Source organism: Bacteroides sp. 2201st1_D9_2201SCRN_220225 (assembly GCF_040928965.1).
Taxonomy (GTDB): Bacteria; Bacteroidota; Bacteroidia; order Bacteroidales; family Bacteroidaceae; genus Bacteroides; species Bacteroides stercoris.
In genome coordinates this window covers 1-92858 of the sequence record NZ_JBCODG010000010.1, presented here as the reverse complement: position 1 = coordinate 92858, position 92858 = coordinate 1, and the positions used below count along the sequence as shown (strand labels likewise).

Below are 92858 nucleotides of genomic sequence, written 5' to 3'. Positions count from 1 at the left end.
AAGATCTAAATGATCCCCTGATTCCGGGGCTTTTTGATTAATTGTTTAACTCGTCCCATTTTAACGGGACACTAATGGTTTCCTTTTATATGTAAAATGCCGGAAGCATGGATATTCACCCATCCTTCCGGCATTTGGGTTTCTGATTATACTTACAGATTATAACTTAGTCGGCCGGTATCGCCTTGATATAATCAGTCAAACTGCTATCCCATGAGTCCTTATATGTATCCACTTTGTCGGCCGGTACATATATCGATTCTAATGCCTCGCATCCGGTAAACCATGTATCTGAATACTGTGCCGGTACATCTGTCGCCGTACCAACCGTAACGCTCTTCAATGCCTTGCAATTCTTAAAGGCAGAGCCCCATATATTAATGATTCCTTCAGGAAGAATTATAGTTTCTATTGAAGTATTTTTATCTGTATCAGGTACGGAAGGGGTATTCATATAAAAGGCGTTGGAAGGAAATGCTTTAGTATAAGTAATTTCCGATAAGTCAATATTTACTACATCGGCAGTACTTTTCAAAGGATTTGTTATATTCGTAGCAAATGCAGCTGGAGCTAAAGCAGAAGCATCACCCGTAACCTTAACATTTTGAGTTCCGGGAGGAATCGTTATCGGCGTATTGGTAGAATAAGTAACAGTGGTCCAAGCTATTCCGGGAGTAGCTGTTGATGTAAATGTCGCTTCCTGAACAACCGATAACGTATTTCCGTCGGAAATCAGAAAAGCTACCGTTACACTTTCATCGCCTGACGGATAAGTAACAATCAATTTAGTATCAGCACCTATTCCCGTAACCTTTATCGTCCACCCTGCAGGAGTCTCGTCTACCTTTCTCATGATATGTCCGGCTCCAAGGGCAATCGGATATGTCACCTCGGTTCCGTTGGTGCCTTCATACGTTGCCGACAAAGCATCTTTCAGGTTCACCCACTTCACCAGTTCTTTCGTTGTATTGTCATTCAACGTAACAATCACCCTGCCGTTTTCTTCCTTCACCTCTTTAATAGGATGTGCACCTACTGCATTTTGGTCTACCGTCACCGTGGTTCCGCCAATTGTCAAATCGAATATTTCAGGATTACCGGCATTAGGCGTTAATGAAGCTCCGCCTCCTTCTGTCACATATACTTTCTTGCCTTCTATCTGTAAAGGCTCGCCGTTCATCGTCCAATAATAACCGTTATCGTCCTGTGCCACACCAACCGAAGCATCGCTTCCGCCACTGACCTCGCTGTCTTCATTATAGTACAACGTAATAGCATTAGCGTGCAGGAAAGAGATTTTATACCCTTGCGCACCATCCTTTTCCACTTTTTCCACATTGGTCACATAATCGGTAGCCGTAAGAATCCCTTGCAAAGAATTCAGTTGGTCTACAACCGTCTTCTGCCATTTCTCCAATGCGGAAATTCTTTCTTCCTGACCGTTCACCGCATCCCACAATCCATCATCATCGTAGCTACAGCTACCCAACACAGTTACTGCACACAACGTGCACAAAATAGTCTTAATCTTCATATTATTATTCTTTATAGGTTAATGTTCTTTCTTTTTTTCATTGTTATGTACATTAATACAAAATGAGGTCTTTACGATAAGGCATCTCATGATCCGTATAAGTATCGTCTATATAAAAACGCACCCAGTCTATTTCCATACGGGGAATCTTTATATCCGGATTCACTTTCAAGATATTCCGTGCAGCCTGATAGCTCATCACCATATCCGTTGCACCGAAATTCGGCTCTGCTTTGTGCAAAAACATCATCGTGATGATGTAATACAACCCTTCACTGTTTATACTGTAGGAGAACGGCCAGCGACCGCCATTCTGTTCTGTCATCGCTTTGGTCACCCGAAGCGTTTCTACACCGTTTGTCCCTATGGCAACGGTTTCATCGTCTATCCATTCTACCCAATAAATCTGGAATTCGTCTATAATAGTACCTCCGGTCTTGCCGCCCGAAGCCAATTCCGTGACAGCTTTGGTTGGATTATAAGCACCGGCACCGGTACTGGTCCCCGGCGTGGGAGCACCAAAATGGAAAGTTTGTTCCACCCCGCGCCTGTATGCCAAATTATTGTGTCGGCTATTATTCTCCATAACATCTATTTCTCCAAAATCAGGCCAGTTATTCCACTCGGCATTTCCACCCACCTGCTCATTGCCTTGCAGCCAGATACCGGGCAGCATACCGCTATTTTCCATACCGCGGATACGGGCACGGGTCTCAATGCGCATACCCGGATAAATACGGATATTGGAAGATGCCCATGCCGTACTATTGGCATTGCCGCGCATGAATTTACAAGAATAGAATGCAGATGTTCCATAATCCCATTCCTTACCCCCGTTACCGGATTTAGCCCTCTCTTTCAATGTCATCATACGCAAATAGCCTTCATCCATTACATAAGCATACTTAGCATTATCCACCGCACCTTGACTTTCTACCGCAGCAGTATTCTGGTCGGCAAAGCCAAACGGATATTCCTTACTGACATAATCGCCCATCGGACTGTCCTTCGTCGTGAGACAGGCATCAATCTTATGAAACTCATAAGCGCGGAAAAACTTCCATTTACCGTCGGGCAGCACATTGCCGCTGTTGGGGTGCGGGTCACCCTCTTTCATCACCACATAGTTCAGTTGTCCCCATTTCTTCACGGCATCTTCATTTTGAGGCGACACGAAGAGTTGGTCGGCATCCTCGTACAACCACCGTTCATCCCTTATCTTCGTATCCATACCCTTATGGATATCTATTCTGTGAATAATGATTTCATTTACCACCAACGGATAACGGCTTGCCACCGGAATCGTGGAGAACGTGAGCTTCAGATCTTCATCGGCAATGGTTTCCGTACTTTTTATCATCATAATAGCCTCACTCTCCACCGAACTCTCTCCGGCCGGAATCACCAATTGTTCGGGAAGGTTCTCAAGACGCCGGGCCACACCTTCCGCAGGCGTAATAACGATAGTAAGGTCGTCCTTCAATTTAGAATTGACGGAAGCTGTCAAAATAAAACTCTGTCCCTCTTTCACTGTATTATCCGCATTGTTTTTTATCATTACGCGCGAATAATGATAATCGCTCACGGTGAGCAGTTGCAAGGCATTCTCTACTCTATAGCCACGTGCAAAAGCCGATATTTCGACAGAATATTCTTTATTCAGCCCCTCTTTCACAAGTACCGGAATAGTCTTGCTCGTTTCTCCCTGCTTCATAACGACTTCGGTGGGAAAGCCTTCGAACAACAGGCGGTCTACCGCTCCTTTTTCCGTAGTGGCGCTCAGTTTAATGCTTACATCCTCATTCATCGCTTTCATACCTTCGTCCGTACCGGTGACATCAAAAGTAATCTCCAGCGTTTCACCCATCACCAAATCCGTACTATTAATGCTCATCCTCAGAGGTACGGGTTCAGGTAACGGCGCCATCTTCTCCTCCGAACAACCGGTAATGCCCAACACGGCAAACAACAATATGCAATATATATTCTTACTCTTTTTCATGGTCTGTTCTTTCTAAAATTAAATAACCGCATCATATTCTTACTCTTCTCCCCAACCGGGATTCTGCTTCATCTGCCTGTTCAACTTGAGTTCGCTGGGCGGAATAGGAAGCAGGTAATCACGACCGGCAACAAATTGGTAGCCATTGGGCAACAGTTCCTGCAAAGGATCCATCCATTGACTACCGTCGGTCAGTATGGTAGTAAGTTTCGATTGCTGCTCTTCGGTGAATGATTTATAAAGTACCGCATCCTTTCCCAAATAAGCGCCTCGTCCACGCTTATTGACAATAACTTTGGCGCCGCCCCAACGCATAAGGTCGTCCAACCGATAGCCCTGTAACGCCAGCTCCACACGGCGCTCGCGACGAATCTCCTGAAGAACGGGCGTCAACGCGTACCCATAGTCTGTGAAATTAGGATCGACAGTCACAGGCTTCACATACTTCACTCCGGCACGTTCGCGCAAAGGCTTCAGTGTTTTTTCCAGTACGGCATCATCGCACTTACCCAATTCTTCCGCTGCCTCAGCATAGCTCAACAACGCTTCGGCATAACGCATAATAACCAACCCAACTTCCGAATCTCCCTGCACATAGGTAGTATCCACTCCAAGTCGTATATGATATCCCGTCACGTTCTTGGCATTGCCGTCACTCGTCAGGAAAGGGGGATTGATACCTTTGGCATCGGAAGCTACATCCTGCACATTCAATGGTCTGGAGCCGGTGATAGTCGATTTGAATTTATAGCCGCTACTCATCACAGTTTCCGTAAGACGCAAATCGCGATTTTTGAAAGTTTCATTGAAATCCTTGAATTTTTCATCATTCGGGTCAACAGGTATTCCGTCTGCACTAAGATATGTATTTACCAATTCACCCGATACCCCGGCAGGACCGTTCTGGTCAACCACACCGCCGGCAAGTAATCCGCTCAAGGCATGAAACACACCTTCCGTAATAGAGTACTGTTTCCAAAAAATGGCTTCAGTGACATTGGAATAGTCTTTCTGATTGAAAAGACGTCCGTAAGCATCTCCCGGATTCACCACATCTTTATCCGTATCCCTGGTGTTCAGTTGCAATCCGCTGTTAAGCAACATATCGCCCCAACGCAGCACTTCATTGAAGAAGTACTCGGATTGGTCCGTATCGGCTGCAAAGGCATCGTTTTTGTGATATTTTTCCCAAGAACCCTCATAAAGCGCTACTTGCATGGCAAGCATCATAGCCGCCTCTTTTGAAATACGCAATCCTGCATATTTGCTACGGTCGAACAGTAAATCCTTCGCTTTATCCAAATCCTCAAGAATGAATTTTGCTACCTCGCTGCGGTCTTTTTGCGGAATCTGCAATCCGGCGATAGTAGCGTTCTCATCCCAAAAAGCATCCATCACGGGAATATCTCCGAACTTCTTCAGTTGCACAAAATGCCAATAGGCCCGCAAAAAGTAGGCTTCGCCAATCAGCGATTTAATCTCTTCCGTTTCCAGATTCTCGGGTACTTTATAGTAATGAAAGAAATAATTGACATTGCGCAGGTTCTTATAACCGGTTTCCCAAGCTTGATTACTGGAAAATACCGTTTCTTCGCCATTCAGGCGCCTATCGTAAATTTCGGACAGGATGTTATCGCTGTTTTTCTCTTCACCGCGCACTCCCATTCCGAATTTCTGCAAGGAAGGTAATGCCGTGTACAAGCCGTTGATATAGCCGCGTACCTGTGATTCGCCCGAAAGGAACGATTCATTATTCGGTGCAGTTATCGGTTCTCTGTCCAGGAAGTCGGAGCACGATGAAAACAGCGTGCTTGCTCCCATTAGTAATGCAATATATAAATAAGTTTTTTTCATACTCTTTATTCTGTTACCAATACTTAGTTAAAATGTGAAATCAATACCAAACACAAAGTTTCTGTTCATGGGATATACCTTACCGTTACCGTTCTCATTGGCAGCGGATGTCAGTCCCGGAGCCGTATCGTTGCTACCGCCCGCCCATGTATTCACCTGATTCAGAGTTTCCGGATCGAACGACTTGGGCAATGAGGTAATGGTAAACAAATTATCACAAGTAAAATAAAGACGTAAATTCTCCAGGCGCAATGCCTTGAGCATCTTCTTGTCGAATGTGTAGGATACCGTAAGGTTCTTCATACGCATATAAGCCGCATTCACCATATAACGAGTAGTATTATACCCGGCATTTACTCTGTAATCGTCTGTCTTCGGATCGGCCAGACGAGGCAGATAGGCATCGGGATTCTGCGGACTGAAATAATCCAGATGTTCCTTGAAGTAGTTCTTTCCGCCGAACAGATAAGTACTGCCCGCCAACGGGAAATCGCGTTTACCCACACCTTGGAACAAAGTAGAAACCTGGAAACCTTTGTAGCCCGCTTTCAGATTGATACCGAAAGAATATTTAGGAGTGGTGTTACCTATGATGCGTAAGTCGCCGTGGTCGTCCAACGTACCTTTTCCCGGATCCACTTTCCCGTCGCGATTGACATCGATATACTTCAAGTCACCTGCCTGCCACAGATTATCTGCCTTAAAGAAAGAGAGGTCCTTACTCTGAAGGTAATCGTCCACTTCCCGGTTGGTCATGAAAAGGTCGTCGGCCACGAATCCCCATATCTCGCCGATATCCATACCCTCATAATATCCTTTATTACGCGCCAAACCGGTATGATTATTATAAATGATACCTTCCGGATTATTATACTTGGTTACAACAGCCTTATAATCGAACAAATTAAAACCTATCCCATAGCTGAACCCGCATTTCAACTTATCCTGCCAGTTGACGGAAAGTTCCCAACCACGGTTACGCAAAGTGGCATTGTTTATCTTTGCACGGTCGTCCGGTACAATGCCGCTGACGGCAGGAATAGCTTCGGCCGGGCCAATCATATCTTTCGTCATGCGCTGATAAGCATCGAACGTTACGGAAAGACGGTCATCGAACAGCATCAAATCCAAACCGATATTGGCATTATCCACCTTTTCCCAAGTAATGTAGGGACTTATCATTTTCGGTGTAAGCGAAATGGTTCCTTTGGCGGGTTTATTGCCTGTACCCGGCAACAACCACGCATTCACGTTGTTCGGGTCGAGTGTCATCACGCCGAGATAATCATAAAGCCCCGCACCGTTTTGGTTGCCAAGACGACCATAGGACACACGTACTTTAAGCTGTGACACCGGCAGGTTAAGTTTGGTAAAATAAGGCGTACGTGAAATATCGTAGCCGGCAGAGAAAGATGGGAAAAATCCCCAACGATTGTCCGGAGCAAAACGGGATGATCCATCGTAACGTCCGCTGAACTCCAAGAAATAGATATTCCGGTAGTTCCAGTTAAGGCGGGCAAACATACCCATTGTAGCCCAATGCGACCGAGCTTCGGCTGCATAGGGAGTTCCATTGGCATTATCAAAAGAGTAAATATCCTCGCTCAACATACCGTCCTTATACATATACTCACTGGAGTTTTCCTGCAATTCCATCTGAAAGCCTGCCATCCCCTTGAAGAAATGATCGCCCCACTGACGGGTATAGGCACCGGTCACACTGGGCGAAAGATAGTAATTGAACACACTGCCGCGCGTCAGCGAACCGAACTGGGTATTCTGCCACTTCATACCGGGATAATGGTATCCCTGCTTATTGCCCGATACTTCCATTACAGAACCATTAGGCAACGCATAATTACCTTTACGCAACTCGAAACTATTGTTCTCTACGTCCAAACGGGCTTTCATCTCGCCCACAAACTCCAGTCCTTCCAGCGGAGTGATAATTGCAGAAAAAGACATTGCATCCGATACCCGATTCTGGCTATAGCCCGCCTTTTGCAGATAAAGTTGCTCGTTCCACGTAGGAGTGGAATACTCCGCCTGCTCGACAGGGAGTTTCGTGACACGGCTTGGCGACATATTAGCTATCGTTCCATAAAAAATAGTCTGGTTTGCCAAAGGTCGTTTCAAAAGACTCAACGACACATTATTATTGAAATTGAACTTCAGCCAATCTGTAGCACGTATGGAAAACTTAGTGTTCACATTATACTTCTCCAAATCATCCTGCACCTTATCCATCAAGCCTTCCTGGTAGATATAACCCAAACCTACATAATAAGAAGTCTTTTCCGAACCGCCCTGTATACTGATATTATGAGAATGGCGGATAGCACGGTCCTTGAAATAATAATCGAACCAGTCGGTATTGGCATACTGCGCATTATCGGCTGCCGCCCAACCGTCACCCGACTGATTGACATCTATACCGGGAAACTCGGCAGAATAAGGATTCTGCATAAAACCTTCCATTTTCTGAATAGTTGCATCGGAAATCTGATGAGAACGTCCCATACTCTCGTCCCGCAAATTGGAATACCTCGCCCATTCCAATGAGCTCATCATCTGCGGCATGTTAATGGGAGAGCTGAAACCAACGGAACCGCGATAGGTAACGCGCGCTTTCTCCTGTTTTCCGCTTTTAGTAGTCACCAGCACTACGCCATACGCAGCACGTGCACCGTAAACAGCAGCAGCCGAGGCATCTTTCAGTACACTGATACTTTCAATGTCGGCAGGGTTCACATTCTGCATACTCTGCTCGATGCCGTCCACCAATACATAGGGTTCGCCGCCGTTAATGGAACCGACACCGCGTATATTGAATTTTATTTCAGCGCCCGTCTCACCACCTACTCCATCGGCAGCGGCATCCGAAGCAAAATTCAGACCGGCAACATTTCCTTGCAGAGCACTGGTCAGGTCGGTTACCGGACGGCTGGTGATGGCTTCCGATTTCACAGTTGCCACAGCAGCGGTAATAGTATTACGCTTCTGCTTATCCATACCGACAACCACAACTTCCTCCAACAGTTCGGAGTCTTCTTTCAACGTATAGACATTACCGGTCAGCTTGGTAATCTTCACCTCCAACGGAGTATATCCTATATAAGATATAGTCAACATATCCCCCACTTTGCCGGCAACGGAAAACTCACCGTCCAAATTAGTAATGCCACCGGTAACTGTACCTCTAACGGAAACAGATGCGCCAATAATACTCTCGCCTTTATCGTCGAGAACGCGCCCCTGAATCATCTGTTGCTGTGCGGATACTCCTAAAGGAATCAACGTAAGGAGCAATAGAAAAACGAAACAAATCTTTTTCATAAGCAATTCTTCATAATATTAAATTTATAAGGTAATTCGGTTATCAGGTTTATGTCCTGTAAACCCACGGACAAATGTAAATCATGCCGTAAAAACAGATGTTCAATTATCACTATTTCTATTTCCAAATTTAACTAACATACATCTGTACATACCTGTAGAGCCTTTTTTAAGATTGCGCCAATGACTTTAGAGCAATACAAATCTGACATACCAACCAGTCATTGGAATGTGTGATATACCGAAAAACACACTCAAGTATAGAAACCGATATTTTGATTAATCAGTCATCACTCGTCACTTTTGCACTTAACCAACTGATAATGTACAAGTTGATTGGTGATGAGAAGCGTTATGACAAGTGACGACAAATACTTGGTCATCACCCTTTTTTTGCACTTTTCCACACCAATCACCTGTAATACAAGCATTTGACACTTATCGACAGAAAACTGATTATACCTTGTTTTCTTTGTTTTTTACCACATTTCATGCCGGTTATCTCCGGTACGGAATACAACAATGCCTTATATATAATACCGCAAAGCTTCATACATAATATCGCTATACCTGTTTCTTTTCCTCGTTTTGCAATTGGCAACCGAAGAGCCCGCAGTTGGCAACCGTACGGCCCGCAACCGGCAACCGGAGAGCCCGCAATTACAAAACGAGGTTTTGGTACATATACAAAGACAAAACGCATAAGAGAATATCCTGTTTAAAGCTATTGACGGCCTTATTTCTCCCGTTGCTTTCCGAAGACGAGAACAGGAAAAATTAAGAATTCGCTCAGAAACAACAAGATAATGTTATGGAAATAAGTTACTTTCTCATACCGGATATTTGGCACAATACTTTGTATTTCCAAAACAATAAACTACTTTTGCAGCAACCCCTTGAACTATCCTTATGAAAAAAAATCCAGTCTTCTTAATGATTTGCCTATTGTTATCCCTTCCTTTTAAGGCTACAGAAATGAAGCAGTATGCTTTCCAGCAAATCATCAATATCCAAAACGGCTTATCTTCCTCCGTACGATGCCTGACCGTGAGCCATGAAAAAGGATATGTGTGGGTAGGTACACGCACCGGCATAGGACGTTTTGACGGATACGAACTGAAAAAATACCTCCACGACAATATAACCCATCTGTTTGAAGATAACGAAAACAAAATCTGGGCTGTTACCGCCAAAGGCCTGTATTACTACAATGAATCGGATGATAATTTCCTGCAAGCGAAAGACAAAGAACAGCATCCACTTTCTGCCGCCTCTATCTGTCCATGGACAGACGGAGTTTTATTTGGCGGATACGGAAAGATTTATAAATACAACTATGCTGACCGGCAAACGGAACTGCTTTGCTCCCTGCAACCCGACAATCACTATAATATCACTACCTTGCGAAAATGGGACAAACACACACTGCTTGCCATAAACCGTTGGAAAAACGCATTACTGATTGACATACGGACAGGAAAGACACAACCCGCTCCCTTCAAAAGTGATGAGCTGACGGACTGCTTCATAGACTCTAAAGGTAATGTATGGACTGCCCCATACCACCAAGGCGTAAAATGCTACGATCGCAACGGAAAGCTTTTACATGCTTACCACACGATGAATTCGTCCATGAAAACCAACGTTGTACTATCCATTACGGAATGCGACGGACACATCTGGATAGGAACCGACGGTTACGGAATCTTCATATTAAATCCTGAAAACGAAGAAATGGTGTCATTGGAACATGTGCCGGGAAACCGTAACTCGTTACCGACAAACTCCATTCTCTGCCTATACAAGGATTTCAATAACAACATATGGGCAGGCAGCGTATGGGGTGGATTGATAAACATCAAGGAAACGGGTATGACAACCTATTCGGAGGCTTTACCCGGAATAGAATATGGTCTCAGCGGTCAAGTCGTATTAAGCATCTATCAGGACGAAGAACAAAAAATATGGATAGGCACGGACGGAGGCGGCATCAACAAGTTTAATCCCGATACCCGGAAATTCAATCATATACTACCGACATGGGGAGATAAAGTATCTTCAATAACCGGCATAGACAAAAGGCGACTGTTAATTTCATTATTCAGCAAAGGCATATTCTTTTTCGATAAGGAAACAGAGGAATATCAACCGCTGATTATAGTCAATGACAGTATCAACACATTACTATGCCAACGGGGGAAAAATGTCAATGTACTCCAAAATACACCGGAAACCGTATTATTGCTTTCCGAATCTCCATATAGCTATCATTTGACAAAGAAGAAATTCACTCCAATCGTCTCCGTTGGAAAAACAGCTATAGACGGTGTAATACAGCCGGTGTGCAATGACAGCACCCGCAGTTTCCTGCACGATCTCAAACATATATACCGATTGGACAGCCTTAACCGGCTTCTACCCATCCACACCTGCTACGAAGACACTGTGTTCAACTCTATTTCCCTCGATGAAAACGGACTCTTTTGGATAGGAAGCAACCACGGTTTAAGTTATTACTCTACCATAAGCAATAAGCGGACCTGTATCTCCAATGAATTAATCGACGAAATCAGCGCATTGATTTGTGACAAGCGGGGAAAAGTGTGGCTTGGAACCGAAGGCAAATTATTTGCTCATCTTATTGAAGAAAAAGAATTTATCCTTTACGGAGAGTCCGACGGCATCGTACTTAACGAATATTTGGAAAAGCCGCGACTACTATCCACGCAAGGAGATATTTATATGGGCGGCATCAACGGATTACTTCACATCAACAGGCAACTGCCCCAAGAGGAAAACAGTGATCCCGTTTTAAATTTGGCGGATGTATGGGTGGGCGGAGAACGAATGAATAACAATATCACCCACAGGCATCTGGAAGTCATAGAGTCAAACAAGCCTATATCTATCAAAATCATAGCCGGCAACAAGGATATCTTTCGAAAGCCGATGTTCCGTTTTACCGTACATGGACCGGACGGACAAATATCTTATTCCTACAAACCGGAACTGACATTGAACAACTTACCTATAGGAACATATCGAATATCGGCCTCATGCAGCACCCGAAGCGGAAGCTGGACCGGCGATTATCAGATATTAGAACTGTCGGTATCGCCGCCCTGGTACAAGTCGGGCTGGTTTAAGGCATGCTGCTTGGCATTGATTCTTTCTCTTGCAACGGGTATTATCTATTCGTTGTTGCGCCGCAATGCAAACAAACTGAAATGGGCAATGAAAGAGCATGAACAACAAGTGTATGAAGAAAAAGTCCGCTTTCTTATAAATATCAATCACGAACTGCGCACGCCTTTGACCCTGATACACGCCCCCTTAAAGCAATTATTGGAATCGCTCACTTCCGACGATTGTAAATATGAAACCATACAAAACATTTGCAAACAGTCCGACCGTATGAAGAAGTTATTAAACATGGTCTTGGACGTACGTAAAATGGAAGTAAAACAAAGTACACTAAATATTGAAAAAGTAGCGTTGAACGACTGGATAGAACAACTCATTGCAGATTTCAAACCGGAAGCAAGGAACAGAAACATCGACATCCGGTACAGGACCGACGCGGCGATTGACAGTTTGTGTTTTGACAAAGAAAAATGTACAACCGTACTAACCAATCTTTTAATCAATTCTCTTAAATACAGTCCCGACAATAGCCGGATTATGGTTTCTGCCGACTTATCGGATGATAAGAAGTGCGTACGAATCTCTGTTTCCGATCAAGGAATCGGTTTAAAGGAAGTAGACATAAACAGCTTGTTTACCCGTTTTTATCAAGGTAACAACAGTCGTCCCGGAACCGGTATCGGGTTGTCCTATTCCAAAATTCTTGCCGAGCAGCACGGTGGAAGCATAGGAGCTTATGACCACCAAGAATTTCCAGGAGCCACTTTCTGGTTTGAAATACCCCGTAATATCCAGTCCGGAGAAATCACGCTGCAACCTCACCCTTACCTCAACGAATTATTGGCTCCCACCCAAGAAGTGGAAAGTATTCCTGATGCCGGTGACAATCAGGAAAACACCAAAGAACATACGCTACTCATTGTAGATGACAATGTCGATTTGACCGACTATTTGCACAACACTCTAAAAAACAAATTCAAGAAGATATGGCTGGCTTTCAATGGTGAAGAAGCCTTGCACACCTGCCGGAAATACCAGCCCGACATTGTGGTGAGCGACATTCAGATGCCGCGAATGAACGGGTATGAACTGTGTAAACATATCAAAGAAGAACTTGAAATCAGTCATATCCCCGTCATATTACTTACAGCACGCAACGATGATGAGAGCCAACTCTTCGGATACAAGAACGGGGCGGATGCCTACCTCACCAAGCCTTTTGAAGTGAATATGCTTCACGGCGTGATACGCAGCCAATTAAAGAACCGTGAACGGATACGCGCGCGTTACACCGAAACAGGCTCATTGCCTGAGCCGAAAGAAAGCACTTTCAGCTCTGCGGATGAAGATTTCTTACACAAGCTAAATAAGTTAATATCAAACAACCTGGACAATGCTCAAATGGGAATACCGTTCCTCTACCAGGAACTGGGAGTCAGCCGCGCTTCACTCTATAACAAGTTGAAAGCCCTTACAGGCATGGGAGCCAATGATTATATCACTAAACTACGCATCGAGCGGGCTATTTTTCTGCTCACCAACAGCAAACTTAGCATTAATGAAATCTCCGAACAGACAGGATTCTCCACATCAAGATATTTCAGTACGGTATTCAAACAATATACAGGATATTCACCCACACAATACAAAGAAAAGCACTCATAAATACCCTATTTTTCTCCGTTGGAACGGCAGTTATAGAATGCAATTACAGCAGATAACTGCGCCAGTTCCCCACCAAACAAACAACATAACACATTGTTCATTTTCAATAGAATAAGTAATCAACAAGCTGTTGAAAACTTCTAAATAAGATTTTAGTTAAAACATTGTGGGGAATTGTGGGGAAATGTGTACTTTTACCGTCGCTTATTATAATAAGGTGAAAAATGATACGCTTTTTAGGCAATATTGAAGCAAAGACGGATACAAAGGGACGTGTATTTATCCCTGCCGGCTTTCGGAAACAGTTGCAGGCTGCTTCCGAGGAGAGACTCGTATTGCGTAAGGATGTATTTCAGGACTGCCTGATACTCTACCCCGAAAGCGTCTGGTTCAAAACGCAAAACCAACTCCGGCAGCGGCTGAACAAATGGAATGCGAAACACCAACAAATTTTCCGACAGTTTGTAAGCGATGCGGAAATCATGATTCCCGACGGGAACGGACGCATCCTGCTGCCTAAACGCTACTTGCAAATGGCAGGCATACAAAGTGAGGTACGCTTTATCGGCGTGGACAACACCATCGAAATATGGGCGAAAGAAAAGGCTGAACAGCCTTTCATGGACCCGGAAGAATTCAGCGAAGCGCTGCAAGATATTTTAGGAGAGGAAAACCTGGGAGAGGAAGAAGCAGAGACAAGCGATAAGAGCGTAGAGTAATAGAACGATTGTAATGAAAGAAAAATGAAAGAAGAAACAACATATCATATTCCGGTACTGTTGATGCCAAGCGTTGACGGAATGAATATCCGTCCGGACGGAACGTATGTAGACGTGACATTCGGCGGCGGTGGCCATTCCCGCGAGATACTCTCCCGCTTGGGCGACGGTGGAAGACTGCTTGGTTTCGACCAGGATGAAGATGCTGAACGGAACATCGTAAACGATCCGCACTTCACTTTTGTACGCAGCAACTTCCGGTATCTGCATAACTTCCTGCGTTATCATGGCATCGAGCAGGTAGATGCCGTACTCGCCGACCTCGGTGTGTCGTCACATCATTTCGACGATAGCGAACGGGGGTTCTCGTTCCGTTTTGACGGCGCCCTCGATATGCGGATGAACAAGCGTGCCGGACTCACAGCCGCCGACATCGTAAATACATACGATGAAGAACGCCTTGCCGACATTTTCTATTTGTATGGAGAATTGAAGAACAGTCGCAAGCTGGCATCCGTTATTGTCAAGGCACGTGCCGTTCAAAAGATTGGCACCATCGGGGAATTTCTGGAAATTATCAAGCCCCTCTTCGGACGTGAAAGGGAAAAGAAAGAGCTTGCCAAAGTGTTTCAGGCGTTGCGCATCGAAGTCAACCGGGAAATGGAAGCATTGAAAGAGATGTTATATGCAGCCACGGAAGCATTAAAGCCGGGTGGACGGCTGGTGGTAATCACCTATCATTCGCTGGAAGACCGCATGGTGAAAAACATCATGAAGACCGGCAACATAGAGGGCAAGGCGGAAAAAGACTTCTTCGGAAACGTACAGACGCCTTTCCGTCTGGTAAACAATAAAGTGATTGTTCCTGATAACGATGAAATAGAACGCAACCCGCGCTCGCGAAGCGCCAAGCTGAGGATTGCGGAAAAACTGTAAGAATGAGGGAAGCGATAAGGCTGTAAAGAGATAGAACGATGAATGAAACAAATAATAAACAAGAGGAGCAAAAAGGCGAAAAGGTGAAAAGACGGACTTCGCTAAAGAACATTATAGGCGGTGATATTCTGGCTACGGACTTTTTCCGCCGTCAGACGAAGCTGCTTGTCCTCATCATGGTTCTTATTCTGTTCTATATCCATAACCGTTACGCCTGCCAGCAGCAGATGATAGAGATAGACAAGCTCAAGAAAGAACTGATAGATATAAAATACGATGCCCTGACACGCAGTTCCGAACTGATGGAACGGAGCCGTCAATCGCGTATCGAGGAATACATCGCAACGAAAGAGAGCGATTTGCAGACTTCGACCAATCCGCCATACTTAATCAAATAAGTACGGATAATGGTAAGCAAACCGATAAACAAGTAAACTGTAATATAGTATAATAGTAAATCGAAACAACCTTGGCAGTAAACAAGAAAAATATAATGACCCGCTACTTCTTCGTAGTCCTCGTCATGGGACTGATAGGAGTAGCTATTATCGTAAAAGGTACTGTCATCATGTTTGCCGAACGTCAGTACTGGCAAGATGTTGCCGACCGCTTTGTGAAGGAGAATGTTAGGGTGAAGCCCAACCGCGGCAATATCCTTTCATCGGACGGTAAATTAATGGCGAGCTCCCTACCGGAGTACCGTATTTACATGGACTTCAAAGCGGGTGGAGAGAAGAAAGACACCATGCTTATGAATCATCTGGGAGAAATCTGCGAAGGATTGCACCAGATATTCCCCGATAAAAGTGCCGCCGAATTTAAAAGACATCTGTTAAGAGGACGTAAAAAGGGTAGCCGCAATTACCTGATTTACCCGAAACGTATCTCCTATATCCAATACAAAGAAGTTAAAAGGCTGCCGGTATTCAAACTAAACAAATACAAAGGAGGCTTCCATGAACAGCCTTTCAACCAGCGTAAGAAACCTTTCGGTTCTCTGGCGGCACGTACACTCGGCGACCTCTACGCCGATACAGCGCAAGGAGCCAAAAACGGTATCGAACTTGCCTTTGATACGCTGCTGAAAGGACGTGACGGTATCACCCATCGCCAGAAGGTGATGAACAAATACCTGAACATAGTGGACATTGCTCCCGTAGACGGTTGCGACATCATTTCCACTATCGACGTGGGTATGCAGGATATTTGCGAGAAAGCACTGATAGACAAGCTGAAAGAGATAAACGCCAGTGTGGGCGTTGCCGTATTGATGGAAGTGCAGACCGGAGAAGTAAAAGCCATTGTCAACATGATGAAAGCGGGCGACGGCAACTATTACGAAATGCGTAATAACGCCATCAGCGATATGCTGGAGCCGGGGTCCACATTCAAGACAGCCTCTATCATGGTAGCCCTTGAAGACGGAAAGATTACTCCCCATACGGAAGTCGACACAGGCAACGGCATCATGATGATGCACGGCCGCCCGATAAAAGACCATAACTGGCATCGGGGCGGATATGGCAAAATTGATGTGACACGTATTCTGGAAGTATCATCCAATATCGGCGTTTCATATCTTATCGACAAGCACTACAGCGACAACCCGCAGAAGTTCGTAGACGGATTGAAGCGCATCGGTATAGACCGCCCGCTCCACCTGCAAATAGCCGGAGAGGGCAAACCTAACATCCGCGGTCCGAAAGAACGGTATTTTGCCAAGACCACGTTACCCTGGATGAGTATAGGATATGAAACGCAGGTACCGCCACTGAACATACTGACTTTCTATAATGCCATTGCCAACAACGGTACAATGGTGCGCCCTAAATTCGTAAAAGCGGCAGTGAAAGACGGTGAGGTTGTCCGTGACTTTCCTACGGAAGTTATCAATCCGAAGATTTGCTCGGACAATACGCTGACACAGATACGGGAGATTCTGCGCAAAGTAGTTGCCGAAGGTTTGGCCAAACCCGCCGGAAGCAAACAGTTTGCCGTAGCCGGCAAGACGGGTACGGCGCAGATTTCGCAAGGTGCCGCCGGCTATAAGGCGGGACGGGTGAATTATCTCGTCAGTTTCTGCGGATACTTCCCGGCAGAGGCTCCCAAATACAGTTGCATCGTTTCCATACAGAAGCCGGGACTTCCGGCATCGGGCGGCTTGATGGCGGGTAGCGTATTCAGCAAGATTGCAGAAAGGGTATATGCCAAGAATCTGCGGTTCGATATACGCAGTGCGATAGACAGCACCACCAATGTAATTCCTGCAGTAAAAGCCGGGGAGATGAACGAGGCATTATGCGTGCTCAACACATTGGATGTTCCGGTGCAGAAACAGTTTGAGGTAGAAAACGAGAGAGAGTTGTGGGGACACAGCCAGGCTGCCCCGTCCGCCGTTATCCTGCAAAATCAGAAAGTTTCTGACGGCATAGTTCCCAGCGTAGTGGGCATGGGGGCTAAGGATGCTGTTTATCTGCTGGAAAGCAAAGGACTTAGAGTACGCCTCAACGGCATCGGCAAGGTAAGAAACCAGTCCATCGCAGGCGGAAGCCGATTGATAAAAGGACAGACAATAGCCTTGACATTACGTTAATATAAGAATATACATTATTATATAATAAGGAATGAAATTAAGCGAACTATTAAAAGCGATACAACCGGTACAAATTATCGGCAGTACGGAGAAAGATATAACAGGAGTGAATATCGACTCCCGTTTAGTTGCGGCCGGACATTTGTTTATGGCAATGCGCGGTACGCAGACCGACGGTCACGCATATATCCCTACCGCCATTGAAAAAGGCGCTATAGCCGTACTGTGCGAAGACATGCCGGAAGAAACAAATCCTGATGTTACATATATCCAAGTAAAAGACAGCGAAAATGCGGTGGGTAAGGTTGCCACCACTTTCTACGGTGATCCCACTTCCAAAATGGAGCTGGTGGGCGTAACCGGTACTAATGGCAAAACAACCATTGCCACCTTATTATATAATACATTCCGTTATTTCGGATATAAAGTCGGACTGATTTCCACGGTATGCAACTACATTGACGACCGGCCCGTGCCGACCGAGCATACCACCCCCGACCCGATTACCCTTAACCGCCTGCTGGGTGAGATGGCAGACTCCGGATGCAAATACGCATTCATGGAAGTCAGCTCCCACTCTATCGCACAGCAGCGTATCAGCGGTTTGAAGTTTGCCGGCGGCATCTTCACCAATCTTACGCGCGACCACCTGGATTATCACAAGACTGTCGAAAACTACCTCAAAGCAAAAAAGAAGTTCTTCGACGACATGCCTAAGAACGCGTTCAGCCTGACCAATCTGGACGACAAGAACGGACTGGTCATGACCCAGAACACACGTTCGCGCGTATATACGTATTCATTGAGAAGCCTCAGCGATTTCAAGGGGAAAGTATTGGAGTCTCATTTTGAAGGCATGCTGCTCGACTTTAACAACCATGAGCTGGCCGTACGCTTTATCGGCAAGTTCAATGCTTCCAACCTTCTTGCCGTATTCGGCGCAGCCGTACTGTTGGGAAAGAAAGAAGAAGATGTGCTCGTTGCCCTCAGCACTTTGCACCCTGTAGCAGGCAGATTCGACTCTATCCGCTCTCCGAAGGGCATTACCGCCATTGTGGATTATGCCCATACTCCGGATGCGTTGGTGAATGTGCTGAATGCCATCCACGGCGTACTGGAAGGCAAAGGCAAAGTGATTACCGTAGTCGGCGCAGGCGGCAACCGTGATAAAGGGAAACGTCCTATCATGGCTAAAGAGTCCGCCCGTTTGAGCGACCGTGTCATCATCACTTCCGACAATCCCCGCTTTGAAGAGCCGCAAGACATCATCAACGATATGCTGGCAGGGTTGGACAAGGACGATTTGCAGAAGACAATCAGTATCGCCGATAGAAAAGAAGCCATAAAGACCGCCTGCATGCTGGCGCAACCGGGAGATGTCATTCTCGTAGCCGGTAAAGGACATGAAAATTATCAGGAGATAAAAGGAGTGAAGCATCATTTCGATGACAAAGAGGAACTAAAGGCGATAATGTTTTAAAGTGATAAAGTAAGAAATTATGTTATACTACTTATTCCAATGGTTAGATAAATACGACTTCCCCGGTGCGGGTATGTTCGGCTATACATCTTTCAGGGCATTGATGGCTATCATCCTGGCATTGCTCATTTCGAGCATCTGGGGTGACAAGTTCATCGACCTGCTGAAACGCAAACAGATTACCGAGACGCAACGGGATGCCAACATCGACCCGTTCGGCGTAAACAAGGTGGGCGTACCGAGCATGGGCGGAGTTATCATTATCTTTGCCATTCTGATTCCCTGCCTGTTGCTGGGCAAGCTGAATAATATCTATATGATTCTGATGCTTATCACCACTGTGTGGTTAGGTTCATTAGGGTTTGCCGACGATTACATCAAGATATTCAAGAAAGACAAGGAAGGCCTGCACGGTAAGTTCAAGATTATCGGCCAGGTAGGCTTGGGACTCATTGTAGGGCTTACCCTGTATCTCAGTCCGCAGGTCGTTATCCGTGAAAACATCGAGGTAGAGAGACCGGGACAAGGCATCGAGGTAGTGCATGCCGCCAAAGAAATCAAGGCTACACAGACTACCATCCCTTTCTTCAAGAGCAACAACCTTGACTATGCCGACCTCGTGTCCTTCATGGGAGAACACGCACAAACGGCGGGCTGGATACTGTTCGTACTCGTCACCATATTCGTAGTAACCGCCGTTTCCAACGGCGCCAACCTGAATGACGGCATGGACGGCATGGCAGCGGGCAACTCCGCCATTATCGGTCTGACACTGGGCATACTGGCATACGTATCCAGCCATATCGAATATGCCGGTTATCTGAACATCATGTACATACCGGGTTCGGAAGAGCTGGTAATCTTTATCTGCGCTTTCATCGGTGCACTTATCGGCTTCCTCTGGTACAACGCCTACCCGGCACAGGTATTCATGGGCGATACAGGCAGTCTGACCATCGGCGGCATCATTGCCGTATACGCCATTATCATCCATAAAGAGCTGCTGATACCTATCCTATGCGGCATATTCCTTGTAGAGAACCTGTCGGTAATTCTGCAACGGGTCTACTACAAAGCCGGCAAACGGAAAGGGGTTAAACAGCGTCTCTTCAAACGGACGCCGATACACGACCACTTCCGCACCGGCATGAACCTGATAGAGCCCGGTTGCAAAGTGGTATTTACCCAACCGGCACAATTGTTCCATGAATCGAAGATTACCGTCCGCTTCTGGATCGTAACCATTGTACTGGCAGCAATAACAATTATAACGTTAAAGATAAGATAACAACCCAATGAAGAATTATGAATGAAAAATGAAGAGTTACCGATACAGCGCATCACAATATGCAGCCGGATTCTTCATTCATCATTCTCCATTCTTAATTATAATAGTATATGAGTAGAATTGTAGTTTTAGGAGCAGGCGAAAGCGGCGCGGGAGCTGCCGTACTTGCCAAGGTGAAAGGTTTCGACACGTTCGTATCCGACATGTCTGCCATTAAAGACAAATACAAGGAACTGCTGAACAAGCATGGCATTGCCTGGGAGGAAGGACAGCACACGGAAGAGCTGATACTGAATGCCGATGAAGTGGTAAAAAGTCCCGGCATCCCCAACGACGCTCCGCTGATTCTGAAATTGAAAGAAAAAGGCATCTCCATCATCTCCGAGATAGAGTTCGCCGGACGTTATACAAACGCCAAAATGATTTGCATCACCGGTTCTAACGGCAAGACTACCACCACCTCGCTCATTTACCACATCTTCAAGAGTGCGGGACTGAATGTAGGGCTGGCAGGCAACATCGGCAACAGCCTTGCCTTGCAGGTGGCCATGGAGAAGCACGACTATTATGTTATCGAACTCAGCTCCTTCCAACTGGACAATATGTATAAGTTCCGCGCCAATATCGCCGTCCTGATGAACATTACCCCTGACCATCTGGACAGATACGATCACTGCATGCAGAAATATGTGGATGCCAAATTCCGCATCACGCAAAACCAGACTCCGGAAGATGCTTTCATCTACTGGAACGACGACCCCATCATCCGCAGAGAGCTGGAAAAGCACGGCTTAAAAGCCCATCCCTATCCTTTTGCCGCCGTAAAGGAAGACGGCGCCATCGCTTATGTGGAAGACGGTGAAGTGGAAATCAACGAACCGATTGCTTTCAATATGGAGCAGGAAGAACTTGCCCTGCGAGGAACCCACAACCTGTATAACTCATTGGCTGCCGGCATTTCCGCCAACCTTGCAGGTATCCGCAAAGAAGATATCCGCAAAGCCTTGTCCGACTTCAAAGGTGTAGAACACCGTCTGGAAAAGGTAGCGACCGTACGCGGCGTCCAATTCATCAACGATTCCAAGGCAACCAATGTCAATTCCTGCTGGTACGCCCTGCAAAGCATGACAACCAAAACCGTGCTTATCCTCGGCGGCAAAGACAAGGGGAATGACTATACCGAAATAGAGGATTTGGTACGTAGCAAATGCTCCGCACTGGTCTACCTGGGACTGCACAATGAAAAGCTGCACGGCTTTTTCGACCGCCTCGGTCTGCCGGTAGCCGATGTGCAGACCGGCATGAAAGACGCGGTAGACGCCGCTTTCAAATTAGCCCGGAAAGGCGAAACAGTATTATTGAGTCCCTGTTGCGCTTCCTTCGACCTCTTCAAGAGCTATGAAGACCGGGGCGACCAATTCAAGAAATACGTAAGAGAGTTATAAATGGATTTATTAAAAAGCATATTCAAAGGAGACAAAGTAATCTGGATTATTTTCCTCTTCCTCTGCCTCATCTCCATTACAGAGGTGTTCAGTGCTGCCAGTACGCTTACCTATAAGAGCGGCGACCATTGGGGGCCCATCACCCAGCACAGCATTATCCTGATGGTAGGCGCTGTGATTGTGGTCCTCATGCACAACATCCCCTACAAATGGTTTCAGGTATTCCCTGTCTTCCTGTTGCCGGCTTCCGCAATACTGCTGATACTGGTCATGATGATGGAACGTATCAACGGGGCGGCGCGCTGGATGACGTTCATGGGCATACAGTTCCAGCCCTCGGAGATAGCCAAAATGGCGGTTATCATAGTCACGGCTTTCATCCTGTCCAAAGGGCAGGATGAGGACGGCGCCAACCCGAAGGCTTTCAAGCGGATTATGATAATAACCGGAGTTATCTGCCTGCTCATTGCTCCGGAGAACTTATCCACGGCGGCATTGCTGTTCGGGGTAGTCTTTCTGATGATGTTCATAGGGCGTGTCTCTGCAAAACGACTGTTGATGCTGACCGGCAGCCTGGCATCGGTAGGCATTGTTGCCGTAACTTTCCTGCTGATGACAAAGAACAGCGACATACCTTTCCTGCACCGGTTCGACACGTGGCGTGCCCGTATCGAGAAGTTTACGAGTGACGAGGTAGTGCCTGCCGCAAAATTCGATATAGACAAAGACGCCCAGATAGCCCACGCACGTATCGCCGTCGCCACCAGCAATGTCATCGGCAAGGGACCGGGCAACTCCGTACAGCGTGACTTCCTGAGCCAGGCATTCTCCGACTTCATCTTTGCCATTATCATCGAGGAACTCGGACTGGTAGGAGGAGTCATAGTCGTATTCCTCTACATCTGTCTGTTGATACGTGTAGGACGTATCGCAAAGAAATGCGACCGCACCTTCCCCGCCTTCCTCATCATCGGCATAGCCCTGCTGCTGGTGTCGCAGGCCATCTTCAACATGATGGTGGCCGTGGGACTGGCTCCCGTAACCGGGCAACCGCTGCCGCTTATCAGCAAAGGAGGTACTTCGACGTTGATAAACTGTGCCTATATCGGCATGATACTGAGTGTGAGCCGGTACACCGCCAAGCTGGAAGAACAGAGAGCGCACGATGCCCAAATCACCATGCAGGTGGAAACCGGCAACGGAAACGAAAGCACTTACAGCGAAGCGCAAAGCGCTGCCGAGCCGACAGCCAAGATGCTGAACAGCGATGCCGAATTTGAATAAGATTAATTATCAGTAGTAGCAAGTAGATAAACTCATATATGGAAACAAAGAACAACAAACCGCGCATTATCATCAGCGGTGGCGGCACGGGCGGACACATTTTCCCGGCCGTATCCATTGCCAACGCGATTAAGGAATTGCGTCCTGATGCGGAAATTCTGTTCGTAGGTGCAGAAGGACGCATGGAAATGCAGCGTGTACCCGATGCCGGCTACAAGATTATCGGCCTGCCCGTGGCGGGCTTCGACCGCAGGCACTTGTGGAAGAACTTTGCCGTATTGGTGAAACTGGCACGCAGCCAATGGAAAGCGCGCAGCATCATCAAGCAATTCCGTCCGCAGGTGGCAGTAGGCGTGGGCGGCTATGCCAGCGGCCCTACCCTGAAAACGGCGGGAATGATGGGAGTGCCTACCCTGATACAAGAGCAGAACTCCTATGCAGGTGTCACCAACAAGCTGCTTGCCAAGAAAGCCTGCAAGATATGCGTTGCCTACGAAGGCATGGAAAAGTTCTTCCCTGCAGAGAAGATTATCATGACCGGCAACCCCGTCCGCCAGAACTTGCTCGGACATGCCGTTGCGCACGAAGAAGCCGTAAGCTACTTCAGCCTGAACCCGTCCAAAAAGACCATCCTGATACTGGGCGGCAGCCTCGGGGCACGCACCATTAACCGCACCCTGACCGCCGGCCTTGACGTCATCCGGCAGAACCCCGACATACAGTTCATCTGGCAGACCGGCAGAATATACATCGACCAGGTAAGGGACGCCATCACCGCGGCAACCGGTGAAGCCGTACACCACCCGCACATCAATGCCATACCCAACCTGTATGTGACGGATTTCATCAAAGACATGGCGAAGGCCTATGCGGCTGCCGATTTGGTAATCTCCCGTGCCGGCGCCGGCTCCATTTCGGAATTCTGCCTGCTTCACAAGCCTGTAATCCTTGTCCCCTCGCCCAATGTGGCAGAAGACCACCAGACCAAGAACGCACTGGCGCTCGTCGATAAAGACGCCGCCATCTACGTAAAGGACGCGGAAGCCGAAGAGAAACTCCTGCCCGCAGCACTGGATACGGTAAAAGACAGTGATAAACTGAAAGAATTGAGCAACAACATCGCCCGATTGGCATTGCCCGACTCGGCAACCGTCATCGCCAAAGAGGTGCTGAAACTTATTAAATGACAAGTACATGAATATAGAAACCATAAAATCCGTTTATTTCGTCGGTGCCGGCGGCATCGGCATGAGCGCACTGATACGCTATTTTCTATCCAAAGGCAAGTTCGTGGCGGGATATGACCGTACGCCAAGCGAACTGACCGGGCATCTCATTGCAGAAGGTGCACAAATACATTATGAGGAAAACACCGGTCTCATCCCTGAAAATTGCAAGGACAAGGAAAGCACACTGGTGGTGTACACCCCTGCCATTCCTCAGGAGCATGCCGAACTGGCCTATTTCCGGGAGAATGGTTTCGAGATACATAAACGTTCCCAGGTATTGGGCACGATTACCCGCAGCAGCAAAGGACTCTGCGTTGCCGGTACGCATGGCAAGACCACCACAAGTACAATGGCGGCGCATCTCTTCCACCAGTCGCATGTGGGCTGCACGGCTTTTCTCGGAGGCATCTCCAAGAACTACGGAACAAACCTGCTCTTATCTCCGGCCAGTCCGTACACCGTAATCGAAGCCGACGAGTTCGACCGTTCGTTCCACTGGCTTTCTCCCTATATGAGCGTTATCACCTCTACCGACCCCGACCATTTGGACATATACGGTACGCGCGAGGCTTATCTTGAAAGCTTCCGCCACTATACCACCCTTATCCAACCGGGAGGGGCACTGATTATCCGGAAGGGGCTTGCCTTGCAGCCGGATGTACAGCCGGGCGTAAGAACTTATACCTACTCCCGCGACGAAGGAGACTTCCATGCCGAGAACATCCGCATCGGAAACGGTGAAATCGTCATCGACTTCATTGCTCCGGACACCCGCATCAACGATATCCGGCTCGGTGTACCTATCGGCATCAACATAGAGAACGGCGTGGCAGCCATGGCGCTTGCACACCTGAACGGGGTCACCGATGAGGAAATCAGACAGGGAATGGCCAGTTTCCGCGGCGTAGACCGCCGTTTCGACTTCAAGATAAAGACGGACAGACTCGTATTCCTCAGCGACTACGCCCATCATCCCGCCGAAATCGCGCAAAGCGTGAAGTCTATCCGCGAACTTTACCGGGACAAGAAGATAACGGCTATCTTCCAACCCCATCTCTATACCCGTACCAGAGACTTCTACAAAGACTTTGCAGACAGCCTCTCGCTACTGGACGAAGTGATTCTGACAGAGATATACCCTGCCCGCGAACAACCCATTCCCGGTGTCAGCAGCCAACTCATATACGACAACCTGCGCCCGGGCATCGAAAAGTGCATATGCAGGAAGGAAGACATTCCCGACCTGCTCTCGAAGAAACCGGTTGAAGTGCTGATAGTGCTGGGAGCCGGAGACCTGGACAACTATGTACCTTCCATAGCCCGGCTGCTCGAACAGCGCAGCAAAGCGTAAACCGTAAAACAGTAAACAGCAAATAAGCCTATGATTAAAAGGATTCTACTTTCTATCGTCCTGTTGCTCGTCCTTGCCTACCTGATAGTGGCCGTTACCGCTTTCAACCGGAAGCCGGCGGGTCAAGTGTGCCGTGATGTGGAGCTGGTTATCAAAGACACGGTATATGCCGGCTTCATCACGAAAAAGGAAGTAGCCGCCATGCTGGAAAAGAAAGGCGTCAGTCCCATAGGCAAGCACTTGGACCGTATCCGCACCAAAACGTTGGAGCAGGCGCTCTCCAAGCATCCGCTCATCGACGAAGTGGAATGTTACAAGACGCCGAGCGGCAAACTCTGTATCGAAGTAACCCAGCGCATCCCTATCCTGAGGATAATGAGCGCCAACGGCGAGAACTACTATCTGGACAATAAGGGCACGGTAATGCCGCCCGATGCAAAGTGCGTTGCGCACCGTGCCATTGTGACCGGAAACGTAGAAAAGTCGTTTGCCATGAGGGATTTATATAAGTTTGGTGTATTTTTGCAAAAGAATTCGTTCTGGAACGCGCAAATCGAGCAGATTCATGTATTGCCCGACAAAAACATAGAGCTGGTACCGCGCGTAGGCGACCATGTCATCTACCTCGGTAAGCTGGACGACTTCGAACGGAAACTGAAACGGGTAAAGGTATTCTACGAAAAAGGATTGAACAAGGTAGGCTGGAACAAATATTCCCGTATCAGTGTTGAGTTTGGTAACCAGATTATCTGCACGAAAAGAGAATAGTTACCGCGCAGCAAATAGTAGACAGTAAATAGTAAAATAGTAAATAAAACAGTTATGGCAACAACAGATTTCATCGCCGCTATTGAGTTGAGTTCTTCCAAGATTTCCGGTATCGCAGGAAAGAAGAACAGTGACGGAAGCATTCAGGTGTTGGCCTATGCACGCGAAGATGCGTCCTCGTTTATCCACAAGGGGGTCATCTACAACATCGACAAGACAGCACAGGCATTGACTTCCATCACCAACAAGCTGGAAAACCAGCTCAACAACTCCATTGCCAAAGTATATGTAGGCATCGGCGGACAGTCATTGCGCACAGTAAAAAACGCGGTGAGTCGTACACTGGACGAAGAAGGCATCATCTCGCAAGAGCTGGTAGACTCTATCTGTGACGAGAACCTTGAAGTGCCGTTGGCAGACATGAGTGTACTGGATGTGGCCCCCCAAGAATACAAGATAGACAATACCCTGCAAGCCGACCCGGTGGGCGTGGCAGGCCAGCACATCACAGGACAGTTCCTCAACATCGTGGCACGCGCCTCACTCAAGAAGAACCTGGAACACAGCTTCGAGCAGGCAAAGGTAGAGATAGCCGACCTGCTTATCGCTCCGATAGCGTTGGCAAATGCCGTTTTAACGGAAAACGAGATGCGTTCGGGCTGTGCACTGGTAGACTTCGGCGCCGATACCACCACCATTTCGGTCTACAAGAACAATATTCTCCGCTACCTGAGCGTATTGCCGCTGGGTGGCAACACCATTACCCGTGACATCACGTCCCTGCAGATGGAAGAGCAGGATGCCGAAAAGCTGAAACTGCAATACGGCAACGCCCTCTACGAAGAAGAGGAAGAGAGCGAGACACCCGCCGTATGTGCACTGGAAGACGGACGCGCCATTGAGCTGGCCACGCTGAACAACATCATCGGAGCACGCTCCGAAGAAATCCTTGCCAACGTATGGAACCAGTTGCAGCTCTCCGGTTATGAGGATAAGCTATTCTCCGGAGTCGTATTCACCGGAGGCGGAGCAAACCTGAAGAATATCGAGGAAGCTTTCCGCAAACAAAGCAAAATAGAGAAAGTAAAGACGATGCGCTTCGTGCATGACACCGTTCACGGATTCAGTGACGTACTGGCCAAGGATGGTATGCAGAATACCTTGCTCGGCCTTCTTGCCGCAGGCAACGAAAACTGCTGCCTGCAGGAGGTGAAACCGGCACAACCAGCCGGCAACCCTGCGTCCACCCCCGCTGACATGTTCGGTAACGACGAAGCCCTGAAAGAACAGGAAGCCGCAGCCCGTGCCGCCAAAGCGCAACGCGAGAAAGAGGAAAAGGAGCGCAGGGAGAAAGAACGCAAAGAGCGGGAGAAGAAAGAAAAGGAGAAGAAAAAGAAAGGTCCCAGCTGGTTTGAAAAGACCTTCAACAAAATCTCCAATGAGATATTCTCGGACGATGATATGAAATAATTAAAAACTCTATAATCATGGATGATATAGCACAATTCGATTTTCCGACCGATTCACCGAAAATCATCAAAGTTATCGGTGTGGGTGGCGGTGGCGGCAATGCCGTAAACCACATGTACCGGGAAGGCATACATGATGTAACGTTCGTGCTGTGCAACACAGACAACCAGGCGTTGAAAGACTCCCCCGTTCCTGTGAAGCTGCAACTTGGCAAAGAGGGTCTGGGAGCCGGAAACCGTCCTGCCCGTGCCCGCAAGGCAGCCGAAGAGAGCATCGAAGACATCAAGGCCATGCTGAACGACGGTACTAAAATGGTATTCATCACTGCCGGAATGGGCGGTGGCACAGGTACAGGTGCAGCGCCTATCATTGCACAGACCGCCAAAGAAATGGACATCCTGACTATCGGCATCGTCACTATCCCGTTCCGCTGGGAGGGCGACAAGAAGATAGACCAAGCACTGGACGGCGTGGAGGAAATCAGCAAGCATGTAGATGCCCTGCTGGTTATCAACAACGAAAAACTGAGCGAAATATATAGCGAACTCTCCGTAGACGATGCTTTCGACAAAGCCGACGACACCCTCTCGGTAGCCGCCAAGAGCATTGCCGAAATCATTACCCTGCACGGAAAGGTCAACCTCGACTTCAACGATGTGAAAACCGTACTGAAAGACGGCGGCGTGGCCATCATGAGTACCGGCTACGGCGAGGGAGACAACCGCGTGAGCATGGCCATCCAGAATGCCCAGCACTCTCCGTTGCTCAACAACAACGATATCTTCAACTCCAAGAAAGTGCTGCTCAACATTTCGTACAGCTCGCAATACAAATTGATGATGAGCGAAATGGACGAAGTGAAAGAGTTCATGAACCGCTTCAGCCGCGACTTTGAAACCAAGTTCGGTATGGCCGTAGACGACAAACTGGAGCAAAAAGTCAAGATTACCCTGCTTGCCACCGGCTTCGGCATCCAGGACATCCACATGAAAGAGATGGACGACCGCATCACCCAGCGTACCGCAGAAGAGCAGAAGCGCCTTGCCGAACTGGAGGAAGAGGAAGAGCAAAGACGCTCACGCCGCGAAACCTACTACGGAAAGGATGCCAACACCAAGTATCAGCGTCTGCGCCGCCGGCATATCTATATCTTCAACCCCGAAGACCTGGACAACGCCGACATCATCAGCATGGTGGAGAATTCTCCTACCTACCAGCGCGACAAGAGTACCCTGGCGGCAATCAAGGTCAAGGCGGAAGAAGCCGGCATACTCGCCACCGAAGAAGCGCAGGAAGCGGAAAGCGGCGGCAACGGCATAATCACTTTCTAAGCCGTCTGCCGTTCCGGACTTCAGCCGGAAACAGTACATTGTAAACAGTAAAACAATAAAGAACAATATGGATTTATTTGAAAGAGTCAGCGAAGACATTAAAAACGCAATGAGAGCCAAAGACAAAGTAGCTTTGGAAACCCTGAGAAACATCAAGAAAGTATTCCTCGAAGCCAAGACCGCTCCGGGAGCCAATGATACCCTGACCGATGCCGATGCCCTGAAAATCATTCAGAAGCTGACAAAGCAAGGCAAGGACGCCGCCGAAATCTACGTGCAGCAAGGCCGTCAGGACCTTGCCGATGCAGAACTGGCGCAAGTAAAGGTTATGGAAGCATACCTGCCCAAGCAGATGTCTCCCGAAGAACTGGAAGCTGCCTTGAAGGAAATCATCGCCGAAACAGGCGCTACCAGCGGTAAGGATATGGGCAAGGTAATGGGCGTAGCCAGCAAGAAACTTGCCGGGCTTGCCGAAGGACGTGCCATCTCGGCCAAAGTAAAGGAATTGCTGGGATAAGCGTTCTGCCCAACCCAATACGTACAGAGCCGTACTTCAAGCTCCCCTCCGGTTGGAGAGCAGCTTGAAGTACGGCTTTTTATTGTTTCCATGCCTATGACACGCCCGTTTCCCCCGGAAGAAACGCCCGTTCCCTTTCATAGAAACGAGAATTTCCCTTTAAGGAAACTGAAATTTCCCTTAAGGGAAACGCGCGTTTCTCTACAGGAAACTCCAGGAAACACGTAAGGAAACGGAATGCCCTTTGAAACGGAGCTCAATCAAACAACTCTTTCAAGACTTCCAAAGACTTTAGTACGGGAAAATCCGGCAGATGCAAACGGTAATACTCGTTCATAATCGTCAGACAACGGGCACGCTCCATGCGGCTCATGGCAAAGAGATGCATCGTTTCGTAGTTCATGCGCATCAGCCTTGTGAGACGTGCCGCCTCTTCCGGCGCTATATAGTCGGAATGCAATTGCGGACGCAACGGGGTAAAGCAGGCATTCTGCAAATCAAAATAATCGCCGCCGTGATAATCTTCCAAGTTCGGATACAATCCGAGAAAACGCGACAAACGCATCAAAAAGACCAGATGAAAATTGGCAAAGCCACTGCCGCATTCATCCAACCAGACAATGGAATGCTGCAAATAAGCGAATAAAGGACGGTTTTCCGCCTCCTCGCGCAGCGCACGATATAAGAATTCGGACAGAAACAAAGCGATGGCAGATTTATAAGGATCGTAAGGAATCGAAGTAAAAGGATAGAAAGACTTTGCCTCTTTCACCTTATATATAGCAGTATTCGGACGGAAATCCGCTTCCAGCTCCACCAAAGACAGAGGTTGGAACAGTACCGACTTCACCGCAGCCTTGCGCGAACGGGACACCGGAACCAGGAAAGAAGCCCGTCCGGACACCTCGGTATAGATGTCTACAATAATAGAAGTATCCTTATACTTCAAAGAATGCAATACGATTCCTTGCGTTTTCTGTAACATTTCCGTCCTTTAATCAAGTTTCAATCCGGCTAACAAAGCTACAAAAAAAGCGCGAAACTACGGAACTTAAAGAAGAGGAATAAAAAAAATGAAGCAAATACAGAAAATTTAAAACATCATTATATACCTGATTATCAATAAATAAAACCACATACAAGAGAAAACGCAGAAGAATTTCTGCAAAATTTTTATCAGAAATGTTTGCCAATTCAAAAATAGTTTCTACCTTTGCAACCGCAAACGAAAGGAAAAACGGTTGCAAAGAGCGGAAACGCTCAACAAGGATGGCCCGTTCGTCTATCGGTTAGGACGCAAGATTTTCATTCTTGAAAGGGGGGTTCGATTCCCCCACGGGCTACAATTAAAAAGATAAACGAATTAAAAAAGATTAGTCGAGATGGCAAATCACAAATCATCACTGAAAAGAATCAGACAAGAAGAGACAAGAAGACTTCACAACAGATATTATGGCAAAACCATGAGAAATGCTGTTCGTAAGCTTCGTGCTACTACAGATAAAGCTGAAGCAACAGCAATGTATCCTGGTATCACAAAGATGTTGGATAAGTTGGCTAAGACTAACGTAATCCACAAGAACAAGGCTAACAACCTGAAGTCGAAGTTGGCAGTTTATATCAACAAACTCGGTTAAGCTGATAAGTTACACAAAAGATATGGGAGTCCGAACTTTTTAGTTCGGACTTTTCTGCGTTTGTATCATTTCCGGGCAATACCCTCAAAACAAACAAATCCTCACGGTGCTAAAAAGCTGTAAACAGCCCAAATTTATCAAGCCGCCGGCATGATATATCAAGGATTTTCACTATTTTTGCTTTGTTATTACAATAAGAGAAATTAGATTATGACTGAAGAAGAAAAGATAAACGGCGAAAGCAATTACTCGGCCAGTAACATCCAGGTACTGGAAGGTTTAGAGGCTGTACGTAAGCGTCCTGCCATGTACATCGGCGACATTAGTTCCAAGGGACTCCATCACTTGGTTTACGAGGTTGTAGACAACTCCATCGACGAAGCGCTCGCCGGTTATTGCGACCACATCGAAGTTACCATCAATGAAGATAACTCTATCACCGTACAAGACAACGGACGCGGTATTCCGGTAGACTTTCACGAAAAAGAACAGAAATCCGCTCTCGAAGTTGTCATGACCGTGCTGCATGCCGGCGGTAAATTCGACAAGGGTTCCTACAAAGTTTCCGGTGGTTTGCACGGCGTCGGTGTATCTTGTGTAAACGCATTGTCCACGCACATGACGACGCAGGTTTTCCGCAACGGAAAAATCTACCAGCAAGAATACGAATGCGGCCATCCGCTATATTCGGTAAAGGAAGTCGGCACTACCGCAATCACCGGTACGCGCCAACAGTTCTGGCCGGATGCTACAATCTTTACTGAAACGGTCTACAGTTACGATATTCTGGCAACCCGCATGCGCGAACTGGCCTATCTGAACGCCGGCATCAAAATTACGCTGACCGACCTCCGCGTAAAAGAAGAAGACGGAAGCTGCAAGCAAGAAGTTTTCTATTCCGTAGAGGGCTTGAAGGAGTTTGTACGCTATATAGATTCTTCCCGCGAACATCTGGTGAACGATGTCATCTACATCAACACCGAAAAGCAAGGTACTCCGGTAGAAGTAGCCATCATGTACAATACTTCCTACAACGAGAATATCCACTCTTATGTAAACAATATCAATACCATCGAAGGCGGTACGCACCTGGCCGGCTTCCGCCGTGCGCTGACCCGCACCTTGAAGAAATATGCCGAAGACAACAAGATGCTGGAAAAGGCAAAAGTAGAGATTTCCGGCGATGACTTCCGCGAAGGTCTGACCGCAGTTATCTCCATCAAGGTGGCCGAACCGCAGTTTGAAGGACAGACCAAGACAAAGCTCGGTAACAACGAGGTTATGGGAGCTGTGGACCAGGCTGTAGGCGAAGCACTCTCCTATTACCTGGAAGAGCATCCCAAAGAGGCCAAAATGATTGTAGACAAGGTGATATTGGCAGCACAGGCACGCGTGGCTGCACGCAAGGCGCGCGAGTCCGTACAACGCAAGTCACCGATGTCCGGTGGCGGCATGCCGGGCAAACTGGCCGACTGCTCCAGCAAAGACCCGGAAGAATGCGAATTGTTCCTTGTCGAGGGTGACTCTGCAGGCGGTTCTGCCAAACAAGGACGTAACCGTACTTTCCAAGCTATCCTGCCGCTTCGCGGTAAGATTCTGAATGTAGAGAAGGCCATGTGGCACAAAGCATTCGAAAGCGATGAAGTAAACAATATCATTCAGGCTTTGGGCATCCGCTTCGGTGTAGACGGAGAGGACAGCAAGGAAGCCAATATAGACAAGTTGCGTTACAAGAAAGTAATCATCATGACCGATGCCGACGTCGATGGTTCTCACATCGACACGCTGATCATGACGCTCTTCTTCCGCTATTTCCCGCAGGTGATACAGCAAGGGTATCTGTACATTGCCACTCCCCCGCTCTATCTCTGCACCAAAGGCAAGGTGAAAGAATACTGCTGGACAGACCAACAGCGCCAGAAGTTTATCGATACTTACGGCGGCGGTTCGGAAAATGCAGTCCACACCCAGCGCTACAAAGGTTTGGGTGAAATGAATCCGGAACAATTGTGGGAGACAACCATGAATCCGGAAAACCGCATGCTGAAGCAAGTGCATCTTGAGAATGCAGCCGAAGCCGACTATACCTTCTCCATGCTGATGGGTGAAGACGTAGGCCCGCGCCGCGATTTCATCGAAAAGAACGCAACCTATGCAAATATCGATGCATAATCAGGAAATTAAAAATTGAGAATTAAGAATTGAAAAATAGACATGCTATCATTTTAATTCTTAATTCTCAATCCTCAATTTTTTATTTACCAACCTCACATCTTACAACGAAGAAGCTCCGGACGGACAGGAAATACCTGTTGACCGGAGCTTTTCTTATATCATTCCCTGCTTCTTCATCTCCTCGGCTGCCAGTTCCAGTTCGGCATACCAATCTTCGCCGAATTTACGTATCAAAGGTTCCTTTAAGAACTTATATACCGGCACATCCTCTTTCCGCCCCAACAGGACAGCCGCCTTACAAACATCCCAACGGTGATAGTTCACCGCCTTATAAGGACCGTAATCGCCTATGCGGATAGGATAAAGATGGCAGGAAACGGGTTTGTAAAAGTCCGTCTTACCTTCTCTATACGCTTTTTCTATGGCACAATAGCAACAGCCTTTCCCGTCATAGCAAGTAAATACACAGTCCTTGTTATTAACGATAGACGTTACCAAATCGCCCTCTTCATCCGTGTACACCACCCCTTGTGCATCTATCACGGCACGCGCTTCCGGAGAAAGTTCATCCCAAATCACAGGCAGTACCTCTTCCAGTTTCTCTACCTCCTCAAATTCCACCGGAGCACCGGCATCCCCTTCAATGCAACATTCTCCTTTGCAAGCATCCAGATTGCAAAGGAACTTCTCGCGCAGTACATCAAAAGAAACTACAACATCATCTATCTGTAACATTAGTAAATTGAAAATTAAAAATTGAGCATTAAAAAATAAATGTTCACCTGTTTAAAGATTGTTTCATCCGCTTCTTTTAGGACAATATGAATTCTTTCTGAGAATCCGCTAAAAACTTGTATGCGTTTACTATTCGAATAGCAAACGCATACGACTTAGCATGGATAATATTATCCCTTGCTATCATTTCTTAATTTTTAATTCTCAATTATCAACTTATAATCAAGTCTTTACCAGTCATTTCAGCAGGTTGCTTCATACCCAGAATATGCAGGATGGAAGGAGCTACATCCGCCAATACACCGTTCTCTACCTTAGCATTCTTATCGGCCGTGACATAAACAAACGGAACGGGATTCAGAGAGTGGGCCGTATTCGGCGTACCGTCCTCGTTCAGGGCATGGTCGGCATTACCGTGGTCGGCAATGATGATTACCTCGTAATCGTTGGCTTTGGCAGCTTCCACCGTATCTTTCACGCATTCGTCGATAGCTTTTACGGCTTTCTCAATGGCTTCGTAAATACCGGTGTGACCCACCATATCGCCGTTCGCATAATTCACTACGATGAAATCGAACTTCTTGGTATTAATGGCCTCAACCAGTTTATCTTTTACTTCGTAAGCGCTCATTTCCGGCTTCAGGTCATACGTAGCCACCTTCGGAGACGGAACAAGGATACGTTCTTCCGCATCGTACGGAGTTTCGCGACCGCCGTTGAAGAAGAATGTCACGTGGGCGTACTTCTCCGTTTCGGCAATATGGAGCTGGGTCTTGCCGTTGGCTGCCAGGTATTCGCCCAAGGTATTCTGTACGTTTTCCTTATCGAAGAGAATGTGCACACCCTTGAAGGAAGCATCGTACGGAGTCATGCAATAATACTGCAAACCGGGAATAGTGTGCATTCCCTGCTCGGGCATATCCTGCTGAGTAAGCACGATAGTCAGTTCCTTGGCACGGTCGTTACGATAGTTGAAGAAGATAACTACGTCACCTTCCTTGATAGTACCGTCGAAGTTCGCGTTTACAATCGGTTTGATGAACTCATCGGTTACGCCCTCATCGTAAGACTCCTGCATGGCCTGGACCATGTCGGAAGCAACCTTACCTTCTCCGTTTACCAACAGGTCATAAGCCACTTTCACACGTTCCCAACGTTTGTCGCGGTCCATAGCATAGAAACGGCCTACGATGGAAGCAATCTTACCGGCTGACTTTTCGCAATGTGCCGTCAACTGCTCGATGAAACCTTTACCGCTCTTCGGGTCGGTGTCGCGACCGTCCATAAAGCAGTGGATAAATGTATTCTCGATGCCGTATTCCTTTGAAATATCGCAAAGCTTGAACAGATGGTCGAAAGAACTGTGTACACCGCCATTGCTGGTGAGTCCCATAAAATGGATGTTCTTACCGTGTTCCTTCGCGTAAGAGAAAGCGGAAACGATTTCCTTGTTCTTCAGGATGCTGCCGTCGGCACAAGCACGGTTAATCTTTACCAAGTCCTGGTATACGATGCGTCCTGCACCGATATTGAGGTGACCTACTTCCGAGTTACCCATCTGTCCGTCGGGCAAACCGACATTCTCGCCGCTTGCCTGCAACTCCGAGTGCGGATAAGTGGCCAACAGACTGTCCCAATAGGGAGTAGGCGTATTGAAAATCACATCATCTTTACCTTGATCGCCGATACCCCAGCCATCAAGAATCATTAAAAGGGCTTTCTTGCTCATAATTATTAGTTTTTTAATTGTACAATCTCTACTTATATGGAAGAAGGGAATTGATTTACAATCCGTTTTTCCAATTGCAAAGGTACAAAATAGCGGCCAAACTATGTCATTCGGAAAGTAAAAATAACATTTGCACAAAGGAGCGCTTTCCATAAACAACAAGAAATCCTAAAAAAGCCATGCCAACGCATGAAATCCAATATGATTTTCATACTTTTGCATGGCTTTTAAATAAAATCAACTGAAATTATGGACGATTCAAACCCACGAACGTGCAATAGTGTTTACAATTAAAGCGAGCGGAGACGTTGGTCGCAATGCCTCTGTTCGGACTAAAGAAAGGAGGCAAAACAATGAGAAAGTATCTCTACAGCGAAAACGGCTTCGTAGAAAAAGCCGAATGGAAACCTAACTGCTGGGTAAACGTGGAGTGCCCGGACGACAACGATTTCCAATTCCTTACCCAAGAACTGAAAGTTCCCGAATCATTCCTTGAAGACATAGCCGATACGGACGAACGTCCGCGCACGGAGACCGAAGGCAACTGGCTGCTGACCATTCTGCGCATTCCGATGCAGAGCAACCAGCACGGCATCCCGTTTATCACTGTGCCCATCGGCATCATTACAAACAACGATATCATCGTTTCCGTATGTTATCATCACACCGAACTGATACCGGACTTCATACAGCATACCCGCCGCAAAGGGATTGTTGTCAACAATAAGCTGACACTGATTTTACGAATCATATACTCCTCCGCCGTATGGTTCCTGAAATATCTGAAACAAATCAATAACGATGTGGCCACCGCCGAAAAGGAACTGGAAAAGAGCATCCGCAACGAAGACCTTCTCCAGCTGATGAAACTGCAAAAGACGCTGGTGTACTTCAATACTTCCATCCGCGGCAACGAAGTCATGATAGGACGGTTGAAAAACATCTTCCAAGACACGGACTATCTTGATTTGGAACTGCTGGAGGATGTTGTTATCGAACTGAAACAGGCGTACAACACGGTAAACATCTACAGTGACATCCTTACAGGGACAATGGACGCTTTCGCTTCCATCATTTCCAACAACGTGAATGCTATCATGAAACGCATGACAAGCCTTTCCATTACCCTGATGATACCTACGTTGATAGCCAGTTTCTACGGTATGAACGTGGATATACACCTGGAAGGATTTCCACATGCGTTTGTGTTCATTGTGCTGCTGTCCGCAATATTATCGGCCGTGACCTTTATATGGTTCAGAAAGATCAAATGGTTCTGAAAATACGTGTACGCTACAGACATCAGTATTTCAACACCTTTGCAGACACCGTTTTATACCTGGGCATCGTCATACCGATGGAAGCACCGATATAGGTGGGGTCGCAAACTGTATATTTCCGGCCGTTCACCATAAGATAATCACCGGAAACATTGCCATTGAAGCGGACAGCAGTGGCGATGTGTTCCGGGTAATCCAGCAATACGACATCAAGCCCCAAGAGTTTCCGCACCAGATAAGAGAACAGCATCGCACGGTCCTCGCAATCGGAATAGGGATAGTAGAACAGTTCTTCGACAAAGAACGGCTTCTCGTATCCGAACTGTTGGCCGTCTGTCTGATATTGGAAAGCGGTCTGCACGAAATTTATCAGAATGTTTGCCGCATCCGCCTCATTCCGCCCCTGCACCAAAGGAGCCAATGAAGATAATATCCGGTTTTCCATGGCAGCATTGACCGGAGCATTGAAGTAGACGCTGTAATCGCACTGGGGATAATCTTTATAGAAATCCATCAAAGCCTTCGGAACATCCACCGTTACCCTGGCAGCGCTTCCCTTCGCCTGGTGAGTGGAGCTGACGACTGTACCCGGAAACAACGGAGCCTCTTTCAATTGCATTCCTACACTGTTCTTTGCCTTGGGAGAGTCTTTCTGACACATGTAAAACTGGCATTGTTCATTATTGCCGCTGAGATTATAGTAGTTCTGACCGTTTAAGGTTATATAAGGATGCGCATAGATAGCACAATCCGTAGCAACGAACAACATCATTTTATCTCCCGTGGCTTTTCTTGCCATACGTGCCTTGTAACCCATTTCATTGAGCAGGAACTGTTGCATTACAATGCTTTCATTGGCCGTACCGCAATAAGTATCGGCTACCTGCCTCACCAATGTAAAAACTCCCCAATCGTTCAGCCGCAAATCTTTCCGTATCTGCGCACAATCTGCCAATAACGGCTTGTAATCGGAGTTGCATAAAGCCTCGTAGGCATCTGCAATGGCATTCTCATTAAGTCCGTTCAGGCTGCATTTACGGTTCAGGCTGTTATTCAAATAAAAAGCCAGACCGCCATACGCTATCTTGCTGCGTCCCGATTCGCCCCTGTACAATGGGGACATTGGAGTTGAGGAGACCGGTAACCGGGGTTCTGCCGCCGGCTCCGGACGTCGGCCTGCTTCAACAACAGGAGCAGGTTCTGCTTCCGGTTCGGCCTCGACAACCTCGACCACCGGTTTCTTTTCCGGCTGCGCCGTCGGCTTGTCCGCAGCTTTCTCTTCGATAATGATGACTTTCGGGTCTTTCTTCTTCCGAACTATCACTTCAGGTTTGTCAAAGACAATTCTGTCCACCTCATTAAGCTGTACTACCGGCTTCTGTTTCCCTTCCGAAGTTGTCATATCGAGTATTTCCTCAATCGTCAGGCAAACCGGCTTTTCACTCTTCGGCGCAGTCTTTTCATCGTATACAACCGGCTTCACCGGTTCGGGCTTCACCCGCTTCAAAACCGGCTTCTCTGCTTCAAACTCCTTCCAAGGCTCACGCATGAAGTTGATGAAGTCTTTATCGGCATCATCCATAAATTTATCGAAGTCTTCCAGCTCCTCTTTCATAAAACCGGATATGCCGCCCTTGTTCTCCTGAGCCATGCCCGTAAGAGCCAATAAAAGCCCTGCAATAAAAGATATTGTTTTCTTCATGGTCGCATCGTTTTAAATAACCGAAAAAGGTTGCACCCGGAGCACTGTGCCACAGGAACAACCTTTATAAATCCATATAGATTACTCAGCCTCTACCGGTTCGCCGATAAACTCCTCCACTTGCTGGGAGAGTACGCCCAAAGCCGCCTGTTTTTTAGCCGCCAACGCAGCCTCTTCCCTGGCTTTCTTTGCTTTGGCCTCATCGATAGACATATATACATTGAATTCCTTGCTGCCGTCCTTGTTTTCTTTCACCAATACAAGGTGCTGCTTCACAAGACCGGCAATCTTTGTATTGACACCCGATTCATAAGCCGCGCCGAACTTGTCAATCTCCTCTTCCGGAGTAGAAGACGCCTCGGAAGACATCAACCCTTTCATCTTGCCTACAACCTGTGCTTTGGCTCTGGAAGCATAACTGGTAATGCCGTTCATTATGGCATTCTCTCTGCCTATTTTCACATTCTTACCGATGGCAATACCTACCAGCTCGATGCGGTTTTCCGGATCTTCCTCCAGATACGTGCGGTACTTGGAAAAAGCATACTCCAGTGTAGAAGAACTTGCCAATGGCTTCCATCCCTCTTTGGTCAACTCTTTCACCCTTTTCTTGACATCCTTTTTCAGAGCTTTGGACTGTGCACCGGCAGTTGCCGCACAACCGAACAATATAGCGCAGACAAGCGCAAAAAACGCAAAACTTCTTTTCATAATCATTTCTTTTTTATTGTTAATAATATACTCATTCCCAGTTTGTGACATAAGGTAAAGACAACTGGGAGCGCTCTACGGCACCCGTTTGCGGATTGACGAATGTTATGGCACCCTGCACAAAGGAGAAAAGCGACTTCTTTTTCTCTCCGACTGTAAATTCACCCTCTGCCAATGCCTTTATCTGTATGATGCCTTTGGTTTTATAAACGCCATCTATATCATCGAATATAATAGGAGCGGATATTTCAGGAACATGAAGTTCCAACGCCTTCAACCCGAAAGGAGTGCCTCCCCTGTTGTTCAATGTCAGACGGATATTGATATTGAATATCTTTCTGTCCGCCACGGAATCGGCTGTCAGCACCAGTTTCCCTTCCGGTACGACGGAGAAAGCCATGCTTCCCGTTCCTGCCTCGTTCAGGAAAGCTTTATGCTGCAAACGCTTGCCGCCGACTGTCAGTGAGATGTTCAGGAAGTTCTCTTCTTCCGGCAGACAGTCTTCCGCACTGTACGTAATGACGAACATCCCGTCGGCAGGACGGACGCTGATTTGACCGGCGCAATTGGACGTAACTTTGGGTTTGGCCGCCACTTTTATAGGATTACCATCCAACAGAAGCTGACACTGATACTTTCCGCTTTCAAGGAAAGTGCCCGTCAGTGTAAGCGCATCGTACAACTGCCTGTAGCGGGCAGTCAACCCCTTTACCCGGCTCAAACGTACATCATCGAAGAAGTACTCGGACAAAGTATTCAGTTCCGTTATGGCACGGCTTATCTCATCGGCAGATTCGATTGCCCCTATCTTCTGCTCCAATGCTTCATACCGGGCCACCTGCCCGGCATCCAACGCTTCAAATTCCGCAGTCAGTTTCCTTTGCTCCAAACGCGAAAAAGGATACTTTACCGAATAATTATAATGTTCTTTTTTCGTGGCTTTGTCCTGGACTTTCTCCCAATAGATTTCTTCGACATTGGAAAGGGAAATCCCTTTCAGAAAAGGAAGATTGGCAGACTTTATCCTGGATATTTGCGTAAAAGCATCCGAAGATTCTATGTTTCCATTCACATTGACTTCCGAAAGAGTATTCTTCTTGGACACCGTTACATTGCTGGCTACCGACTGAATGATACGTTCGGTTATCTCGGTCAACGCTTTCGTCTGCCCCTCAGCCAACGAACCGGCCGTAACCGACACTACCAGATAATCTTCCACTGCCGTATTCAGCCAGCCCGGAACTTTCTTTGCACTCCTTTCCACCACTTTGGTCTGGGCTGCGACACCCGCAGTCAGCAATGTGATGAAAATCATCCATATCAATCGTTTCATACGCTTTTTATCTTTTTATTGCCATTGAACCGGCAGGTTACGAATGTATACTTTTGTATCCGCTACCAACAACTCTATATAAGAAAAAAGGGAGAATCTGTCGAATACATTCGTTACATAAAACTCCCGCCGTACCGTTACACGGGGCGGCATCTTCATCCATGCCCCATTCTGTATCTCGAAGTTCTTGCATTCCGTACCACTGTCCGTAAAGGCGGAAGTAAATCGCAAGAACTCATCCGTATTACGACCTGTGTCCACATTGGTCATTTCCGCCAAAATCGTGATACGCTGCTGGGTAGCATTACCTGTGCACTTCAAAACCTTGAACTGCAACCTGTTTGTGGAAAGGGTAATTTCGCAGCGGGCTGCCGGAGTTTCCTGCGCAACGGGCTTTTCGACCACTTTCTCAACAATCACAGGTTTCTCGACTACCTTCTCAACCACAACCGGCTTTTCCACTATCTTTTCAACCTCCACTATTTTCTCCACTTCAACAGGTTTCTCTATCACTTTCTGTATAATCACCGTATCCGGCTGTACATCGGGCACATACTGCGCCAACTCCGTCTGGAGCACGGAAGCCTGCTCATAACAAGGCACACTCTCCGACACGGCAGAAAGATAACTCAATGCCTCCGGGTATTTCTTCAAATTGTAAAGGCTTTGTGCTTTCTGAAGAATAGTAGCACAATTAGCGGCATAATAATCCTGTATCTTCTGCCGGGCAATACGGATAAAACGGGTGTAAACCGGATCGGTTGTACGCAGAGCGGAAATCATGGCCTTATAGGGGTCAGCGCCTTCTGCAGCCTGCCCGGACACGGACACAACGGCACTGTGATACATGCTGCCGTCTATCTTGTTCTTGGCAACCAGCGTCAATTCTCCCTTTACAAGCGTGGTATTACGCATCAATCCCGAAGTAGACTGCTTGTCTAAAACCGTTATCACCGGTTCTATGACAAAGACATTATAGTCGTTTGCCGCTCCCGCACTGTTTCGGGTGATAATTTGTCTCAACTTGTTTTGAAGCATTTCTTGCGATGCTGCGGACAACTCGCTTTCCCCGGACAACGGTTGTACGGAGAAGTTGATTGTCTGTCCCGAAAGCTGAACGGTACAAAATCCTGCAATCAATAGAAATAAGAATTTCTTCATATCATAATTATTAAAAGACAGATGTCCGGCTGTGTATCTTATCCATAAAACACCTGCCGGACACCCAGTCCAATGTTATTCCCTGGAATTCTGAATTAAAAGCTGTATGTACTGTCCGGAAGCGGCTTTCTCGCTAACCGTATAGCCTTTGTCTTTCAACAATCCCGATGCAAACCTTCTCAGCTTGCCCGTTTCCGACTTTATGGAACGCGGTCTTCCCGTATCAGGGTCATATACCGGCACACGCATATAGACATTCAGACCGTTGCCTCCCGAACGGACTTCACCGTTGCCTTTGAAAGCATTTTCAAGCACCCACTCGTCAAGTTCATCACTCAACGTCATATCTCTTGTGCCGACAGCATCGTTTTCCATATCAAAGTCGCAGTTTTCATCGACATTGAGGGTTATGTTCACTTCCCGGCCATTGGTTACCATATCACGGAATGCCTGTTTCAACTGGTTGAAGAAATTCTCAGAGATGCCTTCCAAGGCATATTCGGTCAGCTCTTTTTTAGACGCACGGAAACGGTCGCTCACAATACTGGCGTTTGCCAACGAAAAACCGGTCTCACGCTCTTTAGCCTCCATCAAAAGAGTGACATTGGAAGCTCCTCCGGCGAAATCTTCTTTGGAAATTTTCACCGTCACATATATATCCGCCCGTGCGCCATCCACATACGCCTGCAATCCGGTAGATTTGGCATTCAATGCAGAGGCCGCATAAGCACGGTTCTGCACCCGCTGGAACTCCGTCATAAAGTCAATCGTCTTGAAATTACGCAAATTAAACTCTTCCTTTATCTTGGAAAGAGCCAACGGCACAGCTTCATCATTCAGAACCGCATCTTTTATCCGGTCGTTCTCTCCTTCTCCGGGTTCTACAAACGGAACCACCATTACATTCGGCTGTCTCGCCTGACCATTTTGGGCTAACAGATAAAGAGGTAGGAACAGACTTAAAAAAGAAACAACTATTCTCATAATCATCTATATTAATCAAAAACCGAACGAATCGAAGTTCATATTCGCTATCTTATTCTTCAAAACATAATAGTTGACTGCAATATCAAAAGGCTTCTTCTTTACTTTCTCACCTTTCACTTTGTCCAGTTTTCCCATGGGCTTCACCGAACTTATACAATCCTTATACTCCTTGTTCTCAAAAAAAGCAAGCAACTTGCCCTGGCTCTTCGCTTCCGCCTCCGACTCCGTCATCGAAATCACAGCCGGATAATCCTTGGAAAAACCCGAATAAAGCAAAGCACGGATTACACGCACTTCCGCATCTTCCTGCGCCAAAGCATCATTCTTGCCATATCCCAACGTACGGAGTACCACGACGGCATCTCCTCCACGTCCCCTTACTTCCATTAAATTAACCGATCCACCATAATTCACCGGTTTTACCTTTTGGGCAAAAGAAATCGTGAAGCACAGTAAACAGAAAAAAGAAAAAATCAATATCTTCTTCATATATCAACGGGATTTTAAAAGTAACAGTCTACATTGCAGGAAACTGTTGGCATCCAATGTAGGTATCAATTCTATTATACGGTCTTTACCCTCGGTGAAAGAAACCGCAGATGTAGAAGCGCGCAAGTCTTGTACCTTTACAGCACCAACCACTTCGCTCTGACGCTCCCCACCACTATATTTTATCAAAGAAACCTGGAACTGATCTCCTTTTCTTATATTCAGGCTCTCGCCGCAGGTAATGACATATTCATCTCCTTCGTAGCCGAGAAGCCCGTATACCGGGATATTATTTAAAAAGAAGTCCGTCAAAGGCTCCGTTAAAGTAGCCAGAGCTTCCTGACAAGCAGCGTCCCGGTTGGGACGGATAGCGGTTTTCTTGATATCGCTGATAAACTCACGCGAAATCAATGCTGCCGCCGTAGAATCGCGCGCATCACTGATGCTTACTTTCAGGCGAAGTACACAGGAATAACCTGCTCCACCTGCCCTGCGGGTGAACTGGCAACTGTTTATATCACAGGAAAGCGTATAGTCATTCTGCTTGGAAGATACGTACTCTATCTTTTCCGCTCTGGACATCTTCATAAACAGACTGGCCTCTGCATCCCGTGTGAGGGCTTCCAATACGTTTTCATCGGATATTTCAAAACGCCCGCTTGCCTTTGCCACTTCATCCAGCTTGGCACGTACATTCCCCTCATAGATACGAATCATATCCATAGGTTTGGTATTACCTTTGGCCTCCTGCTCTTTGGCAATATTCACCAAAGTGCCGTCCGTAACCTTTATATCTACAAGACGTAAGGTCATTGCGTTCTTACCCTTACTTTGGGCAAAAACACCCAAAGCAAGAGTAAGCATTACAAACAATAAATATATCTTTTTCATCGTGCTGTCCCTTGTTTACAACTATTCTTCTTTCACTTCCTGCCCCTCGTTGGCTTTCTTATACTTCAGTTTCTCCGTGTTCTCTTTGATATTACGCTGAATCAATGGAATTACATTTACAGACATCTTAATAGCTTTTGTTGCCTGTTTCACTTTCTTTCCGATTGTCAATGCTTTCAATGGGTCCGAAGTCAGAGATGCCAGTGCCGATACACTTTCAGCAGTAAGGGAGACTCCGCGGGCAGCAGCCTCTGTAAGATTCAGAGTAGCGATACTATATACTTTCAGCGCATCATTCTTGGCAATGGGTTCGTTTGTATTCTTGTTTTTAGCATTCCAAATCGTATCCGTCACTCCCATTTCTTCGTCAAAATAAGGTTCGGGAACCATCTCTATAAAAGCGGTATTCTCTTCTACCCGTTGCAGCAAAGCAAACAATTCATTCGTGTGTATAAAAAATGTATCAACTTCCGCAATGCCTATATTGGCTTCGATAGGCTCCCACTCTGCCAAAAATTCTTCATAATCTGCACGCAAATCAGCTATTTTAGCATCCTTCTTGGCTGCTTTCTTCAATTTAGCTTCTTTCTTGGCATTCTCTTTTGCTTGTTTTCGTGCTTCTTTTTCTTGTCTTGCTTTCTCTTTCTCCGTTAATTCCTGAGAGTAAGTAGTGGTAGTCAAAACAAACAGACCCAATAAAACCAATAAATATTTCTTCATAACCTGTAATTTTTAATGTGAAACAGAAATAGCACTTCTGCTCCAGGGTTTATAATAAATGTGTAAATCTCCCTTTTCGCCTAAAAAATATTGATAGTTGTGAACAGCTTTTTACTAAATCTGAAAATACGCTTCACAGTCAGTTTCCAATCTGCTTAATCATGATATCACATCTTATCAATCCGTATCAGATAACTTTTTTTTTCGTTAACAAAGATAAGCGCATTTTAATATTGCGTATGTACACTAATTTTATTATATTTACCCAATAAACACCTACTATTAACCAAAATACTATCAGAATGAACACAAAACTAAAGAAAATCGCAGGACAACAACTGCAGCTGCTACGCTTGGAGAAGAACCTGACACAAGAACAAATGAGCGAAAAACTAAATCTTTCTACAAGTGCCTACTGTAAAATTGAATATGGTGAAACGGATTTAACACTGACAAGATTAGACAAAATTGCAAAGGTACTGGGTATCTCTGCGTTAAGTCTATTCAGCCACATAGACAAAAGTATGAATCCGGATACAGACAACAGTTGCAAAAACAACAGCAACAATGACAGCGCATATGACCTGAATGACCTCCGTGAACTCATCAAGGCCAACACCAGAATCATCGACCTGCTATCCAAACGGATAGACTTATTGGAACAAAGATTATAGGAAAGGAAGCTCCAACTGCCCGCCACCCAGCAAATTGAACGTCATACGGTGATAAGGAGTGGTTCCTCGTTCGGCAATAGCCGCACGGTGCTTCTTTGTGGGATATCCCTTATTATGATTCCAGTCGTAATAAGGGAACTCTTCGTGCAGCCGGTTCATATAATCGTCGCGATAGGTCTTGGCAAGAATGGAAGCAGCTGCAATGGAAAGGTATTTGCCGTCGCCTTTCACAACGGTGGTATGCGGAATGTCCCGGTATTTCTTGAAACGGTTGCCGTCGATAAGCAAATGTTGCGGACGTAGCTGCAACCGGTCAACAGCACGGTGCATGGCAAGAAAAGAAGCATTGAGGATATTTATCTTATCTATTTCCCCGGGAGAAACAATCCCCACCGCCCATGCCAACGCTTCTTTCTCAATGACTTCGCGCAGGGCATACCGCTGTTTTTCGGTCAGTTGCTTGGAATCGTTCAGCAGTTCGTTCTTGAAATCTTTGGGAAGAATAACGGCTGCGGCATAGACAGCACCGGCAAGGCAGCCGCGCCCCGCTTCGTCACATCCCGCTTCTATCAGTTCTTTATTTAAATAAGGTAACAGCATACATCACTACATTAGAATGCGCAAAGATAAACCTTTTCATAAGTAAACCGGATTTTTAAAGAGAATAAATATGACTATCTTTGCCAGCAAATTAAAATACAACAGAGATGTTTACGATTATCGGACTGATGCTCACCGGAATGTTGCTGGGCTATCTCTTACGGAAAAGAAGTTTACATAAGATTCATACTGTCATCACGGTATTAATCTGGGCGCTGCTGTTCATCCTCGGCATTGAAGTTGGCGGCAACGAGCAAATCATCAAAGGATTGCACACCATAGGCATCGAAGCCGTGATACTGACCTTGGGCAGTACGTTGGGCAGTGTCATTGCTGCCTGGGCGCTGTGGAAAGCTTTATATAGGAAGAAAGGAAAAACGGCATGAAAGGCAGCCTTATCATAATCGGTTTCTTTGTTTTGGGTACGCTTTGCGGAATTTTCCACCTGATACCCGTTGATGCAGTCATGGATAGCAAGGTCAGCTTCTATGCACTTTGCGCCCTGATGTTCAGTGTAGGATTGAGTGTAGGTAACGACCCGCAGACATTGAAGAATTTCCGTTCGCTCAATCCCCGACTGGTATTTCTGCCCATTATGACGATACTGGGCACGCTGGCAGGCTCTGCAGCGGTCAGCCTCATCCTGACGCACCGTTCCCTGACCGATTGCCTGGCCGTAGGTTCGGGATTCGGATATTATTCACTCTCCAGCATCTTCATTACCGAATACAAAGGAGCCGAACTCGGAACTATCGCCCTACTCGCCAATATCAGCCGCGAGATACTTACCCTGCTGGCAGCACCATTACTGGTACGCTGGTTTGGCAACCTGGCTCCCATCTCTGCCGGCGGTGCCACAACGATGGATACCACACTCCCGATAATCACCCGTACCGCAGGACAGCAGTTTGTCGTAGTCTCCATATTTCACGGATTTGTTGTGGATTTCAGCGTGCCGTTTCTGGTGACCTTGTTCTGTTCGATATAGGTGATTACAGACAAAGCGCTGCTTCGAACGTAGAAATTAGGATATTATCGTGATAAATCCATCCCATGAGACAAATATATTCGTCCCGTAAAACGACAAAAATCATCCCGTGAGATGAATAAATCCGTCTCACGGGATGAATGATTTTGTCTTACGGAACGAAGCGCGTATGTTTAGAACAGGCTCCAAGCCACAGTCAGCCCCGCCATAACAATGGCCACCATGCTCATCAGTTTGATAAGAATATTAAGGCTCGGACCGGAAGTATCCTTAAACGGGTCGCCTACCGTATCGCCTACAACCGTGGCTTTATGCACTTCGCTGCCTTTGCCGCCGAAATTGCCTTCCTCGACATACTTCTTGGCATTGTCCCACGCACCGCCGGCATTCGCCATAAAGATAGCAAGTACGAATCCGCTGCTAAGTCCACCGATAAGCAGTCCCAACACACCGGGAACACCGAAGACAAGTCCGGTCAGGATGGGAGCAATGATTGCTATCAGCGAGGGAACTACCATTTCGCGTTGTGCGCCTTTCGTGGAGATGGCTACACAACGTTCATAATCGGGTTCGGCCTCACCTGTAAGGATACCCTTTATCTCGCGGAACTGGCGGCGTACTTCATCCACCATATGGGCAGCGGCACGACCTACGGCATTCATCGTCAGTCCGCAGAACAGGAAAGCCATCATCGAACCGAGGAACATGCCCGAAAGAACTTTGGGATTCATCAACGTTACATCGTAGTGGTGCATGAAATCGAAGAAAGTGGCATCTTGTACGGACACCGTTTCACCGCCCACAAAGATGTCGGTAGTGCCCAAACGGGTCAGTCCGATACGGATTTCCTCGATGTAGGATGCAAGCAGGGCAAGTCCCGTCAATGCAGCCGAACCGATGGCAAAGCCCTTACCCGTAGCGGCTGTCGTATTGCCCAAAGAATCGAGCGCATCGGTACGCTTACGCACCTCCCCACCCAGACCGGACATTTCCGCATTGCCGCCGGCATTGTCGGCGATAGGACCGTAAGCGTCCGTGGCCAGCGTAATGCCCAACGTGGAAAGCATGCCTACGGCAGCGATACCGATGCCGTAAAGTCCCAGACCTACATTGGCAAAGTCGAAACCGGAAGCAAAAAGATAGGAAGCAATGATGCCCACCACTACGGCAATTACTGGAATGGCAGTAGAGAGCATACCCAGACCGATACCCGAGATAATGACAGTAGCCGGCCCCGTCTTGCCGCTCTCACTCAGTTTCCGGGTAGGACGGTAGGATTGGGAAGTATAGTATTCCGTGGAACGACCGATAACGATGCCTACCACCAGCCCCACAACCACCGAGCAAGATATCCACAACCAGTTGTCCAGCTTCAACAGCCAAAGGATAAGGAAAGTGGCAATGACTATCAGCACCGAACTCAGGTTCGTACCGAAAGCAAGGGAGTTCAGCAGGTCCTTCATCCCGGCATTCTCTTTGGTACGCACGGAGAAGATGCCTATAATAGAAAGGATAATCCCCACAGCGGCAATCAGCATCGGGGCAATGACGGCTTTGAACTGCATCAGCGTATCCCCCGAATGGATAAAAGCGGCTGCGCCAAGAGCCGCCGTAGCAAGGATGGAGCCGCAATAACTCTCGTAAAGGTCGGCCCCCATACCGGCAACGTCGCCCACGTTATCGCCTACATTGTCGGCAATGGTTGCGGGATTGCGGGGATCGTCTTCAGGGATGCCGGCTTCCACTTTGCCCACAAGGTCGGCGCCTACATCGGCAGCTTTCGTATAGATACCGCCGCCCACGCGTGCAAACAACGCCTGTGTGGAAGCTCCCATACCGAACGTCAGCATCGTAGTGGTGATAATGCAAAGTTTATGAGTGGGTGTCATCACATCCACAGGGATAACCGCATTGAGCAGCAGATACCAGAAGGAAATATCGAGCAGGCCAAGCCCCACTACAACCAGCCCCATTACCGCACCGCTGCGGAAAGCGATGCGCAAACCCGCATTCAATGAGTTACGGGCGGCGTTTGCCGTACGCGCCGAGGCATACGTGGCCGTCTTCATACCGAGAAATCCGGAAAGGCCGGAGAAGAATCCGCCTGTGAGGAAAGCTATCGGAACCCAGGAGTTCTGCACTCCGAAGCCGTAAGCCATAATCGAGAAGAGAATCACCAGTCCCAGAAACACCCATCCCACAATCTTATATTGCTGACGGAGATAGGACATGGCGCCTTTGCGCACAGCAGCGGCAATCTTAACCATTTGAGGAGTTCCCTCACTCTCTTTCATCATCTGACGATGGAAATACCAGGCAAAGCAAAGCGCCAGAACGGAAGCGGCCGGTACCAGCCAGAAAAGCAATTGGTCCATAGCATAAATCGTATTAAAAGGTTGAACGAAAGCTTAAAAGTATTGATTTGAAATGAAATAAGCAAACGATTAACCGAATTTATGCCAAAGACTGGAAAAACAAAAGAATATATCAGAACGTACTTGATGATTTCCTTTAGGCACGGAATTACACAGGATTTCACGGAAAAGAATAAAGTCAATCCGTGAAATCCTGTATAATTCCGTGCTTGAAAGAAATAAACCGCAAGCGTTTTTTATTTTGCCGCACTCTCTTTATTCTACCGTCACAGCCGTACCGCAAGCAGTCACCATCAGCATACTGCCGCTGCCGCCTACCGTTTCGTAATCAAGGTCAACGCCAATCACTGCATTAGCGCCCAACAAACGGGCTTGTTCCTGCATCTCGCGAAGCGCCGTATCTTTAGCTTCACGAAGCACTTCCTCGTACGAACCGCTGCGTCCGCCTACCACATCGCGGATACTGGCAAAAAAGTCACGGAATACATTGGCGCCGATAATTGTTTCGCCGGATACGATGCCATAATAACGGGTTATCTTTGCACCCTCAATCACTGAAGTCGTTGTTATTAACATAATCTTTATTTTTAAGTTATCTGCAACTTATCAGACGCACAAAGAGGAAGAAAAGTTGCAGCAATAGTCAAAAAAAATTAAATACGCAATTTCATCCGGCAAGCATCAAAACATACGGCTCACACGCTCTATGCCCGCTACCAATACATCTATCTCCTCTTTCGTGTTATACAGGCCAAATGAAGCACGCACCGTTCCTTCAATGCCGAGACGCTGCATCAACGGTTGTGCGCAGTGATGCCCCGTACGTACGGCAATGCCCAAACGGTCGAGCAAAGTGCCCATATCGAAATGGTGAATATCGCCTACGAGGAAAGAGATAACACTCCCTTTCTCTTCGGCCTCACCGAAGATGCGCATACCGGGAATCTCTTTCAAACGTGTCATGGCATATGTAGTCAGTTCATGTTCATGGGCGGCAATCTTCTCCATGCCGATGGCAGAAACGTAATCCAACGCTTTGGCAAGCCCTGTCGTACCGATATAATCGGGTGTTCCCGCCTCGAACTTGAAAGGAAGTTCATTGAAAGTAGTCCGTTCGAACGATACGTGCTGTATCATTTCGCCGCCACCCTGGTAGGGGGGCATCTTATCGAGCCATTCTTCTTTACCGTAAAGCATACCCACACCAGTAGGACCGTACACCTTGTGACCGGAAAAAACGTAGAAATCCGCATCCAAATCCTGCACATCCACCGGCATATGCGGAATGGACTGGGCTCCGTCCACAAGCACGGGAACGCCTTGCCCGTGGGCATAGCGTATCATCTCCTTTACGGGATTCACCGTACCCAGCACATTGGATACATGGGCTACGCTGACAATCTTCGTACGTTCGGAAAACAACTGTTTGTACTCGTCCAACAAAAGTTCGCCTCTGTCATTCATCGGGATAACTTTAATGGCAATCCCTCTTTTGGCAGCCAGCAATTGCCAGGGAACGATGTTGCTGTGATGTTCCATGACGGAGAGAATCACCTCATCCCCCTCCTGCATAAACTCCTCACCGAAGCTGGACACAAACAGATTGATACTTTCCGTCGTGCCGCGGGTAAAGATGATTTCATTCGTACTGCCGGCATGGATGAACTTCCGTACCGTCTCGCGAGATGCCTCGTGCAACTCCGTAGCCTGCTGCGAAAGGAAATGCACACCGCGATGCACATTGGCATTGACCGAATAGTACTCATCCGTAATGGCATCCACCACCTGACGGGGTTTCTGCGTAGTCGCACCGTTATCAAAGTAAACCAACGGCTTACCATATACCTCACGGGAAAGTATCGGAAAATCAGCTCTTATCTTTTGAAGGTCCATATCTTTCAAATTATGAATTATGAATGAAGAATAAGCTGCGCAGCATCAGTACCCGCATGGCAATTCTTCATTCATAATTCTCCATTATTTACATATTGCACACCCGCGGCATTTGTTCAGCTCACCGCGGAAACGTTTTTCCACCAGCAGGTGCAGACGGTCTTTCAAGGCATCCAGACGGATTGTGTCAATCACCTCGTTTACAAAAGCGAACATCAGCAGCAAACGTGCCTCATGCACGGAGATGCCGCGCTGCTGCATATAGAACAGGGCGCTTTCATCGAGCTGGCCTACCGTAGCCCCATGACTGCACTTCACATCATCGGCATAAATCTCCAGTTGCGGCTGGGTATACATATGCGCTTCGCGAGTGGCGCAAAGATTACGGTTCGTTTGCTGGGAACTCGTATGCTGCGCACCCGGACGTACCAGTACCAGGCCTGCAAAAGCACCGACAGACTGGTCGTCGAGCACATACTTAAAGAGTTCGTTGCTGGTACAGTTGGGCACTGCATGGTCTATGGTGGTATTGTTGTCCACATGCTGGTTCTTATCCGCAACAGCCATCCCGCAAAGGTTCAGTTCAGCACCTTCGCCGGCAAGCGTAACTTCGGTTGTGTTGCGGGTAGTACCGTTATGCAAAGTCATTCCGTTCAGCAAAACGTTGCTGTTAGCTTCTTGTCTGACATACAAACTGCTGATGCGTACCGTACTGGTATGCGTCTCCTCCAGTTCATAGAAGTTGAAAGTGGCGTTCTCCCCAACGAATACCTCTACCACTTGCGTAGCAAGGAAATTCACACTGTCCATGGCGTGGTCGCATGCCAGAAGACGGGCTTGCGCACCCTCTTCCAAAATGATAAGCACACGGCGGTTCACCATAAAGTTGACATCGCCGCGCAGAATGTTCACCAACTGGATAGGTTTCTCCACCACCACGTTCTTGGGAACATACAGCAATACGCCGTCCTGCGCAAAGGCTGTATTGAAAGCCGTCACTCCATCTTTGGAAGTATCTGCCAGCTTACCGTAGTACTTCTTCACCAACTCCGGACGCTGTTCCGCCATTTCCTTGAGGCTACCGAAGATAACGCCCTCAGGCAAATGCGATTTCGGCAAAGCCTTGTTATAGAAAGCATCATTCACAACAAAGTAAAGGGAAGTGCTCATATTCGGCACATCGCACTTGAATACTTCGTAGGGATTAACCGGAATCTCCAACCGGTTCAGGTTCAGTCCGTAATCGGGTTCAAAGAACTTGCTGACATCGGTATATTTATATTTCTCCGTCTTACGGGTAGGAAAGCCAAGCCGCTCGAAGTCGGCAAATGCAGCGGCACGCGGAGCATTCAGCGCTTCGGCGCTATGGCGGCATATCATCGCCTCCGTCTGGGAGAAAAGGTCTATATATTGTTGCTCTACACTCATGTTATCTGATTATGAGTTTTGAATTATAATTATGAACGGGCTGCGCATCATCATGCTGCAGGATAATTCATAATTCATAATCCATAATTTATAATTCACTCGCTTCTTTCTTAATCCAATCGAAGCCGCGTGCTTCAATCTCCTTAGCCAGTTCGGGACCGCCCGTCTTCACGATGCGTCCGCCAAGCAGTACATGGACGGTATCCGGTTTCAGATAGTCCAGCAGGCGTTGGTAGTGGGTGATGACCATTGCGCTGGTTTGGGGAGTCTTCAGTTTGTTGAAGCCATCGGCTACAATGCGCAAAGCATCTACATCAAGCCCGGAATCCGTTTCGTCGAGAATGGCGAAAGTAGGTTCCAGCATAGCCATCTGGAAGATTTCGTTACGTTTCTTCTCACCGCCGCTGAAGCCTTCGTTCACGCTACGGTTGGCAAGTTTGTTGTCCAGTTCGACAATGGCGCGTTTCTCGCGCATCAGTTTCAAGAATTCGCTGGCAGACAGGGCGGGCAGATGACGGTATTTACGCTGTTCGTTGACAGCGGCACGCATAAAGTTCACCATCGAAACTCCCGGTATCTCCACCGGTGTCTGGAACGAAAGGAAAACACCTTCATGGGCACGGTCTTCAGGACTCATAGCCAAAAGGTCCTTACCGTTGAAAGTTACCGTACCGCGTGTCACCTCGTATGCAGGATGTCCCACCAGCACATTGCTCAGTGTACTCTTTCCGGCTCCGTTCTGTCCCATCAGGGCATGCACCTCACCGTCGCGGATCGTGAGGTTGATGCCTTTCAATATCTCTTTGCCATTGATGCTGGCGTGCAGGTCTTTTATCTCTAACATGATATTTAATTTTGAATTTTGAATTCCAATAGCTATCCTACGCTTCCCTCGAGTGAAATAGCTAATAATTTCTGAGCCTCTACGGCAAACTCCATAGGCAGCTTGTTGAGTACCTCCTTTGCATAACCGTTCACAATCAGTCCTACGGCATCTTCCGTAGAGATGCCGCGCTGGTTGCAATAGAATATCTGGTCTTCGCTAATCTTGCTGGTGGTTGCCTCGTGCTCTACAATGGCCGTCTCGTTATGGATATCCATGTAGGGAAACGTATGCGCACCGCACTTATCGCCCAGCAGCAAGGAGTCGCACTGGCTATAGTTGCGGGCATTGTCCGCTTTTTGGGCAACGCGCACCAGACCGCGGTAAGAGTTCTCGCTCCGTCCGGCGGAGATACCCTTGCTGACGATAGTGCTGCGGGTATTCTTTCCGAGATGAATCATCTTCGTACCGGTATCTGCCTGCTGGTAATTATTGGTTACCGCCACGCTGTAAAACTCTGCCGTGGAGTTATCACCCGAAAGAATACAGGACGGATATTTCCAGGTAATGGCCGAACCGGTTTCCACCTGCGTCCAGGACAGTTTGCTATTTACCCCTTTGCAGTGTCCGCGTTTCGTTACGAAATTATACACGCCGCCTTTGCCTTCGGCATCACCCGGATACCAGTTCTGGACAGTGCTGTACTTCACTTCCGCACGGTCGTGCACCACAATCTCCACAATGGCGGCATGCAGTTGGTTTTCATCACGCATCGGCGCCGTACATCCCTCCAGGTAGGAAACGTACGAATCATCATCCGCCACAATCAACGTTCTTTCAAACTGTCCGGTATTGCGGGCATTGATACGGAAGTAAGTGGACAACTCCATCGGACAACGTACCCCTTTCGGGATATAGACGAAAGAACCGTCGGAGAACACCGCAGAGTTCAGTGCCGCAAAGAAGTTGTCGCGATAGCCCACTACCGAGCCCAAGTACTTCTGTACCAAATCAGGATGTTCGCGCACTGCTTCGCTGAACGAACAGAAGATGATGCCTTTCTCCATAAGCGTCTCCTTAAAGGTAGTCTTTACGGATACAGAGTCCATTACGGCATCCACCGCCATACCGCTAAGTGCCATCTGCTCTTCCAGAGGAATGCCCAGTTTATTGAATGTCTTGACCAGCTCCGGGTCTACCTCGTCCATGCTCTTGGGTCCGTCCTTCTTCTTGGTAGGGTCGGCATAGTATGAGATAGCCTGATAGTCTATTTCAGGAATACGGAGATGCGCCCATGCAGGCATCTCCAGCGTCAGCCAATGGCGGTACGCTTTCAGGCGGAACTCCAGCAACCACTCGGGTTCTCCTTTTTTCTCGGAAATCAGCCGCACCACATCTTCATTCAAACCACGCTCGATGATGTCTGTGTGCACGTCGGTCGTAAAACCGTACTTGTACTTCTCCTGAGTGAGTTCCTTTACATATTTATTGGGTTCTTCTTGTTGCATTGTTTCTATAATTATAAAATTACAAGTTACGAATCAAACCACATCTCCATTCACAATCTGTTCCGTAACAGCCTTTGCTGCAGGAAAGAATATTCCGGCAAATGACTTCATGGGATAATATAACACCGATTCTTTCTTTTTTGTTTGACTGAGCAGCGTATTGTCCGAATCTATAAATTCGATAACGCCCACCAGCAAACTCACCAGCAGAAGTGCTTTCAGCGCTCCCAGCCCGGAACCCAGCCAACGGTTCAGCCAACCGAGCGACACGGCTTCCATCGCCTTCGTCAGCAGCGAAGCTATCAACGCAAAAGCCAGAGGCACCGCTACCCAGATAGCAATGAATGCCAGCACTTGCGCCACTGTCATTGAATCGGTAATCCTGGAAAACACTTTCTCGGCAACGGAAGCATACAAAGCCTTTGCCGCCACCAGACCGGCAACCAGTCCCAACAAGGTAGCCAACTGCTTTACAAAACCTTTTATAAAACCTACAAGCGCTCCGGCACCGATTATTACCAAGATTATACTATCTACAACAGCCATAACTATATTAAAAAGGCGCGGATTACACGGACAAACACGGTTTTTCTTAACCAATCCGTGAAATCCGTGTAATCCGCGCCTGAAGATTTTTTATATATTGCTTACAGAGTCTGCTTTACCTCCACTTCTTCGTAAGATTCGATGATGTCTCCTACCTTGATGTCGTTGCAGTTTGTCAGGCTGATACCGCATTCGAAGTTTGTTCCAACTTCCTTTACATCGTCCTTGAAGCGCTTCAATGCATTGATATTTCCTGTGAAGATAACAATACCGTCGCGAATCAGACGGGCCTTGTCGCTGCGTTTCACCTTTCCGGTCTTCACCATGGTACCTGCCACAAGACCCACTTTGGTAATGTTGAATACCTCGCGCACCTCGATAGTGGCCGTCACCTGTTCCTTCAAAGTCGGCGCCAGCATACCTTCCATGGCAGCCTTCACCTCTTCAATGGCATCGTAGATGACAGAGTACTTGCGGATGTCCACACCTTCCTGCTCTGCCAGTTTGGCGGCAGCACCCGAAGGACGAACCTGGAATCCAACAATAATCGCATCCGAAACGGCAGCCAGAGATACATCCGATTCGGAGATAGCGCCGACGCCTTTGTGAATAACGTTTACCTGTACCTGCTCGGTAGACAGCTTAATCAACGAGTCGCTCAACGCTTCAACGGAACCGTCCACGTCACCTTTCACGATGATATTCAGTTCGTGGAAGTCGCCCAATGCCAAACGGCGGCCCACTTCATCCAACGTCAGCATCTTCTGTGTACGCAGACCTTGCTCACGCTGCAACTGTTCGCGCTTGTTGGCAATTTCACGTGCTTCCTGTTCAGTCTCGATTACATGGAATGTATCGCCTGCAGCCGGTGCACCGTTCAGGCCGAGAATCAAAGCCGGTTCCGAAGGACCTGCCTCTTTCATGCGCTGGTTACGTTCGTTGAACATGGCTTTCACCTTACCGTAACTTGTACCTGCGAGCACAATGTCACCCATCTTCAAAGTACCGTTGGATACCAGCACCGTAGCCACATAGCCACGACCCTTATCCAATGAGGACTCGATGATGGAACCGGTAGCACGGCGATTCGGGTTTGCCTTCAAATCCAGCATTTCAGCTTCCAGCAATACTTTCTCCATCAAATCGCTTACGCCAATACCTTTCTTGGCTGAAATATCCTGAGACTGGTACTTACCGCCCCATTCCTCAACGAGGAAGTTCATGGCAGCCAGTTCTTCCTTAATCTTATCGGGATTAGCCGTCGGCTTATCAATCTTATTGATAGCGAATACGATAGGCACACCGGCAGCCATGGCATGGTTGATAGCTTCTTTGGTCTGCGGCATCACGTTGTCATCGGCAGCCACAATGATGATGGCGATATCCGTTGCCTTGGCACCGCGGGCACGCATGGCGGTAAACGCTTCGTGACCCGGAGTATCGAGGAACGTAATCTTGCGTCCGTCTTCCAATGTCACGTGGTAAGCACCGATATGCTGCGTGATACCACCCGCCTCACCGGCAATAACATTTGCCTTACGGATATAGTCGAGCAACGAAGTCTTACCGTGGTCTACGTGACCCATCACCGTTACAATCGGAGCGCGAGGCTCTAAATCTTCCTCGGCATCCTCTTCTTCGACAATAGCCTGGGCCACTTCCGCACTTACATATTCTGTCTTGAAACCGAATTCTTCCGCTACCAGATTGATTGTTTCCGCATCCAGACGCTGGTTAATGGAAACCATCATGCCGATGCTCATACAAGTAGCGATAACCTGCGTAACGGAAATATCCATCATGCTCGCCAGCTCATTGGCAGTCACGAACTCGGTCAGCTTCAATATCTTGCTTTCCGCCATTTCCTGGTCTTCCAGCTCCTGCATACGGCTGGATGCCATGTCACGTTTCTCCTTACGGTATTTCGCACCCTTATTCTTGCCTTTGGAAGTGAGGCGTGCCAAAGTTTCCTTTACCTGTTTTGCCACATCCTCTTCACTTACTTCCTGTTTGATTACAGGTTTCTTGAAGCGGTCTTTATTCTTGTTCTTACCGGCTTGTTGGTTATTACCCCCTTGCTGGCCGCCTTTCAGACGATCGTTTCCGCCACGCTGGAAGTTGGATGCATTGTTGATATCCACCTTTTCCTTGTTAATGCGGACGCGTTTTTTCTTGCCGTTGGCATCGTTGCCATCTTTCGTCTTATTATCGTCACGGCGAATCTCCTTGATAATGGCTTCTTTCATCAGCTTCTTCTGATCCTGGCGCTGCTTTTCTTTTTCTTCACGCTCCTTGCGCTTTTCCTCTTTCGATTTCTTCTTCGGACGTGTAGACTGATTCAGCGCTGCGAGGTCTATTTGTCCGATGACGTTAATCTTCGATACAAACTCAGGCTGATGTATTTTGAATATTTCTTCTTTTTCTTCTTTATTTTCCGAAACAGCCTCTTCGGTTGCAGCGGGAGCAGGCTCCGCGTTAGAAACCGGTACGGGTTCTGCAGCCACCGGCGCTGTTTTTTCTTCTTCTGCCGCCGGAGCAGGTTCAACCACCGGAGCAGGTGTCGGCTCGGGCTGAGGTTCGGGAACGGGTTCCGGTTTCGGAGCCTCAACAACAGGTGCAGGTTCTTCCGCCTTTACTTCTTCAACCACCGGCATCTCCGGTTCCACCGCTTCTTCCTCTTTTTCCACAGTATGTTTGCGATTCAGTTTATCCAAATCAATCTTCCCGACAGGCTTAAACTTCGGACGTACATCTTCGGGAACCACAGCCTTTACCACCTCTTCGGTTTTCGGCTTTTCCTGTGCTTCCTTGTCATAACCGTCAATAGCCACCGATGCCTTGTTGCGTTCCTTACTCTGACGTTCCTGAATGAAACGCTCCGTTTTCAATTTAAGATCCTTATCTGTACTAAACTCTTTCACAAGCAAGTCGTACTGCTCGTCGGTAATCTTCGTATTGGGATTTGCTTCAATGGCATATCCCTTCTTTTGCAAGAACTCAACTACCGTCGTGATTCCTACATTTAAATCTCTTGTTACTTTATTTAACCTTATCGTCATACTTTAATTTAATGAATAATGGAGAAAGAAGTGGTGGTTAGTGATTAGCGATTAGGGGTTAGCGATTAGTGTTTAGTGATGATTTTATTATACATACCAAAAATCACTTATCACTAACCCCTAATCACTAATCACTAATTTTCCCCTTCTTCAAACTCCGATTTCAAAATGCGTAATACTTCGTCCACCGTTTCCTCTTCCAGGTCAGTCTTCTCAATCAACATCTCGCGCGGTGCATTCAACACAGCCTTAGCGGTATCAATACCGATAGCCTTGATGGCATCGATTACCCAACCGTCAATCTCATCGCGGAATTCATCCAAGTAGATATCTTCATCCTCTACCGCTTCATCCAATTCGCGGAATACGTCAATGGTGTACTCAGTCAACATACTGGCCAGCTTGATATTCAAACCGCCTTTACCGATAGCCAGCGACACCTCTTCCGGTTTCAGGAAGACTTCCGCCTTGTGCTCTTCCTCGTTCAGACGGATGGAAGATATCTTGGCGGGGCTGAGGGCGCGCTGTATAAACAACTGGATATTCGACGTATAGTTGATTACATCGATATTCTCGTTGCGAAGCTCGCGGACAATACCATGAATACGGCTGCCCTTCACACCGACGCAGGCACCTACCGGGTCGATACGGTCATCGTATGACTCAACGGCAATCTTGGCACGCTCACCGGGAATACGGGCAATCTTCTTGATAGTAATCAGTCCGTCATTGATTTCGGGTACTTCCATCTCGAACAGACGTTGCAGGAAAACGGGCGACGTACGACTCAGGATAATCTTCGGATTGTTGTTCTTGTTGTCGACGCGGGCTACCACGGCGCGGGCGGTCTCACCCTTACGGTAGAAGTCGCTCGGAATCTGTTCGGTCTTGGGCAACAGCAGTTCATTGCCTTCGTCATCGAGCAGCAACATTTCCTTTTTCCAAATCTGGTAAACCTCTGCATTGATAATAGTACCCACCTTATCAATGTATTTATTGTAAATACTGTCTTTTTCCAGTTCCAAAATCTTGGAAGCCAATGTCTGGCGCAAGTTCAGAATAGCACGGCGGCCGAACTTCGCAAAGTTCACCTCATCCGTCACTTCCTCTCCCACCTCGTACGAAGCGTCAATCTTCCGGGCTTCGCTCAAAGAAATCTGCAGGTTCGGGTTTTCAAGGTCCTCATCCGCCACAACTTCACGATTACGCCATATTTCGAAGTCACCCTTATCCGGGTTCACAATCACGTCGTAATTCTCATCGGTTCCGAACATCTTTGCAATCACACTGCGGAACGACTCTTCGAGCACGCTCACCATGGTGGTTCTATCAATATTCTTCAGTTCTTTAAATTCCGAAAAGGTATCTATCAAGCTGATAGTTTCTTCTTTCTTGGCCATAGTCTTATTTAAAACTAATTAAGTATTTAGTATATTTTATCTCTTCGTATGTAAAGGTCAGGTCCTCATCCACCATTTTAGGACGCTTGGCTCCCTCCTCTTTCACTTTCTTCTGAACAGTGACGGTAAACTGCCGCTCGTCGGCATCTTTCAACACTCCGCAATGCTTGCGGCCGTCTTTTGCCAATACTTCCACTTCCTTGCCGATGTGGTTGACGTACTGTTGCAGCACTTTAAACGGTTGTCCGATACCGGCAGAACCGACTTCCAGTTCGTAATCCTCATCCTCACGATTCAACCGGGACTCTATGTAGCGGCTCAGTTCTACACAATCCTCAATCCAAACACCTTCTTTGTGGTCTATCTCCACCACAATCTTGTCATCCGGGCTGATTATGACTTCCACCAGGAAGTACTCCTTATCTTCCAGCCACTCGTCTACAATCTGACAAACTGTTTTCTTTTCTATCATAGATTAACCATTAGGAACAAAAAAGAGGAGCTCAATCGCCCCTCCACCTTTCATCCGTTTCGGTTGCAAAGATATAAATAATCTGTTCGACTACAAAATAATAGGAGAAAAAAAGAATATTTAGCACTCCTGCCCGAATTTATCTTCCATTCAAAATTAATCACTACATTTGCAGGGTTCTTTAAACTCAATCGTCATGGCACATCACCTGAATACCAACAAACAGTTTATGATAGGCAACGGCATCCTTGCTTTTGCCGTAATATTCGTTGTCGTTATCTTCGTCTACATGAGCATGCGCCTGCAACGGCAGAAAGAGGGCGAACGCCACTTTGCCGAAACCTACAACATCACTTTGGTGAAAGGCTTTGCCGGCGATTCCATCTCCATTCTTCTCAATGACAGCGTGCTGGCAGACCGGCGCATCGGTGAAGAGCCTTTCAATATCGAGGTAAAACGGTTTGCCGAGCAAAGCGCACTGATGATAGTGGACAAGGCAACCGACAGACTTTCTCTGTTTGAGTTGAGCGAAAAAGGCGGTAACTATCGTTTTGAAAAAGACGGCGATGAAGTGAAGCTGTTGGCACAGTAGTCCGCTCCGTGCCTCTCCCATTATAATCGGCCTGTTTCAGAAGTCTGTCTTATACTTTCTCAGTTCGCTGCGCAGCAGTTGCGCCTTGCCATCCGTCATGCCATCAAGTAACGCCCAAAAGCGCTCGCCATGATTCATTTCACGGGTATGTGCCAACTCGTGCAGCAGCACATAGTCAATCAAGTGCCTAGGCAATAGAACAAGGAAATAGGACAGATTGATGTTTCCACGGGCGGAACAACTTCCCCAACGCCCGCTGCTGGAGTTTATTTTCACACTCTTATAAGAAAGATTATGCTGCAACGAGAGTGCATAAAGCCGAGGCGGAAGAATAATCTTGGCATTACGCCGCAAGGCTTCCTCAATCACTTTACGCAGCCAAGCCTGCAACTCCTTATTTGAGAAGTCTGCATCCGGCGGACAGATAATCTGCATTTCCCCCAGTTCCGAGCGCGAAAGGAAGCGGTCGCGTTCTCCGCCGACCAAACTCAACTTGAAGAATTCCGTATCAATCCGATAGTCCAAATCAATCAGCGGACGGCTTTGCTGCTGTCGGGCGGCCCTCAACCGGGGACGCAGTTGCTCCACAGCATTCTTTACTTCTCCGATGGTTGTGCCCGGCGGAACAGTTACATGAATGGCATCCTCACGCGTACGAAAGGTCAGACGCCGGGCACGGACATTCACCCGTACCAACAAACGTCCCAACTCCTTATCTTCTAAAACATGCTCCGTTGCCATCTGTTCTTTCCTCCTTGAAATAAGGACAAAAGAACGAAGAATCGTCCGAAAAAGCAAACGCTTGTCTACCAAAAACGAACAATGTGTTCAAAAGCGGACACCGCATTTCCTCCATTACATCCTAATAAACAAAGATTTATGCTTATGGCATAGGATTTGAATAAGAACCGGCAGCAAGAAGTTCCCGGTAAAAAGTCATAATCCCCTGCAACTTTTTGAGAGAAGACTACGTCTAACAAACAAGAACACTTAAAATACATTGAACATGAAAACATTAACAGCAATCATCGTATCAGGCATCTTCGCATTAAGCGCAACAGCCTGCACGTGCAACTCCGGTCTGTTTGGCGGAAAAACAGTCAAAGCCAGCAGGAACTATGTAACCAAGAATATCAAAGTAGACAACTTCACCGGTCTGAACCTGGCAGGCAGCCCGAATGTTACTTACACCCAAAAGGCGGGAAAACCCGAAGTGGAAGTGTATACTTCCGACAATATCGTAGACCTTTTGGACATCAATGTAGTTAACAACACCTTGAATATCAAGTTCAAGAAAGGTGTCAGCGTATCTTACAACAAGCTGGAGATACGCGTCTCCTCCGAGACACTCAACAACATCTCCGTTGCCGGCTCCGGTAATGTAGAGTTAGCCAACGGACTGAAAACAGACCACCTGAAAGTATCCGTAGCGGGTTCGGGAGACATCGACGCGGACAACATAACCTGCACCGGCAATCTTAACGTATCCGTGGCAGGGTCGGGCGACATAGAAGGCAGCAACATCACTTGCGCCAATCTCACGGCATCCATAGCCGGTTCCGGAGATTTGAAGCTTGACAACGTATCGGCCGCCGGCACCGAAGCATCTGTCTCAGGATCGGGCACGGCAATATTGACGGGAACTTCCCAGGAAGCCGATTACCGTGTAGCGGGTTCGGGCGACCTGTTTGCATCCGGTCTGCAGGCAAAACGCGTTTCGGCAAGCGTATCCGGTTCGGGAGACATCAAATGCCACGCCACCGACTTCCTGAAAGCACGTACCAGCGGCAGCGGAAACATCGGTTATAAGGGTAACCCGGAACTGGACTTCCCCAAGAAGGGATTATACAAGCTTTGATTCCACATACACTGCAGGGGGGCAACTTTCCGCTCCCCCAACAACAATAAAAGGGACGCTGCATCACGCGGCGTCCCATTTATCTTAGTTAGTTTCTATAAAATTTTGAGAGAATTGAAACTTCACAGCCTCTGTTTTTGTTTTAATAAAAGCACACTAACTATATTATATTTAAAGCAAATGAAAATGTTATTTTAAAAGCAAATGAAAATATCTACTGTCTGTTTTCCTTCTCCTTGCTTACACGGTGCAGACTATCCAATATCTGCTTCTCGTGCGTTGCGGCCCTATCCCCCGAAAGGGCGACCGACGGAGCGGAAATTTGTTTGCCGATAGTATCGGCGGCAGCCACCTCTCTTACATCGGCAAAGAACGAATGTTGCATCACATTGCCCAATGAAAGCACCACTGCCACTGCGGCTGCGGCTTTAAACAACGGCATGAAGCGCGCCGTCAATGTCATGCGCCTGGCCTTCACAACCGGAGCTTCAATCTCGGCAAGCACCCGTGCATCGAAATCCGCACCCAGATGCTCTTCCTGCTGAAGTTGCTGATATACAAACAAATCCTTATAACGCGACAAGTGTTCGGGAACGTCCTCTTCTGTAAAGAAAGTACGCAACTGCGCTTCTTCCTCAAGAGAAGTCTCACACTGCCAATAACGTTCTAAAAGTTGTTCTATATATTTAAAGTCCATAACCTTCTATATCAATAAACCGTTGTTTAACCTTTTGCCTTGCCCTGAAGAGGTTCACTTTCACCTGTTCCTCTGTCAGACTCAGGACAACCGCAATCTCCTTGTAGCTCTTACCTTCCATATCCCTCAGCTGCATAATCAGCCGCTGCTTTTCGGGAAGTTCGTTTATCAGGCGGTGTATCAGAGCCATTCGTTCTTTATTCACCAGCCTTTCGTAAGGGCCCGATGCTTCGGAAGCCTCTTCCATATCGGGGGTAAGTTCCACCGCTCGGGCGTCTTTCCTTTCGCTGCGGTCTATCGCCAGATTCCTTGCCACTGTCAGGCAATAGGCTTCGACAGAACCGAACTGCGTCCACTCGTCGCGCTTGTTCCATACCCTAATCAGCGTTTCCTGCACAACATCTTCCGCTTCCGCCCGGTCGGATGTAATCCTCAGGGCCAACCGAAAGAGCTTGTCTTTCAGAGGGAGAATGTCATTACGAAAACTGATTTCCTGCATCTCTAATTAATTGACGGTTCAGCAAACGGAAAGTTACAGTCTGCCACCACTTTTTTTTGATTTATTTTTTGATACGGGTTCCGCCATCACTGTTTATGGCTGAGGCTAAGGTGATTACAACTTCCGTGACTCCGGCATTCAAAGCCTCGAAAGAATTCTCCAGCTTGGGAATCATGCCGCCCTGGATAACCCCTTCGGCAACATACTGCTTAAATTCTTCCGGGGTAATCCGGGAAATCACGCTGTCGTCGTCATTCTCGTTGCGCAGCACGCCTTTTTTCTCGAAGCAATATACCAGCGTCACGTCAAACTGTCCGGACAAGGCTTTGGCCGTTTCTCCGGCAATCGTATCGGCATTCGTATTCAGCATGTGTCCCTCGCCGTCGTGTGTCAGCGGGGCCATTACCGGAACAACGCCTTTATGGATGAGTTCGCTCAGAAACGCTCCGTTCACCTGCTTTACATCGCCCACGAAACCATAGTCCACCTCCTTTACCGGACGCTTTGCGGAACGGATCACGTCCATGTCCGCACCCGTCAGGCCGAGCGCATTCACGCCTCGTGCCTGCAAACCGGCCACTATGTTCTTGTTCACCAATCCGCCATACACCATTGTCACCACCTTCAAAGTCTCGGCATCGGTGATGCGGCGTCCATTCACCATTTTGCTTTCAATACCCAACAGGGCTGCGATTTTCGTTGCCGAACGTCCGCCGCCGTGCACCAGGACTTTATATCCTTCGATGGCGGCAAAGTCATCCAACAACTTGCAGAGGGTGGCTTCCTCTTCCACGATTTTGCCACCCACCTTGATTACAGTCAGTTTCTCTCTCATTATTCCAAATATGTGTATCCGTACAAACCGGAACGGTAATTAGACAAAAATTCCTTGCCTTCTTCCAGGGAGATGCGTCCTTCCTTTACCGACTGGCTCACCCAGGTCTCCAACGTACGCACCAGCTTCTTCGGACTGTACTGCACGTAATCCAGCACTTCCGCCACCGTCTCACCATCGATAACCTGCTCTATCGTATACCCCTTATCGCTCACGGATACGTGCACCGCATTCGTATCGCCGAACAGATTGTGCATATCGCCGAGAATTTCCTGATAGGCACCCACCAGGAACACACCCACATAATAGGGTTCCTTACTCTTCAAGGAATGTACCGGCAAGTAATGGGACACGTTCTTGGTAGAGATAAAGTTGGCAATCTTACCGTCCGAATCGCAGGTAATGTCCTGCAGGGTAGCCGTCCGGTCCGGCCGTTCGTCCAGACGCTGGATAGGCATGATGGGGAATATCTGGTCTATCGCCCAGGAGTCCGGCAGGGACTGGAAGAGCGAGAAGTTACAGAAATACTTATCCGCCAGCAGTTTGGGGAGACCGCGGAATTCATCGGGCGCATGCTTCAGTCCGCCGGCTATCTGGTTCACTTCGCGCATGATAGACCAATACAGCCGCTCAATTTTGGCGCGGGTCTGCAGGTCCACGATGCCGTGGCTGAACAAATCGAGCGCCTCTTCGCGTATCTGCTGCGCATCGTGCCAGGCTTCCAGCATCCTGTTCTGGTTCAGTGTATCCCAAATGCCGTAAAGCTCCCGCAAGAGTTCGTGGTCGTTTTCGGTCACCTCTTCATCGTCGTCCCATTCAGGCAGATTGGTGGTTTCCAGCACCTCGAATATAAGTACGGAATGATGCGCCGTCAAAGCGCGTCCGCTCTCCGTAATGATATTGGGATGGGGAATGCCGTTCTTGTCGCTGGCATCCACCAGAGTAGAAATGGAGTCGTTCACATACTCCTGGATGGAATAGTTTACGCTGCCCTCGCTGTTGGACGAGCGCGTTCCGTCATAATCCACTCCCAGGCCGCCGCCGATGTCCACGAATTCCACGTTGAATCCCATGTTGTGCAACTGCACATAGAACTGCGACGCTTCACGCAGAGCGGTTTTGATACGACGGATTTTCGTTACCTGGCTTCCGATGTGGAAATGTATCAGCTTCAGGCAGTCCTGCATGCCTTTGCTTGCCATGAAGTCGAGCGCTTCGAGCAATTCGCTGGACGACAGTCCGAACTTGCTTGCATCGCCGCCCGAATCTTCCCACTTGCCGCTTCCCGACGAAGCCAGCTTGATACGTATGCCGATATTGGGCTTTACATTCAACTGCTTCGCCATTTTGGCTATCAGCTTCAGCTCATTCATTTTCTCTACTACGAGAAAGATGCGTTTTCCCATCTTCTGCGCCAGCAAAGCAAGCTCTATGTAGCTCTCATCCTTGTATCCGTTGCAGATAATCAGCGAGTCGGAGTCCATATTGATGGCAATCACCGCATGCAGTTCGGGTTTGGAGCCTGCTTCCAGTCCGAGATTGAATTTCTTGCCGTGGCTGATAATCTCCTCGACCACCGGACGCATCTGATTCACCTTAATAGGATAGATAATAAAATTCTCCGCCTTGTAGCCGTACTCTTCCGCCGCTTGTCTGAAACAACAGGAAATCTTCTCAATCCGGTTGTCAAGAATGTCGGGAAAGCGCACCAGCATGGGCGCCGTCACGTCACGCAGTTGCAATTCGTCGACCAGGTCTTTCAAATCGACGCCGACGCCATCTTTACGCGGTGTTACTACAACATGACCTTTGTCATTGATACCAAAGTACGAAGTGCCCCAACCTGTAATGTTGTACAGCTCTTCCGAATCTTCAATACGCCATTTTCTCATTTCTTGTTACTCTGCTGTTTTAGTAGTTTATTTATAAAAAAGGGGTACAAAAATACATATAAATCTGGAACATCTTGCCTTTTAGGGCGAAAAACACACATTTACAAGAGATTAAACGCCCAGCAGGCTACGCAACTGCTGCACGGACCCGGCAATCTGCCGTCTGCTTTCCAGATGTCCTGCATCGAAACGGTAGCGGGCTTGCACGTAGAAAGGGGCGCGTTTCTCCAATGCGTCCGCAATAAAGGCGCGCAGCTCCTCGTCCGTTTTTCCCTGCAGGATGGGGCGCTGATGGGTTGCCACCCGCAAACGGTTGAACAGTATATCAAGATGTACATCCAGGAACACGGTTTGCCCGTGCCCGTTCATGTAGTCCATGTTGTCGAAGAAACAGGGCGTGCCGCCGCCGGTCGAGATAATGACATCCTCAAACTCGGACACCTCGTGCAGCATATTCCGCTCCAATTCACGAAAAGAGGCCTCTCCCCGCTCGACGAACAGTTCACGGATGGATTTGTGAAAACGTTCCTCGATGTACCAGTCCAAATCAATGAAAGGTACATTCAATTCGCGGGCAAAAGCCTTACCTAAAGTTGTTTTACCGGCTCCCATGTAACCGGTCAGAAAGATACGTATCATAGTTGCTTACCGTTTGTGTACAAAGATAAGCAATTCTACAGTGAGACTACCTCACAATCAGCGGAAAATTTTAATCCGCCCGCTCAACTCCCCGAACTCCTTTTCGCCGGGCTCGGCAGTGGGCGTGCCAAAAGGCATTTCGGCTATCAGCATCCAGCTCTCCGGCAAATCCCAGGTACGGCGCACTTCATCGTCAATCAGCGGATTGTAATGCTGCAAGGAAGCCCCCAGGCCTGCATCTTCCAGCATGGTCCAGACAGCCAGCTGATGCATGGCCGATGTATGCTGCGACCAAGTCGGGAAGTTTTCGCTGTAAGAGGGGAACGCATCCTGCAATTTCTTTACAACCGTCGTGTCCTCAAAATAAAGCACAGTGCCATGCCCGGCAGCAAAGCAGCCGTCAATCTTGGCTTCCGTCTTTGCAAAAGCCTCAGGCGAAATACGCTGCTTCAACGTATTTTTTACAATATCCCATAGTTTCTTATGCTCGTCGCCCAGCAGCAGGACGATTCTTGTTGACTGCGAATTAAAGGCCGACGGCACGTTCTTCACCGCCGTACGGATAATATGCACCACTTCCTCATCCAAAACAGGAGAGTCGCTACCTATGGAATAATAACTGCGCCGGTGTTCCAACGCTTCCGCAAATGTTCTCTTCATATCTTTTTATTTTATTGTCTGTTCTTATTAAGAATAAATGAGTTATATAAAATTACAAAGTCAAGGGACTGAACCGATATTCTTTTTTTACTTCCCACTTCTCCTCAAATTAAAAGAACAAGCGAACGGAGCCGATTGTTCGCATTTGTGAAATATATTCGTACCTTTGCCGCAGTTATGAAAAAAGAGAAATTCTACGTTGTATGGGCAGGCGTCACTCCGGGCATTTATACATCCTGGACCGAATGCCAGCTACAGACCAAAGGCTATGAGGGGGCAAAGTTCAAATCGTTCGACACCCGCGAGGAAGCAGAGCACGCCTTTGCCGCTTCACCCTACGATTACATCAAGCGCAATACATCCGCAGGCAGCACGCCATCCAAGCCGTCTCAAAATGCAGACGCTCCCTACCCCGCCGCTGTACTCGAAAACAGCCTTGCCGTAGATGCCGCATGCAGCGGAAATCCCGGAGCAATGGAGTACCGGGGGGTACACGTTGCCAGCCGCCAGCAGGTTTTCCACTACGGTCCCGTGTACGGCACCAACAACATCGGAGAGTTTCTTGCCATCGTGCACGGCCTTGCCCTGCTGAAGCAAAAGGGCTTCGACATGCCTATTTACAGCGACAGCGTTAATGCCATCGGTTGGGTAAAACAGAAGAAATGCAAGACCAAGCTACCCCGCGACTCCAAAACCGAACAACTTTTCCTGCTGATAGAGCGCGCCGAGAAATGGCTGCGTGAAAACACCTACTCCACCCCTATCCTGAAATGGGAAACCAGGCAGTGGGGAGAAATACCCGCGGACTTCGGAAGAAAATAGCAGGGCGGAACACCCATATCCCCATGACAAAACCCTCGCATACACGGGGGATAATGTCGTTATGCCACTACAGAAACAGCCTTATCCTTCTACTGAAACTTCGTCCCGCAATTGCGGGCCCGACAGCCCGCATACGGCAACCGTACGGCCCGCAGCCGGCAACCGGGGAGCCCGCAGTTGGAAAACGAGGTTTTGCATCAGGCTTTCCTATATTATACATGCGCCAAAACGACAAAACCAACGGGCAACAGTCACATTAAAACGCAGAGATTGGGATGCTCCGCCCCTGAAAACAGAGGATTTTAACCGCTGTTAACACGTTCTGCATCATGCGCGTTTTGTAGCTGTATATAAGCATTTTACAACAGAGAAGAAGGGTAAAAATGACGACAGAGGGTGACGACCAACAATGTGTCATCACGCTCGTCACCGTTGTCAACAGTTCCTCTATCCCTTTCCGGGACAGGGATAGAGCGCTATAGGTGATGAGTGACGAGAAAAAACGAAAAACAACACAGAGGGGGTATTATCCCAAAGATTGCATATCATTCAGCTTTTTATAGTAGCCGTCTTTGGCAAGAAGCTCCTCGTGCCTGCCGCGTTCTACGATTTCGCCCTCGTAGAGCACGCAGATTTCATCCGCATTCCTGATTGTGGAAAGACGGTGCGCAATGGCAATCGTGGTGCGGGTTTTCATCAACCGCTCCAAAGCTTCCTGCACCAGACGTTCCGACTCCGTATCGAGTGCGGAGGTGGCCTCATCCAGAATCAGTATGGGAGGATTCTTGAGAATGGCACGGGCAATGCTGATACGCTGGCGTTGTCCGCCGGAAAGTTTGCCGCCACGGTCGCCGATATTGGTATCGTAACCTTTCTCGGTGTCCATAATGAAATCGTGGGCATTGGCTATCTTGGCAGCTTCCACAACCTGCTCCATGGTGGCATTCTCTACACCGAAAGCAATGTTATTGAAGAAAGTGTCATTAAAGAGAATGGCTTCCTGATTGACGTTTCCTATCAGGCCGCGCAAATCGGCGATGCGCGCATCCTTGATGTCAAGACCGTCTATCAGGATCTTGCCCGATTGTACATCGTGGTAGCGGGGCAGCAAATCCACCAACGTGGATTTTCCGGAACCGGATTGCCCTACCAGTGCGATAGTCTTGCCTTTGGGTACGGTCAGGTTGATATGCTTCAATACCTGGCGGGAACCGTCGTAGCTGAAGCTGATGTCCTTGAATTCCACCTTGTCATCCAGCGAGACGAGCTGCTTCGGCCGGGCAGGTTCTTTAATGGGATTCTCCGCAAAGAGTATCTTGTCGATACGCTCCATGGAGGCAAGTCCTTTGGGAATGTTGTATCCGGCTTTGGAGAATTCCTTCAACGGGTTGATAACGCTGTACAGTATCACCAAGTAGTAAATGAACGAGGGGGCGTCTATAGTAGCGCTGTTGCTCAGAATCAACGTGCCGCCGAACCACAGCACGATAACGATGACGCATGTGCCCAGAAACTCGCTCATGGGATGCGCCAATGCCTGGCGGGTGGCTACCCGGTTGATAGCATCGCGGTATTCGTTGCTGCACTTATTGAAACGCTCCATCATCTTGTTTTCGGCAATGAAGGCTTTAATGATACGCAACCCGCCCAGGGTTTCTTCCAACTGCGACATAGTATCGCTCCACTTTGCCTGCGCATCCAGCGACTGCCGTTTCAGTTTCTTGCCTACCGTACCCATTACCCAGCCCATACCCGGAAGCACCAGCAGCGTGAACAGCGTCAGCTGCCAGCTGATGGCTATCAATGTGCCGAAATAGGCTATAATCAGTATCGGGTTCTTTATCAGCATATCCAGCGAACTGGTTACGGATGTCTCCACCTCGGTAACGTCGCCGCTCATGCGGGCTATGATATCGCCTTTCCGTTCCTCGGAAAAGAAACTCAGCGGCAGGTGCAGCACCTTATTATATACTTGCGCACGGATGTCGCGCACCACGCCCGTGCGGAGAGGAATCATCACGGCGGAAGAGGCGAAATAGGAGAATGCTTTCAGCAGGGTCATCACCGCCAGGAAAACGCCTAAAATCAGCAATGTCAATGAGCCGCCCTGCGAGGCTATCATCTCGGTGACGTAATAATAGAAGTTGTTGACCGCTATGTCTTTCATGTTGATTCCTGCCGCATCCCAGGGAATGAACTCGTAGGTCTTGGTATCCATCTTGAAAAGTATCTGAAGGATAGGGATAATCAGGGCGAAAGAGAATATGTTCAGAATTGCCGATAGCAGGTTCAGGAACAATGCCCATATCAGATATTTCTTGTAAGGCGGAACAAAACGCCGCAGGAGTCGGAAGAATTCTTTCATTCGGTCAAACAGTTAATTCATTACGTTCGTATCGGGCGCAAAGATAGCACAAAGCAGGGGGAGAATAAAACGAACAGGTTCTTTTTTGCGCGCCGGGCGGATAAAAACCAGCCGATTGCATGTGAAACAACTGTTTTTATCAAAACGCGGCACAATAACCGGTACTTTTTCTGCAATCCCGATAATAATTGTGTAGCTTTGTAGCTGGATAAAAACAACGCTAAAGAAGAATGAAACCATACGATTACCTGATTGTAGGCAGCGGCCTGTTCGGAGCCGTGTTTGCCCATGAGGCTCATAAAGCCGGAAAGAGATGTCTGGTGATAGAGAAACGTCCACACACCGGCGGCAATATCTACAGCGAAGAAGTAGACGGCATCAACGTGCATAAATACGGTGCGCATATCTTTCATACAGACAACAGGGAAGTATGGAATTATGTGAACCGGCTTGTTGAGTTCAACAGATACACCAACTCTCCGATTGCCAATTATAAAGGAAAACTGTATAACCTGCCTTTCAACATGAACACTTTCTACCAATTGTGGGGAGTACGTACTCCGGCAGAGGCCCGGGCAAAGATACAGGAACAGTGCAGGGAATACGAGCATATAACCCACCCGCAAAACCTGGAAGAACAGGCACTGAAACTTTGCGGAGAGGACATCTACCGGCAACTGATAAAAGGATACACGGAGAAACAGTGGGGACGCCCGGCAACAGAGCTTCCGGCATTTATCATCCGGCGCATTCCGTTCCGGTTTATCTTCGACAACAACTACTTCAACGACCCGTATCAGGGCATTCCCATGGGAGGATATAACCGTTTAATCGGTGCCTTGCTGGAGAACATCGAGGTGCGCACCGGAACCGATTACATGGCGCACCGCAAAGAGCTGGACGCTTTGGCGGAGAAGGTGCTCTACACCGGCTGCATAGACGAATACTTCGATTATGCATGCGGACATCTGGAATATCGCAGCCTGCGATTCGAACACAGACACCTCACGGATATAGAAGACTTTCAAGGCAATGCAGTCGTGAACTATACCGACCGCGAAACTCCTTATACCCGTGTCATCGAACACAAGCACTTTGAGTTCGGCAAACAGCGTTCTACTGTCATCACCTATGAATATCCCGATGATTTTGAACAGGGGAAAGAGCCTTATTATCCGGTAAACGACGAAAAGAACAGCCTGATTTTCAGGAAATATCAAGAACTTGCACAGCAACAGGAGCGAGTGCTGTTCGGCGGCAGACTGGCGCAATATACGTATGCAGACATGGACGATACGGTGGCAGCGGCATTAAGGCTGTGGGAAAAAGAGAGCTTATGATTCCGCCTTACTTACCCGCACTTGCGAGAAATTACCAAAGCCTCCAGTGCGGATAACGCCAGAATGTATAACGGATAGCATGGATATCTGCAAGCAGCTCTTTCACAAAAGCAGAAGTCCGCAGCTCTTCAACCGTATTGTCTTTTTGCGCACACCGCAGAATGCGGCGCAGCATCCTCAGCCTGCGGTAAATCATTACAGGCATATAGCGGGCATGTTCTTCTTCGGGAATGGACAACAGCCTCTCCTTATGGAAGATGTGCTCGTAATCAGCCGTAAGTTTGAATACATGCGTTATATTCCCGCCATGTTGTATATAGTTATAGACACTGTTTCCGCCAACCAGACGTACCGGCTTGGATGATGCAAACGCCAACCGCAGGTTCATAAGCATGTCTTCTCCCATCACAATCTCCCGGGGTGTACGTAGCGTGTACTCATCAAACAACGTGCGCCTGAACAGCTTTCCGCATGTAGCCGAAATGTTGTATCTGCCCTTGATTAAAAGCTTACGGTAACAAGCCGGCGAAAGCCTGTTTACCCCCCACAAGCGCTTTTTCCTGCAAAAACCGACTACAATATCCGTATCTTCCGACGTTGCTTGAAACAAACGCTGCAAAGCGTCGGCAGGCATGGTATCATCAGAGTCGACAAAGACTACCCATTCTCCTGTTGCCAGCTCCACCCCTTTTTGACGCGCATAGGCTGCTCCTCCATTTTGCACATGCAATACTCTGATGCGAGTATCCTTTTCCGCCAGTTCGTCGCACAGAAGCCCGGTGCCATCCGTACTTCCGTCATCGACCAGACATATCTCGAAATCTTCAAAAGACTGTGCAAGCAAACTTTTTATGCATACAGTCAGGAAATTTTTCCGATTATAAACAGGTATTACAATAGAAACTTTTACCATCTCACGTAATCAGTTATCAAACAGCTTCACAAAATGCGTCCCGGACCGCAGGCTGCTACTTGCCGAGGTTCACATATTTAGGTTTTCTAAGCCCCAACAAATAAGGCACGCACTTAATGTACCTTTTTAAACGCTCTTTTACAGAAGAAAGCGGCCGTTTCCCTTTCCAGGGCGTCATATCCAGGTATTTATAGTATTCATTCCTCAACGGATGCATACTGTCATAATTCCAGGGCTTCTTGTTGGTATAATGCAGAATGACAGGATGCAGCAGTTCTTCACGGAAAGCCTGCCAGTCGGCTACCCGTTTGTCAATGCCGTAGCGATAAAAGCCATCCTGCATGTTCCACTTCAAAGGAACAAAGACCTTGTCCTTGCATAGGACGACATTCAGCAAATCCTGGTCATTAAACTGGATGCGCTCCGGATAAGTCTCGAAATACCGCACACACTGCACATCGACCTTATGTTTCCGCCAGTAATCAAGATTAATCAGCAGTACCCCCGCATTGAAATACGAGCAGGACTTATCATAGTGCAAGCGTTCGTAACGCTCATCCTCATCCTTGCCGATATCTTCGACACAAGCCGCACCGCACCCGGACAAATCCGTGTTCCAGAATTCTGAAATATCTCCCAATATTACAATATCGCAGTCCAGGTAAAGTACTTTCTCCAAACTCTCGGGCAGAATAGATGAAAACATGCAACGGTAATAAGTTGCCATGGAAATCCGCTTGCCGAACTTTTTTATGGAAAAGCATTGCAACAGATCTTTCGGAGGATAGTAGAAGCAGACTTCATTGCCATAAGGAGTAGCCAGGTTGCGTAGAATAGCCTGATCCGCTTCCGAAAGGTACGGAGCTACAATATGCACACAAATATCGGCACGCTTATTATTCTCAAACAGAGAAACCAGCGTAACAGCACAGTGCTGTATAAAATTAGCATCAATATTACAAGCAATATGTATCATACAATGGTGTTAACAATTTGACGTTTGTTTGGTTACCTGAAAATATTTATCCATTACAAGCAATGAAATCAGCCGTTCGCGTCCGGCATCGAAAAATTGGGAAACATATTCGTGGGCATGCTCGACAATCTGTTCCGCCTCTGCCGGATGAGCGATGTAATAGTTTAGTTTCTCCTCCAAATCGGAAAGGTCATCCTTAATCTCTATATAGTGATAATCGGGAATCAGCTTTCCCTCCATAAACCAGGTTTCACAGGTAGGACGCGTCATTACGGCAATGGAGTTGGACGACATTACCCATTTCAGGTTGGAGGCGACATCGTTACCCTCGAGCGCCATGATAAATTTATAATCAAGATGCTCACGGATTGTTTTCTTGGGAGTCATCCACTCCTCAGGATAACCTTCGTTCCTGCCCACCACGCCGCAATCGCAAATGGATGAGCCAAAATATTTTTGAAGGAACTTCTCACGAATGCGGCTAAGGCGAATCTTTCCGCGAAATATAGCCTGATTGCGTTTTTGTGAAAAAGGCACAGGATCGTTCAGAAATATAAAATGACGCAGTTTGTCCAGTTTAAGCACAACCGAATACGCATTGTCCTCCTTCAGCAGCCGGCTCTTTACAATCGAAGGGTATTCGGGAGTAAAATATACGTCACCGGGAATATAGCTGATGCGCAGTTGGCGGTCAAACCAACGGGCCACATCCTGCAAATCAAAATAATATGCCTTGTGAAACGTAGACGGACGGAAATTCTTTATCTTGTCCAGATAGACATAATAGCTATGCTTATGCTCATGCAATATTGTATCGGGCAGGTCTACCGGATACTGCATCTTATTATAATAATTCACCCTTTCATAAATGTAATCCTTATCAGGCCGCGCCTCCACTTGTGCCAAACAGCTCTTTCTCCGGATTCTGAAAAAGCAATCGGGTATGCACCGCTTCAAATATCCCTTTAAAAAGAAGAATACCTTCGGGGGCTTGCCGCTACGAAGCTTATACAACAGACTATCACTCATCTAATACCGTTTTATGGTCAAAAGAAATATTTTTTAAACGTTCGTTTAAAAAACACAAAGATAAAAGTTATTTCCTATCTAAAAAATATTGTGACTCGTTTTTTTCGCATTTACGGATAAAAATGTATCAATCTGAGGATACGTACATATAATATAGTTATAAATATATACAAATATGAACAATTTAAAATCGTTTGAAAAGATGTTTTTTAAACGAACGTTTAAAAAACATTTTCCTCAAAAACAGAGATATGAGATTTATTAAAATGACCGGCGGACTGGGCAATCAAATGTTTATCTACGCCTTCTATATGCAGATGAAAAAACATTACATCAATACCCGGATTGATTTATCCGATATGGTGCACTACAAAGCCCATAACGGCTATGAGATGCATCGGGTTTTCAATCTTCCCCCAATAGAATTCCGTATCAACCAACCCTTAAAAAAGGTTATTGAATTTCTCTTTTTCAAGAAAATCTATGAACGCAAGCAAGTCCCGTCAAGTCTTGTTCCATATGATAAAAAGTATTTCTGGCCTCTATTATATTTCAAAGGTTTCTATCAGTCGGAACGTTTTTTTGCCGACATGGCAGACGATATACGCAAGGCTTTTACATTCAATCCGCGCCTGTCCAACAGGAAAACAAAGGAAATGTCCGAACAGATAGACCATGACGAGAATGCGGTTTCCATACATGTACGCCGGGGAGATTACCTGGAACCCAAATATTGGAAAACAACCGGCTGTGTATGCCAACTGCCTTATTACCTCAACGCCATAGCCGAAATGAACAAACGGATAAGCCAGCCCTCCTACTATGTTTTCTCGGACGACATTGCCTGGGTGAAAGAAAACCTGCCGTTGCCAAAAGCCTTCTTCATCGACTGGAACAAAGGTGCAGAAAGCTGGCAGGATATGATGCTGATGAGCCGCTGCCGTCACCACATTATCTGTAACAGTACGTTCAGCTGGTGGGGAGCATGGCTGAACCCGCGGGAAAATAAAACCGTAATCATGCCCGAACGCTGGTTCCGGCATTGCGAAACACCGGACATCTGTCCCGACAAATGGATAAAAGTACCGATTAATCAACCTGACAGCATACAATAAATTATGAAAATTGGTATTCTTTATGTGGGTATCGGAAAATATATCCGACTTTGGGATAAGTTCTATTCCAGTTGCGAATCGTTGTTTCTTCCTCAATATGAAAAGAAATACTTCATATTCACCGATTATCCGTTAAAAAGCAGCACTAATGTACAAGTTTCGTTCCAGGAAGATTTGGGCTGGCCCAAAAATGTCCTGTTCCGCTACCAAATGTTCCTAAGGCACAAAGAAGAACTCAAACATTTTGATTATCTGTTCTTTTTCAATGGCAACACAGAGTTTCTGCAAATAATAACCCCCGAAGAATTTTTACCGACCGAGAAAGAGGCATTGACCGGTTTGGAATGGCACACCTATAAAAACAAACCATTGCGAAAATATCATTATGAGCGAAGAAAAAATTCACAAGCATACATACCATACAACAGCGGCGAGCACTATTATCAAGGCGGACTAATCGGCGGTGAGAGCAAGGCCTATATCGAATTGTTAGAACAATGCAGCCTTATGACGGAAACCGACTTAAAAAGAAACATCACAGCACGCTGGCATGATGAATCTTACCTGAACAAATATCTGCTGGATAAGCAAATTAAAATTCTGAGTACAGAATATGGCTGCCCACAAGAATGGACGGTTCCCCCAACTCCCAAAATAATATTCAGGGATAAGAACACCATTCTGGGAGCATCCTATATCTGTTCCTTAAAAAAAAGGAACCGCCTGAAACTTATTAGCAAAGCCATTCGGAATATTCTAAACAAGCTACTGAAACGATGAAAGAATTAAGGTTATTCTTGAGAAAAATAGATCAAAAAGTTATATCTAAAGGCAAACATTATCTGCTTACCCTCATTATACTTTACAGATATAAGACAAATGAGATTCTTGACCATTATAAGGAACAAACACCCCAAAAGGAAGAACCTATCGGTGCAACATCTCCAATATGGGTGTGCTGGTGGCAAGGAGAAAAGAAGATGCCCGACATAGTAAAAGTATGCTATTCTTCCATATGCCGGCATGCAGACAACCACCCCGTAATCCTGATAACAGAGAAAAATTTTCAGGAATATGCAACAATGCCCGACTTTATCATGCAGAGATTGTACAAACGCGAAATGACAATCACGCATTTTTCCGACTTGCTAAGAATGAATTTATTAAAACGGCATGGAGGCATATGGCTGGATAGCACGATATTGCTCACAAAAGATATAGATTCGATAATCAACACGAGCCTGCCATACTACAGCCATCATCACATCCCCAATAACTGCAACGTGGTAAAAGGTAAATGGACCGGTTTCTTTCTTGCTTGCGGTAAAGGCAATATTCTCCCCTCTTTCATCCTGGATGCTTTCTACAATTATTGGAAAAACAACAACCGGATTGTAACTTATCTTTTTATCGATTACCTCTTTGCCTTAGCATACAAACATATTCCTGCCGTATCGAAAATGGTGAATAATATTCCGATACAGCCCATGAGTAATCTTTCTAAATGCTTAAACCAGGAATATGATAAAAAAGCAATGGAAACGTTTTATACCAAATACCATTTCCACAAGCTGACTTACAAGAAAGCATTTGCCATGCAAACCCGCAACGGGAAAAAGACAATCTATGCCCATCTCCTGACCGATAAGGCATTCTGACAACCGGTCAATCAGTCTATTTTCCCCAGCCTTTCGTGTATCCCGTCGCAATAAGCTTTCCACAGTTTAGGGATATCACTCCATCGGTAAGCATCGGTAAACGGACAAGTGACAAGAGCCGTCAAAATATAGCCCGCCACTCCATTAAAACCGCGAAGATACCTTACTGCCCAATTACGTCCATAATGATGGCTCAAATAAGTGGAATTACGTACCTGATAGAAACGTTTCCACTTTTTCTTCTTACTCCGTTCGCTCCAACTGTCATTCGAGAAAAACTTCTCCTTATCCATCAGCGCATCAGGAACATACAGAATTCTGAATCCCGCCTGTACCGTACGGAGACAATAGTCCGTATCATCACAAAAGATAAACAGTTCCTTATTGGGATAACCAATCTTCCCAACAACCTCACGCCGGATAAACGGTCCCTCAAAAGCCGCTCCTTGTATCTCCACAGGCCCTGTTACAGTCTGTTTCGCCAGCTTCCCGGTGTACATGGAAGCAAAAGGATTCGTCAAGTTATACCCTTGAAACTCATGCGTGAAAAGCTTCCCCTCCTGCAAACGGCGCGGAGCAAGTATACCTATATCTTCCCGGCCGGCATGCTGCAATAACCGTTCCAGGCAATCGGCACGCGGAAAGACATCATCATCCATGCACCAAATCCAATCCGCACCTGCCTGATATGCATACTGCATACCGGTGTAAAAACCACCGGAGCCCCCTACATTAGCCTGATTGATAACGGTAAGTCCCGATTGGGTCTTCAGCCATTCGGCAGTAGCATCCGTACTGCCGTTATTGACAACTACAATTGAGGAAACAGGCTTATTCTGTTGCAGGCAACGAACCGTTCTCTTCAACAGTTCTATCCGATTATAAGTGACAACTACGGCTATAATATTCATGACGATTTTAATAAAGATTATCAATCTTTCCCGGCTGAGTACTTCTGTAAGCAACCATCAGCTCAAAACACTTTTCCACATCGAAACCGCGGGCCTTTGCATACTCCTCCGACATCCAGCGATGCATCTGCGGGGTAGCCGGCAACCGTTCGAAGTTCTTGCAACCGGCTTTCATGCCGATAGTTCCGACAAACATACGGTTCAAGTCGACAATCTCCAGCTTAATGCCTTCCGGTGTTTTCTGAAACAGGATATTTTCACGTCCGTAATCTTTATGGGCATATCCATGTTCGTGGAGAACGGCAGTTACCCGCCCTATCTCACGCAAAACTTCCTCTTCATAGTCAAACTTCCGCCTGAACAGGTCGTTATAGACATACGGACATGTTGACAGACAGCTCACATAGTAACTTTTATCGAACAAAAGGCCGCTGCGCACATTGAAATATCCTACCGGTTGCGGAGTCCCTACCCCTATCTTAAGATACAGTTCGGCATGATCGTAAGAACGCTTCGCTTTGGATGGACGGAAAACACCGTACACAAAGCGATTAATGATATTCGGGCGGTGAAAAGATTTAACAACATACTCCCGACCGCCATATTCCATCTTTCTCAATTCATTACGTCCTTTATGAATAACGACACCTTCGTTTTTCTCAAAACGTTCCGGCAAAGACAAGATAAAATCTCCCAACTCCTTAAAGTCCGGGTGAATAACTAATGTATAAGGATGAAACATATCGGATTTCCGGCTCATTTCAAATTTCATAAATATATCAGATTTTATCCAACCCCTTTGTATACTTCAACCAATAATATTTCAACGGATTCTTATATTTCAATTGTTTCCACGGACGGCTGCCATGGGGCTGATGCAATACCGGCAACGTAGTAAACAGGTAATTCTTAAACCCTTCTTTCAAAGATTGATGCGAAACAGTTACATCATGCCAGTTCTTTTCAGGGTTCAACTGATGGAAGTCGAATGCTTTCAGGAAATTCAATGTCAGCAAGGAACAGCAGAAACTGCAATGCTTTTTTTCTGGAAACACCTGGTTTTCCTTACCTTTCACAAAAAGATAGGGATAGTTGATTTCTCCTTTCTCATCGACTGTGACGGCAGCGGCAATACCGCAGTCCGCCCGTTCCGCCGCTCCGTTGAACAAAGCCTGCAATGTATTCTTCTTTACCACAACATCCGACTCCACGATTATCAAACCTGCCTCCGCCTCGATGGCACGTTGCTGTGCCATTTGCAATACCAGCAGATAGTTCGGTGAGGGATGGTCCGTTATTTCCGCAAGATTTACCAATTCAAAGCCCAGCTTTTCGGATGCATCCTGCAACTTAGCCGTGTTCTCTTCTGTACTGAAGTCATTATATACGGTATAGGTAAACGGCGTCTGAAAATCGGATGCAACAATGGCTTCCACCGTTTGCAACGTCAATTCAATGGAGTCCTTTACAGGAGTAATGATATGAATACACTTCATTGGATATAATTAATTAGTCTTTGTTCAACAAGCTGCAAAATTCCCACAAGTTGACAAAACTATACAATATTTTGCACACAGCCAAACAGTTTGCCTCATTTATTCCTTATCTGCTTTCCGTTTTACCGTATGCTTTACTTTCAATACGGCGAGATTCAGTTCAATCGTTGTTTCCGAGTCTGTTGCCTGAAGATTATTATCCAATAAATCGGAGAACAAATCACCGCTTTTCTCCAACAAGGATTTCTGCTGCTCTTCGGAAGCATCCGGCAGGTTGTTCAAGGTACGGGAGAGTTCGCGCAGTTTGGCAAAAGTCTCGATAATCGCAAACGTTGCATTTGTAGCACGAGAACTTTTCAGAATGGTAGCAAGCATATAAAGACCTTTCTCTGTAAAGGCTTTAGGCAAGACTCTTGATTTAGAAAGATTTGTGGTGGAATTTTTCCACCGCAATTTTCCTAATTCACTATCATTCAGCTCAATAATATACCCTTTGGGAAATTTATCCGGATTATTTTTAACCGACTTATTAATATCCCGTGTTTCCACCCCATACAAAGCAGCAACATCCCTGTCCAAAAGAACCTTCTGCCCGCGAAGAGTAATTATCTTATCCTCTATTTCCTCAAAGCCAATCAGTGTTTTCATCAGTATATCAATTTATGTTTTAAACAATCTGTCAAAGGTATGCATTATTATATCAGAAATGTCTGTTCTCATGAATTATTTCTAACTTTGCCTGCAATAAAACAAAAGCATCATGAAAGTAATTGTCGATGATAAAATACCTTTTATAAAGGAAGCCATTGAAAAAATAGCCGATGAAGTAGTCTACGCACCGGGAAAAGACTTCACCCCTTCTTTGGTGAAAGATGCGGATGCACTTATTATCCGTACACGCACTCGTTGCAACCGGGAATTGCTGGAAGGTAGCAAGGTTAAGTTTATCGCTACGGCAACCATCGGCTTCGACCATATCGATGCGGAATACTGCCGCGAAGCCGGTATTACATGGACAAATGCTCCCGGCTGCAATTCCGCCTCCGTAGCCCAATACCTGCAATCATCTTTAATTTTGCTGCAAACGCTGAAAGGTATCAATTTACCGGAAGTTACTATCGGCATTATCGGAGTAGGCAATGTAGGCAGCAAAGTTGCAAAAGTGGCACAGGAATTGGGGATGCGCGTTTTACTGAACGACCTTCCCCGTGAGGACAAAGAAGGGAAACAAGGCTTTTCGTCCCTGCAAACACTTGCCGAAGAATGCGACATACTCACTTTCCACGTACCTTTATATAAGGAAGGCAGATACAAGACCTGCCATCTCGCCGACAACGCCTTTTTCCAATCGCTAAAGCGGAAGCCTGTTATCATCAACACTTCACGCGGAGAAATAATCGAGACCGGTGCACTGCTGAACGCTTTGGAAACAGGACTGGTTTCGGATGCTATCATTGATGTCTGGGAAAATGAACCGGCCATAAACCTCACCTTATTGGATAAGGTATTCCTCGGCACACCGCACATCGCCGGCTATTCGGCAGACGGCAAAGCCAATGCAACCCGCATGTCGCTGGATGCCCTGTGCCGGTATTTCAATGTACAGGCAGACTATCAGATTATTCCTCCTGCCCCAAGCCAACCGCGCATTACAGCAGATACCCTATCGGCCGCCTATCTACAAATGTACGATCCCCGACAAGACAGCAATGCGCTCAAAACGCATCCGGAACTATTTGAGAAGTTACGGGGAGACTATCCTTTAAGAAGAGAGAAAGAAGCATACACAATTGTGAATCATCCGGAATAGCATGCCGCTTCTTTCCGCAAAAACAATATCCCGAAAGGTTATCAGCAAACTTCCGACAACAAACCGCCGATAACTTTCGGGTAATATTCATATTCCAGCGCATGCACCTTCCTTGCCACGTCTTCTGCCGTATCCTGCGGCAGGACAGGGCATTTGTACTGCACTATAATTTCGCCCTCATCGAAATGCTCATTCAAATAATGTATGGTAATACCGGTTTCCGTTTCACCGGCAGCCACCACAGCTTCATGCACATGTCCGCCATACATTCCCTTACCGCCAAATTTAGGCAATAAGGAAGGGTGAATATTTATAATTTTATTAGGATAAGCATGCAAGATACAGTCCGGCACACGTGCAAGGAAACCGGCAAGGACAATAAAATCTATTCCTTTATCTTCCAACAAAGACAATACAGCCGTACCATCCGCCCATGCGGCCTTGTCCAAACAGGCAAACGGAACATTCAGTCTACGTGCACGTTCCAAAACAAAGGCAGTCTCCCTATCTGCCAAAACCAGCTTTACGTTCACCGATTCGCTATTTTGGAAATAACAGATGATATTCTCTGCATTTGTCCCGTTACCGGAAGCGAAAATAGCAATGTTTTTACTCATAAACCCTCCAAATCCTGCACAAAACCGTGAAAAATGTGCAAAAAGGTGCATTTAATTCATCAAATATTTGCGAGGAACGATAAATATTCATTCCTTTGCACCGCAAATTTAAAGAAATAAAACTAATTATTAATTAAAAACTTAAAGTTATGTCTGAAATTGCATCAAGAGTGAAAGCGATTATCGTCGACAAATTAGGCGTTGAAGAATCAGAAGTTACTAACGAAGCTAGCTTCACTAACGATTTGGGAGCAGATTCTCTTGACACTGTAGAACTTATCATGGAATTCGAAAAAGAATTCGGTATCTCTATTCCTGATGACCAAGCTGAGAAGATTGGTACTGTAGGTGATGCTGTATCTTACATCGAAGAACACGCTAAGTAATCTTAATCCATTCATATCTTAGTATGGAATTAAAAAGAGTTGTAGTAACAGGTCTTGGCGCCATTACTCCCATTGGCAACACAGTACCCGAATTCTGGGAAAATCTCGTGAATGGGGTTAGTGGAGCAGGACCTATTACTCATTTCGACGCATCACTTTTCAAGACCCAATTTGCATGCGAGGTGAAAAACTTTGATGCCAATCAATATATCGACCGCAAAGAGGCACGCAAGATGGACTTGTATACCCAATATGCCATTGGTGTAGCCAAGCAAGCGGTAGAAGATTCCGGTCTTGATGTCGAAAATGAGGATTTGAACAAGATCGGTGTCATCTTTGGCGCCGGTATTGGTGGAATCCGTACATTTGAAGAAGAAGCAGGTAACTATGCCCTCCATAAAGAAAACGGTCCTAAGTTCAATCCGTTCTTCATCCCCAAGATGATTTCGGATATTGCTGCCGGACAAATTTCTATCCTGTACGGTTTTCATGGTCCTAACTATGCGACTTGTTCTGCATGCGCCACTTCTACCAATGCCATTGCCGATGCATTCAACCTCATCCGCTTGGGTAAGGCAAATGCCATCATCAGCGGTGGTTCGGAAGCAGCTATCGCAGCCTGCGGTGTAGGTGGCTTCAACGCTATGCACGCTTTATCTACCCGCAATGACTCTCCGGAGACTGCATCCCGCCCGTTCAGCGCAAGCCGCGACGGTTTCATCATGGGTGAAGGCGGCGGCTGTCTGGTTCTTGAAGAACTGGAACACGCTAAAGCACGTGGTGCCAAGATTTATGCAGAGGTTGCCGGCGTAGGTATGTCTGCCGATGCGCATCACCTGACAGCTTCCCACCCGGAAGGTCTGGGAGCCAAACTGGTAATGACAAATGCGTTGGAAGATGCAGAAATGAAACCTGAAGAAGTAGATTACATCAACGTTCATGGTACATCTACTCCTGTTGGTGATATTTCGGAAGTGAAAGCTATCCAGGAAGTATTCGGCAAGCATGCTTATGAGTTGAACATCAGTTCAACCAAATCCATGACAGGCCACTTATTGGGTGCTGCCGGTGCGGTGGAAGCCATCGCAAGTATTCTTGCCATCAAGAATGGCATTATTCCTCCGACTATCAACCACGAAGAGGGTGATAACGACGAAAACATCGACTATGACCTGAACTTTACGTTCAACAAGGCTCAGAAGCGTGAAGTGAATGTAGCTTTGTCCAACACGTTTGGATTCGGCGGTCATAACGCATGTGTTATTTTCAAGAAATACGCAGAATAATACGGTCGTGTTACGTAATCAAATAGATAAAATAAGGCTCTTATTCCATAAGGACAGAGAGTCTTATTTTTGTTTTTATAAGATACTCGGATTCTTTCCCCGTAACATCCGGTTCTATGAGCAAGCACTGCTTCACAAATCCACTTCCATCCGTTCCGAAAAAGGACGTCCGTTAAATAACGAGCGGCTGGAATTTTTAGGCGACGCCATTTTGGATGCCATTGTCGGTGATATAGTATATAAGCACTTTGAAGGACGCAGGGAAGGCTTTCTTACCAATACCCGTTCTAAAATCGTGCAACGGGAAACTCTAAACAAACTGGCTGTAGAAATAGGGCTGGACAAACTGGTTAAGTATTCCACCCGTTCTTCGTCGCACAACAGCTATATGTACGGCAATGCTTTCGAGGCATTTATCGGAGCTATCTACTTGGACCAAGGCTATGAACGCTGCAAGCAGTTCATGGAGAAAAAAATCCTCAAGAACTACATCGACCTCGACAAGATGTCGCGCAAGGAAGTCAACTTCAAATCCAAACTTATCGAATGGAGCCAGAAAACCAAAATGGAGGTTTCCTTTGAGTTGATAGAGCAATTCCTCGACCAGGATTACAACCCGATGTTCCATACCGAAGTCCGCATAGAGAGCCTTTCTGCCGGAACTGGTACAGGCTATTCCAAAAAGGAGTCACAGCAAAATGCCGCACAAATGGCATTGAAGAAAATCAAGAGTGACGAAGCCTTCAAAGAAGCTATTGAAACAGCCAAGATACAGAACCACGCGGCAAAGGAAAATGTGGCAACAGAGGAAACCCCAATTGTCGCAGAAGAGACCTCTGCTGTAGAAACATCAGAAGTTCCTGAAGCTACAGATTATACGGAACCTGCGGATACTGCACAAGATACAGCCAAATCATCCGAAACAAATCCCCATACGCTTACCCTGGACGACTAAATCATGGTCTTCGGTCACTAATTTGAGTTTTCCGGCTATCTCCCCCAAAGGAGCGGAAGATATTTCATTCCCTTTCAGCGTTACCATACGCCCAAACTGTCCGCCTGCAATCAACTCCGTAGCATGCCCTCCCATGCGGGTCGACAAATTACGGTCAAAAGGTGTAGGCGAACCACCCCGCTGGATATACCCCAAAACCGTTTCACGGGTTTCGATACCCGTTTCGTATTCAATCTCCTGTGCGATATATTCGGCTGCACGTTTCTTGCCGTCCGTCTGAATTCCCTCGGCAACCACAACGATGGAATACGGCTTTCCTTTCTTCAGACGATTCAGAATCGTATCACCTATATTATGAATATTATAAGAAAGTTCGGGAATTAAAATCACATCACCGCCACCAGCCATACCGGAGTACAACGCAATCCAGCCGGCTTTATGCCCCATCACTTCTATCACCATCACCCGCTTGTGCGAACTGGCGGTAGAGTGCAACCGGTCTATGGCATCCGTAGCAATACTGACGGCAGAATCAAAACCGAAAGAAAAATCGGTCCCCCAAATATCATTATCAATGGTTTTAGGTACGGAAACTATATTCAAGCCCATGGCAGCCAACTTAGCAGCCGTTTTCTGCGTACCGTTACCGCCGATACAGACAATACAGTCCAGCCCCAGTTCCTTTACATTCCGTTCTATCAAAGCAGGCTTGTTTACATCAGATACCACCCCGTTTTTCTTGAACGGCTTTTCACGGGAAGTACCCAGCATCGTACCGCCCAAATTCAATAACCCGGACAGAGACTTGTCCGTAAACGATTCCACATCTTTTGTCAATAATCCTTGAAAACCGCTATGAATACCTATTACTTCCATTCCATAATGATTGATAGCCGTTTTGCAAACGCCGCGGATAGTCGCATTGATACCGGGGCAATCCCCGCCTGAAGTCAAAATACCGATTCTCATGATGTTTTAGTTTAAATTACGGTTCTTTTCACCTATACGGACGTAAAGATAGAAAAAAAAGAGAAAAAAGATAGAGATGCCGATAAATAAGATTAATTTTGCACACTTAAACAGATTTCGATAAGAACGATGAATATTACAAAACTTCTGAATAAAGTATACTTCGCCCCCCGCTTGAAAGAAATCGAACTGTACACTGAACATGCAGGTGAGTTGCAGGCAGGTGTCCTGAAACGTTTGGTACGCATGGCCGCCAATACGGAATGGGGAAAGAAATATGACTATGCCTCTATTCGTACTTATGAAGATTTCAAAAAACGCCTTCCCATACAGACTTACGAAGAAATCAAACCTTATGTAGCCCGCTTGCGTGCCGGTGAACAAAATTTGCTCTGGCCGTCGGAAATACGTTGGTTTGCCAAGTCTTCGGGAACAACCAACGATAAAAGCAAATTCCTTCCGGTCAGCAAAGAGTCTCTGCAAGACACTCATTATCAAGGCGGGAAAGATGCTGTTGCCATCTATCTGGGAATCAATCCCGAAAGCCGTTTTTTTTCCGGAAAAGGATTGATTCTCGGCGGTAGCCACAGCCCCAACCTGAACTCCAACCATAGTTTGGTAGGTGATTTATCTGCCATTCTGATACAGAATGTACACCCGCTGGTCAACTATATCCGTGTGCCAAGCAAGGAAATAGCCTTGATGAGCGAGTTCGAACCTAAGATGGAGGCCATAGCCAACAGTACAATCCATGCCAATGTCACCAATCTTTCGGGTGTGCCATCCTGGATGCTGGTACTTGTTAAACATATACTTGAAAAAACCGGGAAACAGTCATTGGAAGAAGTATGGCCCAATCTGGAAGTATTCTTCCATGGCGGAGTGGCTTTTACTCCTTATCGGGAACAATACAGACAAGTCATCAAAAGTTCCAAGATGCACTATGTCGAGACATATAATGCCTCCGAAGGCTATTTCGGCACACAGAACGACCCGAACGATCCGGCCATGCTGATGATGATTGATTACGGTGTTTTCTATGAATTCATACCTTTGGAAGATGTCGGCAAGGAAAATCCGCGTATCTGCTGTCTGGAAGAAGTAGAACTCAACAAGAACTACGCAATGGTCATCTCCACTTCTGCCGGACTGTGGCGGTATATGATTGGAGATACCGTGAAGTTCACCAATAACCGCCCGTACAAATTCGTCATTACCGGCCGCACAAAGCATTTCATCAATGCCTTTGGCGAAGAACTTATCGTGGACAATGCGGAAAAAGGTTTAAGCAAAGCCTGTGCTGCCACGGGAGCACAGATTGTAGACTATTCCGCCGCTCCCGTCTTCATGGACGAACATGCCAAATGCCGCCATCAATGGCTGATTGAATTTGCCAAAATGCCAGATGACCTGGATAAATTTGCCAAAATATTGGATGACACCCTTAAAGAAGTGAATTCCGACTATGAAGCCAAACGGCAGAATGACCTGGCTTTGCAGCCTCTGGAGATAATCGTTGCCCGCAGAAATCTGTTCCACGATTGGCTGGACAGTAAAGGCAAGCTTGGCGGACAGCATAAGATACCGCGCCTCAGCAATACAAGAGAATACATTGAAGAGATGCTGAAGCTCAACTTCAAAGAATAATACCACCGCCCAACAACAAGCCGTCCGCATCATAAAAGGCGGCGGCTTGCCCCGGAGCGATAGACTCCAACGGCTCCAACAGCGAAACCCGCAGATGTCCGTTCTCCTCCTGAGCAACCATACAGCGGTTTGCCTGCTTGCGATAGCGTATCTTTACGATAACCGTTTCCGCTCCCAATACCCGATGTGCACTGATAAGGTTCCAATCTTTAAGATACATTTCCTTTTTATATAAGGAGGCAAGTGGTGCAAGTACCACCTCGTTGGTTTCCATTCTGACTTCCTTCACAAATACAGCCCTATTCAGATGAATGCCCAGTCCACGCCGTTGACCTATCGTATAGAAAGGGTATCCTTCATGCCATCCTAATACATTCCCCTTTTCATCGAGAAAATGCCCTCTGCCCGGCAGTTGCTCCATAGGAACCTCACGCTTCAGGAAAGAACGGTAATCCAACGGACAGAAACACACTCCTATACTGTCTTTTTTAGCGGCAACACGCATAAACCCACGTTCAGCGGCATAAGCACGCGCATCCTCTTTTGTCATATCTCCCATCGGGAGTAACATCCGTTGCAAGATATCCTGTTTCAAGCCCCATAAAAAGAAAGTCTGGTCCTTGTCTCTGTCAACTGCCGGAGCAATGTAATAGTTGTCCTCTAAAAAGAGTTTACGTACGTAATGTCCGGTAGAGATCCAATAAATCCCCTTTTCATCGGCTATTTCCGCCAAAAGTTTCCACTTCAGCTCATTATTGCAGAGGGTACAGGGAACGGGGGTATGCCCCGCCAGATATTCATCTATAAAGTAACGGATAATGCGTTCACGGAAGAGTTCCCTTGCATCGTATGTAATATGCTCAATACCCAACCGTCCTGCCAGTGCCCGCGCATCTTCCAGGTATTCCGTTTTTCCACCCACTTCGTAAAAACGGAAAGTGACTCCCGTTACTTCATAGCCGGCTTCCTGTAACTTCATGGCAGCCACGGAACTGTCCGTACCGCCGCTCATTCCCAATAATACACGTTCTTTTGACTTCATACTGCAAAAATAGTATTTCATCCTGAGAAAACCCTATCTTTGCCACTTTCAAAAAAACAATCAAATTCAAACCATGAAACAAGACTATCGACTGCTCGTCCTTGACCTGGACGGAACCCTGACCAATTCGAAGAAAGAAATCTCTCCGCGCAATCTCCGTACCCTGTTACGGCTACAGCAAAGCGGCGTACGCCTGGTACTGGCGTCAGGCCGTCCTACCTACGGCATTGTTCCTTTGGCGGAACAACTGCAAATGAAAGAAAACAACGGCTATATTCTTTCTTATAACGGCGGAGAAATCATAGACTGGAGCACCGGTGAGCTACTGTATAAAAATCTGCTTCCCGACGATGTACTGCCTATCCTGTACCAGACTGCAACCGATAACCGGCAAACAATCCTCACATACGACAACGAATGCATACTCACCGAAAATCCCAACGACCCGTACGTACAAAAAGAAGCATTCCTCAACAAAATGCAGGTACGCCGCGTAGAGAACTTCCTGCAGGAAATTCCCCTTCCCCTACCCAAATGCCTCATTGTTGGTGAACCGGAACAACTTATGAAAACAGAAGCCGAACTGAGCCTTCGTCTGCAAAGACAAATCAGCGTATACCGTTCGGAACCTTATTTTCTGGAACTCGTTCCTTTGGGCATAGACAAAGCACGTTCGATCGCCGTATTATCGGAAAAGCTGGGTATCACCCGCGAAGAAGTGGCAGCCATGGGCGACGGTTACAATGATCTCAGCATGATAAAATACGCCGGACTTGGCATAGCAATGAACAATGCACAGGAACCCGTGAAAGCTGCTGCGGACTACATTGCTCCAAGTAACGACGAAGATGGAGTAGCCATCGCCGTAGAACGATACTTCCTGCACGCTTTTTAAAAACAGATAGTCCTAATTTACAAATATTTGTTATACCTTTGCCTTTCCAAAAAGAACTAATTATCAAACGTTATGGAACAACAACTGACCATTTACAACACCTTAAATAGAAAAAAGGAGTTATTCGTACCTTTGCATGCTCCTCATGTAGGTATGTATGTCTGCGGACCGACCGTTTACGGTGATGCCCACCTGGGCCACGCACGTCCTGCCATTACTTTCGATTTACTTTTCCGCTATCTTACACACATTGGCTATAAAGTGCGCTATGTCCGCAATATTACCGATGTAGGTCATTTGGAGCATGACGCGGACGACGGTGAAGACAAAATTGCAAAGAAAGCCCGTTTGGAACAACTGGAGCCCATGGAAGTGGCACAGTATTATATAAACCGTTATCACAAGGCAATGGAAGCATTAAACGTGCTTTCTCCCAGCATCGAACCGCATGCATCGGGACATATCATCGAACAGATAGAGCTCGTAAAAGAGATACTGGAGAACGGCTACGCTTACGAAAGTGAAGGCTCCATTTACTTTGATGTAGCCAAATACAACAAAGACCACCACTACGGCAAACTGTCAGGACGTAATCTGGACGATGTACTAAACACTACGCGTGAGCTGGACGGCCAGGAGGAAAAACACAATCCCGCCGACTTTGCACTGTGGAAACGTGCCCAACCGGAACATATCATGCGCTGGCCAAGCCCATGGAGTGACGGCTTCCCCGGCTGGCACGCCGAATGTACGGCAATGGGAAAGAAATATCTGGGTAAACATTTCGACATTCACGGTGGCGGTATGGACCTTATCTTCCCGCACCACGAATGTGAGATTGCACAATCCGTAGCATCGCAAGGCGATGACATGGTACATTACTGGATGCATAACAACATGATAACCATCAACGGACAGAAAATGGGTAAAAGCCTCGGCAACTTCATCACATTGGATGAGTTCTTCACCGGCTCCAACAAAACGCTGACACAGGCTTACAGCCCGATGACCATCCGTTTCTTCATTCTCCAGGCCCACTATCGCAGTACGGTAGATTTCAGCAATGAAGCTCTGCAAGCTGCAGAAAAAGGTCTGGCAAGGCTTATGGATGCTGTACACGGACTGGAGAAGATTGTTCCAGGCAAAGCTTCTACGGTAAACGTGAAAACATTACGTGCCGAATGCTATGAAGCCATGAACGATGATTTGAATTCTCCGATTGTAATAGCCCATCTCTTCGATGGTGCCAGAATGATAAACAATATCATTGCAGGCAATGACACCATTACAGCCGAAGACCTGAAAGAGCTGAAAGAGACCTTCCATCTCTTCTGCTTCGATATATTGGGACTGAAAGAGGAGAACACCTCCAATGAAGAACGCGAAGCCGCTTTCGGTAAAGTTGTAGACATGTTGCTGGCAGAACGTATAAAAGCCAAAGCCAACAAGGACTGGGCTACTTCCGATAAAATCCGTGATGAACTGACTGCATTAGGCTTTGCCATCAAGGACACCAAAGACGGATGTGAGTGGAAATTAAACAAGTAAACTCAAAACGGTTATAACCGTTTCCTATAAACGAAAGAAAGAGGTGCATCATATCCTCCAAAAAATTGAGGTTGTGTCAAAACGTTGGCACAACCTCATTTATATTTTAAGTTCTGCTATATTTTCTTTTGGCTATGCTACTTT

General features: G+C 47.0%; 80 protein-coding genes and 1 tRNA gene. 36 read left to right on the top strand and 45 right to left on the bottom strand.

What is annotated here, in order from left to right; genetic code table 11:
* Positions 1-166 precede the first annotated feature (166 nt).
* The 4 genes from AB5903_RS05090 to AB5903_RS05075 are packed head-to-tail and all read right to left on the bottom strand — an operon-like array spanning position 167 to position 8726.
* A complete protein-coding gene (locus AB5903_RS05090) occupies positions 167-1534 on the bottom strand; it encodes a PL29 family lyase N-terminal domain-containing protein (RefSeq protein ID WP_016661093.1) in 1368 nt (455 codons plus the stop codon).
* Between the two features lie 52 nt (positions 1535-1586).
* The gene (locus AB5903_RS05085) at positions 1587-3536 is read right to left on the bottom strand and encodes a DUF5006 domain-containing protein (RefSeq protein ID WP_272709902.1); all 1950 of its coding nucleotides are present in this window, start codon (positions 3534-3536) and stop codon (positions 1587-1589) included.
* Positions 3537-3575: 39 nt separating this feature from the next.
* On the bottom strand, positions 3576-5390 hold the full coding sequence (locus AB5903_RS05080) for a RagB/SusD family nutrient uptake outer membrane protein (protein ID WP_005656112.1): 1815 nt from the start codon (positions 5388-5390) through the stop codon (positions 3576-3578).
* A 27-nt stretch (positions 5391-5417) separates the two neighbouring features.
* The gene (locus AB5903_RS05075; RefSeq protein ID WP_005656111.1) at positions 5418-8726 is read right to left on the bottom strand and encodes a TonB-dependent receptor; all 3309 of its coding nucleotides are present in this window, start codon (positions 8724-8726) and stop codon (positions 5418-5420) included.
* Positions 8727-9635: 909 nt separating this feature from the next.
* On the opposite strand from AB5903_RS05075, the gene AB5903_RS05070 reads away from it, so the two are divergent.
* The 15 genes from AB5903_RS05070 (at position 9636) to AB5903_RS05000 (ending at position 29946) form a co-directional block, all read left to right on the top strand.
* Entirely contained in the window at positions 9636-13535 is a 3900-nt protein-coding gene (locus AB5903_RS05070) for a response regulator (RefSeq protein ID WP_368117681.1), read from the top strand.
* Between the two features lie 224 nt (positions 13536-13759).
* Entirely contained in the window at positions 13760-14254 is a 495-nt protein-coding gene (gene mraZ / locus AB5903_RS05065; RefSeq protein ID WP_005656104.1) for a division/cell wall cluster transcriptional repressor MraZ, read from the top strand.
* A gap of 24 nt (positions 14255-14278) precedes the next feature.
* Positions 14279-15190 carry a 16S rRNA (cytosine(1402)-N(4))-methyltransferase RsmH gene (gene rsmH / locus AB5903_RS05060; protein ID WP_005656103.1) on the top strand — a complete coding sequence of 304 codons (912 nt, stop codon included), beginning with the start codon at positions 14279-14281 and terminating at the stop codon, positions 15188-15190.
* A 38-nt stretch (positions 15191-15228) separates the two neighbouring features.
* Entirely contained in the window at positions 15229-15588 is a 360-nt protein-coding gene (locus AB5903_RS05055) for an FtsL-like putative cell division protein (RefSeq protein ID WP_005656102.1), read from the top strand.
* Between the two features lie 95 nt (positions 15589-15683).
* On the top strand, positions 15684-17783 hold the full coding sequence (locus tag AB5903_RS05050) for a penicillin-binding protein (protein WP_368117682.1): 2100 nt from the start codon (positions 15684-15686) through the stop codon (positions 17781-17783).
* A gap of 31 nt (positions 17784-17814) precedes the next feature.
* A complete protein-coding gene (locus AB5903_RS05045) occupies positions 17815-19263 on the top strand; it encodes a UDP-N-acetylmuramoyl-L-alanyl-D-glutamate--2,6-diaminopimelate ligase (RefSeq protein ID WP_005656099.1) in 1449 nt (482 codons plus the stop codon).
* Positions 19264-19282: 19 nt separating this feature from the next.
* Positions 19283-20551 (top strand): phospho-N-acetylmuramoyl-pentapeptide-transferase, encoded by a 1269-nt coding sequence (gene mraY, locus AB5903_RS05040; protein WP_005656098.1) that lies wholly within the window; start codon positions 19283-19285, stop codon positions 20549-20551.
* A 110-nt stretch (positions 20552-20661) separates the two neighbouring features.
* Complete coding sequence (gene murD, locus AB5903_RS05035) at positions 20662-21996, top strand: UDP-N-acetylmuramoyl-L-alanine--D-glutamate ligase (protein ID WP_005656096.1); 1335 nt, start codon at positions 20662-20664, stop codon at positions 21994-21996.
* Entirely contained in the window at positions 21997-23280 is a 1284-nt protein-coding gene (locus AB5903_RS05030) for an FtsW/RodA/SpoVE family cell cycle protein (protein ID WP_005656095.1), read from the top strand.
* Positions 23281-23318: 38 nt separating this feature from the next.
* The gene (gene murG, locus AB5903_RS05025; RefSeq protein WP_005656093.1) at positions 23319-24467 is read left to right on the top strand and encodes an undecaprenyldiphospho-muramoylpentapeptide beta-N-acetylglucosaminyltransferase; all 1149 of its coding nucleotides are present in this window, start codon (positions 23319-23321) and stop codon (positions 24465-24467) included.
* A 7-nt stretch (positions 24468-24474) separates the two neighbouring features.
* Positions 24475-25860, top strand: coding sequence for a UDP-N-acetylmuramate--L-alanine ligase (locus tag AB5903_RS05020; protein ID WP_005656092.1), 1386 nt, complete (start codon positions 24475-24477; stop codon positions 25858-25860).
* 30 nt (positions 25861-25890) lie between these two features.
* Entirely contained in the window at positions 25891-26628 is a 738-nt protein-coding gene (locus tag AB5903_RS05015; RefSeq protein WP_005656090.1) for a cell division protein FtsQ/DivIB, read from the top strand.
* A 54-nt stretch (positions 26629-26682) separates the two neighbouring features.
* Positions 26683-28098, top strand: coding sequence for a cell division protein FtsA (ftsA, locus tag AB5903_RS05010; RefSeq protein WP_016661085.1), 1416 nt, complete (start codon positions 26683-26685; stop codon positions 28096-28098).
* A 17-nt stretch (positions 28099-28115) separates the two neighbouring features.
* The gene (ftsZ, locus tag AB5903_RS05005) at positions 28116-29429 is read left to right on the top strand and encodes a cell division protein FtsZ (protein WP_016661084.1); all 1314 of its coding nucleotides are present in this window, start codon (positions 28116-28118) and stop codon (positions 29427-29429) included.
* A gap of 67 nt (positions 29430-29496) precedes the next feature.
* The gene (locus tag AB5903_RS05000) at positions 29497-29946 is read left to right on the top strand and encodes a GatB/YqeY domain-containing protein (RefSeq protein WP_005656086.1); all 450 of its coding nucleotides are present in this window, start codon (positions 29497-29499) and stop codon (positions 29944-29946) included.
* A gap of 256 nt (positions 29947-30202) precedes the next feature.
* Here the strand turns inward: AB5903_RS05000 and recO are convergent, their stop codons facing one another.
* A complete protein-coding gene (gene recO / locus AB5903_RS04995) occupies positions 30203-30931 on the bottom strand; it encodes a DNA repair protein RecO (RefSeq protein WP_117901889.1) in 729 nt (242 codons plus the stop codon).
* Between the two features lie 286 nt (positions 30932-31217).
* Between recO and AB5903_RS04990 the strand changes: the two genes are divergently transcribed.
* The 3 genes from AB5903_RS04990 (at position 31218) to gyrB (ending at position 33755) form a co-directional block, all read left to right on the top strand.
* Positions 31218-31289, top strand: a tRNA-Glu gene (locus AB5903_RS04990).
* 39 nt (positions 31290-31328) lie between these two features.
* Positions 31329-31583, top strand: a complete 255-nt coding sequence (gene rpsT / locus AB5903_RS04985) for a 30S ribosomal protein S20 (RefSeq protein WP_005656082.1) — start codon at positions 31329-31331, stop codon at positions 31581-31583.
* A gap of 210 nt (positions 31584-31793) precedes the next feature.
* Complete coding sequence (gene gyrB / locus AB5903_RS04980; protein ID WP_016661083.1) at positions 31794-33755, top strand: DNA topoisomerase (ATP-hydrolyzing) subunit B; 1962 nt, start codon at positions 31794-31796, stop codon at positions 33753-33755.
* 156 nt (positions 33756-33911) lie between these two features.
* Here gyrB and AB5903_RS04975 read toward each other — a convergent pair whose 3' ends face one another.
* Entirely contained in the window at positions 33912-34493 is a 582-nt protein-coding gene (locus AB5903_RS04975; RefSeq protein ID WP_005656080.1) for a DUF3109 family protein, read from the bottom strand.
* A 211-nt stretch (positions 34494-34704) separates the two neighbouring features.
* Complete coding sequence (gene gpmI, locus AB5903_RS04970) at positions 34705-36222, bottom strand: 2,3-bisphosphoglycerate-independent phosphoglycerate mutase (RefSeq protein WP_016661081.1); 1518 nt, start codon at positions 36220-36222, stop codon at positions 34705-34707.
* A gap of 353 nt (positions 36223-36575) precedes the next feature.
* Between gpmI and AB5903_RS04965 the strand changes: the two genes are divergently transcribed.
* Positions 36576-37502: a magnesium transporter CorA family protein gene (locus AB5903_RS04965; RefSeq protein ID WP_034535864.1), complete on the top strand. Its 927-nt coding sequence runs from the start codon at positions 36576-36578 to the stop codon at positions 37500-37502.
* Between the two features lie 22 nt (positions 37503-37524).
* On the opposite strand, the gene AB5903_RS04960 is transcribed toward AB5903_RS04965, so the two are convergent.
* The 8 genes from AB5903_RS04960 to AB5903_RS04925 all read right to left on the bottom strand — a co-directional run bounded on the left by AB5903_RS04960 (position 37525) and on the right by AB5903_RS04925 (position 45496).
* Positions 37525-39204: a hypothetical protein gene (locus AB5903_RS04960; RefSeq protein WP_022103971.1), complete on the bottom strand. Its 1680-nt coding sequence runs from the start codon at positions 39202-39204 to the stop codon at positions 37525-37527.
* Between the two features lie 81 nt (positions 39205-39285).
* On the bottom strand, positions 39286-39915 hold the full coding sequence (locus AB5903_RS04955) for a hypothetical protein (RefSeq protein WP_022103970.1): 630 nt from the start codon (positions 39913-39915) through the stop codon (positions 39286-39288).
* A gap of 31 nt (positions 39916-39946) precedes the next feature.
* Complete coding sequence (locus AB5903_RS04950; RefSeq protein ID WP_195657837.1) at positions 39947-41248, bottom strand: plethodontid receptivity factor PRF; 1302 nt, start codon at positions 41246-41248, stop codon at positions 39947-39949.
* A 15-nt stretch (positions 41249-41263) separates the two neighbouring features.
* Positions 41264-42409: an inner membrane complex domain-containing protein gene (locus AB5903_RS04945; RefSeq protein ID WP_195657836.1), complete on the bottom strand. Its 1146-nt coding sequence runs from the start codon at positions 42407-42409 to the stop codon at positions 41264-41266.
* 75 nt (positions 42410-42484) lie between these two features.
* A complete protein-coding gene (locus tag AB5903_RS04940; RefSeq protein ID WP_016661076.1) occupies positions 42485-43393 on the bottom strand; it encodes a DUF6175 family protein in 909 nt (302 codons plus the stop codon).
* A gap of 15 nt (positions 43394-43408) precedes the next feature.
* Entirely contained in the window at positions 43409-43885 is a 477-nt protein-coding gene (locus AB5903_RS04935) for a hypothetical protein (protein ID WP_060385540.1), read from the bottom strand.
* A gap of 3 nt (positions 43886-43888) precedes the next feature.
* Positions 43889-44776: a hypothetical protein gene (locus AB5903_RS04930; RefSeq protein ID WP_022103969.1), complete on the bottom strand. Its 888-nt coding sequence runs from the start codon at positions 44774-44776 to the stop codon at positions 43889-43891.
* A 21-nt stretch (positions 44777-44797) separates the two neighbouring features.
* Positions 44798-45496 carry a hypothetical protein gene (locus AB5903_RS04925; protein ID WP_022103968.1) on the bottom strand — a complete coding sequence of 233 codons (699 nt, stop codon included), beginning with the start codon at positions 45494-45496 and terminating at the stop codon, positions 44798-44800.
* 302 nt (positions 45497-45798) lie between these two features.
* Between AB5903_RS04925 and AB5903_RS04920 the strand changes: the two genes are divergently transcribed.
* Entirely contained in the window at positions 45799-46170 is a 372-nt protein-coding gene (locus AB5903_RS04920) for a helix-turn-helix domain-containing protein (protein ID WP_016661074.1), read from the top strand.
* Here the strand turns inward: AB5903_RS04920 and AB5903_RS04915 are convergent.
* Complete coding sequence (locus AB5903_RS04915; RefSeq protein ID WP_005656061.1) at positions 46165-46770, bottom strand: ribonuclease HII; 606 nt, start codon at positions 46768-46770, stop codon at positions 46165-46167. The two genes, AB5903_RS04920 and AB5903_RS04915, sit on opposite strands and share 6 nt — an antisense overlap.
* A gap of 107 nt (positions 46771-46877) precedes the next feature.
* Here AB5903_RS04915 and AB5903_RS04910 point away from each other — a divergent pair, with 107 nt between their 5' ends.
* Together AB5903_RS04910 and AB5903_RS04905 are read left to right on the top strand one after the other, a co-directional pair.
* The gene (locus AB5903_RS04910; RefSeq protein ID WP_005656059.1) at positions 46878-47156 is read left to right on the top strand and encodes a LysO family transporter; all 279 of its coding nucleotides are present in this window, start codon (positions 46878-46880) and stop codon (positions 47154-47156) included.
* Positions 47153-47758, top strand: a complete 606-nt coding sequence (locus AB5903_RS04905; protein ID WP_005656057.1) for a lysine exporter LysO family protein — start codon at positions 47153-47155, stop codon at positions 47756-47758. Before AB5903_RS04910 ends, AB5903_RS04905 begins: the two co-directional genes overlap by 4 nt.
* Positions 47759-47931: 173 nt before the next feature.
* On the opposite strand, the gene AB5903_RS04900 is transcribed toward AB5903_RS04905, so the two are convergent.
* From AB5903_RS04900 to rimP, 10 genes are all read right to left on the bottom strand, one after another.
* Entirely contained in the window at positions 47932-50133 is a 2202-nt protein-coding gene (locus AB5903_RS04900; protein WP_195657835.1) for a sodium-translocating pyrophosphatase, read from the bottom strand.
* 255 nt (positions 50134-50388) lie between these two features.
* Entirely contained in the window at positions 50389-50709 is a 321-nt protein-coding gene (locus AB5903_RS04895; protein ID WP_005656053.1) for a heavy metal-binding domain-containing protein, read from the bottom strand.
* A 105-nt stretch (positions 50710-50814) separates the two neighbouring features.
* Positions 50815-52026, bottom strand: coding sequence for an aminotransferase class V-fold PLP-dependent enzyme (locus AB5903_RS04890; protein WP_195657834.1), 1212 nt, complete (start codon positions 52024-52026; stop codon positions 50815-50817).
* Between the two features lie 84 nt (positions 52027-52110).
* Positions 52111-53454, bottom strand: coding sequence for a Fe-S cluster assembly protein SufD (sufD, locus tag AB5903_RS04885; RefSeq protein ID WP_195657833.1), 1344 nt, complete (start codon positions 53452-53454; stop codon positions 52111-52113).
* Positions 53455-53542: 88 nt separating this feature from the next.
* The gene (gene sufC, locus AB5903_RS04880) at positions 53543-54298 is read right to left on the bottom strand and encodes a Fe-S cluster assembly ATPase SufC (protein ID WP_005656048.1); all 756 of its coding nucleotides are present in this window, start codon (positions 54296-54298) and stop codon (positions 53543-53545) included.
* A gap of 32 nt (positions 54299-54330) precedes the next feature.
* Positions 54331-55785, bottom strand: a complete 1455-nt coding sequence (gene sufB, locus AB5903_RS04875; protein WP_005656046.1) for a Fe-S cluster assembly protein SufB — start codon at positions 55783-55785, stop codon at positions 54331-54333.
* 33 nt (positions 55786-55818) lie between these two features.
* A complete protein-coding gene (locus tag AB5903_RS04870) occupies positions 55819-56331 on the bottom strand; it encodes a CvpA family protein (RefSeq protein WP_005656044.1) in 513 nt (170 codons plus the stop codon).
* 101 nt (positions 56332-56432) lie between these two features.
* Positions 56433-59390: a translation initiation factor IF-2 gene (infB, locus tag AB5903_RS04865; RefSeq protein WP_368117680.1), complete on the bottom strand. Its 2958-nt coding sequence runs from the start codon at positions 59388-59390 to the stop codon at positions 56433-56435.
* Positions 59391-59524: 134 nt separating this feature from the next.
* Positions 59525-60790 carry a transcription termination factor NusA gene (nusA, locus tag AB5903_RS04860; protein ID WP_005656040.1) on the bottom strand — a complete coding sequence of 422 codons (1266 nt, stop codon included), beginning with the start codon at positions 60788-60790 and terminating at the stop codon, positions 59525-59527.
* A gap of 4 nt (positions 60791-60794) precedes the next feature.
* Entirely contained in the window at positions 60795-61262 is a 468-nt protein-coding gene (rimP, locus tag AB5903_RS04855; protein WP_005656038.1) for a ribosome assembly cofactor RimP, read from the bottom strand.
* A 196-nt stretch (positions 61263-61458) separates the two neighbouring features.
* Here rimP and AB5903_RS04850 point away from each other — a divergent pair, with 196 nt between their 5' ends.
* The gene (locus AB5903_RS04850; protein ID WP_005656036.1) at positions 61459-61854 is read left to right on the top strand and encodes a hypothetical protein; all 396 of its coding nucleotides are present in this window, start codon (positions 61459-61461) and stop codon (positions 61852-61854) included.
* A 36-nt stretch (positions 61855-61890) separates the two neighbouring features.
* On the opposite strand, the gene AB5903_RS04845 is transcribed toward AB5903_RS04850, so the two are convergent.
* Positions 61891-62595 carry a SprT family zinc-dependent metalloprotease gene (locus AB5903_RS04845; protein ID WP_022103959.1) on the bottom strand — a complete coding sequence of 235 codons (705 nt, stop codon included), beginning with the start codon at positions 62593-62595 and terminating at the stop codon, positions 61891-61893.
* Between the two features lie 265 nt (positions 62596-62860).
* On the opposite strand from AB5903_RS04845, the gene AB5903_RS04840 reads away from it, so the two are divergent.
* Positions 62861-63712 (top strand): head GIN domain-containing protein, encoded by an 852-nt coding sequence (locus tag AB5903_RS04840; protein ID WP_005656032.1) that lies wholly within the window; start codon positions 62861-62863, stop codon positions 63710-63712.
* A 214-nt stretch (positions 63713-63926) separates the two neighbouring features.
* On the opposite strand, the gene AB5903_RS04835 is transcribed toward AB5903_RS04840, so the two are convergent.
* The 6 genes from AB5903_RS04835 to AB5903_RS04810 all read right to left on the bottom strand — a co-directional run bounded on the left by AB5903_RS04835 (position 63927) and on the right by AB5903_RS04810 (position 68934).
* Positions 63927-64409, bottom strand: coding sequence for a hypothetical protein (locus AB5903_RS04835; protein WP_005656030.1), 483 nt, complete (start codon positions 64407-64409; stop codon positions 63927-63929).
* Positions 64399-64908 carry an RNA polymerase sigma factor gene (locus AB5903_RS04830; protein ID WP_005656029.1) on the bottom strand — a complete coding sequence of 170 codons (510 nt, stop codon included), beginning with the start codon at positions 64906-64908 and terminating at the stop codon, positions 64399-64401. Before AB5903_RS04830 ends, AB5903_RS04835 begins: the two co-directional genes overlap by 11 nt.
* A 61-nt stretch (positions 64909-64969) precedes the next feature.
* Positions 64970-65743 carry an acetylglutamate kinase gene (gene argB / locus AB5903_RS04825; RefSeq protein ID WP_117665597.1) on the bottom strand — a complete coding sequence of 258 codons (774 nt, stop codon included), beginning with the start codon at positions 65741-65743 and terminating at the stop codon, positions 64970-64972.
* A complete protein-coding gene (gene speA / locus AB5903_RS04820) occupies positions 65743-67635 on the bottom strand; it encodes a biosynthetic arginine decarboxylase (RefSeq protein WP_016661064.1) in 1893 nt (630 codons plus the stop codon). The genes argB and speA overlap by 1 nt, the downstream gene beginning before the upstream one ends.
* A 111-nt stretch (positions 67636-67746) precedes the next feature.
* Positions 67747-68274, bottom strand: a complete 528-nt coding sequence (locus AB5903_RS04815) for a shikimate kinase (RefSeq protein ID WP_368117679.1) — start codon at positions 68272-68274, stop codon at positions 67747-67749.
* Positions 68275-68331: 57 nt separating this feature from the next.
* Positions 68332-68934: a nitroreductase family protein gene (locus AB5903_RS04810; protein ID WP_195657830.1), complete on the bottom strand. Its 603-nt coding sequence runs from the start codon at positions 68932-68934 to the stop codon at positions 68332-68334.
* 177 nt (positions 68935-69111) lie between these two features.
* Between AB5903_RS04810 and AB5903_RS04805 the strand changes: the two genes are divergently transcribed.
* Complete coding sequence (locus AB5903_RS04805) at positions 69112-69756, top strand: ribonuclease H family protein (protein ID WP_272710028.1); 645 nt, start codon at positions 69112-69114, stop codon at positions 69754-69756.
* 526 nt (positions 69757-70282) lie between these two features.
* Here the strand turns inward: AB5903_RS04805 and AB5903_RS04800 are convergent.
* Both AB5903_RS04800 and AB5903_RS04795 read right to left on the bottom strand, forming a co-directional pair.
* Complete coding sequence (locus AB5903_RS04800; RefSeq protein ID WP_005656018.1) at positions 70283-72121, bottom strand: ABC transporter ATP-binding protein; 1839 nt, start codon at positions 72119-72121, stop codon at positions 70283-70285.
* Between the two features lie 12 nt (positions 72122-72133).
* Positions 72134-72361, bottom strand: coding sequence for a hypothetical protein (locus AB5903_RS04795; RefSeq protein WP_005656017.1), 228 nt, complete (start codon positions 72359-72361; stop codon positions 72134-72136).
* On the opposite strand from AB5903_RS04795, the gene glf reads away from it, so the two are divergent.
* Complete coding sequence (gene glf / locus AB5903_RS04790) at positions 72352-73461, top strand: UDP-galactopyranose mutase (RefSeq protein ID WP_272710030.1); 1110 nt, start codon at positions 72352-72354, stop codon at positions 73459-73461. The genes AB5903_RS04795 and glf overlap by 10 nt on opposite strands.
* 31 nt (positions 73462-73492) lie before the next feature.
* Here glf and AB5903_RS04785 read toward each other — a convergent pair whose 3' ends face one another.
* The 3 genes from AB5903_RS04785 to AB5903_RS04775 are packed head-to-tail and all read right to left on the bottom strand — an operon-like array spanning position 73493 to position 76379.
* Positions 73493-74374: a glycosyltransferase family 2 protein gene (locus AB5903_RS04785; protein WP_368117678.1), complete on the bottom strand. Its 882-nt coding sequence runs from the start codon at positions 74372-74374 to the stop codon at positions 73493-73495.
* A 55-nt stretch (positions 74375-74429) separates the two neighbouring features.
* Positions 74430-75350, bottom strand: coding sequence for a glycosyltransferase family 8 protein (locus AB5903_RS04780; protein ID WP_272710031.1), 921 nt, complete (start codon positions 75348-75350; stop codon positions 74430-74432).
* 9 nt (positions 75351-75359) lie between these two features.
* Positions 75360-76379 carry a glycosyl transferase family 90 gene (locus AB5903_RS04775; RefSeq protein WP_022103953.1) on the bottom strand — a complete coding sequence of 340 codons (1020 nt, stop codon included), beginning with the start codon at positions 76377-76379 and terminating at the stop codon, positions 75360-75362.
* A gap of 251 nt (positions 76380-76630) precedes the next feature.
* Between AB5903_RS04775 and AB5903_RS04770 the strand changes: the two genes are divergently transcribed.
* The 3 genes from AB5903_RS04770 to AB5903_RS04760 are packed head-to-tail and all read left to right on the top strand — an operon-like array spanning position 76631 to position 79152.
* Positions 76631-77494 carry an alpha-1,2-fucosyltransferase gene (locus tag AB5903_RS04770; protein ID WP_272710032.1) on the top strand — a complete coding sequence of 288 codons (864 nt, stop codon included), beginning with the start codon at positions 76631-76633 and terminating at the stop codon, positions 77492-77494.
* Positions 77495-77497: 3 nt separating this feature from the next.
* A complete protein-coding gene (locus tag AB5903_RS04765) occupies positions 77498-78274 on the top strand; it encodes a family 6 glucosyltransferase (protein ID WP_272710034.1) in 777 nt (258 codons plus the stop codon).
* Between the two features lie 17 nt (positions 78275-78291).
* Entirely contained in the window at positions 78292-79152 is an 861-nt protein-coding gene (locus AB5903_RS04760) for a capsular polysaccharide synthesis protein (RefSeq protein WP_272710035.1), read from the top strand.
* Positions 79153-79163: 11 nt separating this feature from the next.
* On the opposite strand, the gene AB5903_RS04755 is transcribed toward AB5903_RS04760, so the two are convergent.
* From AB5903_RS04755 to AB5903_RS04740, 4 genes are all read right to left on the bottom strand, one after another.
* Positions 79164-80063 carry a glycosyltransferase family 2 protein gene (locus tag AB5903_RS04755; RefSeq protein WP_117940920.1) on the bottom strand — a complete coding sequence of 300 codons (900 nt, stop codon included), beginning with the start codon at positions 80061-80063 and terminating at the stop codon, positions 79164-79166.
* 7 nt (positions 80064-80070) lie between these two features.
* Entirely contained in the window at positions 80071-80823 is a 753-nt protein-coding gene (locus AB5903_RS04750; protein ID WP_272710040.1) for a lipopolysaccharide kinase InaA family protein, read from the bottom strand.
* A 19-nt stretch (positions 80824-80842) separates the two neighbouring features.
* Entirely contained in the window at positions 80843-81559 is a 717-nt protein-coding gene (locus tag AB5903_RS04745) for a glycosyltransferase family 2 protein (RefSeq protein WP_272710036.1), read from the bottom strand.
* Between the two features lie 99 nt (positions 81560-81658).
* Entirely contained in the window at positions 81659-82207 is a 549-nt protein-coding gene (locus AB5903_RS04740) for an ORF6N domain-containing protein (RefSeq protein WP_272710037.1), read from the bottom strand.
* 112 nt (positions 82208-82319) lie between these two features.
* Here AB5903_RS04740 and pdxB point away from each other — a divergent pair, with 112 nt between their 5' ends.
* Positions 82320-83369: a 4-phosphoerythronate dehydrogenase PdxB gene (gene pdxB / locus AB5903_RS04735; RefSeq protein ID WP_117917075.1), complete on the top strand. Its 1050-nt coding sequence runs from the start codon at positions 82320-82322 to the stop codon at positions 83367-83369.
* Between the two features lie 41 nt (positions 83370-83410).
* Here the strand turns inward: pdxB and AB5903_RS04730 are convergent, their stop codons facing one another.
* Positions 83411-84037: a phosphoribosylglycinamide formyltransferase gene (locus tag AB5903_RS04730; RefSeq protein ID WP_272710039.1), complete on the bottom strand. Its 627-nt coding sequence runs from the start codon at positions 84035-84037 to the stop codon at positions 83411-83413.
* 98 nt (positions 84038-84135) lie between these two features.
* Between AB5903_RS04730 and AB5903_RS04725 the strand changes: the two genes are divergently transcribed.
* Genes AB5903_RS04725 through rnc form a run of 3 tightly spaced genes read left to right on the top strand, consistent with a single transcriptional unit; the run spans position 84136 to position 86613 of the window.
* Positions 84136-84372 (top strand): acyl carrier protein, encoded by a 237-nt coding sequence (locus tag AB5903_RS04725; protein ID WP_004291965.1) that lies wholly within the window; start codon positions 84136-84138, stop codon positions 84370-84372.
* Between the two features lie 23 nt (positions 84373-84395).
* On the top strand, positions 84396-85658 hold the full coding sequence (gene fabF / locus AB5903_RS04720) for a beta-ketoacyl-ACP synthase II (RefSeq protein ID WP_005655936.1): 1263 nt from the start codon (positions 84396-84398) through the stop codon (positions 85656-85658).
* 7 nt (positions 85659-85665) lie between these two features.
* Complete coding sequence (gene rnc, locus AB5903_RS04715) at positions 85666-86613, top strand: ribonuclease III (protein ID WP_016661051.1); 948 nt, start codon at positions 85666-85668, stop codon at positions 86611-86613.
* Here the strand turns inward: rnc and AB5903_RS04710 are convergent.
* A complete protein-coding gene (locus AB5903_RS04710; RefSeq protein ID WP_005655933.1) occupies positions 86572-87582 on the bottom strand; it encodes an ATP-dependent 6-phosphofructokinase in 1011 nt (336 codons plus the stop codon). The two genes, rnc and AB5903_RS04710, sit on opposite strands and share 42 nt — an antisense overlap.
* Before the next feature lie 129 nt (positions 87583-87711).
* Between AB5903_RS04710 and AB5903_RS04705 the strand changes: the two genes are divergently transcribed.
* Positions 87712-89229, top strand: a complete 1518-nt coding sequence (locus AB5903_RS04705; protein WP_118155064.1) for a GH3 auxin-responsive promoter family protein — start codon at positions 87712-87714, stop codon at positions 89227-89229.
* Here AB5903_RS04705 and mnmA read toward each other — a convergent pair.
* Positions 89219-90271, bottom strand: a complete 1053-nt coding sequence (mnmA, locus tag AB5903_RS04700) for a tRNA 2-thiouridine(34) synthase MnmA (protein WP_005655930.1) — start codon at positions 90269-90271, stop codon at positions 89219-89221. The genes AB5903_RS04705 and mnmA overlap by 11 nt on opposite strands.
* Positions 90272-90344: 73 nt before the next feature.
* On the opposite strand from mnmA, the gene AB5903_RS04695 reads away from it, so the two are divergent.
* Positions 90345-91166 carry a Cof-type HAD-IIB family hydrolase gene (locus AB5903_RS04695; protein ID WP_016661048.1) on the top strand — a complete coding sequence of 274 codons (822 nt, stop codon included), beginning with the start codon at positions 90345-90347 and terminating at the stop codon, positions 91164-91166.
* Positions 91167-91238: 72 nt separating this feature from the next.
* Entirely contained in the window at positions 91239-92714 is a 1476-nt protein-coding gene (cysS, locus tag AB5903_RS04690) for a cysteine--tRNA ligase (RefSeq protein WP_005655927.1), read from the top strand.
* Positions 92715-92858: the final 144 nt, after the last annotated feature.

What these genes read in the sequence shown, in the direction of transcription:
- AB5903_RS05090 (WP_016661093.1), bottom strand. Translation starts at nt 1,534, where the DNA reads ATGAAGATTAAGACTATTTTGTGCACGTTGTGTGCAGTAACTGTGTTG.
- AB5903_RS05085 (WP_272709902.1), bottom strand. Translation starts at nt 3,536, where the DNA reads ATGAAAAAGAGTAAGAATATATATTGCATATTGTTGTTTGCCGTGTTG.
- AB5903_RS05080 (WP_005656112.1), bottom strand. Translation starts at nt 5,390, where the DNA reads ATGAAAAAAACTTATTTATATATTGCATTACTAATGGGAGCAAGCACG.
- AB5903_RS05075 (WP_005656111.1), bottom strand. Translation starts at nt 8,726, where the DNA reads ATGAAAAAGATTTGTTTCGTTTTTCTATTGCTCCTTACGTTGATTCCT.
- AB5903_RS05070 (WP_368117681.1), top strand. Translation starts at nt 9,636, where the DNA reads ATGAAAAAAAATCCAGTCTTCTTAATGATTTGCCTATTGTTATCCCTT.
- mraZ (WP_005656104.1), top strand. Translation starts at nt 13,760, where the DNA reads ATGATACGCTTTTTAGGCAATATTGAAGCAAAGACGGATACAAAGGGA.
- rsmH (WP_005656103.1), top strand. Translation starts at nt 14,279, where the DNA reads ATGAAAGAAGAAACAACATATCATATTCCGGTACTGTTGATGCCAAGC.
- AB5903_RS05055 (WP_005656102.1), top strand. Translation starts at nt 15,229, where the DNA reads ATGAATGAAACAAATAATAAACAAGAGGAGCAAAAAGGCGAAAAGGTG.
- AB5903_RS05050 (WP_368117682.1), top strand. Translation starts at nt 15,684, where the DNA reads ATGACCCGCTACTTCTTCGTAGTCCTCGTCATGGGACTGATAGGAGTA.
- AB5903_RS05045 (WP_005656099.1), top strand. Translation starts at nt 17,815, where the DNA reads ATGAAATTAAGCGAACTATTAAAAGCGATACAACCGGTACAAATTATC.
- mraY (WP_005656098.1), top strand. Translation starts at nt 19,283, where the DNA reads ATGTTATACTACTTATTCCAATGGTTAGATAAATACGACTTCCCCGGT.
- murD (WP_005656096.1), top strand. Translation starts at nt 20,662, where the DNA reads ATGAGTAGAATTGTAGTTTTAGGAGCAGGCGAAAGCGGCGCGGGAGCT.
- AB5903_RS05030 (WP_005656095.1), top strand. Translation starts at nt 21,997, where the DNA reads ATGGATTTATTAAAAAGCATATTCAAAGGAGACAAAGTAATCTGGATT.
- murG (WP_005656093.1), top strand. Translation starts at nt 23,319, where the DNA reads ATGGAAACAAAGAACAACAAACCGCGCATTATCATCAGCGGTGGCGGC.
- AB5903_RS05020 (WP_005656092.1), top strand. Translation starts at nt 24,475, where the DNA reads ATGAATATAGAAACCATAAAATCCGTTTATTTCGTCGGTGCCGGCGGC.
- AB5903_RS05015 (WP_005656090.1), top strand. Translation starts at nt 25,891, where the DNA reads ATGATTAAAAGGATTCTACTTTCTATCGTCCTGTTGCTCGTCCTTGCC.
- ftsA (WP_016661085.1), top strand. Translation starts at nt 26,683, where the DNA reads ATGGCAACAACAGATTTCATCGCCGCTATTGAGTTGAGTTCTTCCAAG.
- ftsZ (WP_016661084.1), top strand. Translation starts at nt 28,116, where the DNA reads ATGGATGATATAGCACAATTCGATTTTCCGACCGATTCACCGAAAATC.
- AB5903_RS05000 (WP_005656086.1), top strand. Translation starts at nt 29,497, where the DNA reads ATGGATTTATTTGAAAGAGTCAGCGAAGACATTAAAAACGCAATGAGA.
- recO (WP_117901889.1), bottom strand. Translation starts at nt 30,931, where the DNA reads ATGTTACAGAAAACGCAAGGAATCGTATTGCATTCTTTGAAGTATAAG.
- rpsT (WP_005656082.1), top strand. Translation starts at nt 31,329, where the DNA reads ATGGCAAATCACAAATCATCACTGAAAAGAATCAGACAAGAAGAGACA.
- gyrB (WP_016661083.1), top strand. Translation starts at nt 31,794, where the DNA reads ATGACTGAAGAAGAAAAGATAAACGGCGAAAGCAATTACTCGGCCAGT.
- AB5903_RS04975 (WP_005656080.1), bottom strand. Translation starts at nt 34,493, where the DNA reads ATGTTACAGATAGATGATGTTGTAGTTTCTTTTGATGTACTGCGCGAG.
- gpmI (WP_016661081.1), bottom strand. Translation starts at nt 36,222, where the DNA reads ATGAGCAAGAAAGCCCTTTTAATGATTCTTGATGGCTGGGGTATCGGC.
- AB5903_RS04965 (WP_034535864.1), top strand. Translation starts at nt 36,576, where the DNA reads ATGAGAAAGTATCTCTACAGCGAAAACGGCTTCGTAGAAAAAGCCGAA.
- AB5903_RS04960 (WP_022103971.1), bottom strand. Translation starts at nt 39,204, where the DNA reads ATGAAGAAAACAATATCTTTTATTGCAGGGCTTTTATTGGCTCTTACG.
- AB5903_RS04955 (WP_022103970.1), bottom strand. Translation starts at nt 39,915, where the DNA reads ATGAAAAGAAGTTTTGCGTTTTTTGCGCTTGTCTGCGCTATATTGTTC.
- AB5903_RS04950 (WP_195657837.1), bottom strand. Translation starts at nt 41,248, where the DNA reads ATGAAACGATTGATATGGATGATTTTCATCACATTGCTGACTGCGGGT.
- AB5903_RS04945 (WP_195657836.1), bottom strand. Translation starts at nt 42,409, where the DNA reads ATGAAGAAATTCTTATTTCTATTGATTGCAGGATTTTGTACCGTTCAG.
- AB5903_RS04940 (WP_016661076.1), bottom strand. Translation starts at nt 43,393, where the DNA reads ATGAGAATAGTTGTTTCTTTTTTAAGTCTGTTCCTACCTCTTTATCTG.
- AB5903_RS04935 (WP_060385540.1), bottom strand. Translation starts at nt 43,885, where the DNA reads ATGAAGAAGATATTGATTTTTTCTTTTTTCTGTTTACTGTGCTTCACG.
- AB5903_RS04930 (WP_022103969.1), bottom strand. Translation starts at nt 44,776, where the DNA reads ATGAAAAAGATATATTTATTGTTTGTAATGCTTACTCTTGCTTTGGGT.
- AB5903_RS04925 (WP_022103968.1), bottom strand. Translation starts at nt 45,496, where the DNA reads ATGAAGAAATATTTATTGGTTTTATTGGGTCTGTTTGTTTTGACTACC.
- AB5903_RS04920 (WP_016661074.1), top strand. Translation starts at nt 45,799, where the DNA reads ATGAACACAAAACTAAAGAAAATCGCAGGACAACAACTGCAGCTGCTA.
- AB5903_RS04915 (WP_005656061.1), bottom strand. Translation starts at nt 46,770, where the DNA reads ATGCTGTTACCTTATTTAAATAAAGAACTGATAGAAGCGGGATGTGAC.
- AB5903_RS04910 (WP_005656059.1), top strand. Translation starts at nt 46,878, where the DNA reads ATGTTTACGATTATCGGACTGATGCTCACCGGAATGTTGCTGGGCTAT.
- AB5903_RS04905 (WP_005656057.1), top strand. Translation starts at nt 47,153, where the DNA reads ATGAAAGGCAGCCTTATCATAATCGGTTTCTTTGTTTTGGGTACGCTT.
- AB5903_RS04900 (WP_195657835.1), bottom strand. Translation starts at nt 50,133, where the DNA reads ATGGACCAATTGCTTTTCTGGCTGGTACCGGCCGCTTCCGTTCTGGCG.
- AB5903_RS04895 (WP_005656053.1), bottom strand. Translation starts at nt 50,709, where the DNA reads ATGTTAATAACAACGACTTCAGTGATTGAGGGTGCAAAGATAACCCGT.
- AB5903_RS04890 (WP_195657834.1), bottom strand. Translation starts at nt 52,026, where the DNA reads ATGGACCTTCAAAAGATAAGAGCTGATTTTCCGATACTTTCCCGTGAG.
- sufD (WP_195657833.1), bottom strand. Translation starts at nt 53,454, where the DNA reads ATGAGTGTAGAGCAACAATATATAGACCTTTTCTCCCAGACGGAGGCG.
- sufC (WP_005656048.1), bottom strand. Translation starts at nt 54,298, where the DNA reads ATGTTAGAGATAAAAGACCTGCACGCCAGCATCAATGGCAAAGAGATA.
- sufB (WP_005656046.1), bottom strand. Translation starts at nt 55,785, where the DNA reads ATGCAACAAGAAGAACCCAATAAATATGTAAAGGAACTCACTCAGGAG.
- AB5903_RS04870 (WP_005656044.1), bottom strand. Translation starts at nt 56,331, where the DNA reads ATGGCTGTTGTAGATAGTATAATCTTGGTAATAATCGGTGCCGGAGCG.
- infB (WP_368117680.1), bottom strand. Translation starts at nt 59,390, where the DNA reads ATGACGATAAGGTTAAATAAAGTAACAAGAGATTTAAATGTAGGAATC.
- nusA (WP_005656040.1), bottom strand. Translation starts at nt 60,790, where the DNA reads ATGGCCAAGAAAGAAGAAACTATCAGCTTGATAGATACCTTTTCGGAA.
- rimP (WP_005656038.1), bottom strand. Translation starts at nt 61,262, where the DNA reads ATGATAGAAAAGAAAACAGTTTGTCAGATTGTAGACGAGTGGCTGGAA.
- AB5903_RS04850 (WP_005656036.1), top strand. Translation starts at nt 61,459, where the DNA reads ATGGCACATCACCTGAATACCAACAAACAGTTTATGATAGGCAACGGC.
- AB5903_RS04845 (WP_022103959.1), bottom strand. Translation starts at nt 62,595, where the DNA reads ATGGCAACGGAGCATGTTTTAGAAGATAAGGAGTTGGGACGTTTGTTG.
- AB5903_RS04840 (WP_005656032.1), top strand. Translation starts at nt 62,861, where the DNA reads ATGAAAACATTAACAGCAATCATCGTATCAGGCATCTTCGCATTAAGC.
- AB5903_RS04835 (WP_005656030.1), bottom strand. Translation starts at nt 64,409, where the DNA reads ATGGACTTTAAATATATAGAACAACTTTTAGAACGTTATTGGCAGTGT.
- AB5903_RS04830 (WP_005656029.1), bottom strand. Translation starts at nt 64,908, where the DNA reads ATGCAGGAAATCAGTTTTCGTAATGACATTCTCCCTCTGAAAGACAAG.
- argB (WP_117665597.1), bottom strand. Translation starts at nt 65,743, where the DNA reads ATGAGAGAGAAACTGACTGTAATCAAGGTGGGTGGCAAAATCGTGGAA.
- speA (WP_016661064.1), bottom strand. Translation starts at nt 67,635, where the DNA reads ATGAGAAAATGGCGTATTGAAGATTCGGAAGAGCTGTACAACATTACA.
- AB5903_RS04815 (WP_368117679.1), bottom strand. Translation starts at nt 68,274, where the DNA reads ATGATACGTATCTTTCTGACCGGTTACATGGGAGCCGGTAAAACAACT.
- AB5903_RS04810 (WP_195657830.1), bottom strand. Translation starts at nt 68,934, where the DNA reads ATGAAGAGAACATTTGCGGAAGCGTTGGAACACCGGCGCAGTTATTAT.
- AB5903_RS04805 (WP_272710028.1), top strand. Translation starts at nt 69,112, where the DNA reads ATGAAAAAAGAGAAATTCTACGTTGTATGGGCAGGCGTCACTCCGGGC.
- AB5903_RS04800 (WP_005656018.1), bottom strand. Translation starts at nt 72,121, where the DNA reads ATGAAAGAATTCTTCCGACTCCTGCGGCGTTTTGTTCCGCCTTACAAG.
- glf (WP_272710030.1), top strand. Translation starts at nt 72,352, where the DNA reads ATGAAACCATACGATTACCTGATTGTAGGCAGCGGCCTGTTCGGAGCC.
- AB5903_RS04795 (WP_005656017.1), bottom strand. Translation starts at nt 72,361, where the DNA reads ATGGTTTCATTCTTCTTTAGCGTTGTTTTTATCCAGCTACAAAGCTAC.
- AB5903_RS04785 (WP_368117678.1), bottom strand. Translation starts at nt 74,374, where the DNA reads ATGGTAAAAGTTTCTATTGTAATACCTGTTTATAATCGGAAAAATTTC.
- AB5903_RS04780 (WP_272710031.1), bottom strand. Translation starts at nt 75,350, where the DNA reads ATGATACATATTGCTTGTAATATTGATGCTAATTTTATACAGCACTGT.
- AB5903_RS04775 (WP_022103953.1), bottom strand. Translation starts at nt 76,379, where the DNA reads ATGAGTGATAGTCTGTTGTATAAGCTTCGTAGCGGCAAGCCCCCGAAG.
- AB5903_RS04770 (WP_272710032.1), top strand. Translation starts at nt 76,631, where the DNA reads ATGAGATTTATTAAAATGACCGGCGGACTGGGCAATCAAATGTTTATC.
- AB5903_RS04765 (WP_272710034.1), top strand. Translation starts at nt 77,498, where the DNA reads ATGAAAATTGGTATTCTTTATGTGGGTATCGGAAAATATATCCGACTT.
- AB5903_RS04755 (WP_117940920.1), bottom strand. Translation starts at nt 80,063, where the DNA reads ATGAATATTATAGCCGTAGTTGTCACTTATAATCGGATAGAACTGTTG.
- AB5903_RS04750 (WP_272710040.1), bottom strand. Translation starts at nt 80,823, where the DNA reads ATGAGCCGGAAATCCGATATGTTTCATCCTTATACATTAGTTATTCAC.
- AB5903_RS04745 (WP_272710036.1), bottom strand. Translation starts at nt 81,559, where the DNA reads ATGAAGTGTATTCATATCATTACTCCTGTAAAGGACTCCATTGAATTG.
- AB5903_RS04740 (WP_272710037.1), bottom strand. Translation starts at nt 82,207, where the DNA reads ATGAAAACACTGATTGGCTTTGAGGAAATAGAGGATAAGATAATTACT.
- pdxB (WP_117917075.1), top strand. Translation starts at nt 82,320, where the DNA reads ATGAAAGTAATTGTCGATGATAAAATACCTTTTATAAAGGAAGCCATT.
- AB5903_RS04730 (WP_272710039.1), bottom strand. Translation starts at nt 84,037, where the DNA reads ATGCACCTTTTTGCACATTTTTCACGGTTTTGTGCAGGATTTGGAGGG.
- AB5903_RS04725 (WP_004291965.1), top strand. Translation starts at nt 84,136, where the DNA reads ATGTCTGAAATTGCATCAAGAGTGAAAGCGATTATCGTCGACAAATTA.
- fabF (WP_005655936.1), top strand. Translation starts at nt 84,396, where the DNA reads ATGGAATTAAAAAGAGTTGTAGTAACAGGTCTTGGCGCCATTACTCCC.
- AB5903_RS04710 (WP_005655933.1), bottom strand. Translation starts at nt 87,582, where the DNA reads ATGAGAATCGGTATTTTGACTTCAGGCGGGGATTGCCCCGGTATCAAT.
- AB5903_RS04705 (WP_118155064.1), top strand. Translation starts at nt 87,712, where the DNA reads ATGAATATTACAAAACTTCTGAATAAAGTATACTTCGCCCCCCGCTTG.
- mnmA (WP_005655930.1), bottom strand. Translation starts at nt 90,271, where the DNA reads ATGAAGTCAAAAGAACGTGTATTATTGGGAATGAGCGGCGGTACGGAC.
- AB5903_RS04695 (WP_016661048.1), top strand. Translation starts at nt 90,345, where the DNA reads ATGAAACAAGACTATCGACTGCTCGTCCTTGACCTGGACGGAACCCTG.
- cysS (WP_005655927.1), top strand. Translation starts at nt 91,239, where the DNA reads ATGGAACAACAACTGACCATTTACAACACCTTAAATAGAAAAAAGGAG.